Annotated in this window: 102 protein-coding genes, 1 tRNA gene and 3 rRNA genes (1 of these 106 cut by a window edge); 56 read left to right on the top strand and 50 right to left on the bottom strand. The window is 72.3% G+C overall.

The window, feature by feature from the left end:
- Window positions 1–228: the 5' end (the start) of a zinc-dependent metalloprotease gene (locus FHX40_RS02270; RefSeq protein WP_142258065.1), read on the bottom strand. The gene continues 1011 nt to the left of window position 1, outside the view; 228 of the gene's 1239 nt are visible here — the first part of the coding sequence; its start codon is at window positions 226–228; its stop codon lies beyond the left edge, outside the window.
- 171 nt (window positions 229–399) lie between these two features.
- Between FHX40_RS02270 and FHX40_RS02275 the strand changes: the two genes are divergently transcribed.
- The 7 genes from FHX40_RS02275 to FHX40_RS02305 all read left to right on the top strand — a co-directional run bounded on the left by FHX40_RS02275 (window position 400) and on the right by FHX40_RS02305 (window position 7686).
- Window positions 400–1437 carry an NAD-dependent epimerase/dehydratase family protein gene (locus FHX40_RS02275; protein WP_229788900.1) on the top strand — a complete coding sequence of 346 codons (1038 nt, stop codon included), beginning with the start codon at window positions 400–402 and terminating at the stop codon, window positions 1435–1437.
- A 42-nt stretch (window positions 1438–1479) separates the two neighbouring features.
- On the top strand, window positions 1480–1911 hold the full coding sequence (locus FHX40_RS02280; protein WP_189136226.1) for a molybdenum cofactor biosynthesis protein MoaE: 432 nt from the start codon (window positions 1480–1482) through the stop codon (window positions 1909–1911).
- 26 nt (window positions 1912–1937) lie between these two features.
- Window positions 1938–3005 carry a YlbL family protein gene (locus FHX40_RS02285; protein WP_142258068.1) on the top strand — a complete coding sequence of 356 codons (1068 nt, stop codon included), beginning with the start codon at window positions 1938–1940 and terminating at the stop codon, window positions 3003–3005.
- A gap of 311 nt (window positions 3006–3316) precedes the next feature.
- Entirely contained in the window at window positions 3317–6175 is a 2859-nt protein-coding gene (locus FHX40_RS02290) for a UPF0182 family membrane protein (protein WP_306465712.1), read from the top strand.
- 129 nt (window positions 6176–6304) lie between these two features.
- Window positions 6305–6378 (top strand) — tRNA-Met (locus FHX40_RS02295).
- A 208-nt stretch (window positions 6379–6586) separates the two neighbouring features.
- Window positions 6587–7180: a DUF6461 domain-containing protein gene (locus FHX40_RS02300; protein ID WP_142258070.1), complete on the top strand. Its 594-nt coding sequence runs from the start codon at window positions 6587–6589 to the stop codon at window positions 7178–7180.
- A gap of 119 nt (window positions 7181–7299) precedes the next feature.
- The gene (locus FHX40_RS02305) at window positions 7300–7686 is read left to right on the top strand and encodes a hypothetical protein (RefSeq protein ID WP_142258071.1); all 387 of its coding nucleotides are present in this window, start codon (window positions 7300–7302) and stop codon (window positions 7684–7686) included.
- Window positions 7687–7851: 165 nt separating this feature from the next.
- On the opposite strand, the gene FHX40_RS02310 is transcribed toward FHX40_RS02305, so the two are convergent.
- The 16 genes from FHX40_RS02310 to FHX40_RS02380 all read right to left on the bottom strand — a co-directional run bounded on the left by FHX40_RS02310 (window position 7852) and on the right by FHX40_RS02380 (window position 27407).
- Entirely contained in the window at window positions 7852–8199 is a 348-nt protein-coding gene (locus FHX40_RS02310) for a hypothetical protein (RefSeq protein WP_142258072.1), read from the bottom strand.
- Window positions 8115–9485, bottom strand: coding sequence for a serine/threonine-protein kinase (locus FHX40_RS02315; protein WP_142258073.1), 1371 nt, complete (start codon window positions 9483–9485; stop codon window positions 8115–8117). The genes FHX40_RS02310 and FHX40_RS02315 overlap by 85 nt, the downstream gene beginning before the upstream one ends.
- Before the next feature lie 883 nt (window positions 9486–10368).
- Window positions 10369–11574 (bottom strand): GNAT family N-acetyltransferase, encoded by a 1206-nt coding sequence (locus FHX40_RS02320; RefSeq protein ID WP_142258074.1) that lies wholly within the window; start codon window positions 11572–11574, stop codon window positions 10369–10371.
- A 31-nt stretch (window positions 11575–11605) separates the two neighbouring features.
- Window positions 11606–12598: an ABC transporter permease gene (locus FHX40_RS02325; protein ID WP_142258075.1), complete on the bottom strand. Its 993-nt coding sequence runs from the start codon at window positions 12596–12598 to the stop codon at window positions 11606–11608.
- A gap of 5 nt (window positions 12599–12603) precedes the next feature.
- Window positions 12604–13038 (bottom strand): ABC transporter permease, encoded by a 435-nt coding sequence (locus tag FHX40_RS25375; protein WP_211350137.1) that lies wholly within the window; start codon window positions 13036–13038, stop codon window positions 12604–12606.
- Window positions 13035–13550, bottom strand: coding sequence for a hypothetical protein (locus tag FHX40_RS25380; RefSeq protein ID WP_211350138.1), 516 nt, complete (start codon window positions 13548–13550; stop codon window positions 13035–13037). The genes FHX40_RS25375 and FHX40_RS25380 overlap by 4 nt, the downstream gene beginning before the upstream one ends.
- A complete protein-coding gene (locus FHX40_RS02335; protein WP_142258076.1) occupies window positions 13543–15159 on the bottom strand; it encodes a dipeptide ABC transporter ATP-binding protein in 1617 nt (538 codons plus the stop codon). Before FHX40_RS02335 ends, FHX40_RS25380 begins: the two co-directional genes overlap by 8 nt.
- A 16-nt stretch (window positions 15160–15175) precedes the next feature.
- Window positions 15176–16984 (bottom strand): ABC transporter substrate-binding protein, encoded by a 1809-nt coding sequence (locus tag FHX40_RS02340; RefSeq protein ID WP_211350139.1) that lies wholly within the window; start codon window positions 16982–16984, stop codon window positions 15176–15178.
- Between the two features lie 27 nt (window positions 16985–17011).
- Window positions 17012–18157 (bottom strand): LLM class flavin-dependent oxidoreductase, encoded by a 1146-nt coding sequence (locus tag FHX40_RS02345; protein WP_142258077.1) that lies wholly within the window; start codon window positions 18155–18157, stop codon window positions 17012–17014.
- Window positions 18158–18354: 197 nt separating this feature from the next.
- On the bottom strand, window positions 18355–20139 hold the full coding sequence (gene nikE / locus FHX40_RS02350; RefSeq protein ID WP_142258078.1) for a nickel ABC transporter ATP-binding protein NikE: 1785 nt from the start codon (window positions 20137–20139) through the stop codon (window positions 18355–18357).
- Window positions 20136–21056, bottom strand: coding sequence for an ABC transporter permease (locus tag FHX40_RS02355; RefSeq protein WP_170198681.1), 921 nt, complete (start codon window positions 21054–21056; stop codon window positions 20136–20138). The genes nikE and FHX40_RS02355 overlap by 4 nt, the downstream gene beginning before the upstream one ends.
- Window positions 21057–21062: 6 nt before the next feature.
- Window positions 21063–22013 (bottom strand): ABC transporter permease, encoded by a 951-nt coding sequence (locus tag FHX40_RS02360; RefSeq protein ID WP_142258079.1) that lies wholly within the window; start codon window positions 22011–22013, stop codon window positions 21063–21065.
- A gap of 22 nt (window positions 22014–22035) precedes the next feature.
- On the bottom strand, window positions 22036–23631 hold the full coding sequence (locus tag FHX40_RS02365; RefSeq protein WP_142258080.1) for an ABC transporter substrate-binding protein: 1596 nt from the start codon (window positions 23629–23631) through the stop codon (window positions 22036–22038).
- Window positions 23632–23760: 129 nt separating this feature from the next.
- Window positions 23761–24837: an LLM class flavin-dependent oxidoreductase gene (locus FHX40_RS02370; protein ID WP_142258081.1), complete on the bottom strand. Its 1077-nt coding sequence runs from the start codon at window positions 24835–24837 to the stop codon at window positions 23761–23763.
- A gap of 32 nt (window positions 24838–24869) precedes the next feature.
- Entirely contained in the window at window positions 24870–26147 is a 1278-nt protein-coding gene (locus FHX40_RS02375) for an NtaA/DmoA family FMN-dependent monooxygenase (protein WP_142258082.1), read from the bottom strand.
- Window positions 26148–26174: 27 nt separating this feature from the next.
- Window positions 26175–27407 carry an acyl-CoA dehydrogenase family protein gene (locus tag FHX40_RS02380; protein WP_142258083.1) on the bottom strand — a complete coding sequence of 411 codons (1233 nt, stop codon included), beginning with the start codon at window positions 27405–27407 and terminating at the stop codon, window positions 26175–26177.
- A gap of 613 nt (window positions 27408–28020) precedes the next feature.
- Between FHX40_RS02380 and FHX40_RS02385 the strand changes: the two genes are divergently transcribed.
- Together FHX40_RS02385 and FHX40_RS02390 are read left to right on the top strand one after the other, a co-directional pair.
- On the top strand, window positions 28021–28554 hold the full coding sequence (locus tag FHX40_RS02385) for a flavoprotein (RefSeq protein ID WP_142258084.1): 534 nt from the start codon (window positions 28021–28023) through the stop codon (window positions 28552–28554).
- 462 nt (window positions 28555–29016) lie between these two features.
- Window positions 29017–30228 carry a multidrug effflux MFS transporter gene (locus FHX40_RS02390; RefSeq protein WP_142258085.1) on the top strand — a complete coding sequence of 404 codons (1212 nt, stop codon included), beginning with the start codon at window positions 29017–29019 and terminating at the stop codon, window positions 30226–30228.
- Between the two features lie 124 nt (window positions 30229–30352).
- Here the strand turns inward: FHX40_RS02390 and FHX40_RS02395 are convergent, their stop codons facing one another.
- Entirely contained in the window at window positions 30353–31117 is a 765-nt protein-coding gene (locus tag FHX40_RS02395) for a ribosome hibernation promotion factor (protein ID WP_142258086.1), read from the bottom strand.
- A 280-nt stretch (window positions 31118–31397) separates the two neighbouring features.
- Here FHX40_RS02395 and FHX40_RS02400 point away from each other — a divergent pair, with 280 nt between their 5' ends.
- Window positions 31398–31880 (top strand): cation:proton antiporter regulatory subunit, encoded by a 483-nt coding sequence (locus tag FHX40_RS02400; RefSeq protein ID WP_142258087.1) that lies wholly within the window; start codon window positions 31398–31400, stop codon window positions 31878–31880.
- A gap of 15 nt (window positions 31881–31895) precedes the next feature.
- Complete coding sequence (locus tag FHX40_RS02405; RefSeq protein WP_142258088.1) at window positions 31896–33074, top strand: cation:proton antiporter; 1179 nt, start codon at window positions 31896–31898, stop codon at window positions 33072–33074.
- A gap of 422 nt (window positions 33075–33496) precedes the next feature.
- On the opposite strand, the gene FHX40_RS02410 is transcribed toward FHX40_RS02405, so the two are convergent.
- Both FHX40_RS02410 and FHX40_RS02415 read right to left on the bottom strand, forming a co-directional pair.
- Window positions 33497–34756, bottom strand: coding sequence for an ATP-binding protein (locus FHX40_RS02410; protein ID WP_142258089.1), 1260 nt, complete (start codon window positions 34754–34756; stop codon window positions 33497–33499).
- Window positions 34753–35493, bottom strand: a complete 741-nt coding sequence (locus FHX40_RS02415) for a response regulator transcription factor (RefSeq protein WP_142258090.1) — start codon at window positions 35491–35493, stop codon at window positions 34753–34755. Before FHX40_RS02415 ends, FHX40_RS02410 begins: the two co-directional genes overlap by 4 nt.
- A 130-nt stretch (window positions 35494–35623) precedes the next feature.
- Here FHX40_RS02415 and FHX40_RS02420 point away from each other — a divergent pair, with 130 nt between their 5' ends.
- Entirely contained in the window at window positions 35624–36109 is a 486-nt protein-coding gene (locus FHX40_RS02420; protein ID WP_142258091.1) for a hypothetical protein, read from the top strand.
- Window positions 36110–36350: 241 nt separating this feature from the next.
- Here FHX40_RS02420 and FHX40_RS02425 read toward each other — a convergent pair whose 3' ends face one another.
- The 3 genes from FHX40_RS02425 to FHX40_RS02435 all read right to left on the bottom strand — a co-directional run bounded on the left by FHX40_RS02425 (window position 36351) and on the right by FHX40_RS02435 (window position 38726).
- A complete protein-coding gene (locus FHX40_RS02425; RefSeq protein WP_142258092.1) occupies window positions 36351–37385 on the bottom strand; it encodes an alpha/beta hydrolase in 1035 nt (344 codons plus the stop codon).
- Window positions 37382–37840, bottom strand: coding sequence for a nuclear transport factor 2 family protein (locus tag FHX40_RS02430; protein WP_142258093.1), 459 nt, complete (start codon window positions 37838–37840; stop codon window positions 37382–37384). The genes FHX40_RS02425 and FHX40_RS02430 overlap by 4 nt, the downstream gene beginning before the upstream one ends.
- 79 nt (window positions 37841–37919) lie before the next feature.
- Window positions 37920–38726 carry an AraC family transcriptional regulator gene (locus tag FHX40_RS02435; RefSeq protein ID WP_170198682.1) on the bottom strand — a complete coding sequence of 269 codons (807 nt, stop codon included), beginning with the start codon at window positions 38724–38726 and terminating at the stop codon, window positions 37920–37922.
- Between the two features lie 771 nt (window positions 38727–39497).
- On the opposite strand from FHX40_RS02435, the gene FHX40_RS02440 reads away from it, so the two are divergent.
- From FHX40_RS02440 to FHX40_RS02450, 3 genes are read left to right on the top strand one after another with little or no spacing between them, the layout of a single operon-like run.
- On the top strand, window positions 39498–40643 hold the full coding sequence (locus tag FHX40_RS02440) for a hypothetical protein (RefSeq protein ID WP_142258095.1): 1146 nt from the start codon (window positions 39498–39500) through the stop codon (window positions 40641–40643).
- Window positions 40640–42100 carry a hypothetical protein gene (locus tag FHX40_RS02445; protein WP_142258096.1) on the top strand — a complete coding sequence of 487 codons (1461 nt, stop codon included), beginning with the start codon at window positions 40640–40642 and terminating at the stop codon, window positions 42098–42100. The genes FHX40_RS02440 and FHX40_RS02445 overlap by 4 nt, the downstream gene beginning before the upstream one ends.
- The gene (locus FHX40_RS02450; RefSeq protein WP_229788903.1) at window positions 42097–43482 is read left to right on the top strand and encodes an AAA family ATPase; all 1386 of its coding nucleotides are present in this window, start codon (window positions 42097–42099) and stop codon (window positions 43480–43482) included. Before FHX40_RS02445 ends, FHX40_RS02450 begins: the two co-directional genes overlap by 4 nt.
- Before the next feature lie 12 nt (window positions 43483–43494).
- On the opposite strand, the gene FHX40_RS02455 is transcribed toward FHX40_RS02450, so the two are convergent.
- Together FHX40_RS02455 and recD2 are read right to left on the bottom strand one after the other, a co-directional pair.
- Window positions 43495–43878: a VOC family protein gene (locus tag FHX40_RS02455; protein ID WP_142258097.1), complete on the bottom strand. Its 384-nt coding sequence runs from the start codon at window positions 43876–43878 to the stop codon at window positions 43495–43497.
- Window positions 43879–43937: 59 nt separating this feature from the next.
- Window positions 43938–46148 carry an SF1B family DNA helicase RecD2 gene (gene recD2 / locus FHX40_RS02460; protein ID WP_142258098.1) on the bottom strand — a complete coding sequence of 737 codons (2211 nt, stop codon included), beginning with the start codon at window positions 46146–46148 and terminating at the stop codon, window positions 43938–43940.
- A gap of 39 nt (window positions 46149–46187) precedes the next feature.
- On the opposite strand from recD2, the gene FHX40_RS02465 reads away from it, so the two are divergent.
- The 7 genes from FHX40_RS02465 to FHX40_RS02495 all read left to right on the top strand — a co-directional run bounded on the left by FHX40_RS02465 (window position 46188) and on the right by FHX40_RS02495 (window position 54873).
- Window positions 46188–46754, top strand: a complete 567-nt coding sequence (locus FHX40_RS02465) for a hypothetical protein (protein ID WP_142258099.1) — start codon at window positions 46188–46190, stop codon at window positions 46752–46754.
- Window positions 46755–47019: 265 nt separating this feature from the next.
- Window positions 47020–47286 carry a hypothetical protein gene (locus FHX40_RS02470; RefSeq protein ID WP_142258100.1) on the top strand — a complete coding sequence of 89 codons (267 nt, stop codon included), beginning with the start codon at window positions 47020–47022 and terminating at the stop codon, window positions 47284–47286.
- Window positions 47287–47957: 671 nt separating this feature from the next.
- On the top strand, window positions 47958–49892 hold the full coding sequence (locus FHX40_RS02475) for an N-6 DNA methylase (protein WP_142258101.1): 1935 nt from the start codon (window positions 47958–47960) through the stop codon (window positions 49890–49892).
- Window positions 49893–50185: 293 nt separating this feature from the next.
- Window positions 50186–52462: an ATP-binding cassette domain-containing protein gene (locus FHX40_RS02480; protein WP_142258102.1), complete on the top strand. Its 2277-nt coding sequence runs from the start codon at window positions 50186–50188 to the stop codon at window positions 52460–52462.
- A gap of 64 nt (window positions 52463–52526) precedes the next feature.
- A complete protein-coding gene (locus FHX40_RS02485) occupies window positions 52527–52895 on the top strand; it encodes a GntR family transcriptional regulator (protein WP_189136227.1) in 369 nt (122 codons plus the stop codon).
- On the top strand, window positions 52892–53884 hold the full coding sequence (locus FHX40_RS02490) for a DUF1648 domain-containing protein (protein WP_142258103.1): 993 nt from the start codon (window positions 52892–52894) through the stop codon (window positions 53882–53884). The genes FHX40_RS02485 and FHX40_RS02490 overlap by 4 nt, the downstream gene beginning before the upstream one ends.
- A 5-nt stretch (window positions 53885–53889) precedes the next feature.
- Window positions 53890–54873, top strand: coding sequence for a CPBP family intramembrane glutamic endopeptidase (locus tag FHX40_RS02495; protein WP_142258104.1), 984 nt, complete (start codon window positions 53890–53892; stop codon window positions 54871–54873).
- A gap of 54 nt (window positions 54874–54927) precedes the next feature.
- Here FHX40_RS02495 and tuf read toward each other — a convergent pair whose 3' ends face one another.
- The gene (gene tuf / locus FHX40_RS02500; protein WP_142258105.1) at window positions 54928–56100 is read right to left on the bottom strand and encodes an elongation factor Tu; all 1173 of its coding nucleotides are present in this window, start codon (window positions 56098–56100) and stop codon (window positions 54928–54930) included.
- Between the two features lie 477 nt (window positions 56101–56577).
- Here tuf and FHX40_RS02505 point away from each other — a divergent pair, with 477 nt between their 5' ends.
- Entirely contained in the window at window positions 56578–57765 is a 1188-nt protein-coding gene (locus FHX40_RS02505; RefSeq protein WP_142258106.1) for a cytochrome P450, read from the top strand.
- A 76-nt stretch (window positions 57766–57841) separates the two neighbouring features.
- Here the strand turns inward: FHX40_RS02505 and FHX40_RS02510 are convergent, their stop codons facing one another.
- Window positions 57842–58213 carry a histone-like nucleoid-structuring protein Lsr2 gene (locus FHX40_RS02510; RefSeq protein WP_142258107.1) on the bottom strand — a complete coding sequence of 124 codons (372 nt, stop codon included), beginning with the start codon at window positions 58211–58213 and terminating at the stop codon, window positions 57842–57844.
- A gap of 365 nt (window positions 58214–58578) precedes the next feature.
- On the opposite strand from FHX40_RS02510, the gene FHX40_RS02515 reads away from it, so the two are divergent.
- Window positions 58579–58938, top strand: a complete 360-nt coding sequence (locus FHX40_RS02515) for a hypothetical protein (RefSeq protein WP_142258108.1) — start codon at window positions 58579–58581, stop codon at window positions 58936–58938.
- Between the two features lie 36 nt (window positions 58939–58974).
- On the opposite strand, the gene FHX40_RS02520 is transcribed toward FHX40_RS02515, so the two are convergent.
- From FHX40_RS02520 to FHX40_RS02535, 4 genes are read right to left on the bottom strand one after another with little or no spacing between them, the layout of a single operon-like run.
- Complete coding sequence (locus FHX40_RS02520; protein ID WP_142258109.1) at window positions 58975–59628, bottom strand: adenylate kinase family protein; 654 nt, start codon at window positions 59626–59628, stop codon at window positions 58975–58977.
- Window positions 59629–59641: 13 nt separating this feature from the next.
- Window positions 59642–61000, bottom strand: a complete 1359-nt coding sequence (locus FHX40_RS02525) for an acetyl-CoA carboxylase biotin carboxylase subunit (protein ID WP_142258110.1) — start codon at window positions 60998–61000, stop codon at window positions 59642–59644.
- Window positions 61001–61010: 10 nt separating this feature from the next.
- Window positions 61011–61661, bottom strand: coding sequence for an acetyl-CoA carboxylase biotin carboxyl carrier protein (gene accB / locus FHX40_RS02530; RefSeq protein ID WP_211350141.1), 651 nt, complete (start codon window positions 61659–61661; stop codon window positions 61011–61013).
- The gene (locus FHX40_RS02535; protein WP_142258111.1) at window positions 61658–63340 is read right to left on the bottom strand and encodes an acetyl-CoA carboxylase carboxyltransferase subunit alpha; all 1683 of its coding nucleotides are present in this window, start codon (window positions 63338–63340) and stop codon (window positions 61658–61660) included. The genes accB and FHX40_RS02535 overlap by 4 nt, the downstream gene beginning before the upstream one ends.
- 335 nt (window positions 63341–63675) lie before the next feature.
- Between FHX40_RS02535 and FHX40_RS02540 the strand changes: the two genes are divergently transcribed.
- The 10 genes from FHX40_RS02540 (at window position 63676) to FHX40_RS02585 (ending at window position 71412) form a co-directional block, all read left to right on the top strand.
- Entirely contained in the window at window positions 63676–65571 is a 1896-nt protein-coding gene (locus FHX40_RS02540) for an AfsR/SARP family transcriptional regulator (protein WP_142258112.1), read from the top strand.
- 61 nt (window positions 65572–65632) lie between these two features.
- Window positions 65633–65956, top strand: a complete 324-nt coding sequence (locus FHX40_RS02545) for a TcmI family type II polyketide cyclase (RefSeq protein WP_142258113.1) — start codon at window positions 65633–65635, stop codon at window positions 65954–65956.
- A complete protein-coding gene (locus FHX40_RS02550; RefSeq protein WP_142258114.1) occupies window positions 65953–66384 on the top strand; it encodes a cupin domain-containing protein in 432 nt (143 codons plus the stop codon). The genes FHX40_RS02545 and FHX40_RS02550 overlap by 4 nt, the downstream gene beginning before the upstream one ends.
- Entirely contained in the window at window positions 66381–67631 is a 1251-nt protein-coding gene (locus FHX40_RS02555; RefSeq protein WP_142258115.1) for a beta-ketoacyl-[acyl-carrier-protein] synthase family protein, read from the top strand. Before FHX40_RS02550 ends, FHX40_RS02555 begins: the two co-directional genes overlap by 4 nt.
- A gap of 5 nt (window positions 67632–67636) precedes the next feature.
- The gene (locus tag FHX40_RS02560; protein WP_142258116.1) at window positions 67637–68896 is read left to right on the top strand and encodes a ketosynthase chain-length factor; all 1260 of its coding nucleotides are present in this window, start codon (window positions 67637–67639) and stop codon (window positions 68894–68896) included.
- A gap of 38 nt (window positions 68897–68934) precedes the next feature.
- The gene (locus FHX40_RS02565; protein ID WP_142258117.1) at window positions 68935–69198 is read left to right on the top strand and encodes an acyl carrier protein; all 264 of its coding nucleotides are present in this window, start codon (window positions 68935–68937) and stop codon (window positions 69196–69198) included.
- Window positions 69199–69203: 5 nt separating this feature from the next.
- Window positions 69204–69683, top strand: a complete 480-nt coding sequence (locus FHX40_RS02570) for an SRPBCC family protein (RefSeq protein ID WP_142258118.1) — start codon at window positions 69204–69206, stop codon at window positions 69681–69683.
- The gene (locus FHX40_RS24875) at window positions 69680–70330 is read left to right on the top strand and encodes an antibiotic biosynthesis monooxygenase family protein (RefSeq protein WP_170198683.1); all 651 of its coding nucleotides are present in this window, start codon (window positions 69680–69682) and stop codon (window positions 70328–70330) included. Before FHX40_RS02570 ends, FHX40_RS24875 begins: the two co-directional genes overlap by 4 nt.
- A gap of 100 nt (window positions 70331–70430) precedes the next feature.
- Window positions 70431–70811: a SchA/CurD-like domain-containing protein gene (locus FHX40_RS02580; RefSeq protein WP_142258119.1), complete on the top strand. Its 381-nt coding sequence runs from the start codon at window positions 70431–70433 to the stop codon at window positions 70809–70811.
- A 79-nt stretch (window positions 70812–70890) separates the two neighbouring features.
- Window positions 70891–71412 carry a MarR family winged helix-turn-helix transcriptional regulator gene (locus FHX40_RS02585; RefSeq protein WP_170198684.1) on the top strand — a complete coding sequence of 174 codons (522 nt, stop codon included), beginning with the start codon at window positions 70891–70893 and terminating at the stop codon, window positions 71410–71412.
- On the opposite strand, the gene FHX40_RS02590 is transcribed toward FHX40_RS02585, so the two are convergent.
- Together FHX40_RS02590 and FHX40_RS02595 are read right to left on the bottom strand one after the other, a co-directional pair.
- Window positions 71404–71706, bottom strand: coding sequence for a hypothetical protein (locus FHX40_RS02590; RefSeq protein WP_142258121.1), 303 nt, complete (start codon window positions 71704–71706; stop codon window positions 71404–71406). The two genes, FHX40_RS02585 and FHX40_RS02590, sit on opposite strands and share 9 nt — an antisense overlap.
- A gap of 353 nt (window positions 71707–72059) precedes the next feature.
- Complete coding sequence (locus tag FHX40_RS02595) at window positions 72060–72455, bottom strand: hypothetical protein (protein WP_142258122.1); 396 nt, start codon at window positions 72453–72455, stop codon at window positions 72060–72062.
- Between the two features lie 685 nt (window positions 72456–73140).
- On the opposite strand from FHX40_RS02595, the gene FHX40_RS02600 reads away from it, so the two are divergent.
- From FHX40_RS02600 to FHX40_RS02620, 5 genes are all read left to right on the top strand, one after another.
- Window positions 73141–74677, top strand: a 16S ribosomal RNA gene (locus tag FHX40_RS02600).
- A gap of 711 nt (window positions 74678–75388) precedes the next feature.
- Window positions 75389–78512: ribosomal RNA gene (locus FHX40_RS02605) — 23S ribosomal RNA — on the top strand.
- A gap of 121 nt (window positions 78513–78633) precedes the next feature.
- Window positions 78634–78750: ribosomal RNA gene (rrf, locus tag FHX40_RS02610) — 5S ribosomal RNA — on the top strand.
- The 16S, 23S and 5S rRNA genes sit together here, the layout of an rRNA operon.
- 976 nt (window positions 78751–79726) lie before the next feature.
- The gene (locus FHX40_RS02615) at window positions 79727–81586 is read left to right on the top strand and encodes a substrate-binding and VWA domain-containing protein (RefSeq protein ID WP_170198685.1); all 1860 of its coding nucleotides are present in this window, start codon (window positions 79727–79729) and stop codon (window positions 81584–81586) included.
- A gap of 157 nt (window positions 81587–81743) precedes the next feature.
- A complete protein-coding gene (locus tag FHX40_RS02620; protein WP_170198686.1) occupies window positions 81744–82808 on the top strand; it encodes a serine hydrolase in 1065 nt (354 codons plus the stop codon).
- On the opposite strand, the gene FHX40_RS02625 is transcribed toward FHX40_RS02620, so the two are convergent.
- The 5 genes from FHX40_RS02625 to FHX40_RS02645 form a co-directional block, all read right to left on the bottom strand.
- The gene (locus FHX40_RS02625; protein ID WP_229789187.1) at window positions 82781–83440 is read right to left on the bottom strand and encodes a response regulator transcription factor; all 660 of its coding nucleotides are present in this window, start codon (window positions 83438–83440) and stop codon (window positions 82781–82783) included. The genes FHX40_RS02620 and FHX40_RS02625 overlap by 28 nt on opposite strands.
- 102 nt (window positions 83441–83542) lie before the next feature.
- Window positions 83543–84376 carry a phosphate ABC transporter ATP-binding protein PstB gene (gene pstB, locus FHX40_RS02630; RefSeq protein ID WP_211350143.1) on the bottom strand — a complete coding sequence of 278 codons (834 nt, stop codon included), beginning with the start codon at window positions 84374–84376 and terminating at the stop codon, window positions 83543–83545.
- A gap of 58 nt (window positions 84377–84434) precedes the next feature.
- Window positions 84435–85325 carry a phosphate ABC transporter permease PstA gene (gene pstA / locus FHX40_RS02635; protein WP_142258127.1) on the bottom strand — a complete coding sequence of 297 codons (891 nt, stop codon included), beginning with the start codon at window positions 85323–85325 and terminating at the stop codon, window positions 84435–84437.
- Entirely contained in the window at window positions 85322–86257 is a 936-nt protein-coding gene (pstC, locus tag FHX40_RS02640) for a phosphate ABC transporter permease subunit PstC (protein WP_142258128.1), read from the bottom strand. The genes pstA and pstC overlap by 4 nt, the downstream gene beginning before the upstream one ends.
- A gap of 3 nt (window positions 86258–86260) precedes the next feature.
- Window positions 86261–87250: a PstS family phosphate ABC transporter substrate-binding protein gene (locus tag FHX40_RS02645; protein ID WP_211350144.1), complete on the bottom strand. Its 990-nt coding sequence runs from the start codon at window positions 87248–87250 to the stop codon at window positions 86261–86263.
- Between the two features lie 240 nt (window positions 87251–87490).
- Between FHX40_RS02645 and FHX40_RS24880 the strand changes: the two genes are divergently transcribed.
- The 4 genes from FHX40_RS24880 to FHX40_RS25625 all read left to right on the top strand — a co-directional run bounded on the left by FHX40_RS24880 (window position 87491) and on the right by FHX40_RS25625 (window position 90719).
- Window positions 87491–88021, top strand: coding sequence for a low molecular weight protein-tyrosine-phosphatase (locus FHX40_RS24880; protein ID WP_170198938.1), 531 nt, complete (start codon window positions 87491–87493; stop codon window positions 88019–88021).
- A gap of 7 nt (window positions 88022–88028) precedes the next feature.
- Complete coding sequence (locus tag FHX40_RS02650) at window positions 88029–88838, top strand: fructosamine kinase family protein (protein WP_229789188.1); 810 nt, start codon at window positions 88029–88031, stop codon at window positions 88836–88838.
- Window positions 88839–89142: 304 nt separating this feature from the next.
- On the top strand, window positions 89143–89628 hold the full coding sequence (locus tag FHX40_RS02655) for a hypothetical protein (RefSeq protein WP_142258129.1): 486 nt from the start codon (window positions 89143–89145) through the stop codon (window positions 89626–89628).
- Window positions 89629–89798: 170 nt separating this feature from the next.
- Entirely contained in the window at window positions 89799–90719 is a 921-nt protein-coding gene (locus tag FHX40_RS25625; RefSeq protein WP_142258130.1) for a class F sortase, read from the top strand.
- On the opposite strand, the gene hisN is transcribed toward FHX40_RS25625, so the two are convergent.
- From hisN to aroA, 3 genes are all read right to left on the bottom strand, one after another.
- Complete coding sequence (gene hisN, locus FHX40_RS02665) at window positions 90700–91482, bottom strand: histidinol-phosphatase (protein ID WP_142258131.1); 783 nt, start codon at window positions 91480–91482, stop codon at window positions 90700–90702. The genes FHX40_RS25625 and hisN overlap by 20 nt on opposite strands.
- A gap of 84 nt (window positions 91483–91566) precedes the next feature.
- A complete protein-coding gene (gene rsgA / locus FHX40_RS02670; protein WP_373286919.1) occupies window positions 91567–92595 on the bottom strand; it encodes a ribosome small subunit-dependent GTPase A in 1029 nt (342 codons plus the stop codon).
- Entirely contained in the window at window positions 92565–93857 is a 1293-nt protein-coding gene (gene aroA / locus FHX40_RS02675) for a 3-phosphoshikimate 1-carboxyvinyltransferase (RefSeq protein WP_142258132.1), read from the bottom strand. The genes rsgA and aroA overlap by 31 nt, the downstream gene beginning before the upstream one ends.
- A 153-nt stretch (window positions 93858–94010) precedes the next feature.
- Here aroA and FHX40_RS02680 point away from each other — a divergent pair, with 153 nt between their 5' ends.
- Both FHX40_RS02680 and FHX40_RS02685 read left to right on the top strand, forming a co-directional pair.
- The gene (locus tag FHX40_RS02680; protein WP_142258133.1) at window positions 94011–94748 is read left to right on the top strand and encodes an SOS response-associated peptidase; all 738 of its coding nucleotides are present in this window, start codon (window positions 94011–94013) and stop codon (window positions 94746–94748) included.
- Window positions 94749–95055: 307 nt separating this feature from the next.
- Window positions 95056–95385, top strand: a complete 330-nt coding sequence (locus tag FHX40_RS02685; RefSeq protein ID WP_142261500.1) for a TraR/DksA family transcriptional regulator — start codon at window positions 95056–95058, stop codon at window positions 95383–95385.
- 31 nt (window positions 95386–95416) lie between these two features.
- Here the strand turns inward: FHX40_RS02685 and FHX40_RS02690 are convergent, their stop codons facing one another.
- Window positions 95417–96160, bottom strand: a complete 744-nt coding sequence (locus tag FHX40_RS02690) for a class I SAM-dependent methyltransferase (protein ID WP_142258134.1) — start codon at window positions 96158–96160, stop codon at window positions 95417–95419.
- A gap of 146 nt (window positions 96161–96306) precedes the next feature.
- On the opposite strand from FHX40_RS02690, the gene FHX40_RS02695 reads away from it, so the two are divergent.
- The 6 genes from FHX40_RS02695 (at window position 96307) to FHX40_RS02720 (ending at window position 101391) form a co-directional block, all read left to right on the top strand.
- Window positions 96307–96990 carry a sigma-70 family RNA polymerase sigma factor gene (locus FHX40_RS02695; protein ID WP_268241059.1) on the top strand — a complete coding sequence of 228 codons (684 nt, stop codon included), beginning with the start codon at window positions 96307–96309 and terminating at the stop codon, window positions 96988–96990.
- Window positions 96987–97280, top strand: a complete 294-nt coding sequence (rsrA, locus tag FHX40_RS02700) for a mycothiol system anti-sigma-R factor (RefSeq protein ID WP_142258135.1) — start codon at window positions 96987–96989, stop codon at window positions 97278–97280. Before FHX40_RS02695 ends, rsrA begins: the two co-directional genes overlap by 4 nt.
- Before the next feature lie 27 nt (window positions 97281–97307).
- Window positions 97308–98273: an NAD-dependent epimerase/dehydratase family protein gene (locus FHX40_RS02705; RefSeq protein ID WP_142258136.1), complete on the top strand. Its 966-nt coding sequence runs from the start codon at window positions 97308–97310 to the stop codon at window positions 98271–98273.
- A gap of 106 nt (window positions 98274–98379) precedes the next feature.
- Complete coding sequence (locus tag FHX40_RS02710) at window positions 98380–99741, top strand: HD-GYP domain-containing protein (protein ID WP_142258137.1); 1362 nt, start codon at window positions 98380–98382, stop codon at window positions 99739–99741.
- Between the two features lie 52 nt (window positions 99742–99793).
- Complete coding sequence (locus FHX40_RS02715; RefSeq protein WP_229789192.1) at window positions 99794–100990, top strand: HD-GYP domain-containing protein; 1197 nt, start codon at window positions 99794–99796, stop codon at window positions 100988–100990.
- 188 nt (window positions 100991–101178) lie between these two features.
- Entirely contained in the window at window positions 101179–101391 is a 213-nt protein-coding gene (locus tag FHX40_RS02720) for a biotin/lipoyl-binding carrier protein (RefSeq protein WP_142258139.1), read from the top strand.
- Window positions 101392–101400: 9 nt separating this feature from the next.
- Here the strand turns inward: FHX40_RS02720 and FHX40_RS02725 are convergent, their stop codons facing one another.
- A complete protein-coding gene (locus tag FHX40_RS02725; RefSeq protein ID WP_142258140.1) occupies window positions 101401–101781 on the bottom strand; it encodes a thioesterase family protein in 381 nt (126 codons plus the stop codon).
- Window positions 101782–102074: 293 nt separating this feature from the next.
- On the opposite strand from FHX40_RS02725, the gene FHX40_RS25990 reads away from it, so the two are divergent.
- Window positions 102075–103784 carry a serine/threonine-protein kinase gene (locus FHX40_RS25990; RefSeq protein WP_142258141.1) on the top strand — a complete coding sequence of 570 codons (1710 nt, stop codon included), beginning with the start codon at window positions 102075–102077 and terminating at the stop codon, window positions 103782–103784.
- Between the two features lie 48 nt (window positions 103785–103832).
- Here the strand turns inward: FHX40_RS25990 and FHX40_RS02735 are convergent, their stop codons facing one another.
- Window positions 103833–105497, bottom strand: coding sequence for an acetolactate synthase (locus tag FHX40_RS02735; protein ID WP_142258142.1), 1665 nt, complete (start codon window positions 105495–105497; stop codon window positions 103833–103835).
- 158 nt (window positions 105498–105655) lie between these two features.
- Here FHX40_RS02735 and FHX40_RS02740 point away from each other — a divergent pair, with 158 nt between their 5' ends.
- The gene (locus FHX40_RS02740; RefSeq protein ID WP_142258143.1) at window positions 105656–106324 is read left to right on the top strand and encodes a hypothetical protein; all 669 of its coding nucleotides are present in this window, start codon (window positions 105656–105658) and stop codon (window positions 106322–106324) included.
- A gap of 30 nt (window positions 106325–106354) precedes the next feature.
- On the opposite strand, the gene FHX40_RS02745 is transcribed toward FHX40_RS02740, so the two are convergent.
- Entirely contained in the window at window positions 106355–107083 is a 729-nt protein-coding gene (locus FHX40_RS02745; RefSeq protein WP_142258144.1) for a GntR family transcriptional regulator, read from the bottom strand.
- A gap of 311 nt (window positions 107084–107394) precedes the next feature.
- Between FHX40_RS02745 and FHX40_RS02750 the strand changes: the two genes are divergently transcribed.
- Entirely contained in the window at window positions 107395–108882 is a 1488-nt protein-coding gene (locus FHX40_RS02750) for a sensor histidine kinase (protein WP_142258145.1), read from the top strand.
- A gap of 224 nt (window positions 108883–109106) precedes the next feature.
- Here FHX40_RS02750 and FHX40_RS02755 read toward each other — a convergent pair whose 3' ends face one another.
- Both FHX40_RS02755 and FHX40_RS02760 read right to left on the bottom strand, forming a co-directional pair.
- Window positions 109107–109364 carry a WhiB family transcriptional regulator gene (locus tag FHX40_RS02755; RefSeq protein WP_142258146.1) on the bottom strand — a complete coding sequence of 86 codons (258 nt, stop codon included), beginning with the start codon at window positions 109362–109364 and terminating at the stop codon, window positions 109107–109109.
- Window positions 109365–109640: 276 nt separating this feature from the next.
- On the bottom strand, window positions 109641–110603 hold the full coding sequence (locus FHX40_RS02760) for a diacylglycerol/lipid kinase family protein (RefSeq protein WP_142258147.1): 963 nt from the start codon (window positions 110601–110603) through the stop codon (window positions 109641–109643).
- 35 nt (window positions 110604–110638) lie between these two features.
- Here FHX40_RS02760 and FHX40_RS02765 point away from each other — a divergent pair, with 35 nt between their 5' ends.
- A complete protein-coding gene (locus FHX40_RS02765; RefSeq protein WP_189136307.1) occupies window positions 110639–111163 on the top strand; it encodes a hypothetical protein in 525 nt (174 codons plus the stop codon).
- A 29-nt stretch (window positions 111164–111192) separates the two neighbouring features.
- Here FHX40_RS02765 and FHX40_RS02770 read toward each other — a convergent pair whose 3' ends face one another.
- The 3 genes from FHX40_RS02770 to sodN form a co-directional block, all read right to left on the bottom strand.
- Window positions 111193–111975 (bottom strand): RNA polymerase sigma factor SigF, encoded by a 783-nt coding sequence (locus tag FHX40_RS02770; protein WP_229789190.1) that lies wholly within the window; start codon window positions 111973–111975, stop codon window positions 111193–111195.
- A gap of 17 nt (window positions 111976–111992) precedes the next feature.
- On the bottom strand, window positions 111993–112424 hold the full coding sequence (locus tag FHX40_RS02775; protein WP_189136308.1) for an ATP-binding protein: 432 nt from the start codon (window positions 112422–112424) through the stop codon (window positions 111993–111995).
- 159 nt (window positions 112425–112583) lie between these two features.
- Complete coding sequence (gene sodN, locus FHX40_RS02780) at window positions 112584–112988, bottom strand: superoxide dismutase, Ni (RefSeq protein ID WP_142258149.1); 405 nt, start codon at window positions 112986–112988, stop codon at window positions 112584–112586.
- Between the two features lie 83 nt (window positions 112989–113071).
- On the opposite strand from sodN, the gene FHX40_RS02785 reads away from it, so the two are divergent.
- Window positions 113072–113392, top strand: a complete 321-nt coding sequence (locus tag FHX40_RS02785; protein WP_142258150.1) for a S24/S26 family peptidase — start codon at window positions 113072–113074, stop codon at window positions 113390–113392.
- Window positions 113393–113405: the final 13 nt, after the last annotated feature.

The raw sequence follows: 113405 nt of genomic DNA on the forward strand, positions 1-113405 counted from the left end.
CCCGCTGGGCAGCGTGGTCACCTCGTTCAACCAAAGATCCGCCAGCTGGAGCGCGTCGACGATCTCGCGTCGCTCACCCTCCATTACGCTGGGGTCACCTTCGGTCGCGACCGCGCGGCGGGCGATGTGCTTGGCCATGTCCCAGTTGACCGGCCCGGAGGAGGGGGCGGACAGCATGTCGGCGAACTGCCGCATGGCGGCCGCCATCTGCTCCAGGTCGACGAACATGGAGAACGGGTTTTCGTTGGGGTCGTTTTCGCGACCTGGCAGGTCTGTCACCGCTCTACCTCGTGCAGGATGGAGGAGTCCACACCGCCACGTTAGCCGCCATATGCAGGATCAGTGTAAAGCGAGGACCTCGTGCCAACCTCGAAACGTCATCGCCGCCCGGTCGTCGCCGTGACGGGCGCGGCCAGTGGAATCGGCCGGGCGTTCCTCGCCCGGGTCGCCTCGTCTGCGGAGTTCCGCCGCGTGGTGGCGATCGACGACCACCGGGGGGACGTCTCGGAGGTGACCTGGCGGGTGCTCGACGTACGGGATCCGCTCTTGGCGAACCGGATCTCCGACGTCGACGTCCTGGTCCATCTCGGCGGCGACTTCGCGCTCGACTCCGACCCGGCGGCCCGCCGCGCCTACAACCTGCGCGCCGCCGAGACCGTGCTCACCGCCTGCGCCGCCGCCCGGGTGCGCCGGGCCGTACTCGTCACCAGCGCGATGGTGTACGGCGCGGCCCCCGACAACCCGGTCCCGCTGCCGGAGGACGCGCCGGTGGCGGCCGAGCCGACCGCCGGAATCGTCGGCGACTACCTGGAGATCGAGGCGCTGGCGCGGCGCTCGCTGCGCAGCCACCCGGGGCTGGAGGTCACCGTGCTGCGCCCGGCCACGCTCGTCGGCCCCGGCGTGGACACCGTGCTCACCCGCCACTTCGAGGCGCCGCGGCTGCTCACCGTGAAGGGCTGCTCGCCGCGCTGGCAGTTCTGCCACGTCGACGACCTGGTGTCGGCGCTCGAGCTCGCCGCGCTCGGCGCGGTTTCCGGCGTGGTGGCGGTGGGCTGCGACGGCTGGCTGGAGATGGAGCAGGTCGAGGAGATCTCCGGGCTGCGCCGCCTGGAGCTGCCCGCGGGACTCACCTTCGGTACGGCACAGCGGCTGCACCGGCTCGGGTTCACCCCGGCCCCGGCCACCGACCTGCACTACGTCGTCTATCCGTGGGTGGTGGACTGCGCCACGCTGCGCGCCGCCGGATGGAAGCCGAGCTGGACCAACGAGGCGGCGCTGCGGCAGCTCATCGAGCTGCGCGAGGGCAGGCACGCGGTGGTGGGCCGCCGGGTCTCCGGCAAGGACGCGACGCTCACCGCGGCCACCGCGGCCGGCGCCACCGCGGCGCTCATCGGCACCGCCGCGATCGTCCGCCGGGTGCGCAGGCGCCGCGCCTGAGCACCCGGCCCCGCCGATTCCGGGACGAGTAGGCTGCACATCGTGGACGTCATCCGACTGCTCGGCATTCGCGACACCCCCCTGTCCGTGGACGAGGTGGTCGCCTCGGTGGCCGACCACGCCGCCGGCGGCACGACGCTGTTCATTGGCACGGTCCGGGAGGAGGACCACGGCAAGCGGGTCACCCGCCTGGCCTACGAGGCGCACCCCACCGCGGAGGCGGAGCTGCGCCGGGTCGCGGAGAAGATCGCCGCCGACTTCCCGGTCACCGCGATCGCCGCGGTCCACCGGGTCGGCGAGCTCGCCCTCGGCGACATCGCGGTGATCGTCGCGGTCGCCGCGCCGCACCGCGGCGAGGCGTTCGCCGCGTCCCGGCGGCTCATCGACGACCTGAAGGCCCAGGTGCCGATCTGGAAGCACCAGTTCTTCGCGGACGGCACGAGCGAGTGGGTCGGGGCCTGCGAGGCGTCCTGATCGCGACCCGCGCGTAGAGTTCCCTCATGTCCCGACGCGCACTGACCCTGTTGCTGGCGGGCCTGCTGACGCTCCTGCTCGGTGCGGTCGGCGCCTGGTTGCCCGTGCCGTACGTGGTGCTGAGCCCCGGGCCCACCGAGAACACCCTCGGCGAGGTCCAGGGCAGGCCGGTGATCCGGATCGAGGGGCGCGAGACCTATCCGACCACCGGCGGGCTCAACCTCGTCACCGTGGCCTACCAGGGCGGCCCCGGCAGCGGCATCAACCTGCTCACCGCGCTGCGCGGCTGGGTGGACCCGACCACGGCCGTGGTGCCGCAGGAGACGATCTTCCCGGCGACCGACAGCGTGCAGGAGGTCGAGGAGCGCAACACCCGGGAGATGAGCAACTCCCAGCAGCTCGCCACGGCCGCCGCGCTCAACGAGCTGAAGATCCCGATCCGCACCGTGATCGCGGTGCAGGGCACCCAGAAGGGCTCGCCGGCGCACGGCAGGCTGCAGGTGGGCGACGAGATCGTCTCCGTGGACGGCCGGGAGGTGTCCACCACCGACGAGATCGCGGCCGCGGTGCAGCGGCACCAGCCGGGCGAGCGGGTGCGCTTCGTGGTGGAGCGGAAGGGCAAGCGGGTCACCGTGGACCTCAACGCGGTCGCCGCGGGGAACGGCCGCGTCCAGGTCGGGGTGCTGATGGCCCCGCAGTTCAAGTTCCCCTTCACCGTGGACATCACCGTGGGCGACGTGGGCGGCCCGAGCGCGGGCCTGATGTTCGCCCTCGGCATCTACGACAAGCTCACCCCGGGCTCGCTCACCGGCGGCAAGACGATCGCCGGCACCGGGACGATCGACGAGCAGGGCCGGGTGGGCCCGATCGGCGGCATCCAGCAGAAGATGGTGGGCGCCCGCCGCAGCGGCGCCACGATCTTCCTCACCCCGGCGGCGAACTGCGCCGAGGCGGTCAGGGCGGTGCCGGACGGGCTGCGCCTGGTGAAGGTGGAGACGCTGCGCGGGGCGCTCGACGCGATCGAGGCGCTCAACAGCGGCGACAAGGCCGCCGCGGACCGGGTGCCGACCTGCACCTCGGTCTCCGCCGACTGATCCGCGCATCCGGCCCGGTGCCGGATGCGCTTGCGGAAGCGTGAGGCCCTCGTGCGGGACGTGGGACCACCACCGGCCGGGACGTACCATTGACCGACATCACTGACCGACACACATTCCGACACCGAAACGGAGCTCGTTCGGGAACCACGGCGGCCGATGGGTCGTTAGGGGGCGTGAACGACGCTCCCAGTGTGTACGTTGCCACTGACGGACCGATGCTCTGAGACGAGGGGTGGGCGTTGAGCTTCCGGACCCCCGGAGCCGGCCGGGCGATGCGCTTGCCCCGCCGGCCAAGACTGTTGCTTCCCGTGCTGATCGCCCTCGGGGCGATCGTGCTGCTGTTCTACATCTTCACCGGGATCTACACCGACTACCTGTGGTACGAGTCGGTGAACTACACCACGGTCTTCTCCACCGTGGTGTGGACCCAGGTGCTGCTGTTCGCGGTGGGCGCCCTGCTCATGGTCGGCATCGTCGGGGGCAACATGCTCCTGGCGTACCGGATCCGGCCGCGGTTCGGCATCGGCATGTTCGGCAGCGCCTCCGGCGCCGACCGGTACCGCATGGCGGTGGACCCGCATCGTAAGGTCATCTTCCTCATCGGCATGGGGCTGCTCGCCCTGTTCGCCGGGTCCTCGACCGCGGGGCAGTGGCGCACGTGGCTGCCCTTCTTCAACCGGACGCCGTTCGGCGTGCGCGATCCGCAGTTCGACCTGGACGTCTCGTTCTTCATGTTCACGCTTCCGTTCATACGGATGCTGCTGAACTTCCTGTTCACCGCGGTGATCCTGTCGATCATCGCGGCCGCGATCGTGCACTACCTGTACGGCGGCTTCCGGCTGGGGCAGCCCGGCGGGGTGCACGCCACGCGCGGCGCCCGCGCCCACCTGTCCGCGCTGCTCGGCGTGTTCGTCCTGCTCAAGGCCGTGGCCTACTGGGTGGACCGGTACGACCTGGCGTTCTCCGAGCGCGGCTTCGTGCACGGCCCGTCCTACACCGACGTCAACGCCGTGCTGCCCGCGAAGACGATCCTGGCGATCATCGCGCTGCTGTGCGCGGCGCTGTTCTTCGCCGGCGTGGTACGGCCCGGCGGCATGCTGCCCGGCGTCGCGTTCGGCCTGCTCGTGCTCTCGGCCGTGCTGATCGGCGGCGTCTACCCGGCGCTGGTCGAGCAGTTCCAGGTCAAGCCGAACCAGCAGGCGATGGAGGCGCCGTACATCCAACGCAACATCGAGGCGACACGGAAGGCGTACGGCGTAGAGGACGCGCAGGTCGAGGAGTACAACGCGGTCACCAACGCCGCGCAGGCCAAGGCGCAGGAGGACGACACCGTCCCCGGCGTGCGGCTGCTCGACCCGTCGCTCATCTCCTCCAGCTACCAGCGCTGGCAGGGCTTCCGTGACTACTACCAGTTCCCGGTCAAGCTCGACATCGACCGCTACACGATCAACGGCGTGGAGACCGACACCGTGGTCGCGGTCCGCGAGGTGAAGGCCCCGGAGACCAACAACTGGATCAACCGGCACCTCGTGTACACCCACGGCTACGGCATGGTCGCGGCCCCCGGCAACAAGGTCAGCGACGAGGGCAACCCCGACTTCGTCGAGGCGAACATCCCGCCGTCGAACGCGCTCGGCACCTACGAGCCGCGCATCTACTTCGGCGAGAACTCGCCCGAATACTCCGTGGTCGGCGGCGGCAAGATCGAGCTCGACTACGTCGACGACACCAACCGCCAGGTCAGCACGCAGTACACCGGCAAGGGCGGCGTGCCGATCGGCTCGTTCTTCAACCGCCTGCTGTACGCGGCGAAGTACAACGAGCCGAACTTCATCCTCTCCGGCGCGATCAACGAGAAGTCGAAGATCCTCTACATCCGCAACCCGCGGGAGCGGGTGCAGCAGGTGGCGCCCTTCCTCACCCTCGACGGCGACCCGTACCCGGCGATCGTGGGCGGGCGCATCCTGTGGATCATCGACGGCTACACGATCTCCAACGCCTACCCGTACTCGCAGAGCAACAGCCTGCGGGACATGACCCGGGACACCTCCACCGAGGCGCACCGCGTCGTCGGCCAGCCCGCCGACCGGATCAACTACATCCGCAACTCGGTGAAGGCGACGGTGGACGCCTACGACGGCACCGTCACCCTGTACGCCTGGGACGACAGCGACCCGCTGCTGCGCACCTGGCAGAAGGCCTTCGGCGGGGACATCATCAAGCCCCGCTCGGAGATCAGCCCCGAGCTGAAGGCGCACCTGCGCTACCCGACGGACCTGTTCAAGGTGCAGCGGGAGATCCTCTCGAAGTACCACGTCACCGAGGCGCAGGCGTTCTTCAGCAACACGAACGTGTGGAACGTCCCGGACGACCCGAACGCCAAGGGCATCCGCCAGCCTCCCTACTACGTGACGCTGCGCATGCCCGGCTCGGACAAGCCCACGTTCTCCCTCACCAGCACGTTCACCAAGGGTGAGGCGCAGCTCGCGGCGTTCATGGCCGTGGAGGCGACCACCGAGGACGCCAACGCCCGCATCCGCATCCTGCAGCTGCCGGCCGGTAGCCCGATCCAGGGCCCGGTCCAGGTGCAGACGAACTTCAAGGCGGCGATCGCGAACGATCCCACCTTCCAGCGGAGCGGCTCCACCGAGCCGATCTTCGGCAACCTGCTGACCCTGCCGTACCGGGGCGGCCTGCTCTACGTGCAGCCGATCTACGTGCAGGTGAAGGACGCGGTCAAGCAGTACCCCGTGCTCACCCGCGTCATGGTGATGTTCGGCAGCGGCCAGGTGGGCCACGGCCGCACCCTGGAGGAGGCGCTCCAGCAGGTGTTCGGCAGGAGCGACGCGCAGGGCGAGCGGTCGGAGTCCGAGACCCGCGAGGAGACCGCCACCGAGCGGACCGCGGTGGCGGACGCCGCCGACAAGGTGAAGAAGGCCTACGAGGACGCCCAGGAGGCCTTCAAGGCCGGTGACTGGGCCAAGTACGGCGAGGCGCAGAAGGCGCTCAGCGAGGCGATCAAGGAGATGGAGGAGGCGGTGCGCCGCGCCGAGAGCGCGCCGTCCCCGTCGCCCTCGCCGACGACCTCGCCCGAGCCGGCCGAGTCCCCGTCGCCGTCACCTTCGCCGACGGCGAGCCCGGAGGGATCCCCGCCACCGGGCGCCTAGCCCAGGCTGACGACCGGCCCCACGCCTCGAACGCACAGGTGTGGGGCCGTGTCGTTCCGGGGCACTCACGGCGCTCCCGTCTCGATTTGCATCCGGTACCGCGGGGCCGATAACCTAAAGGCACACCGACGCGGGGTGGAGCAGTTCGGTAGCTCGCTGGGCTCATAACCCAGAGGTCGTAGGTTCAAATCCTACCCCCGCTACGAAGAAGAGGCCCGGTCTCCGGCAACGGAGGCCGGGCCTCTGCGCGTGTGGAGAGCATGTCGATCGGCCATGCAGCAAGAGCGTCGCCGGCCTCTCTCGGCACCAGGCGCATCCTGAGCCGCTCGCCAGGACAAGGCTTCCCGAGCCCGCTCGGATAGTGGATCATGGTGGCACACCGCCACCGAGGGCCGTTAGGAGCCTTTTGTGATGTCCGCCGCAAACAGATATGCCGAGCTGCTGGAAACGGGGATATCGGACCAGGTGTGCCTGACCTGGTGTCGCATCGGGGACGTGGAGGAGGTCGCGCGCCGCTTCGGCGCGGACCCGGCGACCGGGACGTGGGAGGACTTCCTCGACGTCGACTTCCCGGAGGTGGGCGCCGCCGTACAGCTCGTACCGCTGGGCGGATGGACGCTCGCCGTCGAGCCCTATGGGCTCGAGGGGGTGCGGCCAGAGGTCGCCGAGGAGCTTTCCCGCGACGAGGGCCGCGCGTTCGCCGTCTACTGGAACGTGAACCTGGGCAGCGATGTCGTGTACGCCGAGAACGGCCGCGTCCTCACCACGTTCGACCTGATGGCGGACATCGGGGAGCGGGCGGGGAGCGACCCCGCGGCGCTGGACGGGATGCTGGCCCGGGTAGGACTGCACGGCGGCCTGCCGGCCCGTGCCCGCAAGGAACGGGCACTCGCACTGGGCGAGGAGATCAGCGGGCAGACGCTCACGGTGGACCTGTTCCGCTCCCCGGTGCGGACGTTCACGATCACCGATCCGCTCCCGGACGCGATCATCCCTCCCGCCTAGACGCGATCATCCCTCCCGCCTACCTGCATCCGCGGGCGGCCTTCCTCGCCGAGCCGGAGTTCGCGCGCCTGCTCGCCGACCCGTCGGAGGCCACGGTCCCGGACGTCGTCCGGTCGCTCGTGTCGATCGTCGTCGATGCCACCGGGCTCGACCATCCGCTCGTGCCGGAGGTCATCCGGCTGGTGACGGACGGGGAGCGCGCACCGGGGGAGCGGGAGGCGCTACGGAATCGGCTGTTGACGCAGGCCCATGAGTACCGTGAGCGGACCGGCGCGCTGCTGCGGGAGAACACGCCGGAGGCCGCGGAAGAGGCGGCTCGGATGGAACGCATCGGGCTTCCGCTGCTGGTGCTCGGTGAGGCTCTTGGTTCACCGGCCGTGTCGGCGGCAGAGGGCGCGGCCATGACGGCCATCCGCCTGAACCTGCGGGACCGGACGGACGTGATGCGCCTGATCGTGCTCCGCAACCTCCTCAGACACATCGAGTACCGGCAGCGACGGTCCTGAGCCTGCTTTCGTCCCGGTGCCGAGGCCGCGGGACGACAGGATGTGCCCCCTGCACGAGGGGCCGCGGGCGGTTTCCGGTGTCTGCGGGTGAACGCCCGGCCGTACGGGTGTGACCAGGACTCCCGTCAGGACGTGGGTCACCGGATGCCGCGGTACCGGCGACCGTCAGCCGTCGGCGCTGCGGCCCTCGATCTCCTCGAGGGCGATCGGGCCGCGCGTGCCGCGCAGGGCGAAGCCGTGGCGCCACTCGGTGTGGTTCTGGAGGGCGGTCGGCGGCTCGATCCGGACCTCGGTGAGCTTGCGCCACTCCTCGCCGATCTGCGCGTACGCGATCGCCATGTCACCGGACACCGCGAGGGCGAGCCTGTCGCCGGGGTTGAGCCGCTGCGGGGCCTTGTTGGGCTTGTGCCGGGGCACGCCCCCGATGATCACGTCGATGCCGACCTCCTTGCGGGTGTTGTTGTACCAGGCACCGACGTAGTTGGTCGCGTCCTTGATCCGGCCGGCGAACACGCTGTCCTCGGACGCCCGGTGTTGGCGAACGGGCCCAGGGTGATGATGGTGACCGTGCTGCCGGAGGACGGGGTGCCGCTCAGCGCGAACCAGCCGTAGAACCCCTGGCCGTCGGCGATGATGCGGCCGCCCCCGAAGCCGGGCGTCGGCGGCGCCTCGAAGGACGCGATCTGCGGGTTCCTGGGCCGGATGGTCTCGTACCCGCCGCGCGAGGGGTCGTCGAACGTCTCGATCGTGTCCCGCTTGGGGTACGCGTTGAGGTCGAGCGCCGGGCGCGGCCCGGCCGAGGCGGCGACCTGGGGACCGTTGCCGGCGCGGCCGTCGGCGCCGGTGCCGTCGGGGAGCAGGAAGGGCAGGAGGATCGCGCCCGCGACGAGGGCGACCCCGGTCGCCACGGTTCCGGCGAGGACCAGCGGACGGCGTGAGGGGCGCGTCTCCTGGTCGCGGAGGGACCGGGTCATGGCGGGCCCCACCGCCGGGGCGGGCGGCACCCGGTGGTCGGGCCACGGGCCCTGGGCGGTGGTCAGCCTGCGCAGCAGGTCCTCGGCGGTCGGCCGGTCGCCGGGGTGCTTGGCGAGGCAGGTGGCCACCAGCGAGCGGAGCGGCTCGGGCACCCCGGCCAGGTCGGGGTCCTTGTTGAGGATCGCGTTGAGGATCGACGGGATCGTGTCGCCGTTGAACGGCAGCCGCCCGGTCGCCGCGAACACCATCGTGACGCCCCAGGAGAAGATGTCCGAGGCGGGCGTGACCGGCTCCCCGGCGAGCAGCTCGGGGGACATGAACGCGGGCGTGCCGGTCACCTGGGTGGAGGTGGTCATCGCGTCGAGGGCCCGGGCGATGCCGAAGTCGATCAGCACGGGGCCCTCGGGGCCGAGGATCACGTTCGCCGGTTTGACGTCGCGGTGCACGATCCCGGCGCGGTGGATCGAGGCGAGCGCGGTGAGCGTGCTGATCGCCAGCCGCTGCAGCCCGCCCCCGGTGCGCGGGCCGTCCTCCCGCACCATGGTGAGCAGCGACGGCCCGGGCACGTACTCGCTCACGATGTACGGCTGGTCGCCGAGCATGCCGGTGCCGATCACCCGCGCGGTGCAGAACGGCGCCACGCTGGCCGCGACCTGCGCCTCGCGCAGGAACCGGCGCCGGGCGTCAGGGTCGGCGACGGCCGAAGGGTGGAGTACCTTGATCGCCACGCGGCCGTAGGTGGGGGACTCGGCGAGGTAGACAGCCCCCTGCCCGCCGGCACCGAGCTGTCGTACGACCCTGAACTCCCCGATCTGTTCCGGCATATTCCCGCCGGTAATCCGGGACCACGTCACCCAGCCCCCCAAATCACTCCATGGCGACCGAATGCCGCCCTCAGCCTATCGCGGTAGCAGGATAAGGAGCTCGGCCGGTAACGCGATTGCCGGACATGAAAATTCCACAACCGCATACCTGCGGTGGTGAGGACGGATTGCGCCTGAGGCGGGTATTCCGAACCGGTGGAAACAGGGATTGCGGAGCGGGTGTGTCCCACCTGGTGCCGAATCCGTGACGTGGCGCAGATGGCCCGCAGGCCCCAGCGGATCCGGCGACGAGGAGATGGGCGGCCCCGGCTCTCGGGCGTCCCAGCCCTGGTAGCGGCCGGATTCCCGCACCTCGCGTCGCCGGGTGCGTGGACTGCGGCGGTGGAGCCCCGGCTGGGCCAGAGGATTCGACCGGCGATTCCGGAGGCTTTCCCGAGAAGGGGGCGCCGTCACCGCCTTCTGGAATATTGATCTGGGCGGCTGGCGATTTCCGCCGAGAACGGCCGCATCGTCACCTCGTTCAACCCGGCGGGGAGCACCGAGCGGCGGTCGGGCAACGATCCGCCGGCCTTGGACGAGGTTCTGGCCCGGCTTGATTCACCGATGACCTGCCGCCCGGACCCGCAAAGAACTGCGATTTTCATCGGACGAGGCGAGCAGCGGGCGCGCCCTGACGGCCGGCCTGTCCCGCCCTCCGCTGTCGGCCTTCACGATCACCGGCCCGATCGTCCCCGCCGAGTACCTGCATCCGCGGGCGGCCTTCCTGGACGAGCCGGAGTTCGCGCGTCTGCCGGCGCACCCGCCCGGCCGGCGGCGCCGGCACCCACCGGGGCGGCCGGGCGGGCGTCCGGTGGGTGCCCGGCGGAATCGAAGGCCGTGCCGCCTAGAAGATCGTGCCGGCGAACGGCAGGGCGTCCGTGGCGAACAGCTCGTCGGCCACCGCCACGGCCTCGGCGCGGTGCACGGTCACCCGTCCCGCCCGCACGTGCTGCCACCAGCGCGACCCGCCCAGGTACAGGGCGGCGAGGGTGGCCACGTCCACCGACAGGTCGGGCGGCGCCGTGGTGCGGGCCGCGCCCTCGGCGCTGATCAGATAGGCGCCGGTGTTCTGCGGCAGCAGCTCGTCGGCGACCTCCACGACGACCGAGCCCGCGCCCCGGTAGCGACGCCGGGCCAGCGCGGTGGGCACGTCGACGAGCCGCAGCCACGTCTCGTCCCGGACGGCGACCGTCCGGACCGCCCGCTCGTCGGTGAGCAGCAGCGGCAGCGGATCGTCCGGCGCGGTGGCCGGCAGCACGATCCGGTCGACGAGGTCCAGGTCGAGCAGGTACCGCACCAGCCCGGCGTACGCCTCCGGCGATCCGGCGACGAGGTCGTCGACCACGATCGTGCGCTCCGGAGTGGTGAACCACTCCGCCGTGCCGATCGGGTGGTAGCGCAGGTACCCGTCCTCGGCCCCGTCGTCCCCGTGCACGACCGCGTACCAGGGGCCGGGGTCCGCGGCCTGGCGCACCTCCAGCTGCCGCCACCAGACCGCGGGCCGCCCGATCGCCCCGGTCCACGTCGCCGCCGACTCGTAGATCTGGGCGAACAGCTTCCACGAGGCGGGGTCGGCGAGCCGTACCCGGCCGCCGCGCGGCGCGGTCGGGCGCAGCCGGGCCCGCCGCCGGTACACCTCCCGGCGGGCGGACGAGCCCGCGACGCCGTACCCGAACCGCTCGTAGATGCCCCCTTCCGAGGCCCGCAGGGTGGCGACGGCCTCGCCCTTCGCCGCGATCTCGGCGAGCTGGCGGCGCATGAGCGCGGTCGCCACGCCCCGGCGGGTGTGCGTGGGCAGCACGCCGACGTGCGTGACCGCGGCGTGCGGCAGCCGCTCCCCGCCCGGCACCACGAGCGTGCTCGCGTACGAGTCGGCGGTGCCGACCAGCTCGCCGCCGTCGAAGACGCCGAGGGTACGGCCGGGCTCGAAGAACGGGATGGGGTCCGTGCCGGGCGGCAGCGGCGGCAGGCCGACCATTGCGGTGCGGAACGTCACGAACGCGGCGAGCAGCTCGTCGTCCCTGCTCAGCACGCGTACCTCGAAACTCAACGGTGGTCCTTTCTCGAACGCACGGGACGGTTCAGCGGGAGGCGGCCGGGTCGCGCAGATACGTGATCACGTCCACGACGAACCCGGAGATCACGAAGAACGTCGCGGCGAGGATCGTGGTGCCGATCACGACGGGGAAGTCGCCGCTCAGCGCCGACTCGACGGCGAGCCGTCCGACCCCGTCGAGGCCGAAGATCTGCTCCGTCACGATCGCCCCTCCCATCAGCGCGGCGAGCTCGAGCCCGCCCAGCGTGATGATCGGGTTGAGCGCCGCGCGCAGGGCGTGATCGAAGTGGATGCGGCGCTCGCTCACCCCCTTGGCCCGCGCGGTACGGATGTAGTCCGAGCCGAGCACGTCGAGCATGTTCGCCCGCACCACGCGTTGGAACACCCCGATCTCGGCGATCGCGATCGTCAGCCAGGGCAGCGCGAGATGCCGTGCCCATTCAACCGGATCCTCGGTGAACGCCACATAGCCCCCGCTCGGGAACCAGCGGACGCCGTACGTGGAGAGCGTGAAGTAGAGGAAGTACGACAGCAGGATCCCGGTGACGAAGGTCGGTACGGCGAGCCCGGCGGAGCAGAACGTGGAGATGACCCGGTCCGTCCAGGAGCCCGGCCGCCGCGCCGCGGCCACGCCGAGCAGGATCGACAGCGTCATCCAGATCACCAGCGCGCCGAGCGCCAGCGACAGCGTCACCGGGATCTTGGACAGGATCAGCTCGGTGACCGGCTGCTGCCGCCGGAACGAGTACCCGAGCGCGGGCGGCCAGTGGAACAGCCCCATCGGCGCGCCCTGGACGTCCGGCCCCCGGTACAGGTAGTGCCAGAGCTGCAGGTACCACGGCTCGTCGAGGCGGAGCGCCCGGGTGATGCCGTCGAGGGTCTCCTGGGTGGCGTTCCGCGGCGCGAGCACCGCGGCCGGGTTGCGGTAGGCGATCCGGGTCAGCGCGAACGTGAGCACCAGTACGGCGAGCAGGGTGAGCAGCGCCCGGGCCGCGTGGGCGAACAGGTGTCGTGCCATGGCGGCTACCTCTGGGGGTCGAGGACGTTGCGGATGCCGGCGCCGATCGCGTTGAACCCCAGCACGGTGACGAACATCGCGATCGCCGGGGCGAGCAGGAACCACGGCTGCACCTGGTAGAGCGAGGTGCGCTGCGCCTCGGCGATCATGTTGCCCCAGCTCGCCGTGGGCGCCTGCACGCCCACCCCGAGGAACGACAGGGTCGCCTCGGCGAGGATGTTCGCCGGCAGCTGGACCGCCCAGTAGACCGCCACCACCGGGAGCACGTTGGGCAGGATCTCCCGGACGAGCAGCCTGCGGCGGCTCACCCCGATCGTCAGCGCCGCCTCCACGAACGGCCGGTTGCGGAGCACGACGACGAGCCCGCGGGTGAGCTGGGCGAAGTAGGTCCAGGCGAACAGCGAGATCACCAGGATGACGAGCAGGACCGGGTCGATCACCGGCCGCCCGTCGGCCCCGCGGTTGAGCGCGACCAGGCTGAGCGCGTCACCACGAACGGGAAGGACAGCGCGATGTCCGTGCCGAAGGAGAGCACCCGGTCGGCGGCTCCCGGGAAGAACCCGGCGACCAGGCCCACCGCGGTCCCGGCGACGAGCGCGAGGGTGGTCGCCGGGATGCCGACGAGCAGGGAGATCCGCGCACCGTAGAGCGTGCGGACCAGCACGTCGCGGCCGTTGCCGTCCGCGCCCAGCAGGAACTCCGCGTTCGGCCCGACCGGCAGCCCCTCCGGGGTGAGCGCCTCGGCGCGGAACTGCTGGTCCGGGCCGTGCCCGGTCAGCGCCGCCGCGACCGGGGCGAGCAACGCGGCGAGCACGACGAGCCCGACGAGGACGAGGCCGAACCGGGTGGACCGCTCGGCGAGGATCGCGCGCAGCGCCGGGAACCGGCGGCCGTTCTCGGCGTCGTACGGCCCGGCCGGCCCGGCGGGCTCGAGGACCGGCGGGCTAGACACGGGCCACCCGCCCCGGGATCGAGTCGAGCAGCTCGCGGGTGTAGGGGTGCTGCGGGTCGTGGAACACCCGGCGGACCGGCCCCGCCTCCACCACCCGGCCCCGCCGCAGCACGACCACCCGCTCGCACAGCTCGGCCACGACCCCGAGATCGTGCGAGATGAACAGGAAGGACGTGCCGAGCTCGGCGCGCAGCCGCCGGATCAGGGCGACGATCTGGGCCTGGGTGGTGATGTCGAGCGCGGACAGCGGCTCGTCCGCCACGACCAGCGCGGGCCGCAGCGCGACCGCGCGGGCGATCGCGACGCGCTGCCGCTGCCCGCCGGAGAGCTGCGCGGGGAACCGGTGCAGCACCGCGGGCGGGAGCTCGACCCGGCGCACCAGCGCCTCGACCCGGTCGCGGATCTCCGCCGCGGTCAGGCCGGTGTTCACCACGTACGGCTCGGCGAGCGTGGCGGCCACGGTTCGCCGCGGGTTGAGGCTGCCGTACGGGTCCTGGAACACCACCTGGATCGCGGTGCGCAGGTCGCGGCGGAGCCGCAGCGGCCCCCGGCCGGGCGCGTTGTACACCTCGTCGCGCAGCGCCACCGTGCCCGCGGTGGGCCGGAGCAGGCCCGCCACGATCCGGCCGAGCGTGGACTTGCCCGACCCCGACTCGCCGACCAGCCCGACGATCTCGCCCTCGCGCACCTCGAGCGAGACGCCGGTGAGCGCGGTGACCGGGTCCTTGCGGCCCCGCCTGCGGTAGGCCATGTGCAGGCCGGTGGCCGCGAGCAGCGGGCGGGCCTCCCGGGGCGCGGCCGCGGGCGGCTCCGCCACGTCCGCGAGCGCGGCCCCGCGCCGGGCCGCCCCGAGCAGCTCCCGGGTGTAGGGGTGGCCCGGGGCGGTGGTGATCTCCGCGATGGGCGCGATCTCGACGATCTCGCCGCCGCGCATCACGGCCACGTCGTCGGCGATCTCGGAGACCACGGCGAGGTCGTGGCTGACCAGGATCAGCGCGGTGCCGTACCGCTCCTGCAGCCGTCGCAGCAGCCGCAGGATCGCGGCCTGCACGGTCACGTCGAGCGCGGTGGTCGGCTCGTCCGCGATGATCAGCTCGGGCCGGAGCGCGATCGCCATCGCGATCATCGCCCGCTGGCGCATGCCGCCGGAGAACCGGTGCGGATGGTCGTCGATCCGCCGCTCGGGGTCGTCGATGCCCACCTCGGCGAGCAGGTCGATCACCCGGCGGCGCAGCGCGGCCCGCCCGATGCGCTCGTGCGCCGTGATCGCCTCGCCGATCTGCGCGCCGATGGTCTTGAGCGGGTGCAGGTTGCTCAGCGGGTCCTGGAACACGAACCCGATGTGCCGGCCTCGGACGGCGCGCAGCCGGGCCCGGGGGAGGCGCAGCAGGTCGGCCTCCCGGAACCGGGCGCTCCCGCGCACCTCGGCGGTCTCCGGCAGCAGCCCGGTGGCGGCGAGCAGCGAGACGCTCTTGCCCGAGCCGGACTCGCCGACGATCGCCAGCGTACGGCCCGGCTCCACGGCGAACGACACGCCGCGGACGGCTGCCGTGACCCGTCCGCGGCGCCGGAACGTGACGCTCAGGTCCTCCACGGAGAACAGTGCCATGGCGCGTCGCCCCCGCTCAGTTCGCCGGGCTGACGGCGATGTTGGTGATGTCGGCGTGGGTGGCGAGCGACGACCAGGTCCAGTTGCGCACCCGCTCCGAGGTGATCACGACCTTGCGCTTCTCGAACAGCGGGATCCACGGCAGGTCGGTGGAGACCAGCCGGTCGGCCTCGGCCCAGATCGGCCCGGGGTCGTCGTAGGCGAACGCCTTCCTCGCCAGCCGGTTGAGCTCGGGGTTGTGGTAGCAGATCGCGTGCACGTTGCCGGTGCCGCAGGGCGCGGCGTCCGAGTTGAGCCAGCCGCCGAGCAGCATCCGGGTGCTCGGCCCCTGCCAGTCGGGCGCGAACGACCCGCTCAGCGACACGTCCCAGCGGCTCTTGGGGTCCTGCACGTACGGGTGGTACTGGGCGTAGGGCACCGGGATGAGGTTGAGCTCGATCCCGGCCCGCGCCAGGTCGTTCTTGAGCGTGACCGCGATCGTCTCGAACTGGGCGTTGACCCGGTAGACCGCGTCGAGTTTCAGCCCGTCCGGGTACCCGGCCTCGGCGAGCAGCCGCCGGGCCTTCTCCGGGTCGCCGGTGTGCCCCGGGGTGGCGTACGGGTCGAACGGCTCGTGGCCGAGGATCGTCGAGGTGATGATCTGGCCGAGCGGCTTCGCCGCGATCGGGCCGCCCTGCGCCTGCACCAGGTTCGCCTTGTTCACCGCGTACGCCAGGGCCTGCCGTACCTTCGGCTTGCGCAGGGCCTGGGCGCCCGGCGAGGTGGCCTCGGGCCGCGCGTTGAACGTGATGAAGTTCGCCGCCCCGCTGTCGGAGGCGTGCAGGTACGGGCTCCCGCTCGCCTGGTACTGCCGGATCGTGGCGAGCGGCGGCACGTCGAGGTAGAGCGACAGGTCGGCGTCGCCGGACCGGATCCGCTGCACCACGGCGTCCTCGCTGTTCGTGGTGAAGTCGACCACGATCTCGTCGACGTACGCCTTGCGCGCCGGGTCCTTGGTGTGGTCGTACCCCTCGACCTTCTTCAGCACGAGGCTGCGCCCCGGCTCGTAGGAGTCGATCCGGTACGGCCCGCTGGAGGGGTAGTTCTTGCGGAACTCCAGCGAGTCGCCGATGTAGCGGGAGACGAACTCCTCCGGCAGCGGGGAGACGAAGTTCATCGACAGGATGTGCAGGAAGTCGTAGTGCTTCGTGTCCGAGCGGAGCACGAGCGTCTTGTCGTCGGGCGCGGAGACGCCGGGGATGTCGTGGGTGTCGATGAACCGCTTCGACCGCGCCGGGTCGCCCGGCGGCACCTTGGCGAACTCCTCGCAGTACTCGGTGAACCCGGAGAAGGCGAGCTTGAAGTAGTTGATCGCGGCGACCTGCTTGTTCGGGTCGCAGAACCGCTTGATCGCGTAGACGAAATCGCCCGCGACGATCTCGCGGTCGGTCGCGCCCGAGTACCGGATGCCGTCGCGCAGGCGGAAGGTGTAGGTCCTGCCGTCGTCGCTCACCTCCCAGGACTCGGCGAGGTCGGGCACGAGCTCGGTGTCGTCCCTGATCTCGGTGGCGCTGCCCCGGTAGGTGACGAGCTGCCGGGTGAGGGCGCGCAGGATCAGCCAGGAGTCGGTGCTGTACCCGGTGAGCGGGTCGAGCGCGTCGATGTCGGACTGCAGGGACGCGATGCGCAGGGTGCCGCCGGGCGCGGGGGCCTCGCCGCCGCCCGCGCCCGGACCGGCCGCGGGGGTGACCGGGCCGGCGCAGGCGGCGAGCAGGGCGGCGGCCGCGGTGAGCAGGGCCGCCGGCCGGCCGCGGCGCCGGGGGTTCCGGTAGGGGTTCTGGGTCACGGTGGGGCTCTTCCGGGGTCCGTCGGGTCAGGGGACGAGGGCGGGTGCGGTGCCGGCGGCCGGGGCGGGCAGCAGGCCGCGGGAGCGGAGCACGGCGGCGGCGCCCTCGGCGAACCAGTACGCCTCCTCCAGGTGGGGCTGGCCGGAGAGGATGAAGTGGTCGAGGCCGAGCGCGTGGTACTCCTCGATCCGGTCGGCGACCTCCTCGTGGCTGCCGACGAGCGCGGTGCCCGCGCCGCCGCGGACCAGGCCGTAGCCCGCCCACAGGTTCGGGTAGATCTCCAGCCGGTCGCGGTCGCCGCCGTGCAGCGCGTACATGCGGCGCTGGCCGACCGACTCGGAGGCGGCGAGGTCGGCGCGGACCGCCGCGATGCGCTCGGGGGTGATCCGGGACAGCAGCCGCTCGGCCTCGGCCCACGCCTGTGCCGAGGTGTCCCGGCTGATCACGTGCAGCCGGATGCCGAAGCGCAGCTCGCGTCCCTCCGCGGCGGCGAGCTCGCGCATCCGCTCCAGCCGCTCGGCGATCAGCTTGGGCGGCTCGCCCCAGGCGAGGTAGACGTCGGCCCGCCGGGCCGCGACGCGCTCGGCGGCCGGGCTCGCCCCGCCGAAGAACAGCGGCGGCAGGCCGTACCCGCCGGTGTCGACCCGGGCCTCCTCGATCCGGTAGTGCCGGCCGGTGAAGCCGAACGTCTCGCCGGGCGGCGGGTCGGTGACCCCGCGCAGGACCGCGAGGAACTCGTCGGTGCGGTCGTACCGCTCGTCGTGGCCGAGGTGGTCGCCGAACCGGCGCTGCTCGGCCGAGTCGCCGCCGGTGACCACGTTGAGCAGCAGCCGCCCGCCGGTGATCCGCTGGAACGTGGCGGCCTGATGCGCGGCGAGCGTGGGCGACACCAGGCCCGGCCGGAAGGCGACGAGGAACCTCAGCCGCCGGGTCACCTGGGACAGGGCCGCGGTGGTGATCCACGGGTCCTCGCACCATAGGCCGGTCGGGGTGAGCACGGCCTCGTACCCGAGCTGCTCGGCCGACCGGGCGATCTGGCCGAGGTACTCGATGGTCGGAGGGCGGAAGGTGTCGGCGACCGCGGCGAGGGTCTTCTGCGACCCGTCGCCGGAGCCGACGATGTCGCGGCTGTCGCCGTTGGTCGGCAGGTACCAGTGGATGTGCAGGGTCATGCCGCCACCCCCTGGGCGGGCCGCCCGGCGGCCGCGCGGCCGCCGGGGACGGGACGGGTGCGGTGGTGGGTCATCTGGTGTTCCAATCCGGTTGTCGGGCCCGGCCGCCGGTACGGCGGGGCCGTGCGGGCGGCCGGCCGTGCGTACGGGACCGAAGCGGGGCGGTGCGGGGCGAGGAGGGGAGGGCCGGGGGCCGGTCAGGCCGGGACCCTCCGCGGCTCGGCGCGGCCGAGCGGGAGCACCGCGTCGAGCAGCTCCTTGGTGGCCGGGTGGCGCCGGTCGTCGGTGAGCTCGGCGGCGTCGAAGGTCTCCACGAGGACGCCGTGGCGCAGCACGCCGATGCGGTCGCACATGAACTCGACCACCGCGAGGTTGTGGCCGATCAGCAGGTAGGTGAGGTCGAGGTTCTCCTTGAGCTCGAGGAGCAGGTTGAGGATGTCCGCCTGGGTGGACACGTCGAGCGCGGACGTCGGCTCGTCGAGGATGAGCAGGTCCGGCTCGAGCGCGAGCGCCCGGGCGATGCCGATCCGCTGCCGCTGGCCGCCGGACAGCTCGTGCGGGTACCGCTCGAGGTAGGCGGCGGGGAGCGCGACGAGGTCGAGCGCCGCGGCGGCGCGGGCCCGGCTCTCCCGGCGGGAGGACGCCTTGCCGAGCCGCAGCAGCGGGCGGGCGATCTGCTCGCCCACCGGCACTCGCGGGTTGAGCGAGCTCGTCGCGTCCTGGAACACGAACTGGAACCGGGGCCGCAGCCGCCGCAGCCGCGCCCGCGACAGCGCCGAGATCACCTCGCCGTCGAAGACGACTTCGCCGGAGGTGGGCCGCTGCAGGCCGCCGGCGAGGCGGGCGAGCGTCGACTTGCCGGACCCGGACGCCCCGATGAGCCCGAACGCCTCACCCCGCCGGATGTCGAGCGAGACGCCGGTGAGCGCGGTGAACCGCCGCTTCGGCAGCCCGGTGCCGAGGCCGCCCACCGTGAACTCCTTGGTCACGCCGCGCAGCGAAACGAGCGGAGGCCGGCCGTCCGCCGGGCCGGGCGCGCCGGTACGGCCGGCCGGGGCGGCCCCGGCCGGGGCGGGCGGCGGATCGCCGGGGCCGGCGAGGCCGAGGCGGCGGGGCAGGCCGAGCCCGGCGAGGCGGAACCGGGCGCCGAGCTCGGGCACGGCGCGGATGAGCGACCGGGTGTACTCCTCGGCGGGCGCGGTGAGCACGCGCTCGCGCGGCCCCTGCTCGACGATCCGGCCGTCCTTCATCACCGCGACCCGGTCGGCGACGTACGAGACGACGCCGAAGTCGTGGGTGATGAGGAGCAGCGAGCCGCCGGTCCGGTCGACCGTGCCGCGGAGCAGGTCGAGGATCTGTTTCTGCACGACCGCGTCGAGCGCGGTGGTCGGCTCGTCCGCGATGAGCAGCGCCGGCCCGGCGAGGCTCGCCAGCGCGATCATCACCCGCTGCCGCATTCCGCCGCTGAGCTCGTGCGGGTAGGCGGCGAGCACCCGGGCGGTGTCCTCGATCCCGACGTTCCGCAGCCAGGTTTCGGCGATCGCCCGCCGCTCGTGCCGCGGGGCCTGCGGGTGGTGCAGCGCGATGATCTCCCGGAGCTGGTTGCCGATCGTGAACGACGGGTCGAGCGAGGTGAGCGGGTTCTGGAAGATCATGCCGATCCGCCTGCCGCGGAACCTGGTGACCGAGGAGCGGGTCGCGGAGAGCACCTCCTCGCCGCGCAGCGCGACCGTCCCGGAGACCACCTCGGCGTCCGGCGGCAGCAGGCCGAGGATCGCCGAGGCGGTGAGGCTCTTGCCCGCGCCGGACTCGCCGACGAGGGCGACCACCTCCCCGGCCGGTACGGTGAAGCCGACGCGGTCGACCACGGTCTCGGCGTCCCGGCCCCGGCCGAACCGGATGGTCAGGTCGGTGACGGTGAGCAGCGGCTCGCCGGCCCCGCCCCGCGGCTCCGCGGCGGACGGGACGGTGGGTGCGGTCATCGGTCCGCCCTCCGGGTGTGCGGGTCGAAGACGTCGCGCAGGCCGTCTCCGAGCCAGTTGAACGCGAGTGCCACGACGAGGACGACGAGGCCCGGGAGCAGCGCCGGGTAGACGTTCCCGGTGATGATCACCTTCGCGCCCTCGGAGATCATCCGGCCCCAGTCGGCGGTCGGCGGCTGCACGCCGATGCCGAGCGCGCTGAGGCTCGAGGAGAACACGATCATTCCGCCGACGAGGCCGGTGCCGTACACCACGATCTGGCCGGCGACGTTCGGCAGCACCTCGCGGAACACGATGGCGAGGAAGCCCGAGCCGAGCGACTCGGCGGCCTCGACGTACTCGCGGCCGCGCTGCAGCTTCACCTCCGCGAAGATCACCCGGGCCACGTACGGCACCGCGGAGAACACGATCGACAGGACGACGACCGGCGTGCCGGGGCCGAGGAGCACCGCGAACACGAGCGCGATCATGATCACCGGGAAGGCGAACATGATGTCGACCGTCCGCATGATCAGGCCCGCGACCCGGTCGTCCGACAGGCCCGCGACCCGGTCGTCCGACAGGCCCGCGACGAGCGCGAGCAGGCTCCCGATCACCGTCGCCGCCGCGGAGGCGAGGAACGCGACGATCAGCGAGGTGCGCCCGCCCCAGATCAGCCGGCTGAGGATGTCGCGGCCCTGCTCGTCGGTGCCGAGCAGGTGGCCCTGCTCGCCGGGGCCGAGGTACTTGATCGACCCGTCCGCGAGGTCGGGGTCGTAGGGCGCGACGACCGGGGCGAGCAGGCTCACCAGCGCCACCGCCGCGATGATCGCCGCGGCGAGCACGACCTGGGCGTTCGCCCGCCGCCGCGACCTGCGCCGCCGCGGCGGGAGGTGGGCCCGCACCGCCCGGCCGTTCGGGGTCGCCGTGAGGAACACTCCGGATCACCTCCTCAGCCGGGGGTTGAGCGCGTCCACCGCGATGTCGGTGAGCAGGTTGACCACGAGGTAGCAGAGCGCCACGAGCACGACGCCGCCCTGGATGAGGGCGTAGTCCTTGCCCAGCACCGCGTTCACCAGCTGGGTGCCGATGCCCGGCCAGTTGAACACGTGCTCCACGAAGAACACGCCGGTGATGAGCGTGCCGATCTCCAGGCCGATGATGTTCACCACCGCCGGCAGGATGTTCCGCCCGATGTGCTTGCCGAGCAGGATCCGGCGGGGCACGCCCTGCGAGGTGAACGTGCGGACGTGGTCGCTGGAGGACTCCTGGATGATGCCGAGCCGGGTGAACCGGGCGAGGACGAGCATCGAGATGAGGCCCGCCGACACGCCCGGCAGCACCAGATGGGCGAGCAGGTCGCCGAGGCCGCCGCCGTTCCTCGAGTACATCCCGCTCGTCGGCAGCCAGCCGAGCCGCAGCGAGAAGATCCAGATGAGGACGAGGCCGAACCAGTACACCGAGAGGTTGCCGCCGACCTGGACCAGCAGCATCGTCAACCGGTCGAGCGGCCTCCGGTGGCCGATCCCGGCGAGCACGCCGATGAGCACGCCGAACATGGCGCAGACCAGCACGCCCGCCGCGGTGAGGATCAGCGTGTTGACGAAGTTCGGCCAGAGGATCTCGAAGACCGGGCGGTGCTGCGCGATCGACATGCCGCCGCCGGCGGTGAACAGCTCGCGCACCCACTTCAGGTACTGCTGCCACCACGGCAGGTCGAGGCCGTACGACGCGCGGATCGCCGCGATCTGCTCGGGGGTGTGGTCCCGGGCGAACTGCGCCTCGATCGGGTCACCGGGGGTCAGCCTGCCGATGAGGAAGGTGAGGACCGACACCACCAGCAGCACCGGGACCATGGTGAGCAGCCGCCGGAGGATGTGCCTGAGCGTTCCCATCGCCGGTAGGTCCCGCATCCGCTCAGTCGGCGAGCCAGACCTTCGTCAGGTCGTACCAGTTGGTGGCCGGGAAGACGAAGCCCCGCACGTTCGGCCCGAGCGCGTAGTAGCGGGTGAGCGAGACCGCCGGGATCGCGATCGCCTCCCTGCGGGCCTGCTCGTCGGCCTTCCGCCACAGCTCGATCCGCCGGTCGGCGTCCGCGGTGTACCGGGCCTTCTCCACGGCCTCCCGCAGGTCGGGGTGGGCGTCGAGGTCGAAGCCCTTCGGCACCACGTTGGTGTTGATCACCTGCTGGAGCCACTCGGCGTAGCTGCCGCCGTACTCGTCGATGCTGAGGCCGTCCTCCGGCTCGGGCCTGCCGAACGCGCGGGCGACGTAGCTCGGGCGGTCGAGGGTGACCACCTCGACGTTCACGCCGATGCCCTTGAGGTGGCTCTGCAGCCACTCGGCGAGGTTCTGGTTGGCGACGTCGGCGACGATGGTGAAGCCCAGCGCGCCCGGGCCGTACCCGGCCTGGCGCAGCAGGGACTTCGCCGCCTCGGGGTCGTAGGGGAAGTCCCGCGCCTGCGGGTCGTACGCCTCGTTGCCCGGCGGGAGCAGCGAGCCGAGCGCGACCGCGTGGCCGTTGTACACCTCGCGGGCGAGCCTCTCCCGGTCGATGCCCTGGATGATCGCCTGGCGCACCCGCCGGTCCTGGAACGCCTTGTTCCGCGCGTTGAACGTGAAGTAGAGCAGCGCCGCGCCGTGGCCCTCGGGCACCTGGAAGCCGCGGGACTCGAGGGTGGCCACGTCGTCGGGCTGGACGTAGCTGATCAGGTCGACCTCGCCGTTGAGCAGGGCGGCCAGCCGCGTCTGGTGGTTCGGGATGATGCGGAAGACCAGCTCGTCGAGGTACGGCGGGTCGCCCCAGTAGTCCGGGTTGCGGCGCAGCACGATGCGGTCGCCGACGGTGCGGGAGACGAACGTGTACGGCCCGGTGCCGCTCGGGTGGTCGGCGAAGCCGTCGTTGCCGTACCTCTCCCAGGTGGCCGGGTTGCCGATGGTGAGCGTGCTCATCGACTGGGCGAGGATGCGCGGGAAGCCGAGGAAGGGCCTGGCGAAGCGGAACTCGTAGGTGTGCTCGTCGACCACCCGGCCCTCCTCGAGGTCGCCGAGCCAGTTCTTCAGCCGTGCCGCGCTCGTCTCGTCGTAGAACTCGTAGCCGGGGTCGGTGACCCGGCGGACGTTCTTGTGCACGGCCTCGGCGTCGAACGGCGAGCCGTCGTGGAAGCGGACCCCCTGGCGCAGGGTGAACGTCCAGGTGCGGCCGTCCTTGGAGACCGACCAGTCGGTGGCGAGGGCGGGCAGGAGCTTGGTCGGCCCCGCGGTGTCGGAGAGGTCCTCCTTGACCAGGCCCTCGAAGATGTTGCTGGAGACGCGGTAGGTCTCCCAGTAGCCCTGGCGGTGCGGGTCGAGGGCGAGGGGCTCGAGGTAGAGGCCGACGACGAGGCCGCCGCCGGTGCGCGGCGCGCCGCCCGAACCGGCACTGCCGCCGGCCCGGTCACCGGCCCCCGCGGCGGAGGTCCCGCCGCCGCAGGCGGTGAGCAGCAGCGCGCCGAGGAGCAGGATGACTCCCACGACCGCCGTCCGGTGGCGGTTTCCGGATCTCACGATGGTGTCCCTTTCACGAAAGCCGAGGAGCGTGGGTCGGGCCGCCCGGGCGGGAGCGGTCGCGGGGGACGCCCGGGCGGCCCGGGGTGCGGTGGGTCAGATGGAGGGGGCGAAGGCGAGCGGCGGCTGCGGCTCGGGGGCCGGGAAGGCCGGGCGCGCGCCCTCGAGCAGCGGGGCGGGCCCGGGCAGGTTGAGCCGGGCGCGCAGCGTGCCGCCGTCGTGCCGCCGGACGGCCCTTCGGGCGGCGAGGCGGGGGACGACCTCGTCGACGAACGCCGCGACGGCCGGCGCGCCGCCGGGGGCGGGGCGCAGCAGCACGCCGTCCACCCCGGGGTGGGCGGCGGCGGACGCGGCCCGCTCGGCCAGGTCGTCGGCGCCTCGGGACCCGTCGGGCGGGGCGACCTCGGCGAACAGCAGGGCGCGGCGGCCGTCCCCGGAGAACCGGCGGGCCGCGGCCGCGTCGAGCGCGGCGACGGCGGCGCCGATGTCCTCGTGCGGGGCGAGCACGACGAGGTCGGCGGTCTCGCCCGCGGCCCGCACCGCGTCCGCGGAGTCCGCGTACCAGGCGAGCACCGGGGCGCCCTGCACGGTCGCCGGGACGGTGAGCGGCCCGGCGATGGTGAAGATCCCCTCGTGGTCGATGTGGACGATCCGGTCGCCGCGGGCGAAGATCCGGCTCTCCCGGTCGGCGATGATCGCGTCCCGGGGCCAGCTCTGCCACAGCTTCTGGATCGCGATCGCCGCGTCCCGGGTGGTCTCGACCCCGGGGACGATCCCGCCGGGGAGCCCGGCGCCGCCCCAGGCCCGCCGACCCTCGCCGTCCGCGGGCGCGTAGCCGTCGCGGACGCCGAGGATGAGCCCGGACCGGCCGCGGGTGAGGTGGTCGAGCGAGGCGACCCGGCGGGCGAGGTTGTACGGGTGGTCGCGGTGCGGGGCGGCCGCGGCGAGGAACGCGGTGCCCGGCGCGTGCGCGGCGAGGAAGGTGGCGGCGACCGTGGACTCGAGGGTCGCCTCGCCGGGGGCGCTCCCGTCGATCCGGTCGATCCCGGCGACCGCGAACGCCGCGCCCGCCGTACCGAGGCGGGCGGCCGGCAGCGGGTCGCCGGCGAGGGCGGCGAGGTGGTCGCCGGTCAGGCCGATGGCGAGGTACGCCGCGGTGGTGGTGTCACCCATGGTGGTCTCTCCAGCTCGTTCCGGTCCGCGGCTCAGGCCGAGGCGGCCCGCAGGTGCCCGCGGAGGGTGTCGGTCTCGTACTCGTGCCGGAAGAGGCCGCGCTTGCGCAGCAGCGGGACGACCTCGTCGGCGATCACCTCGAGCCCGTCGTCGAGGAGGTCCGGCTGGAGGTTGAACCCGTCGACCGCGCCGGACCGCCACCAGTCCTCGATGTGGTCGACGAGCTGCTCGGGGGTGCCGACGAACCCGCCGTGCCCGGAGCCGGTGTACCGGGTCTCGCGCAGGTACTCGCGGATCGTCGGGTTGGTCTTGCGGATCCGCTCGTGGATCGACTGCCGGAAGCCGATGCTGCCGCCCGGGTGCCGTGGGTCGAGCATGGCGGCGAGGACCTCTTCGGGGAATTTGTCGTCGAGGTCGAGCTTCGACACGTCGTACCCGATCGCCTGGGAGAGCCACTGGACCGAGTACGAGGCCGGGCCGAGGTCGTGCAGCTCGTCGCTGCGCCGCCGGGCCTCCTCCTCGGTGCTGCCGAGGCTCACCAGCAGGCCGGGGAGGATCTTGACCGAGTCCGGGTTCCGGCCCGCCTCGACCGCGTGCCGCTTCACCTCGTTGTAGTGCCGGATCGCGCCCTCCTTGGTGAGCTCGGCGGCGAACACCGCGTCGGCGCGGCGGCCGGCGAGGGCGCGGCCCTGCGCGGAGCCGCCGGCCTGGAGGAGCGCGGGACGGCCCTGCCGGGACGGCGGGACGCGCAGCCTGCCGTCGAACTCGAAGAACTCGCCGCGGTGGTGGACCTCCTCGCCGGTGCGCGCGGAGTCCCACAGCGCGAGCACGAGGTCGACGAACTCGGCCGCCCGCGCGTACCGGTTCTCGCGCTCCGGGATCTCCGGCAGGCCGAAGTTGGCCGCGGCCGTGCCGTGCCGGGTGGTGACGATGTTCCAGCCGGCCCGGCCGCCGGACAGGTGGTCGAGGGACAGGAACCGCTGGGCGAGCTCGAACGGGTCGTTGAGGGTGGTCGACGCGGTGGCGATGAGGCCGACGCGCTCGGTCGCCGCGGCGACGTGGCTCCAGACCACGGTCGGGTCGAAGCGGCCGGCGTTCGCGTCGTACGTCGGGTCGCCGAGGGCGGGCGCGTCGGCGAGGAAGACCGCGTCCAGCGTGGCCCGCTCGGCGAGCCGGCCGATCCGGTGCCAGTAGGCGGGGTCGATGAACGACTCCGGGTGCAGCCGCCGGGACTGCCAGGCGGCCGGCAGGTAGCCGAGCACGAGGACGTTGACCCCGAGGATGACCCTGCCCGTACGGGATGTGGACATGAGAGGACCTCCGATACCGGGTGCGGGTTACTCGCTCTGGCCCGCGGCGAACCCGTAGATCCGGGTGGGGTCCGCGCCGTTGACGTGCCAGTCGCCGAGGATGCGTTCCTTGTAGACGCGCGGGTTGTGCGAGGCGAGGGTGCGGGCGTTGCGCCAGTGGCGGTCGAGGAGCAGCTCCTCGGAGGTGCCGGAGGCGCCGAGCGCGTCGAACACGATCGTGGTGGCGTTCAGCGCCGCCTCGATGATCACGAGCTGCGCGCGGTTGACGGCGATGTGCCCGGTGACCACGAGCCGCTTCTTCTCCTCCTCGTCGCCCGCGATGTGCGCGTGGGCGATGTCGTCGAGGCTCGCCGACGCGGACTCCAGGGCGGCCTCGGCCGCGAACGACGCGGCGGACACCTTGCCGATCACCTGCAGCAGCTGGGGGTCCTCGCTCGCGGTCGCGGACAGGCCGTGGGCGTAGTTGCGCTTGCGGCGCCTGAGCGCGGCGATGCCGTCGCGCAGCGTCGCCTCGGTGATGCCGGCGAGGATGGCGAGCAGCGCGGTCTGGTAGAAGAGGCCCTGGTAGGCGAAGCGCTCGGAGACGGGGAACAGGTTCTCGCTCTCCACCCGGGCGTCGGTGTAGGTGGCGCTGCCGCTCGCCGTGGTCTTCTGGCCGAAGCCCTTCCAGTCGTCGAGCACCTGCACGCCGGGCTGGTCCCGGCGCACGATCGCGGTGGTGGGGGTGCCGTCCGGGGCGACCGCGAGCACGTCCAGCCAGTCGGCGTAGAGGCTGCCGGTGGCGTAGTACTTCGCGCCGGTGATCAGCCAGTGGTCGCCGTTGGGCACGAGCCTGGTCCGGATGTTGGCGTACGTGCCGTTGTTCGCCTCGGTCCAGCCGCCGCCGACGAACTCGCCGTCGAGGAAGCGCTGGATCCAGCGGTCGGTGCGCTCCGAGCGCGGGGCGTTGAGCCGGTCCTCGACGAAGGCGAGGTGGTTGCGCCAGACGTGGGCGACGTTCGGGTCGGCCGCGCCGAGCTCGCGCAGCAGGCGGAAGGTCTGCTGCAGGGAGGCGCCGAACCCGCCGAGGTCGACGGGGATGCGCAGGGCGCCGAAGCCGGCGTCGATCAGCCAGCGGACCTGTTCGTAGGGGAAGATGCGGGACTTCTCGCGCTCCAGGTTGCCCTCGGCGATGCGCTCGAAGATGGGGCTGAACCGTTTGCGGAGGTCGTCGAAGTCCGCGGTCGCGTGCCGGAGGGATGGGGCGGCGGTACGAGACATGAGGAGACCGATCTTTCGTGTCGTCGGGCGGGCACCGGCGGCGGGCGTGACGAACCCGCCGGACGTGGTGCCGCGTGCCTGGGGATGCCGGCCGGACGGGCCCGGCATGGGGGTGGCGTACGGAGGGCCCGCGGACGTGCCGGGCCGCTGGTGGCGCGGACCGGCGGACGGGTGCCGCGGGTGGAGGAGGGGGTGTCGTCGAAGGGATCGCCGTGCTGGTCACGCGCGCCGAAGCATGGCGATGGCGGTCACGTACAGCGGTCGCTGGCCACTCGCATGTAGTCGACCGCCCGGCGGACGGTCAGGACGACTGATCCTGGCATACCCCTAATTTCCTACAAGTTATACATGCTTTCAATCCCCTCTCGCATCCTGAGATGTCGCAGGTGAGCGGGGCGGAAGGGGCGCGGGCGACCTCGGACGGCACGCCGGGTGACACGTGCGTGTGCGCGCTGACGCCGGTCGTACGGCGTTGGGGCCGGGCGGCGGGGTCGCCGGGCGTGTACGACGGGGCCGCGGGCCGTGCCGTACGGACGGGTTCTTGCCCGGTGGAAGCGGGCGGGGGACCATGGGCGCAGGCTGACCGGGCAGGCGTGGATCGTCGGGAGAGGGCGTGCGGGGAGCGGGCAAGGTCCTCTATGTCATCGTGTGCGCCGCGGCGCCCGCGGGGGACGTGGGGCGGCTCGTCGAGCTGGCCCACCGGGAGGGGTGGGAGGTGCAGATCGTGGCCACCCCCTCGGCCCTCGACTTCATCGACGTCCCGGCCCTGGAGCGGCAGACCGGCCGCCCGGTGCGCAGCCGGTACCGCAAGCCGGCCGATCCCAAGCCGCCGCGCGCGGACGCGATCGTCGTCGCGCCCGCCACGTACAACACGATCAACAAGTTCGCCCGGGGGAGCGCCGACACCTACGCCTTGGGCCTGCTCGCGGAGGCGCCCGGGCTGGGCATACCGGTCGTGGTGCTGCCCTTCGTCAACAGTGGCCTCGCGGCCCGCGTGCCGTTCCGGCAGGCCGTGGAGACGCTGCGCGCCGAGGGGGTCCGCGTACTGCTGGGCCCTGGAGAGTTCGAGCCGCACCCGCCGAACGCCGGACCACAGGCGGTCGCGGCCTTCCCGTGGCACCTGGTCCTGCCCAACCTGAACGTCTGACGCCGCCGTCCTCGGGACTCATGCCACCACGCGGGGTACGCCCGCCCACGTCGAGGAGGAGCGGCGATGGCCGGGGCGGTCGCCACCTGTCCTGGCTGAGGGAAGGCCGTCACGGGGACCACCCGCGACCTCCTCCGCCGTCCGGGCCTTTCTGGTCCGCGGTTCCGTACGGCCGCCGGCCCGGTGTGCCGGGTACGCCGCGGGGGAGGCGGCCCGCGCCGTGGGCCCCATGCCGGCGACGGGAGTGTGACGTTGCGAACAGGCGGGAATGCGCGGTGCGGGCGCAGGACGTTTCCCTAGGCGGCACAGGGGTACGGTGCGGCGTCGTGCGTCGTCAACGGCCAAGGGCGGCAGAGATTTGTGACGATGGAGTGCTGAATTAATAATCCGCCCCGGATGAGATTATTTGTAGCTGATTCGATAACGTAACCACGTGACTCCGACCCTCCCACGCACCTCCCTATGACCACGGTGACGCTGACCCGCGCCCGGCGCCTCGCGATCCTCGTCACGCTGGGCGCCCTCTCCGCCTTCGGGCCGCTCTCGCTCGACCTCTACCTGCCGTCGCTGCCGGACCTCGCCGAGGACCTCGGCGCCACCGAGGCGCTCGGCCAGCTCACGATCTCCCTGTGCATGATCGGCCTGGCCGCCGGGCAGCTCCTCCTCGGGCCGGTGAGCGACCGTACCGGCCGCCGGGTGCCGCTGCTCGTCGGCGTGGTGCTCTACGCCGTCACCTCGGTGCTGTGCGCCCTCGCCCCCTCCATCTGGGCGCTCATCGTGCTGCGGCTGCTGCAGGGCCTCGCCGGGGCCGCCGGGCTGGTGATCGCCCGGGCGATCGTCCGCGACCTGTTCGACGGCGCGGAGGCGGCCCGCGTCTTCTCGCTCATGGTGCTCGTCACCGGGCTCGCCCCGATCCTCGCGCCGCTCGCCGGTGCCCAGATCGCCCGGTTCGCCGACTGGCGGGGCCAGTTCGTCGTGCTCGCGGTCATCGGCGCGCTGCTCGCCGTCGCGGCCTTCACGCTGCCGGAGACGCTGCCCGCGTCCCGGCGCCACGACGGCGGCCTGGGCCACGCCCTCCGGCAGTTCGGCGCGCTGGCCAAGGACCGCTGGTTCCTCGTGCACGCCCTGGTGCTGTCCGCGTCCGGCTGCGCCCTGTTCGCCTACATCTCGTTCAGCTCGTTCGTGCTGCAGAACGCCTACGGGATGAGCGGGCAGGCGTTCTCGGTGGTCTTCGCGGTGAACGCGGTCGGCCTCATGATCTCCGGCAACGTCAACGGGGTGGCGCTGCGCCGGTTCACGCCGCGCCGCATGCTCGGCGTCGGCGTGTTGGTCGGCCTGACCGGGGCGTGCGTCGCGGTGGCCGCGGTGTGGGCCGGGTGGGGGCTGCCCGGCCTGCTGCCGGGGATCTTCGTCACCGTCTTCGGGATGGGCATGATCATGCCGAACGCCACGGCGCTGGCGATGGAGCCGCACGCCGAGCGGGCCGGGACCGCGTCCGCGCTGCTCGGCATGCTCCAGTTCCTCGCGGGCGCCACCGTGCCCCCGCTGGTCGCGACCGGCGGCGCCACCGCCGCGGCCATGACCTGGACCATGGCCGGCGGGATGGCGACGGCCATGGCGCTGCTCGGGCTGCTGCGCTCCGCCCGGCGGCCGGTCACCGCCCCGGTGCGCTGACCGTACGGCGGGCCGGCGGCGCCGGCGAACACGGCGGGGCCACCGCCCCGGCCCTGCCGATGGCCGCAGGCCGGATGCGGTGGCCCCCGGGTCTTCCGCTACCGGCGGCCGTGCCGGCCGATCGTCACGGCGAGACCGCCGCGATGTGACCGAAGCCGCCGTCGCGCCGCCGGTAGAGGATCGCCCCCCGGCCGCTGAGCCTGTCGGCGTAGAAGAGGAAGGGCCGCGGCGCCGCGGCGAGGCGCGCGACCGCCTCGTCGAGGGTGAGCTCGGGCACCGGCCCCTCGTCGAGGGCAACCGGCAGGTAGGTCTCCGGCGGGCGGCCGGGCCGCAGGCGGGCCATGCCGTACCCGTCCTCGGTGCGCCAGACCGCGGCGTCGGCCCCGGTGGCCGCGTCCGTGAACAGGTAGAAGTCGTGGTCGAGCAGCTCCATCGCGAAGATCGCCTGCTCCGGGGTGACCGGCTCCGGCTCGAGGTACTTGCGCCGGATCACCGCCTGGGGTCCCACCCCCGCGGGCGTCGCGGTCCGGATCGTGTGCCGGTGGCGACGGCCGCGCAGCGACCGCCAGTCGCGCGTGGTGCGGTCGAGCCGCACCCGGAGGCGACCCAGCAGCTCGGTGACGGCCTCCTGCAGGGTCGGCCCCTCCGCCTGCGCGCGGACCACACGACCGTTGACGTCGAGGCTCGCCTCGGCGGCCGGCAAGCGGTCCGGGCCGGGCTCCGCGGGCCGGGTGAGCTTCACCCGCGCGGACAGGACCGGCTCCCCGCAGTGCCCGGCGAGCGCGGCGATCCGCTCCCGCGCCCGCTCCACCACCGCGCGCGACACTCTGCCGCGCGTCGCGACCTGCACGTCCTCGGCGGTCAGCGCGGCATGCGCCGTCTTCGTCATCGCGGCCCCCTCCTTCTCAGCGGTCTCACCGGTAGCCTTTCGCTTTCGGCGTAGTACCGGGCAGGGCCCTTGGTCACCGCGCCGTCGGCCCTAGGTCCTACCGGCCCCGACGGACCCCGCACCGCCGCGGCGGCCCCGCCGCGCGCGCCCGCCCGGCGGGCACGGCGGAACCCGCGATCCCCGGGGGTGGAGTGGGTCGGCGCAGGTCTGGGGTGGTATGCGATGCTTGGTAGGTTTCCCGGTAACAGTTGGACAAATGGACAATCGGAGGATCAGCGGGGTGGAAGTCGAGCAGACCGTGCTGCCCGGAATCGGGCTACGGCACGAGTTCACCACGCATTCCGGGCGTCGGATCGGAGTCGTCTCGCACCGTTCGGGGCGCCGAGACCTGGTCATCTACGATGCCGAGGACCCGGACAGGGCGTCTGAGACGATTCAGCTCAACGAGGAGGAGGCCAACGCGCTGGTCGAGCTGCTCGGCGCCCCGCGGATCGTGCAGCGGCTCAACGCGTTGCACCGCGACGTCGAAGGCCTGGTCAGCGAGAAGGTCCCCGTCCCGCCCGGTTCCCCGTACGACGGGCGCCCGATGGGCGATGCGAGGGTGCGCACCCGTACCGGTGCCTCCATCGTCGCGGTGGTGCGGGGCTCGCAGGTGTTCGCCAGCCCTGCTCCTGACTTCAGGCTGACCGGCCAGGACATCGTCGTTGTGGTGGGCAGTCCGGAAAGCACCGCTGCGGTCGCCGACATCTTCTCCCACGGATAAACAGAAAGGCGGCGCGTGCACCATACGGCGATCCTGTTCCTGGAGTTCGGCGCGGTCCTGCTCGGGCTGGGTGTCCTCGGGGCACTCGCCCTGAAGGCCGGAATATCCCCCATCCCGCTCTACCTGATCGCCGGTCTCGCCTTCGGCACCGGCGGCATCCTTCCCCTGGCGACCAGCGAGGAGTTCATCTCCACCGGTGCCGAGCTGGGCGTCATCCTGCTGCTGCTCACGCTCGGCCTCGAGTACAACGCCGACGAGCTGGTGACCAGCCTGAAGAGCAACGCCCCGTCAGGCCTGGTGGACCTGGTGCTCAACGCCGCGCCAGGGGCGATCTGCGCCCTGCTGCTCGGCTGGGGGCCGGTCGCGGCGGTGGCGATGGCGGGCGTCACCTACGCCACCTCGTCCGGCATCACCGCGAAGGTGCTCTCCGACCTGGGGTGGATCGGTAACCGCGAGACGCCGGTCGTGCTGTCCCTGCTGGTCTTCGAGGACCTCACGATGGCGATCTACCTGCCGGTGCTCACCGCGATGCTCGCCGGGGTGAGCTTCGCCATGGGCGCGGCCACGGTCGCCATCGCGCTCGCCACGGTGAGCATCGTGCTGATCGTGGCGCTGAAGTTCGGGCGCTGGATCGAGGCGTTCGTGTCCAGCCCCAACTCCGAGGTGCTGCTGCTCAAGGTGGTCGGCCTGGCCCTGCTCGTGGCCGGCATCGCCCAGGAGCTCCAGGTGTCGTCGGCGGTCGGCGCGTTCCTGGTCGGCATCGCCCTCTCGGGTGAGATCGCCAAGGAGGCGGAGGCGCTGCTCGCCCCGCTGCGCGACCTGTTCGCGGCGGTGTTCTTCGTCTTCTTCGGCCTGCAGACCGACCCGTCGAAGATTCCGCCGGTGGCCGGGCTCGCCGCGGTGCTCGCGCTGGTCAGCTTCGGCACCAAGCTGCTGACCGGTGTGATCGCCGCCCGCCGGGCCGGCATCGCCAAGGCCGGTCGCATCCGCGCCGGTATCGCGCTCGTGCCCCGAGGCGAGTTCAACATCGTCATCGCGGGGCTCGCCGTGGCCGCGGGCGCGCACCCCGACCTCGGCCCGCTCGCCGCGACCTACGTGCTGATCCTCGCCGCGTTCGGCCCGCTCGCCGCGCGTCTCATCGAGCCGCTGTTCACTAGGTTGGCGGCGAAACGGGAACGGACGGCGGCGGCCTGACCGGCCTTGCCGGAGCGCCGCCGGGCCGGCCCGGCGGGCGCACCCCCCGACGAGGACGATCACGCTGCTGGGCCTCCGCGGCGGTTCGGACACCTCCCGAACGGCCTGACGAGGACGCCGCGATCGCGGACAGCTGCGGAGCGCCCGTCGCCCCCTGTGGTGACGGGCGCTCCGGCGTTCCGGCGGGCCACGAACGCCGTGGCCTTCGCCGCCGGGGCGCGACCCGCGGCGGGGCGTCCCCGGCGGCGCCGTTCCCCGGGTCGCGGCCGGTGTGATCAGGCCGGTCATGACCGCCCGGGTACGGCTTTCGCCTCCGTCACGGCGTCGGCCCGCCGTGACGGAGGCGGCGACCGGCGGCGTTCCGGCCCGCTCCTTCGCCGCCGGGCCGAGGCCCGTGGCCTTTGCTGCGCGAGGCGGCGGGGTCAGCCGTCCGCCTGCGCCTCCTCTTCCTCCCGGTACGGCCGCAGGTCGGCGCGCAGGCACGACCCCCGGTCACCGGCGACGACGAGGGTGCCGCCGTGGGTGCGGGCGATGTCCCGGGCGATGGCGAGGCCGAGGCCGGAGCCGCCCGCGTCCCTGGCCCGGGCCTCGTCGAGGCGGGTGAACCGGTCGAAGACCGACTCGCGGTGCTCCGGCGGGATGCCGGGGCCGTCGTCGATCACCTCCACCCGGGCGGGCGGGGTCACCCGTACGGTGACCGTGGACTCGGCGTGCCGTACCGCGTTGTCGAGCAGGTTGCCGATCATGCGGGCGAGGTGGGTGCGGGAGCCGCGTACCACCACGTCGCCGGCGATGTCGAGCTCGATGCGGGCCCGGCCGCCGCGGCGCCGTACCGCCTCCTCGGTGGCCACCTGACCGAGGTCCACCTCGTCGCACGCGGGTGGCTCCCCGGCGTCGAGGCGGGCGAGCAGGAGCAGGTCCTCGGCGAGCCGCTGGATGCGCTCCACGTCGGTCAGCGCCTCGGTGGCGAGCCGCGGGGCCTCGCGCCGGCCCAGCTCCAGGCGGGTGCGCAGCGTCGCGAGCGGGCTGCGCAGCTCGTGCGCCGCGTCGGCGACGAAGCGTTTGTGCCGTTCCACGGCCTGCTCCAGCCGGTCGAGGGTGGCGTTCATGGTGCGGGCCAGCCGGGCCACCTCGTCCCTGGTCTCCGGTACGGGCACGCGCTCGTGCAGGTCGTTCGCGGTGATGCTGGCGAACTTCGCGCGGATCGCCGACACCGGCGCGAGCGTGCGGCCGAGCAGGATCCAGGTCAGGCCCGCGACCAGCAGCAGCAACACCGGCACGCCGATGAGCAGCATGGGCCGCAGCGCGTCGAGCGCGTCGCGCACCGGATGGAGCGAGGCGCGGGCCTGCACGGTGAGGGTCCCGGTCCCGATCGGCACCTCGCGGGTCGCCGTGGCGTACCCCTCGGCCCAGCTCGGGTCGGGCGCGGGCGAGATGCGCACGTCGGGATCCGCCTGCGGGAACGGCGCGGTGTCCCGGGTGATGGTCAGCCGGTCGCCCTCGGTGGCGACCGAGATCCGGTGCGCCGCCTCCGCGAGCCGCCGCGCGGCCTCCTCGCCGACGCTCGCCTCCAGGCTGCTGCGCAGGATGCCGGCCAGCACGGCGGCGGTCACGCCGAGGGCCAGCGCGACCGTCACTGTGGCCACGATCGTCGCGCGCAGCCGTACCGACAGCCGCCTCATCGCCGCCTCCGCTTCGGCCCCGTGGTCGTGCCGCCGGCCCGCCTCGGCGTGCTCCGGCCGGTGGTCTCCCGGGCGTCCAGGCGGTAGCCCGCGCCGCGCACGGTGACCAGGGACGCGCGGCCGAACGGCGCGTCGATCTTGCGGCGCAGCGCGCTGATGTACACCTCGACGATGCTGGGGTCGCCGTCGTAGGCGAAGTCCCAGGCCTCCTCGAGCAGCTCGGCCTTGGACACCACCTCGCCGGCGCGCCGGGCGAGCGCGTACAGCACGGCGAACTCCTTCGGGGTCAGCGCGATCTCGGCCTCGCCGCGGCGGCAGCGCAGCCCGGCCGGGTCGACCACCAGGTCGCCGACGGTGATCGCCGCCGGGCGCTCCCGGCCGCCGCGCCGTACCAGGGCCCGGAGCCGGGCGAGCAGCACCGCGTACGAGAACGGTTTGCACAGGTAGTCGTCGGCGCCGTTGTCCAGCGCCTCCACCTCGTCGTACTCGCCGTCCTTGGCGGTGAGCATCAGGATCGGCGTCCAGTCGCCGCCGTCGCGCAGCCGCCGGCACACCTCGTAGCCGTTCATCAGCGGCAGCAGCACGTCGAGCACGATCGCGTCGTACCGGTTCTCGCCCGCGAGCCACAGCCCGTCCCGGCCGTTGTGCGCGACGTCGACCGCGAACCCCTCCTCGGCCAGCCCGTTGCGCAGCAGCTCGGCCAGCCGCACCTCGTCCTCCACCAGCAGCAGGCGCATGGCACCCACCCTGCCGTACCGCGGCTAAAGCCAACCTGAAGATCATTTCGGGCGCGTTCAGGTTCGCTTCAGCCGCCGGGCGCGAGGCTGCACGGGCACGACCGGCAAGGTCTCAAGGAGGAGGAACGACATGAAGCGACGTCGTGTGGTCATCGCGGGCCTGGCGCTGGCGGTCCTGACCGTTCTCGGCGGCGCCGCCGCCCACGCCGCCGGGCGGACCCCGGCGGAGGCGACGGAGACGGCCGCGGCGCAGGTCGAGGTGCGGCCCGGCGCGGGCGCGGAACCCGTGGCCGTGGCGCACGAGGACGGCGGGACCGACGTGGCCGGCGGCGGGACGGCCCGGACGACCGGCTCCGGCAGGGAGTGCCCGGCTCCCGGCGCCGGCGGGCGCTCCGTCGAGAGCCTGGAGGTGAGGGACGGCAAGATCTACCACAACGGCAAGGAGGTCGGCCGCGTCCACGGCGACGGGACGGCCCCGCTGACCGTGTCGGTGGAGGACGGCGAGATCCGCGTCGGCAAGGACACCGAGCCTCCGGCCGGTGCCACCGTCACCCGCGGCACCGGCCGCGGCAACGGCGTGGGCGGCCCGGCCGTCGCCTGCGCCAAGACCCGCTGACGCGAGCCTCTCGATGTACGGCCCGTCGGTCGCGGCGGGCCGTGTCCGGGCGGTACACCGTCGGCACGGGGTGGCACACGCGGGCCGGCGACGTGCCCATGACCCGCGCGGCCGCGTCCGGATGCGGCGGGAGTCGCCGGACGCGGCACCTGGGCGGCGGCGCGTCCCGGTCGGGCGCCCGGTGCGGCGGGGGCGGCGCACCGGGCCGGCTCCCCGGCCTACGGCCGAAGACGGGGACGGCTCACTCGCTCTTCTTCACCGGGAGGTACTCGCCCAGCCACTCGACGATGGCCTCGGTGGCCCGGCTGACGTACGGGTCCTGGTCGTACAGCTCGATGTGGTTGTGGGTCTCCACCCAGACCAGCCGCTTCGGGCCGGTGGCGGCGTCGTAGGCGGCCTGGGCGTACTCGGGCAGCAGCGCGGTGTCGGTCGTGCCGTGCACGATCAGCAGCGGGGTCGGCGCGAGCAGCCGCGCGTCGCCGAGCGCGTTGTACACCAGGTACGGGATGAACGAGGCGACCGTCATCTCCCGCGACCAGGTGGGCGCGTCGGTCTTGGAGGTGCGGTCGTAGTAGCTGTACGCCTCCGGGTTCGGCATCGCGGCAAGGGGCACCTCGGGGGTGAGCTCCTTGGCGATCGTCGGCATGTAGGCCACCTCGCCCGCGCGCTCCGCCCGCTCGACGGTCTCGATCACGGTGCGCTGGAAGGCGGCGAACCCCTCCTCGCCCATGATCTTCGTGAACGTGCCGCCGACGTTGTAACCGCCGGCGACGCTCACCACGGCCGAGATCCGGCGGTCGCGCGCCGCGGCGGACACCATGTAGCCGCCGCCCATGCACACGCCCACGCCGCCGATGCGGCCGGGGTCGACGTCGTCGCGGGTGCGCAGGTAGCCGACCGCGGCGCTGATGTCCTCGATGATCCAGTTGGGGTCGTGGTGGGCCCGCGGGGCGCCCTCGCTCTCGCCGAAGGTGCGCGGGTCGAAGGTGAGCACCGTGTAGCCCGCGTCCGCGAGCCGCTCGGCGTAGTGCGGGACGGTCTGCTCCTTGACGCTGCTGATCGGGCCGGTCATGACGATGCCCGGGGTGACCCCGCCGGACCGCGGGCGGTAGAGGTGCCCGGCGAGCCGTACGCCCTGGGAGGTGAAGGTGACCGGCTCGCGCCGGGAGGGGTCGGCGTGCAGCAGCAGGGCCGGGTCCTCGGGCGTGAAGTACCGCGGGTCGGAGCCGGCGGCGAGGATGTCGGCGGTGGAGCGGATGGTGACGGTGCCGGTCATGAGCTCGCCTCCGTTCCCGGGTCGGTCATGATCGCGGTGTTGCCGTCCGTCCAGGCGGCCCGGAGGGTGATCGACTCGATGCGCCAGGCGCCGCCGGAGCGGGCCAGCCGGATGCGGTAGGTGCCGCCGACCGTCCACAGCGGACCGCCGGTGGGGACGGTACGGCGGTGCACGGCGACCACGTTCGCGGTGGCCGTGGCGGTGTCGCCGGAGATCTCCGGCAGGATGTTGGTGATGACGTGCTGGGTGGCCTCGAGCCTGCCGAGGAGGTCCCGCCAGCGCCCGATCAGGACCTCGCGGGCGAGCTTCTCCGGCTCGCCGCCCCACAGGGACGTGTAGTCGACCTCGACGACGTCGGTGAGCAGGCCGTGCAGCCCGTCCCAGTCGCGGTCGTCGACGAGACGGCCCAGGCGGCCGATCGCCGTCTCCACCTGGTAGCGGTCCTCGATGGTCATGATCCTCCTTCGCTCGTTCCAGGAGGCTAGGTCGGCCACCGGCCCGCGTAATGTACGATCTTGCGGACCTGTGGATGAGTCAGCGCTGTGGATAACTCCCGGGCGCGACGCCCACGTGGCGCTTGAAGTGCCGGGTGAGGTGGCTGAGGTCGAAGAAGCCGGTCTCCTGCGCGACCCGGCTCACCGGCATGCCGCGCAGCAGCAGCCGCTTCGCGTGGGAGATCCGCACCTGCAGCTGGTAGGCGTGCGGCGGCATGCCCACGTGCCGCCGGAACAGCCGGGCGAAGTGGAACGGGCTCAGCCCGGCGACCCGCGCCAGCTCGTCGAGGGTCACGTCCGCGGCGTAGTTGTCGCGCAGGTAGGCGCGGGCCGCCTCCACCGCCGGCACCGGGCCGCGGCCTTCAGGCGGCGCCGCCGTACGGATCCGGCCGTGCCGTTCCAGCAGCAGGGTGAGCAGCGACAGCAGGCGCACGTCCCGGGCGAGCGCGGTGTCCTCGTGCAGCAGCCGGTGCACCCGGGCGAACCGCACCGCGAGGTCGTCGTCGGCGATGACCGGGTCGCCGAAGTACGGCAGGCCCGCCCGTGGGCCGCCAAGCTCGGCCGCCACCTGGCGCATTCGCGCGGAGCTCGCGTAGAGCACCGCGTACGTCGACTCGTTCTCCCGGTCGGCCGGATCCCTCGCCTGATGCACCTCGTCCGGCATGATCACCGTCAGGCTGCCCGGCGGCACGAGGTGCCAGGCGCCCCGGTAGTGGTACTGGCCCGGGGTGCCGACGTTGAGGCACAGGTGGTACTCGTCGTGCGCGTGCCGCGGCAGCGTGACGCCGGGACCGGGCGGGTAGCGGTACTGCTCCAGCAGGATGTCGTGGAAAAGCCGTCCCGTCACCCGGGTACGGCTAGGCGTTCCGGTTGATGCCCCCATACCGGTTCAAGCCCCCATACCGGTGAAATGCCCCCTTAACCCCGGCTTTTCCACGGGTTGACCCGGGACATTCACGCGGCCGGAATAGACGGGCCCGAAAGGTGCGGTAAGCGGCGCGCCGAAAGCACGCGCGACGGCTTTCGCGCATCGGTGCGTCGCGGGCGGGGGGAGCAGCCTGCGGCGGGGGAGCGAGTGGCGGGCTCCGGCAGGCCACGCGCGAACGCGGCCTTCCGTCGCGTGCCCGAGGAGGGGAACGGCCGTCGCCCGGGCGGATCCGATGCGCATGCGAGGGGCCGGTGAGAACGCTGTGCAACCGGTTTTGTGAGTGGCCTTTGCTACTGTGCCGCGCGTGAAACGCGACGTGCTGAAGGAGCGCATCGTTCACCTGCGGCAACGGGTACGCCGGGCGGCGTCGGCCGGGGAGCGCGCCCGGACTCGCCGGGTGTCCGCCGGGCCGCCTGCCGCCGGGCCGGCCTGCGACGACGCGCTCAAGCCGGGTCATGGGCCCGCGGTGTGTCCCGTTCCGCCGGCGCACGCGCGGCCGGGCCGGAGGAACCCGGACGCGACCCCGGCCATACGCCGGCCGGCCGTCGGTCGTGTGGCCCGGACCGCTCCGGCCGCCGTCGACGGGTACGGCCCGGCCGCCGCGCCCGCCGTACCCAAACCGGCCGGCCGCGTCCCGTGGCCCGCCGTGTGGCCGTCGCGTCGCCCGGCCCGCCACAGGAGGAGGGCCACGTGAACCGGCTGGACGTGCTGCGCGGCCCGCACCCGGCCGTCGACCACAACGCCCGTACCATCGCCGCGCTCGCCGCCAACCCCGGCTGCGACCGCCGCGCGGTGTTCGACGCCGCCGGGGTGGACAAGCGGGCGATCGCCCGCCACCTCGGCCATCCCGCGCCGTTCGGCCAGTCGGTGTTCGCGATCACCCGGGCGCGGGCGTTCGAGAAGCTGGTGAAGGCCGACGGGTGCGCCGAGCTGCTGCGGCTGCTGCGCGAGCTGTTCGGCCTCGACGTCGGCGAGGTGACCTACGTCGACGTCGCCGAGACCGGCGAGCCCGGGCACGCGGCCCGGCACGCCAGGACCCGGGAGCTGCTGCGGGGCGCCGCCCGCGCGGCCGCGGACGGGCGGGCCGCGGGCGTGCTCGTCGACCACCCGCTGCTCCGGCTCGACGTCGGCGGCACCGAGGTCCACCTCGAGCCGGACGTGATCGCGCTGCAGGCGGGCGGCCGGTTCCACGTCATCGCGATCAAGTCGTTCGCGATCATCGACGGGCGGGCCGAGCCCGCGCAGGTCGCCGCGGCCGCCCGGCAGGCCGCGGTGTACGTGCACGCGCTGCGCACCCTGCTCGCCGCCGAGGGCGCCGACCCCGCCCTGGTCGCGCACAACGTCGTGCTGGTCTGCCCGAAGGACTTCGCCAACACCCCGACCGCCACGTTCGTCGACGTCCGGCAGCAGCTCGCCGTACTCGCCCGGCAGCTCGCCCGGCTCACCCGCATCGACCGCATCCTCGACCGGCTGCCCCCGGACCTCACCTTCGACCTGCGGCCCGGCCCCGACGGCACCCCGACCCGCCCCGCCGACGACCTCGCCCGCGCGGTACGGCAGGTGCCCGCCCGGTTCGCCCCCGAATGCCTGTCCACCTGTGACATGGCGTACTTCTGCCGGGCCGAGGCGCGGGAACAGGCCGCCACCGACCTGCTCGGCCGGGCGGTGCGCGACGCGCTCGGCGGGCTGGCGACCATCCCCGAGGTGCTCGGCCTCGCCGAGGGCGCCCGCGAACCGGCCGAGGACGAGGCGGAGATCGCCGACCGGCTCCGGCTCGTGCACCGGTTCTACGCCGAGGCCCTCGACGCCGCGGCGAAGGAGGTGGCGGTGGCATGAGCGTGCTCGCCGCCTACGCCCGGGCGCGCGCGGTCCGCGAGGGCAGGGCACAGCCGATCGCCACCGTGCGGCACCTGCACCTGTCGCCGCGGCCCATGGTGTTCATCCCGCTGCGCCTCGCCGGTGAGGCCGCGGCCCCGCTCGGCGCGATGCTCGGCACCGACCCGGCCGAGCCCCACCTGCTCGTCGTGCCGCAGCCCCGCGACCGCGACCAGCGGTTCGCCTTCGTCGCCGAGCTCGCCGCGATCGTGCTGCCGTACATCGAGGGGTACGCCAAGGACGTCGAGACGGTCGAGGCGAAGACCCCGTACGAGCGCAGCCTCGACGCCCCGCAGATCCTCGTGCCCAACCCGCGCGGGATCGCGTTCACCCGGCTGCTCGGCCGGTCCTGCCGGTTCCGCCGCGCCGACGGCCCCTACCCGGTGCACCCGTCGGTGCCGGTGCTCGGCCAGTGGCTCACCTTCCTCGCCGACCGGGCCGAGTTCCCCGGCTCGTCGCTGCTCGTCGCGATGACCGAGGCGCTCGCCGCGCACTGGGCCACCGGGCAGAGCCGGGTCGAGGACGGCAACCTCGCCGCGCTCGTCGGGTGGATCGCCCCGCCGGACGGCATGACCGGCCCGGAGGCGGCGGCCGCCGCCGAGGACATGGTGTGGTCCCCGCCCGCCGGCCCGGACACCGCGCCCGAGTTCGACGCCGAGGTGCTCGCGCCCGCGATCCGCGTCTACGAGGCGACCGGCTCGGCCGCGGCGGTGCGCGACGCCGTACGCTCCCAGCTCGAACCGACCTGGCGGGTGATGTGGCGGGCCGTCGAGCTGCTGCGCGGCCTGCCCGAGGCGCGCGGCGTGCCCGGCCGGTGGGAGCGGGACCGCGCCGAGTTCACCCGGGAGGCGATCCGCATCGCCGAGGGCGGGCCGCCCCGGGGCCGGCACGACAGCGCGGTCGGCGCCGCGGTACGGCTGTCCGCGATGGAGCGGGCCCAGCAGGCGTTCGAGGCGCAGCGGGCCCTCGACGACCCGATGGTGATGGTCGAGCACCGCCTGGAGGGCCGGGCGTTCGCGGGCGAGGTCGTCGCCGTCGAGCTCGAGCGCAGGATCGTGCCGCCGGGCCGTACCCGGGCGGTGAACCGGCCCCTGGTCACCGTGGCCACCGCCGACCCGGTCCGGCTCGCCCCCGGCGACGTGCTCATCTCCCCGGCCCGCCCGCGGCAGCACTGCGAGGTGATCGAGGTACGGCGCGGCACGGTCGTGCTCCAGGTCAACGACGGCATGGGGCGCGGCGCCCGCCCGGCCCCCGGGAGCGTGCCCGAGGTCGGCGAGATCGTGTGCTACGCCGACCTCGACCCCGGCGACGGCCCCGGGTTCCCGTTCCCCAGCCGGGAGGAGACCCCGTGGACGCACGGCGGCCCGCCCGCCGAGTACGTCCCCACCGATGAGGACGCGATGGAGGACTGGTCGTGACGCTCACCGCCGCGCTCGCCGCCCCGCCGCCCGTCGCCCTGCCCGCCCACCCCGGTCCGGACCCGGCGCGGGCCGCGGCCGAGGCGACCGCCGCCGTGCTCGCCGACTTCACCGGCGGCCGGCACCGGGGCGTGATCGTGGACTCGCCGCCCGGCGCGGGCAAGTCCACGCTCGTGGTGACGGCCGCCCGCGCGATCGCCGACGCCGGCGAGCCGCTGATGATCGTGGCGCAGACGAACGAGCAGGTCGACGACCTCATCGTCCGGATCGCCGCGGCCGACCCGCGGATCGCCGTCGGCCGGCTCAGCGCCCGCGGCCACACCCCCTCGCCCCGGGTGGCCGCCCTCGACGGCGTGACGGTCGCGCACGCGGTCGACGACCTCGCCGGGTGCGCGATCGTGATCGGCACCGCGGACAAGTGGGCCTACACGAAGGCCGCGCGCTTCCCGTGGGCGATCGTCGACGAGGCGTACCAGATGCGCTCGGACAAGCTGCTGCCGATCGCCACCCTCTTCGACCGGGCGCTGTTCGTCGGCGACCCCGGCCAGCTCGACCCGTTCTCCACGGTCGGCGTGGACCGCTGGGCGGGCCTGTCCTGGGACCCGATGCAGAGCGCGGTGGCGGTGCTCGCCCGGCACAACCCCGACCTGCCGGTGCACCGGCTGCCGGTCTCCTGGCGGCTGCCCGCGAGCGCCGCGCCGCTCGTCTCGCAGGCCTTCTACCCCGACACCCCGTTCCGCTCCGGCACCGCGGCGGGCGACCGCCGCCTGGAGCTCGCCGCCGGGTGCGCGGACGCGGTCGACCGCACCCTCGACGAGGCGGCCGGGTCCGGCTGGGCGCTGCACGAGCTGCCCGCCCGGCACACCGTGCGCACCGACGCCGAGGCGGTGCGGGCCTGCGCCCGGCTCGCCGCCCGGCTGCTGGCGCGCCGCCCCGTCGCGTATGACGAGCACGGCTCCCACCCGGTCGGCCCGGACCGGATCGCGATCGGCTGCGCGCACAAGGACCAGGTGGCGGCGATCCGCGCCGCGTGCGCGGCCGAGGGCGTGCCCGACGGCGTCACCGTGGACACCGCCAACCGGCTGCAGGGCCGCGAGTACGACGTCACGATCGTGCTCCACCCGCTCTCCGGCCGCCGCGACGCCACCGCGTTCCACCTCGAGGCGGGCCGGCTGTGCGTGCTCACCTCGCGGCACCGGCACGCCTGCGTCGTGGTGGCCCGCGCCGGCATCCCCGAGCTGCTCGACGCCCACCCGTCCACCGGCGGCGTGCACCTCGGCGTGCCGGTCAAGTTCCCGGACGGCTGGGAGGCGAACCACGCCGTGCTCGACCACCTCGCCCGGCACCGGGTGCCCGCCGTACCGGACGGGCCGGGGCGCTGACCGGCCCGCGGGCTACGCGCCGCCGCCGTACGGGACGGTGAGGATCTCCAGGAAGTGGCCGTCGGGATCCTCCCAGTACACGCCGCGCCCGCCGTCCCTGGTGTTGATCTCGCCGGGCCGCCGCCTGCCCGGGTCGGCCCAGTAGGGCAGGTTCCGCTCGCGGATGCGGCCGAAGATCTCGTCGAACTCGGCCTCGGTGACGAGGAACGCGTAGTGCTGCGGGCTGATCGGGCCATCGGAGTCCATGTAGTCGAGCGAGACCCCGTTGGCGAGCTCGACGACGAGGAACGGGCCGTACGGCTTCGGCGCGGGCAGGCCGAGCAGCTCGGCGACGAAGCCGGCCGAGCGGTGCTTGTCGGTCGCGTGCACGATCGTGTGGTTGAGCTGGACGGGCATGTCACCTCCCGGGACGTCCGTCGCGTCTCACCTGGGCTCCTGCCCGCGGCCGTGCGCGCTCACCCCTCGGGGAGGGCCGCGTTGAGCCGGACCGCGAGGGAGGTGTTGCGCCGGATGCCGCGGTTCGCCACCGCGATCTCCAGCGCGCGGGCCTGGCCGACGAGCACGACCGTGTGCCGGGCCCGGGTGATCGCGGTGTAGAGCAGGTTGCGGCGCAGCACGAGCGAGCCCGCCGCCGTGGTCAGCGGGATGATCACGTACGGGTACTCGCTGCCCTGGGCGCGGTGCACGGTGATCGCGTAGGCGTGCAGGATCTCGTCGAGCTCGTCGTAGCCGTAGCCGACGGTCTGCCCGTCGTCCATGCGGATCTCGATCCGCCGCTCCTCGGGCACGATCCGGGTTATCACGCCGGTGGCGCCGTTGAACACCCCGTCCCGGCCCTTGTCGTAGTTGTTGCGGATCGGCATGACCCGGTCGCCCGGCCGGAACACCCGGCCGTCGGTCCAGTGCTCGGGCACGCCCGGCCGGTGCGGGTTGCGCCGCTCCTGCAGCAGCCGGTTGAGCTCCTCGGCCCCGGCCGCCCGCTGCCGCCCCGGGCACAGCACCTGGATGTCGTCGGGGTCGACGCCGCGCCGCTGCGGGATGCGCCGGGTGGCGAGGTCCGCCACCAGCTCCGGGATCGCCTCCGGGTCCTCCTCCTGGAACAGGTAGAACTCCTTGCCCGCCACCGGGAGCAGCCCGTCGCGCACCCGGTGCGCGTTGGCGACGATCGGGCTGCCGAGCGCCTGCCGGAACACGTGGCCGAGCCGTACCCGGGGGATCGCGGGCACCTCCAGCAGGTCCCGCAGCACGTCGCCCGGGCCGACGCTGGGCAGCTGGTCGGGGTCGCCGACGAACAGCACGTGGCAGCCGGAGGCGACCCGGCGCAGCAGGGCGCGTGCGACCACCAGGTCGAGCATCGAGGTCTCGTCGACCACGATCAGGTCGGCGAGGAACGGATCGGTGTGGTCGAACAGCGCCCCGTCCTCGGCGGGGTCGGCGCGCGGCCGCACCATGCGGTGCACGGTCATCGCGGGCAGGCCGGTCAGCTCGCCGAGCCGCCGCGCGGCGCGCCCGGTGGGGGCGGCGAGCGCGACCCGGCCGCCGCCCGCGCGCACCAGCTCGGTGAGCACCCGGACCGTGTGGCTCTTGCCGCAGCCGGGCCCGCCGGTGAGCACCGACACCGTCTCCCGCAGCGTCATCTCGATCGCCCGCCGCTGGTCCGGATGGAGGTCCGCGTACGGCGGGGCGTCCCCGCCCAGCCGCTCCTCGGCGATGCGCCGTACCCGATCCGGCATCCGGGATGCGGCCCGGTGCAGCCGGAGCAGCTCGCCCGCCACCGACGACTCGGCGACGTGCAGCCACCGGGCGGACACCACCGGCTCCACCTCGCCGTCGGCGCGCAGGCCGGGCAGCAGCTCGACCACGACCTTGCCGTCGGCGCGCAGCGCGTCGAGGGCCGCGCGCAGCGGGCCGGGATCGGCGTCGAGCAGCTCCATCGCCTGGGCGATCAGCGCCTTCTCCGGCAGGTGGCAGTGACCCGCCCGCGCGTTCGCCCGGTCGAGCACGTGCAGCAGCCCGGCCCGCATGCGCTCCGGGCTCTGCTCGGGCAGGCCCACCGCCATCGCGATCCGGTCCGCGGTGTGGAAGCCGATGCCACGCACCTCCTCGGCGAGCCGGTACGGCTCGGCGCGCACCACGCGTGCCGCGTCCTCGCCGAGCGCCTGGTGGATGCGGACCGCGAGGGCGGGCGAGAGCCGTACCCCTTGGAGGAAGGTCATGATCTCCCGGATCGCCTTCTGCTCGGCCCAGGCCTCGCGGATCATCCGCGCCCGGGCCGGCCCGATGTTGTGCACCTCGAGCAGCCGCTCGGGCTCGGTGTCGATCACCTTCAGCGTGTCCGCCCCGAAGTGCGCGGCGATCGCGTCGGCGAGCTTGCCGCCGATGCCTCTGACCAGCCCGGAGCCGAGGTAGCGCCGGATCGCGTAGACGCTCGCGGGCAGCACCGAGACGCACTCGGTCACCTGGAACCGCTCGCCGTGCTCGTCGTGCCGGGAGTAGCCGCCGGTGAGCCGGACGGTCTCGCCGGGCTGCACGCCGACGAGCGCGGCGCCGGCCGCGACCACCGTGCGCTCGCCGCCGAGGTCGACGCACGCGACCGTGTAGCCGTCGGGGGCGACGTATCGCAGGTGGTCGACGACGCCCTCGATGACCTGCCCCGGCTCGTTCATGCGATCCACCCCGAGGGCACCCTACTTAGACTTACCGACATGCGGCGAGTGAGCAGCCGGCTGAGCAGCACGCTGGTCGTGGTGGCGGGGGAGCGCGCGCCGCGCGTCATCGCCGGGCTCGAGGGCCTGCACAACGTGCGCACCGTGGTGCGGGGCGACCGCACCCCGGCCGCGGTCACCGAGGCGCTGACCAGGTCCGCCGCCGCGACGTACGTGGTGCACGACGCCGACCCGCTCGCGGCCGTCGGCGACGCGTGGACCGGGTTCTTCGACGGCGTGGAGCCGGTGGGCGGCCTGGAGGCGGCGATCGAGACCACCCTCGCCGACCTGGAGGCCGGGCGGCTCGTGCTGCCCGACTACTACATCGTCCTCGACCCCGACGAGCTGCCGCCGACCCGGCGGCACTGGTGGCTCGGCGTGCTCGCCGGGGCCGCGCCCGCCCGGGTGGTGCCCGCGCCCGCCTCGGCGCGGGCGGTCGCCGAGACCCTCGGCCGCCTCGCCTCGGGACGCTGGTGGCCGTCCGACCTCAGGGCCTGGCTGCGCGAGCTGCCCCGCACCGTGCCCGACCGGGCCGGAACCACGGCCGGGGGAGGCGTCTCCGCCTGACCGGGCCGCGGGGGAGCGCCGGGGTACGGCCCCGCTCCCGCAAATTCCGTTGAACCGCGAAAAATCTTTGCGCGTATTACGCGGAATTGCCGCATGACGCCGCGCTGATTCCACGGCGGCGTACGAGGCTTTGCCCGGGCGAGGGGATGGGCCGGGGAGCCGCGGTTAGGGAGGGAGGAAATGGCGTACCGCGCCATTTTCTGACCGATTGAGTCGGAGCCCGGCCGTCGGCCGGGTCTCACCCTGCGTAATCGTGGAGCCGATCATGATGAAGCGAATCCTTGCCTCCGCCGTCGTGGCCGCGCCCGTCTTCGTGGTGGGCGGCACGGTCAGTGCGCCTCCCGCCGTGGCCGCTCCGTCCTCGCCCCAGGTGATCGCCGACCGTGGGGGCACCGAGACCGTGACCGAGCCCCAGGTTCGGTGCGAGTGGCGCAGGTGGCGTGGCGACTCGTGCAGGTTCTGCTACCGGCACGGCAAGTGGCGGCTGGACTACTGCGACGACTGGGATGACGACTGGGACGACTGGGACTGACCCGGCCGGCGCCGCAGGCCGGTCCACCGGCCGACGCCTTCGCCCCGTGAGGGACGGCCTCACGGGGCCTTTCCTGTCTCCGCCGGTGACCCCCGGGGGAGACGCGCGTCCCGGCTCGCCGTACGATCAAGGCGGCCTCCCGTGCCGTGGCGCCATGCCGCGGACCGTGATCGGGAAACGGGCATTCCGCCACATCTTGATCACATCGGGTGACAGCGGGGGATAAGCTGGTATTTTGCTGTGACGCACATACACCAGCGGGTGGGTCCGGTCGCGGCGTCGGCCTGACTTCCCCCTTATCAAATAGTGAATACGGTACACAAATAAGTTGGAACGATGGACGCGGCCTGGGTGTCCCGCACCGTTCCGCATCTGCGGTACGGGCGGCCTCACATCATGCGGCGTGGCCCCGAAAAGCACTTATGATGATCGGGATGATGGCCACGCGGCGGTGCCGCGTTATCCGTGGCGAGGGAAGCCCGACCGCGTGCCGCCGGAGCACGGGCGTGGACCGGTGACGGTCGCCCGCCTCGGTGGCCATGTGATCGGCAGAACAACAGAACGTGATGACGGGGGGCGTCGCGAGCGTTTACTAGGCGTACCTGGTTCACGTGTGCCCGGCACGGCATGCCCGTGCACCTGACGCCTCGTGGCTCGGAGGAAGGACGTTGATGCGAGACGATGTTCTGGTCAACGCCGCGGACATCGCCCGGATCGCGGATGTTGGCCGGGCGGCCGTCAGCAACTGGCGCAAGCGGTTCGACGACTTTCCCAAGCCCGTCGGCGGCACCGCCACCAGCCCGGCATTCTCCCTCGCCGAGGTCGAGCAGTGGCTGCGCCGGCACGACCGGTACGTCGAGGTCTCGCCGCTGGAGCGGGTCTGGCAGCGGCTCCGCAGCGCCGGTGACGACCTGCGGCTCGGGGACATCGTCGGCGGTGCCGGCGCCTTCCTCATCTATCTGCGGCGCGACCCCTCCGGCTGGCGCGAGCTGTCCCGGCTGCCGGACGAGGAACTGGTCGCCCGGCTGCCCGGCGCCATCGCCGAGGCCGTACCGGAGCTGCCCGGCGACCCGGCCGGCGCGGTACCCGCCGACGCCTCGCTGATCCGCGCGCTCGCCGACCTCGCCGCGGAGACCAAGCCGGAGGACGTCTTCGACGGCATCTGCGAGCGCTACGTCGAGGCGCACTCCCGCCGCCTGCTCGTCACCCCGGAGAACGTGGCGGCGCTGATGACCGAGATCGCCGCGGCCGCGGGCGGCACCGTGCTCGACCCGGCCTGCGGCATCGGCACGCTGCTGCTCGCCTCCGGCGCCGAGGTGGCGATGGGCCAGGACGTGAGCGAGAGCGCGGCCCGGCTCACCGCGGTTCGCCTGCTGCTGCGCGGCAGGAAGGCGGTGATCCGCGCCGGCGACTCGCTGCGCGCCGACGCCTTCCCCGGCGAGCAGGTCGACGCGATCGTGTGCAACCCGCCGTTCAACGACCGCGGCTGGGGCTACGAGGAGCTCGCCAACGACCCCCGCTGGGAGTACGGCCTGCCGCCCCGCGGCGAGTCCGAGCTCGCCTGGGTGCAGCACTGCCTGGCGCACGTCAGGCCGGGCGGCCTCGTCGTGATCATGATGCCGGGCGTGGCGTCGAGCCGCCGCCCGGGCCGCCGCATCCGCGGCAACCTGCTGCGCGCCGGCGCGCTGCGCGCGATCATGACGCTCTCGGTGGGCGCGGCCCCGGCCTCCAGCGGCGCCCCCGACCTGTGGGTGCTGCAGCGCCCGGTGCCCGGCGACCACCCCTCCGACCTGCTCATGGTGAACGCCGGGGAGGACCTCGAGCTCGCCCGGACCGCCTGGCGGGCCTACCTCGAGGGCGGCGACCTGCCCGAGGGCTCCACCACGATGCGCATCATCGACCTGCTCGACGAGGAGGTCGCGCTCACCCCGGCGCACCGGGTCCCGGTGCAGAGCCAGACCGAGCCCTCGGCGTTCGTCGGCGCCCGGGAGCGCACCGCCGCCGCGATCTCCCGGCTCGGCGTGCCCGAGCTCGTGCCGTCGCCGCGCCGCCGCGACATGCCGATGACGAACATCGGCGAGCTGTCCCGGGCCGGCGTCGTCACCATCTTCCAGGGGCCGATCCGCCTCAAGGTGGACGGCGGCCCCCAGCCCGTGCTCACCGCCAAGGACCTGCTCCTCGGCCGCCCGGCGAGTGGCCGTACCCGGCCGGCCGACGGGCTCGTCACCATCGAGCCGGGCGACGTGATCGCCCCGGTGATCGCCCGCGGGGACACCGTCGCCCGGGTGATGCGGGACGGCAGCGCGGTCCTGGGCCCGCAGCTCCTGCTGTTCCGTACCGATCCCGAGCGGCTCGACCCCTACTTCCTCGCCGGCTGCCTGCGGGTGACCGGCGAGTCGAGCCTGCGTCTCGGCTCGTCCGCCCGCATGGATCCGCGCCGGGCGCAGCTTCCCCGCCTGCCGATCGAGGAGCAGCGCGCGTACGGCGAGGCGTTCCGCCGCCTCCTCGAGTTCGAGGACGCGGTCCGCAAGCTCCGCACGTTCGGCGACGAGCTGGTACGGCTCGGCTTCGACGGCCTGCTCGACGGCACCCTGCAGCCGGGCTGATCGGCCACGCCCCGCGGTACCAGGGGCCTTCATGAGCGTTTGCGCCCTCGGCGAAACCGCGCCGCCGGCCTCGGCGCACCCCGCCGGGCGGCGCGCCCGCCCGGATCCGCCCACCGGAACGGCTTTCGCGCGCCGTGGCCGGGTCACGCGCCGCCGCCGCGCGGCCGCGCACGCGCTCCGTGCACCCGCGGCGACCCCCTAGCCTGGGACGCCCGGCCGCAAATGCAGGCGAATTCTGTCGGTCCGCCCCGTTACTCTTCTCCCTACGCTGTACGGAGAAGTGTGGGGAGCCAATGGCCGAGTTCATCAGGATCGTCGGTGCGCGGGAGAACAACCTCAAGAACGTCTCGCTCACCATCCCCAAACGCAAGATCACCGTGTTCACCGGGGTGTCGGGCTCCGGCAAGTCGTCGATCGTCTTCGACACCATCGCCGCCGAGGCGCAGCGGCAGCTCAACGAGACGTTCACCGCGTTCGCCCGCACCTTCCTGCCCAGCTACGGGCACCCGGACGTGGACACGATCGAGAACATCTCGGCCGCGATCGTGGTCGACCAGAAGCGCATCGCGGGCAACTCGCGCTCCACCGTGGGCACGATCACCGACATCGCGCCGCTGCTGCGGCTGCTGTTCTCCCGCGCGGGCGAGCCGTACGTGGGGTACTCGAACGCGTTCTCCTTCAACGACCCGCAGGGCATGTGCCCGCGCTGCGACGGCATCGGGCGGATCACCACGCTCGACCTCGACGCCTTCCTCGACCGGTCGAAGTCGCTGAACGAGGGGGCGCTGCGGCACCCGGACTTCAAGGTGGGGTCCTGGTACTGGCAGATGTACGCGGGCTCCGGGTACTTCGACAACGACAAGCCGCTCGCCGAGTACACCGACACCGAGTGGGAGCTGCTGCTGCACGGCACCGGCAAGGTGCCGGTGGAGTGGCAGGGCGGCACGATCAACAGCACCTACGAGGGCATCGTCGTCCGGTTCACCCGGGTCTACATCAACAAGGACGCGGCGACGATGTCCGACCGCAACCGGGAGATCTTCGAGCGGTTCACCCGGTCCGAGACCTGCCCGGAGTGCGCCGGGGCGCGGCTCAACGCCAAGGCGCTGAGCTGCCGGATCAACGGCCACAACATCGCCGAGATGTCCGCGCTCGAGGTGACCGAGCTCGTCGAGGTGCTGCGCCGCATCGACGCGCCGCAGGCCGGGCCGGTGCTGGAGAGCCTCATCGACCGGCTCGGCGACCTCGTCACGATCGGGCTCGGCTACCTGACCCTCGACCGGCCCACCGCGACGCTGTCCGGCGGCGAGTCCCAGCGGGTGAAGATGGTCCGGCACCTGGCCAGCAGCCTGGTGGACATGACCTACATCTTCGACGAGCCGAGCGTCGGCCTCCACCCGCGCGACGTGGACCGGCTCAAGAAGCTGCTGGTCAAGCTGCGGGACAAGGGCAACACCGTGCTCGTGGTCGAGCACGACCCGGACGTGATCGAGATCGCCGACCACGTGATCGACGTCGGCCCGCGGGCGGGCGCGCACGGCGGCGAGATCGTCTACTCCGGCGACGTGGCCGGGCTGCACGAGGCCGACACGCTCACCGGCCGGTTCCTGCGGCACGCCACCCCGATGAAGACCGAATACCGCACCCCGACCGGCAGGCTGACCATCCGCGACGCCTCGCTGCACAACCTGAAGAACGTCACCGTCGACATCCCCACCGGCGTGCTCACCGTGGTCACCGGGGTGGCCGGGTCCGGCAAGAGCACCCTGATCAACGAGGTGTTCCTCGCCGAGCACCCCGAGGCGATCGCGATCGACCAGTCGGCCGTCGCCGCGAACCGGCGCTCGAACCTCACCACCTACACCGGCATCCTCGACCCGATCCGCAGGCTGTTCGCCAAGGCGAACGGGGTGAGCCCGTCGCTGTTCAGCGCGAACTCGGCCGGCGCCTGCCCCGACTGCCAGGGCCTCGGCGTCATCTACACCGATCTGGCGTTCATGGAGGGCGTGAAGTCCACCTGCGAGACGTGCGCCGGGCGGCGGTTCAAGGAGGAGGTGCTCGCCTACCGGCTGCGCGGCAGGTCGATCAGCGACGTGCTGGAGATGTCCGCCGCCGAGGCGCTGGAGTTCTTCACCGAGCGCAAGATCCGCGACGTGCTGCGCGCGGTGAACGACGTCGGCCTCGACTACCTGCGCCTCGGCCAGCCGCTGTCCACGCTCTCCGGGGGCGAGTGCCAGCGCGTCAAGCTCGCCACCGAGCTGCACAAGCAGGGCAGCGTGTACGTCATGGACGAGCCGACCACCGGGTTGCACATGTCCGACGTGTCGCACCTGCTCGGGGTGATCGACCGCCTGGTGGACCAGGGCAACACGGTGGTGGTCATCGAGCACAACCTCGACGTGATCAAGCACGCCGACTGGATCATCGATCTCGGCCCGGAGGGCGGCAGCGCGGGCGGCGAGGTCGTCTTCACCGGCACCCCGGCCGAGCTGCTCGAGTTCCCGCACTCGCACACCGCCGCGGCGCTCCGGGAACACGCCGGGCGGCCGCTCGTGGGCGCGTCCGCCTGATCACCGATCCGCGCCCTTGGCCGGCTGCCGGGGACGCGATTATGGTGCTAATGTAAATAGCACCATGTTGCTCACGCTGGACCTCAACGACCCCCGGCCGCTGCACGAGCAGATCGCCGAGGCGGTACGCCGCGCGATCGCGCTCGGGGACGTGCGGCCGGGGGACCGGCTGCCACCGGCCCGGGACCTCGCCGCCGCGCTCGGGGTGAACACCAACACCGCGCTGCGCGCCCTGCGCGAGCTGCGGGACGAGGGCGTGCTCGAGTTCCGGCGGGGCCGCGGGGTGTCGGTGCTGCGCGCCCCCGAGCCGCGGGAGGTGCTGCGGGACCGGGTCACCGCGCTGCTGGAGGAGGCCGAGCGGTACGGCTACCGCGTCGACGAGGTGATCGAGATCGTGCGCGAGCTGGCCGAGGCGAAGGAGGGACGACGATGAACGTCCGTCGGTGGTACATCCCGATCGCGGTCGGCTGGACCGTCCTGGTGGCGGTGCTGGTCGTGGTCGCCCCCGTCCCGCTGCTCGACCGGCTGCCCGATCCGCTTGCCATCCATTGGGGCCTGTCCGGCAGACCGGACGGCGCGAGCCCGTACTGGCTGAACGCGCTGGTCATGGTGCTGCTGTGGCTGGTGATCGCCGGGCTCCCGCTGTACCGGCTGATCCGGGGCGACGCGCTGCGCCGCCGGCACGACCGCCGCTGGATGTGCGCCGTGCTCGCCGGGGGCGGGGTCTTCGTGCTCGCCCTCCAGACGATGACGATCCTGGCGAACCTCGACCGGACCGACTGGCGGGACGCCGCCCCGGTCGGTCCGGGCACGCTCCTCGCGGTGTTCGGCGTCTCGGCGCTCGCCGGCGCGATCGGCTGGGCGCTCGCCCGCCCCGGCCCGGACGAGGAGCCGCCCGCCTCCGGGCGGCGCCCGCCGCGGCCGCTGCGCACCCTCCGCTCCGGCGAGCGCGCGGTCTGGGTGTCGTCGGCGACGGCCGGCTGGGCGGTCACCGCCGGGTCCGGCCTGCTCCTGCTCGCCGTACTGCTCGGCGTGCTTCCCCCGCTCGAGACGGAACACCGGATCGTGCTCGCCGTCTCCACCGGCGTCTCCGCGGTCGCGGCGCTCGCCCTCTCCGGGGTGCGGGTGCAGGTGAACGCGCGCGGGCTCGCGGTCGCGTTCGGGCCGCTGCGCTGGCCGGTGCGCCGGATCCCGCTCGACCGCATCGACCGCGCCTTCGTGGACAGGCGGTGGCCCGCCGACGTCGGCGGCTGGGGCTACCGGGTGCGGCCCGGGAGCAGCACGGTGATGATCCGCGGCGGCGAGTGCCTCGTCGTCCGGTACGGCTCCGGCCGCGAGCTCGCGATCAGCGTCGACGACGCCGAGCGCGGCGCGGCGCTGCTCAACAGCCTCGTGGCCGAACGCGACAACGATCGGAGCTGAGCTTCATGTCCCCCACAACACCAGACCGGCTGCCCGATCCGGCGGCCGTGGAATCCCCCGGCCCGCGCCCGGCCTCCCGCGCGGACCTGCCCGTCTTCCTCGCCACCGCGTTCGGCCTGTCGTGGCTGGCCGCCCTGCCGATCTGGCTGGGCGGGGTCCCGCTGGACGCGCCGCTCGCCCAGCTCATCGGCGTGGCGATGATGGCCACCCCCACCCTCGGCGTGCTCGCGGTGTGGCGCATCGGCCATCGCGACCTGCCGCGCCGGGAGTGGGCCGCCCGCACCGGCCTCGGCATGGGCATATCGCGGCGCCGGACCCTCGCGCTCGTGGTCGCGGCCTGGCTGGGCGTGCCGGTGCTCGCCGTGCTCGCCGTCGCGGTGAGCGTCGCGATCGGCGTGCTCGAGGTCGACCTCCGCGGCTTCAGCCTCTTCCGTCTGGCGATCGCCCGGTCCGGCTCCGGCGCGCCGCCCGGCGACCCGGCGATGCTCGTCCTCGTCCAGATGGCGTCGGCCCTGCTGGCGACGCCGCTGATCAACGCGATCCCCGCGCTGGGCGAGGAGTGGGGCTGGCGCGGCTGGCTGCTGCCGTACCTCACCCGGTACGGCACGTGGCGGGCGATCGTGCTCTCCGGCGTGATCTGGGGCCTGTGGCACGCGCCGCTCACCCTGCTCGGCTACAACTACGCGCGGCTCGGCGCGTGGGCGGCCCCCGCCTTCGTCGGGTTCTGCGTGATCGCGGGCGCGATCTTCGCCTGGCTGCGGCTGTACTCCGGCAGCGTGTGGCCGCCCGTGATCGCGCACGCCGCGGTCAACGCCTGGGCCGGGTTCCCCATGCTCGTCGGCGACGCGGCCGCGCCGCCCAACCTGTTCCTCGCCGGGCTGTTCGGCCTGGTCGGCTGGGCGCTGCTCGCCGTGCTCGCCGTGATCCTGTTCCGGGTCCGGCCGCCCGCCGCCCCGGACCCGGCGGACCGGCCGGGTACGGCGGGCTGAGCCGGCCGGACGGCCCGGGCCCGCGGGGGCGAACCCGCAGGCCCGGGCCGCGCGCTAGTCGAGCAGGGCGGTGATGCTGCCACCGCCGACCGTGCGGCCGCCCTCCCGGATGGCGAAGCCGAGCCCGGTCTCCAGCGCCACCGGCCTGCCCAGCTCGACGGTGACCGTGACGGTCTCGCCGGGCAGGGCGAGGGACTCCTCGCCGAGGTCGATCCGGCCGGGCACGTCCGCGGTGCGCAGGTAGAACTGCGGCCGGTAGCCGGTGGCGATCGGGGTGCTGCGCCCGCCCTCGGCGGCGGTGAGCAGGTAGACCTCCGCGGTGAACCGGGTGTGCGCGGTGATGCTGCCCGGCGCGGCGAGCACCTGGCCGCGCCGTACCTGGTCGCGCCGGATGCCGCGGAGCAGCAGCGCGGCGTTGTCGCCCGCCTCGCCGTACTCCATCGTCTTGCCGAAGGTCTCCACCCCGGTGACCACGGCGGTGAAGCCCTCGCCGAGGCCGACCGCGGTCACGCTCTCGCCGACCCGGATCCGGCCGCGCTCGATCGCCCCGGTCACCACGGTGCCCCGGCCGGTGACGGTGAGCACGTTCTCCACCGGGAGCAGGAACGGCGCGTCGGTGTACCGGACCGGGACCGGGATGTGGTCGTCGACCGCCTGCAGCAGCTCCTGGATCGCGGCGATCCACCGCGGGTCGCCCTCCAGGGCGCGCAGCCCGGAGACCCGCACCACCGGCACGTCCCGGTACCCGTGCTCGGCGAGCAGCTCGCGCACCTCCAGCTCGACGAGGTCGGCGAGCTCCGGGTCGGCGCCGTCGGCCTTGTTGAGCGCGACCACCACGTGCTCCACCCCGACCCGCCGGGCGAGCAGCACGTGCTCGCGGGTCTGCGGCATCACGCCGTCCTGCGCGGACACCACGAGGATCGCCCCGTCGAGCTGCGCCGCCCCCGTGATCATGTTCTTCACGTAGTCGGCGTGGCCGGGCATGTCCACGTGGGCGTAGTGCCGGCTCGCGGTCTCGTACTCGACGTGCGAGATGTTGATGGTGATGCCGCGCCGCGCCTCCTCCGGAGCCCGGTCGATCCGCTCGAACGGCACGTACCTCGCGCCGCCGTGCTCGCTGAGCACCTTGGTGATCGCGGCGGTGAGAGTCGTCTTCCCGTGGTCGACGTGACCGATCGTCCCTATGTTGAGATGTGGCTTGGTGCGTACGTAGGCCCGCTTGGCCATGGTCGTTCCCCGTGCTTCCGTTGATCGATCGAGGAGGTGGTGACCCGAAGCGGTGCGACAACCCTTCCCCGTCGGGTCACCCGAACGGCCGGGAAAGGGTCAGCGCTCGACGCCGTCGAGCGCGGCCGACGCCGAGACGAGGGCCGCGGACGACGCCGCGTACGGGGATGCGGGCCGTGCCGTGTGAGCATCCGCGAGCACGGACGCGGAACGCGCCGCGAGACGCGAGGCGGACGAAGAATCGGACCCGGAGGCGGACGAAGCCGTGATCAGGGCCGCCGGCCGGACGCCGGACGGCAGGGCACGCGCGACCGCGCCCGCGACGGCGGGCGAAAGCGGGTCGGCGTACCGGATCATGGCAACCATGGTCGGGGCGAGGTGTGTCCCGTGCAACAGGTTTTAGGAGGGCGATAGGTGGTGGAGTGCGTTTTATGCGCCCTATGCTCCTGTTCGGCTGCTGGACGATGAGGAAGATGGATGTCTGACACCGAGTTCCCGCTCATACAGTTCACCCGTGAGGGCTTCGACCCGGTGAACGAACTGGCGCAGATCCGCGCCGAACACGCCGTCTATCCGCTGAAGATTCCGGGCGGGAGCACGGTCTGGTTCGTCACCCGCTACGAGGACGTGCGGGCCGTCCTGGGCGACCACGAGCGCTTCAGCAACGACTTCGCCAACGTCATCGGCATGGGGTCGCAGCAGGAGGACCCGGGTGGCCTGGGCTTCCGCGACCCGCCGGAGCACACCCGGCTGCGCAAGCTGCTCACCCCGGAGTTCACCGTCAAGCGGCTGCGCCGGCTCGAGCCGCGTATCGAGGCGATCGTCAACAGCCACCTCGACGCGATGGAGAAGCAGGGCCCGCCGGTCGACTTCGTCAAGGAGTTCGCCCTGCCGATCCCGTCCAAGGTGGTGTGCGAGCTGCTCGGCGTGTCGTACGAGGAGCAGGCGCGGTTCGAGGCGTACGCCAAGGACCGGTTCGACTTCTCCGGCGGCCCGGAGGCGTCGATCGCCGCGGTCAACCAGTCGATGGAGTACCTCACCGAGCTGGTGGCGCGCGAGCGGCGCAACCCCGGTGACGGGCTGCTCGGCTCGCTGCTGCGCAACCACGGCGACGAGCTGTCCGACCGCGAGCTGGCGAGCATCGCCGACGGCATCCTCACCGGCGGGCACGACACGAGCACGAGCATGCTCGCCCTCGGCACGCTGTGGCTGCTGCGCAACCCCGAGCACTTCGCCCGGATCCGGGAGGACGACTCGGCGGTCCCGCCGCTCGTGGAGGAGCTGCTGCGCTACCTCACCGTGGTGCAGGTCGCCTTCCCCCGGTTCGCCCGCGAGGACCTCGTGCTCGCCGGTCAGGAGATCAAGAAGGGCGAGATGGTGCTCTGCTCGCTGGTCGGCGCCAACCGCGACCCGTCGCTGCGCCGCGAGGGCGACCCGGACATGGACACCGTGGACCCCTCCCGCGACCTGCCCTCGCACGTCGCGTTCGGCCACGGCATCCACCACTGCGTGGGCGCGCCGCTCGCCCGGATGGAGCTGCGCATCGCGTTCCCCGCGCTGGCGCGCCGGTTCCCGACGCTGCGGCTCGCCGTGCCGTGGGAGGAGGTCGCGTGGCGGAAGCTCGCGATCGTCTACGGCCTCGAGTCGCTGCCCGTGGCCTGGTAGTGCGCAGTGCTCCAGGTGGGCTATGACGCCCGTACCGCGTGGCCGGCCTGGAGCTGGAAGCTGGGACGTCCGGGCGTTACGCCTGCCGACCCGAGCCGGTCTCCTTGAACCGGCTCGGGTCGTTCGCCTTGTACGCGGCGACGAGGGCCGCGGAGATGCGGCCGCGCTCGCTCACCGGAAGGCCGTGCTGCTTCGCCCAGGCGCGGATCTCCGCCGAGCGTTCCCGGTCGGCCCCGGAGGAGCGCCCCCTGCTCGCCTTTCCCCGGGTGGGCGGGCTCGTCCGGCGGGCCGCGGACTGGTAGGGCCGCAGGATCTCGCGCAGTTTCCGGGCGTTGCTTTCGCGCAGGTCGATCTCGTAGTAGACGCCGTCAATCCCGAACCTGACCGTCTCGTCGGCGAGTTCGCCGTCGATGTCGTCGGTGAGGGTAACGACGGTCTTCCGTGCCATCGTGTTTCCTTCCTCAAAAAAGGGTGACCCGCAACAATCACCTGTGCAGAGCCTAAGGCATCCGCGGCGCGTTTACCCCCGTTGTCGGAGAAATTCAGAGGGAAAGTCATTGGGGAACGCGCGGGACCGGCCGAATCATGGGGAGATACCATTCTCGGCGGATCGTGCCCGTGCCGAGATTCTCCGCGTAATCCCGCCTCGCTAGGATTCGGTCATTCGCGCCGCTTTCCCGGATCGTGGGGGAGGGCGGCGCCCGCGCGCGGGCCGCGTACCCGGACGGTGGCCGCCCCGGCCGCCCGCCGTACCGGGGTCAACCTGAAGATCATCACTTGCGTCACGTAGGTATGCACCACGCACGGGAAAGCATGCACGTGGCGATGCTGCGCCTGCTGCGCCTCGGCCTCACCCGGCAGATGCGCGTCGCCCTGGTGCTCGTCGCCGCGACGATATCGCTGTCCTCGTTCGCCGCCGGGTTCTTCGTGGCCCGGCTCGGCACCGCCGGCGAGGTCGACGACGCGTGCGCCATGATCCGCCAGGAGAGCACCCGGTTCATGGCCGAGGCGCGCGGGCTCGATCCGGAGACCGCGCAGCACCGGATCAAGGCCCGCACCTCGCTCTACCACGTCATCAACAACCCCGAGTGCTTCTCCGCCGAGGACCTCGCCACCGCCCAGGCCGCGCTCGACGAGCTCAACCACCCCCGGCCCGCCGACGCCGGCAGGTGAGGCCGGGAACGTGACAGCGCCGGTCGGCGCGGGCGATCAGTCCTCCGGCTCGTACGGCGGCAGCCCCAGCGCGGCGCGGATGCTCCGCTGCACCGTGACCGGGTCCGGCCGCGCGTCCACCTCGACCACCGGCTCCTTGCCGCGCAGCAGCTCCAGCACCGGGCCGATCGTGGCGTGGTGCTCGCGCAGCCGCGCCTCCACCGCCTCGGGCGTGTCGTCCTCCCGGGCCACCAGCTCCCCGCCGCAGGCGTCGCAGCGGCCCGGGGTGCGCGGCGGGTGCGCGACGAGGTTGTGGTCCCGGCCGCAGCGCGCGCACAGCCGGCGGGCGAGCACCCGCCGCCGTGCCTCCTCGTCGGGCAGGTCCAGCAGCACCACCGCGTCGACGTCGTACCGTTCCGCAAAGAACTCGGCCTGCGCCCGGTTACGCGGGAAACCGTCGATGACGAAACCGTGGTTCCAGTCGTGCTGGTCGAGCCGCTCGCGCACCACCCGGTTCACCGTCTCGTCGTCGACGAGCCCGCCTCCGGCGATTACCCGTCGCACCCGGGTGCCGAGCCGGGTGTGATTGCGCACATGCCAGCGGAAAATCGCGCCGACGCTGATGTGCACCAGGCCGAGGTCGCGGCAGAGCATCCGGGCCTGCGTTCCCTTCCCGCCGCCTGGAACGCCCATCACCACGTATTTGCGCATAGGCGAATTGTTTTCACGGCAACGGCGCCGACATCATTTGGTCGACCAGCGCCGTGGTGTGCTTGGCGTGCCGGAACAGCGGATGGGCGAGCACGTCCCGCAGGAACGGCAGGTTCGTGCACAGGCCCGGCCCGGCGATGCGGAACTCGCCGAGCGCCCGGTCCATCCGGGCGAGCACCTCGTCCCGCGTCGGCGCCCACACCGCCACCTTCGCCAGCAGCGGGTCGTAGTCGGCGGTGATCCGCAGGTTCGGCTCGACGTGCGTGTCCACCCGGGTGAACGGCCCGCCCGGCGGGGTGAACTCGGTCACCAGGCCCGGCGTGGGCACGAAGTTGCGGAACGGGTCCTCGGCGTTCACCCGGCACTCCAGGGCCACGCCGTACGGCACCACGTCCGGCTGGGCGTGGCCGAGCCGCCGGCCCGCGGCGATGAGCAGCTGCTCGCGGACGAGGTCGATGCCGGTCACCATCTCGGTGATCGGGTGCTCCACCTGGAGCCGGCAGTTCGCCTCGATGAAGTACACGCCGCCGTCCTCGTCGAGCACGAACTCGAACGTGCCCGCCCCGACGTACCCGGCGGTCCGGGCGGCCCGCACCGCGAGCTCGCCGAGGCGCTCGATCGCCTTCTCCGGCAGGCCGGGCGGCGGCGTCTCCTCGATCACCTTCTGCCTGCGGCGCTGGATCGAGCAGTCCCGCGCGCCGAGGTGGATGACGTCGCCGTGCCGGTCGGCGAGCACCTGCACCTCGATGTGCCGGGCCGCGTCCAGGTACTTCTCCACGTAGACCCGGCCGTCGCCGAACAGCGCCACGGCCTCCCGGCGGGTGGCGGTGAACGCGGGCAGGAACTCGCGGGGGTCGCGCACCACCCGCATCGCCCGGCCGCCGCCGCCCGCGGCCGCCTTGATCACCACCGGGTACCCGGCCTCGTCGGCGATGCGCTTCGCCTCGCCGGGGTCGGCGACCTCGCCGGAGCTGCCCGGCAGCACCGGCAGCCGCGCCTCGATCGCGAACGCCCGGGCCGAGGACTTGTCGCCGAGGCGGGCGATCACCTCGGGCGGCGGGCCGATCAGCGTGAGCCCGTGCGCCTGGCAGATCTCCGCGAACTCCGGGTTCTCCGACAGGAAGCCGTAGCCCGGGTGGATCGCCTCGGCGCCGGTCTGCAGCGCGGCGGCGACGATCGCGGCCGGGTTGAGGTAGCTGCGCTTCGGCTGCGGCGGGCCGATCTGGATCGACTCGTCGGCGAGCCGTACCGCGGGGGTGTCCCGGTCGGCGGTCGAGTGGGCGACCACCGCGCGGATGCCCATCTCGCGGCAGGTGCGCAGCACGCGCAGCGCGATCTCGCCCCGGTTCGCGATGAGGATCGTGTTGAACATGGCACTCCCGTCACTGGGTGTCGCCCGGCCGGAGAACGATCAGCGGCTGGCCGTACTCGACCGGTGTGCCGTCGCCGACGAGGATCTCGCCGACCCTGCCGGCCTGCTCGGCGAGGATCGGGTTCATCAGCTTCATCGCCTCGATGATCCCGATCTGCTGCCCGGGCTCCACCATGTCGCCGACCTCGACGTACGGCGGGGCGCCCGGTTCGGGCGCGCGGTAGAAGGTGCCGACCATGGGCGCCGAGATCACCACGGCGTCCTCGGCCGCGGCGTCCGGCACGGGGCCCGCGGGCGTGTCGCCGTTCGGCGCGGCCTGCTGCGCGGCGGGCGGCCCGGCCGGCGGCGGGGCCGGGGGCGGGGCCGGCGCCGCGCCGTTCGGGTGCGGGGCGCCCGGCTGCCAGGCCCGCGGGTCCGCGGCCGCGGCGCGGTCACCGGCGGCGGGGGCGGGGGCGGCCTGCTCGGGCGTGGCCCACTCCACCTCGACCGCGGTGGCGCCGCTGGTGATCGCGATGCGCCGCAGCGGGCCCGCGCCGGTGTTGAGCTCGGCCGCGTACCCGGCGATCCAGGCGAGCAGCTCCTCGGGCCGCGCCCCCGCGGGCGGCAGGCCGCCGTGCAGGCCGTCCTGGCTCATGCCGCCCTGGCCCATGCCCTGGCTCATACGGCGACCTCCTTCCGGGCCACGCCGTACCCGCGGAACCGCCGGGCGCGCTCGGCCACCAGCCGCTCCGGGCCGAGCCGCAGCAGCTCGTGCAGCGCCGCGGCCACCGCGCCGCGCACGAGCTGGGCGGTGCGCAGCGGGTCCTCGTGGGCGCCGCCGCCCGGCTCGCGGATGACCGCGTCGACCACCCCGTGGCCGAGCAGGTCGCGCGCGGTGAGGTGGAGCGCGGCCGCGGCCTGCGGGGCGGCGCTCGCGTCGCGCCACAGGATCGCCGCGCAGCCCTCCGGGCTGATCACCGAGTAGACCGCGTTGGACAGCGCGAGCACCCGGTCGGCCACGGCGAGCGCGAGCGCCCCGCCGCTGCCGCCCTCGCCGGTGATCACGGTGACCACGGGCACCGACAGCCGGGACATCAGCCGCAGGTTCTCCGCGATCGCGTGCGCCTGGCCGCCCTCCTCGGCCTCCACGCCGGGGTACGCCCCGGGCGTGTCCACCAGGGTCAGGACCGGCAGGCGGAGCTTGTCGGCGAGCCGCATCAGCCGGGCGGCCTTGCGGTAGCCGGCCGGGGAGGACATGCCGAAGTTGCGGGCGACGAGCTCGCGCGTGTCGTGGCCCTTCTGGTGCCCGATCACCACGAGCGGCACCCCGTCGAGGCGGCCGATGCCGCCCACGATCGCCGGGCAGTCGCCGGAGGCCCGGTCGCCGCCGAGCTCGAGGAACTCGTCGAGCAGCCAGGCGGTGTAGTCGAGCGTGGTCGGCCGCCCCGGGTTGCGGGCGAGCCGTACCGTCTCCCAGGCGTCGCGCTCGGGCAGCTCCTCGGGCCGCCGGGCGAGCGGCGGCGCCGCGTCCCGCCACGCCTCCGGGACCGTCCGGGCGCCCCGGCCCCAGGCGGCCGCGTCGAGCAGCTGCGCGATCACGGCGCGCAGCGCGGTGCGCGGCCGTACCGCGTCGATCAACCCCTGCGCGAGCAGCTTCTCGGCGGTCTGGAAGCCCTCGGGCAGCGGCTGCCGGATGGTCTGCGCGATCACCCGGGGACCGGCGAAGCCCATGTGCGCCCCCGGCTCGGCGAGGATCACGTCGGCGAGGGTGGCGTACGAGGCCGCGACCCCGCCGTACGTGGGGTCGGTGACGAGCGAGATCACCGGAATGCCGGCGGCGTCGAGCGCGCCGAGCGCCTGCGCGGTCTTCGCCATCTGCATGAGCGACAGCACGCCCTCCTGCATGCGGGCCCCGCCCGAGGCGCTGACGATCAGCAGCGGGGTGGCGGTGGCGAGGGCGCGGTCGGCCGCGGCGGTGATGCGCTCGCCCACCGCGCAGCCGAGGCTGCCGCCGAGGAACGCGAAGTCCATCACCGCGGCCACGACCGGGCGGCCGAGGATCGTCCCCGCGACGCACAGCACCGCCTCGTCGAGGCCGGTGTCCCGCCGGGCCCGCGCGAGCCGCTCCCGGTACGGCCGGACGTCGGCGAAGCCGAGCGGGTCGTCCACGGTGGGCGCGGCCGCGATCGGGGTGGGCGAGGGGTCGAGGAGCGTGCCGAGGCGCTCGCGGGCGGTGAGCCGGGCGTGGTGCCCGCAGTACGGGCAGATCCGCTGGTCGCGCTCGAAGTGCTCGGCGTACACCAGCTCACGGCATCGACCGCAGCTCAGCCACTTCCCGGTCGCCCTGGTGTCCAGTCGCATGTGTCCTCCACGTCGGCACTCCTTCGACCCACGCTGCCGCGGAGCGCTCCACGACCGCTGGAGCGCCGCTGGTGACCGGCACGCCAAAAACGGCATTTCACCGGAAAACCGGGTGACGGAAGCCGTCATCGGTCGATCGCGCCTCGGTCAACCCGGCGCCCGGCCGTACCGGAAACGGTCAAGAATTCAGCGGGACGCGATGGAAAATCTGGAGATTTGCCGTTCTGACGCCATTTTTTGCAGGTTTCCGTGGTGGGCATCGATTCATGGGGAGCATCGGCCGCCGAGGCCGCCGGCCTGCAGGAACACGTAGTCGATCATCCGGGATGGGGCGAATGGAATTTCGGGTTCTGGGGTCTCTGGAGGTCCTCGACGGGGCCTGCGAGATCACGCCGAGCGCCGCGAAGGTGCGCGCGGTGCTGGCGATGCTGGTGCTCCGCCACAACCAAATCGTCTCGACCCGCGAATTCATCGACGAGCTGTGGGGGGAGCGGCCGCCGCCGAGCGCGCTTTCCACGCTGCACACCTATGTCTACAAACTGCGCAAGACGCTCGGCCGCGGCGGCGCCGCGACGCTCGCCACCAAGCCGTACGGCTACCTGCTCCAGGTCGACCCGGCCGCGGTGGACCTGCACGAGTTCGAGCGCCGGGTGGCCGAGGGCCGCAGGCTGCTCGACCAGGGGGACGCCGAGCGGGCCTCGCGCGCGCTGGTCGGCGCGCTCGGGCTGTGGCGGGGACCGGCGCTGGCGAACGTGGTGCCCGGCGAGCTGCTGTCCGCGCAGATCACCCGGCTGGAGGAGAGCCGGCTGCGCGCGCTCGAGCTGCGCATCGAGGCCGACCTGCGGCTGGGCCGGCACCGGGAGCTGATCAGCGAGCTGAAGGAGCTCACCCTCATCCACCCGCTCAACGAGGAGTTCCACGCCAAGCTCATGGCGGCGCTGCACGCGTGCGGGCGCCGGGTGGAGGCGCTGGAGGTGTTCCAGAGCCTGCGCCGCCGCCTCGTCGACCAGCTCGGCCTGGAGCCGTCCCCGGAGCTGCGCCGCCTCCAGCAGCGTCTGCTCGCCGCGGACGACGCCGGCCCGCTGCCGGCCGAGCCGCGCGAGGAGGCGGTGACCGTGGTGGAGCGCCGCCCGGCCCAGCTCCCGCCGGACATCGCCGACTTCGTGGGCCGCGCCGCGGAGCGGGAGTGGCTGGCGGTCGCGCTCGACCGGTCCGCGAGGGCGGGGACCGCGGTCCGGGTGGCCTGCCTCACCGGCATGCCGGGGGTGGGCAAGACCGCGCTCGCGGTGCACGCGGCCCACCGCGCCCGCCAGGCGTACCCGGCGGGCCAGCTGTTCGCCCGGCTCACCGCGCCGGACGGCAGCCCGGTCGACCCGGGCGAGGTGCTCGGCGGGTTCCTGCGCGCCGCGGGCGTGCCCGACGAGCGCATCCCCGCCGACCCCGGCGAGCGCAGCACGATGTTCCGCACCTGGACCGCGGGCCGCCCGGCGCTCGTGGTGCTCGACGACGCCTGCGGCGCCGAGCAGGTGCAGCCGCTGCTGCCCGGCTCGGCCGAGTGCGCGGTGATCGTCACCAGCCGGTACGGCCTGCACGGCGTGGCCGGGGCGCGGGTGCTCGCCCTGGACGTGCCGGACGAGGCCGAGTGCCTGGAGCTGCTCGCGCTCATCATCGGCGAGGCCAGGGTGGAGCAGGAGCGCCGGGAGGCCGAGCGCATCGTCCGGCTGTGCGGCGGGCTGCCGCTCGCGCTGCGCTGCGCGGGCTCCCGGCTCGCCGCGAGCCAGGGCCTGGCGCTGCGCAACTACGCCGACCGGCTCGCCGACCCGGCCACCCGGCTCGACGAGCTGTGCGTGTCGAACCTCGACGTGCGCGCCGCGCTCGACGCCTCGTACCGCCGGCTCGACCCGCCCGAGCGCAGCCTGTTCCGGCTGCTCGGCCTGCTGCGCACCCCGGACGTGGCGCCGTCGCACGCCGCGGCGCTGCTCGGCTGCGAGACCGCCCGCGCGGCCCGGCTGCTCGCCCGCCTCGCCGACGCCTCGCTGCTGCGGGTACGGCCCGGCGACGACGGCGAGGTCCGTTACACGCTGCACGAGCTGGTGCGGCTGTTCGCCCGGGAGTGCCTGGAGGAGGAGCTCGACCGCGCCCGGTCCGGCGAGCCGCCGCTCGCCGAGGAGGACGCCGAGGAGGAGACCGAGGAGACCGTCGCGGTGCCGCTGGAGGGGCTCCAGCGCTGAACCAGCAGCTCTCCAGACAATCCGGACATTCTGTGCATATTCGGATGAAAGGAGAGGGGCTGTGCACCAGACGCTGATCGTCGCACGGATGGAGCCCTCCGAGACCGAAGCCGTGGCGAAGATCTTCGCCGAGTCCGACGCCACCGATCTGCCGTACATGATCGGGGTCTCCCGGCGCACGCTCTTCCGGTTCCACGGCCTGTACTTCCACCTCGTCGAGGCGGAGCAGGACATCACGCCCAACCTCTACCGGGCCCGCTCGCACCCGCTGTACGCGGACATCAACCGGAAGCTCGCCGAGCACATCCGGCCGTACGACCCGAACTGGCGCGAGCCCAAGGACGCCATGGCCGAGCCGTTCTACCACTGGGAGGCGGGGCGATGACCAGGCCCATCGAGAAGGTGTCGATCGACGCGGTGGCGCCGAACACCCGCCGGGGCGGCGACCTGCGCGTGCTGCTCAGCCCGCGGACCGTCGGCGCGACCTCGGGCTTCATGGGCGCCGGGTGGCTGCGCCCCGGCGAGCACATCACCGAGCACTACCACCCCTACTCGGAGGAGTTCCTCTACCTGGTGCGGGGCACCCTCGTCGCCCGCATCGACGGCGAGCGGGAGATCACCCTCACCGCCGGCGACGCGCTCATGGTGCCGAAGACGATCCGGCACCGGCTCGACAACGTCGGCGACGAGGAGGCGTTCTTCGTCTTCCACGCCGGCCCGCTCGCCCCGCGGCCCGAGCTCGGGCACGTGGACACCGAGGCGGTCACCGGGACCGACGACGTGCCGCTGGTCGGGGGTGGGGGTCCGCGGTGAGGCGGGTGGTGATCACCGGTCTCGGGGTCACCGCGCCGGGCGGGATCGGCACCGCCGCGTTCTGGGATCTGATCAGCTCGGGCCGTACCGCGACCCGCCGCATCAGCCTCTTCGATCCCACCGGGTTCCGGTCCCGCATCGCCGCCGAGATCGACTTCGACCCGGCCGCGTGCGGCCTGTCGCCGCAGGAGATCCGGCGCATGGACCGGGCCGCGCAGCTCGGCGTGGTGAGCGCCCGGGAGGCGCTCGCCGACAGCGGGCTCACGTTGGAGGACGTGCCGCCGGAGCGGCGCGGGGTGAGCATCGGCAGCGCGGTCGGCTGCACCACGGGGCTCGAGGAGGAGTACGTCGTGGTGAGCGACGGCGGCCGCGAGTGGCTGGTCGACCCGGCGTACGCCGTACCGCACCTGTACGGCTACATGGTGCCGAGCACGCTCGCGGTCGAGGTCGCCTGGACGGCCCAGGCCGAGGGGCCGGTCGCGCTCATCTCCACCGGGTGCACCGCCGGCCTCGACGCGGTCGGGCACGGGTACCGGCTGGTGCAGGAGGGGGCCGCGGACGTCGTGATCGCCGGGGCCACCGACGCGCCGATCTCGCCGATCACCGTGGCCTGCTTCGACGCGATCAAGGCCACCTCGCCGAACAACGACGACCCCGAGCACGCGTCGCGGCCGTTCGACCGCGACCGGGACGGGTTCGTGCTCGGCGAGGGCGCCGCGGTGATGGTGCTCGAGGAACGCGAGGCCGCGCTGCGCCGCGGTGCGGAGATTTATGCCGAAATTGTGGGATTCGCCAGCCGGAGCAACGCGTACCACATGACCGGCCTCAAGCCGGACGGGCGCGAGATGGCCGAGGCGATCCGCGTGGCGCTGCGCGAGGCCCGGCTCAACCCGGAGGACGTGGACTACATCAACGCGCACGGCTCCGGCACCCGGCAGAACGACCGGCACGAGACCGCCGCGTTCAAGGACGCGCTCGGCGAGCACGCCTATAAGACGCCGGTCAGCTCCATCAAGTCGATGGTCGGGCACTCGCTCGGCGCGATCGGCTCGATCGAGGTCGCCGCCTCGGTGCTGGCGATCAAGCACAACGTGATCCCGCCGACCGCGAACCTGCACACGCCCGACCCGGAATGCGACCTCGACTACGTGCCCGTCACCGCCCGCGAACAGCCCGTCGACGTGGTGCTCAGCGTCGGCAGCGGCTTCGGCGGGTTCCAGACGGCGATGCTGCTCGCGCAGAGGTGAGGCCGATGAACGACCGCAAGACCGCCACCCGATCCGGACGCGCCCCGGACGAGCGCGTCGTGGTGACCGGCATCGGCGTCACCGCGCCGAACGGCGTCGGCACCGAGGCCTACTGGGCCGCCACGCTCAACGGCAAGAGCGGCCTCGCCCGCATCACCCACCTCGATCCCGAGCGCTACCCGACCCGGGTGGCCGGGGTGGTGCAGGAGTTCGACGCGGCCGAGTACGTGCCGAGCCGGCTGATCGTGCAGACCGACCACTGGACCCACCTGGGGCTCGCCGCCACCGCGATGGCGCTCGGCGACGCCGGCGTCGACCCGGCCGAGCTGCCCGAGTACGAGATGGCGGTGGTGACCGCGAGCTCCTCGGGCGGCAACGAGTTCGGCCAGCGGGAGATCGAGAAGCTGTGGTCGAAGGGGCCGGAGTACGTCGGCGTCTACCAGTCGATCGCCTGGTTCTACGCCGCCACCACCGGCCAGGTCTCGATCCGGTACGGCATGCGCGGCCCGTGCGGCGTGATCTGCACCGAGCAGGCCGGCGGCCTCGACGTCGCCGCCCAGGCGCGGCGGCTGCTGCGGCGCGAGGCCCGCCTTGTCGTCACCGGCGGCACCGACGCCTCGCGCTCGCCGTACGCGCTGACCGCCCAGTTCACCAGCGGCATGCTCAGCACCCGGGACGACCCGGTCCGCGCCTACCTGCCCTTCGACGTCGACGCCTGCGGCCACGTGCCCGGCGAGGGCGGGGCGATGCTCATCGCCGAGGGCGAGTCCGCGGCCCGGCGGCGCGGGGCCGTGCCGTACGGGGTGATCGCGGGGTACGGGGCGAGCTTCGACCCGCGCCCGGAGCCCGGCCGCCCGGCCCGCTCCAACCTGGTCCGGGCGATCCGGCTCGCGCTCGACGACGCGCGGATCCGGCCCGACCAGGTGGACGTGGTGTTCGCCGACGCGGTCGGCGTGCCCGAACGCGACCTCGCCGAGGCCGCGGCGATCGGCGAGGTGTTCGGGCCGCGCGCGGTGCCGGTCACCGCGCCGAAGACCATGACCGGCCGGCTGTACGGCGGCGGCGCCGCGCTCGACCTGGCGACCGCCCTGCTCGCGATCCGCGACGGGGTGATCCCGCCGACCGTCGGGGTGACCTCGCCGGCGCCCGGCTGCGACCTCGACCTCGTCCTCGGCACCGCCCGCGAGACGCCGGTGCGCACCGCGCTCGTGCTCGCCCGCGGCTACGGCGGCTTCAACTCCGCACTCGTGGTGACCGCGCCCTGAGCCGCCCCGAGCCATCCATCCCGAAAAGGAGGGACGACATGACCATGTTCACGTTGGACGACGTGCGGCGCATCCTACGGCGCTGCGCGGGCGCCCCCGAGGGCGACGCCCTCGACGGCGACATCGCCGACGTCCCGTTCGCCGAGCTCGGCTACGACTCGCTGGCGCTGCTCGAGATGGCCGCGCACGTGCAGCAGGAGTTCGGCATCCGCATCCCGGACGACGCGATCGAGGAGATGACCACGCCGCGGGCGGCGGTCGAGTACGTCAACCGGCGGTTCGCCGGCGAGCCGAGCAGGTGATCGCGATGGCCGGACACACCGACAACCACGTCATCATCGAGCGGCCGCTAGAGCTGGTCTGGGACATCACCAACGACGTCGAGTCCTGGCCGCGCCTGTTCAGCGAGTACGCCTCCGCCGAGATCCTGCAGCGCCGCGGGCCGACCATCCGGTTCCGGCTCACCATGCACCCGGACACCGACGGCAACGTGTGGAGCTGGGTCTCCGAGCGCACGCCGGACCCGGTCACCCGCACCGTGCGGGCGCACCGGGTGGAGCCCGGCTGGTTCAAGTACATGCACCTCTTCTGGGAGTACGAGGAGGTGCCCGGCGTCAACGGCGGCGCCACCCGGATGCGCTGGGTCCAGGACTTCGAGATGCGGCGGGACGCGCCGCTGGACGACGCGCGCATGACCGAGCGGCTCAACGCCAACACCGCAATCCAGATGCAGCGCATCAAGCACCTGCTTGAGCGGGCCGACTTCAGAACGGAGATAGGGATATGACCACCGCCGCGACCACCCCGATGGCCAGGACCCAGAGCGTGTTCCGCGTCGTCGTCCGGCTGCGCGTGCACCCGGGCAAGGGCCAGGAGTTCGAGACCATCTGGCGGCAGATCGCCGAGACCATCGCGCGTAACCCGGCGAACCTCGGCCAGTGGCTGAGCCGGAGCGCCGACGAGGAGTGCGTCTACTACATCACCAGCGACTGGGTGAGCGAGAAACGCTTCCGCGAGTTCGAGCACAGCCCCGAGCACGCGGAGAACCGCAGGCGCATGGCGCACTGCAAGGCCGAGTCCTCGATGACGGCGATGACCGTCTTCTGCCACGTCCCGCCGCGGCCGCAGAGCGAGCGGGTGCGGGTCATGCTCCACCTGTTCGAGCCGCCCGGCGACCCGGGCGCGGTGGAGAGCGGCTACCACCAGATCAGCCGCAAGCTCGCCGGCCGGGCCGGGCTGCGCGGCAACGAGCTGCTCCGCTCGATGGACGACCCGCGCCGGTACACGGTGCTCAGCGACTGGGCGAGCCGGGAGGACTACATCGCCTGGCGGGACGCGCCCGAGCACCTCGCGATCACCGCGCCGCTGCGCCCCTACTGGGCCTCCGACCGCGACAGCACCTTCGGGGTGTACGAGGTCGTGGCGGCGTACTAGACCGCGGCCGGCCGACGATCCGGCGCGGCCCGCGCCCGGGGCGACCGCGGGTCGGGCCCGGTGCGGGCGCCGCGCCACACCGACCAAGGGGGGACAGACCATGCCGTACGCAGCGATCACGTTCCGGGTGAAGCCCGGGCACGAGGAGGAGATCAGTAGGATCTTCGCCGAATCGCCCCGCCTCGACTCGCCGATCGTCCGCGACGAGCAGGGGCGCGAGGTCGCCCGGCTGCTCGGCACGGCCGCGTTCGTCAAGGACGACGTGCTCGTCCGGGTGATCCACTACGAGGGGGACTTCGGCGCGGTGGGGCGGCACCTCGCCCGGCAGCGCAACATCCACCAGATCGAGGGGCGGCTGCAGCCGTACCTGGCCGAGACCCGTGCCACCGAGACGCCGGAGGGGTTCACCGCCTTCTTCCAGAACGCCTTGATGCGGTGTGTGTTCCACGCCGAGTCCGAGGCGCAGCCCATGGGGGCGTGACCGACGGGCACCGTTGCCGACGCCCGGGCGGCGATCCGCCGTCCGGGCTCCGGTCGCCGCGGAGGAAGGAGGCCGCGACGTGTCCGGCGACATCACACTCTCGTACGAAGGGTCGCACGGGCGGGGCCGGTGGACCGGCCGCGACCAGGTGGACGACCACGCGGAGCGCATCGAGTCCCTGGAGGCGGTGGCGCGGGAGAGCGGGCGGCTGGCCGAGCAGGCGGACCGCCTGGTGTGCGCGCTCGCCGGCCGGGCGGGCCTCGACCCGGCCGCCTTCCGCTGCCTGCACGTGCTGGTCCGGCGGGGGCCGCTCCCGGTGCACCGGCTCGCCGTACACGCCGGGCTGGATCCGGGTACGGCAGGCGTCGTCGTTGGGGAGCTGGAGCGCGCCGGGCTCGCCCGGAGGGAGCGCGACGACGCGGGGCACGAGGTGGCCCGGGCCGACGAGACCGCGTGCCGGGACCGGATCGCCCCGGCCGTGCGCGAGCTGCGCGAGGCCTGGCACGCGCTGACCGGGCACGGCTGCGACGACCTCGCGATCGTCGCGGTGCTGCTCGCCGAAGGCCGCAGGCTCACCGAGCTGGTGCCCACGCTAGGCTGACGCGCCGCGCTCCTCCTCGCGCTGGGCCGCGCGGCGCGCGATCCCCTGGGCCCAGCGCGCGCACTCGCGGGCGATGCCCGCCGCCTCGCGGGCCCGTCGCGCCTTCTCCCGCAGGTCCGGCCGGGTGGGGTTGAGCTCGGCGAGTGCGTCGTAGGTGGCCGCGGTCTCCTCCTCGTCCCGGGCGACCCGCTCGTGGGCCTCGGCGAGGGCCTTGGCGAGCCGCCTGCTCCGCAGCACCTCTCTGCCGAGGCGCTCCCTGATCAGATCCGAGGTGAGCCTTCCGTCGCCGTCCATGCCGCCACGCCTGCCCGCGCCCGCCGACGGCATGCGCCGCGTGCGGCAAAGCGCAGGTCAAGGCGGGGGATCGCGGCCGTCGCGGCCTTACCCTCAGGCCGGCGGCTGGCGTAGCCGGGGTATTTCGCGGCCCTCCCGGGGACGGGCCGATTGGGCCGCCCTTGGCCGTACGGGCCGACGGGCGGTCTGGCGATGCCGTGACGTGACATCTTGTGGCGTAGCGGGCGCACGTCGTCCGAGGTGCCGGGCGTTCCGGTCCGGGGTGGGGCCGAGTGACGAGGACCGATCCGCGGTACGGGCGCACGAGGTGGCACCCCGGGACGTGCGGTGCCGATCGCGCCGGTGGGCGCGGGTCAGCGGTTGAGCGAGCGGCTCATGCCGATGCACCGGCGCAGCCGCGGCCCGGTCCGCCTGAGCGGCGCCTGGTCGAGCTCGGCGACCATCGTCATGGCGGCCTTGGCGTCGGCGAGGATGCGCTGGGCCTGCTCGTCGTCGCCGGGCAGCTGCCCGCGCCGGTCCAGCTCGTGCCGGAGGAAGACGAGCGGATCCGGATCGCCGGCCCGCTCGGCGGCCACACTCGCCCGCGCAGCGGTGAGCAGCCCCAGGTAGTGGCTGCGCAGCAACGCCTCACGTGTACGCACCTGCTCGAGGTCGTCGAGCAGGTTGCGCGCGATCCTCACCAGGTCACCCGCGTGATCCGTCTCCGCGGTGATGTGGGCGCGGATGTCGTCGAACTCGGACCGCGTCATTGATGGCCACCTCCACCCCGTACTGGGACGCCGGAGCCCTGCGGCTCTGCGGGGCCCGTCTAGCTGCTTCTTAACCTGAGGCGATTGCGGACGGGTTGACAGCGGGTTGCCCTCCGTGCCCAAACGTCTCCTGTTGTGGATGCCTGAGAGGGGCGAATGGTTGACGTGCGGAACGAGTGGACATCGCAGTCTCGTGAGGCTGGTAAAGTTTTCAGCCGTCGCGGACGTGCGGTGCGGCCGCGGACCGTGATGGTCCGGAGGTCGCGCGATCGCCGCGGCTCCCTCTGACCATCACCTCCTCCGGGCGGATTTGGCGCTCCGGTGGGCAGTGAGCTAAGGTAGAGGGGTTGCCCTGGAGACAGGGTGTCCGATCCGCGGGTGGCCCGGTGCCGGGCGGCCGATCCCGGAAGGGGCCGGTTTGACAGGCGGTGGGAAACCCGCAGAATTGGACAGGCAAATGGAGCGCCCCGGACGCCGGGACCGGGATTCCGGTCACGGGCCGGTTCGGTGAACGCGTCCGTTCCTTGAGAACTCAACAGTGTGTCAAAAGCCAGTGCATGAGCTTTACCCCGTCATGCCAGGCGCTGCTCGGCAAGGCCTCGGGCTTTGCTGAGAGGTGTGTCTGGGTGATGGTTTTGCTGGGATGTCCCTCTTCGTGGGGGGTGTCTCAAGGGTTTTGAGGCATCTCATGGAGAGTTTGATCCTGGCTCAGGACGAACGCTGGCGGCGTGCTTAACACATGCAAGTCGAGCGGAAAGGCCCCTTCGGGGGTACTCGAGCGGCGAACGGGTGAGTAACACGTGAGCAACCTGCCCTCGACTCTGGGATAAGCCTGGGAAACCGGGTCTAATACCGGATACGACCTGCCTCCGCATGGGGGCGGGTGGAAAGGTGCCCTGTTTGGGGTTTCCGGTCGGGGATGGGCTCGCGGCCTATCAGCTTGTTGGTGGGGTAACGGCCTACCAAGGCGACGACGGGTAGCCGGCCTGAGAGGGCGACCGGCCACACTGGGACTGAGACACGGCCCAGACTCCTACGGGAGGCAGCAGTGGGGAATATTGCGCAATGGGCGGAAGCCTGACGCAGCGACGCCGCGTGGGGGATGAAGGCCTTCGGGTTGTAAACCTCTTTCGGCAGGGACGAAGGTGACGTGTACCTGCGGAAGAAGCGCCGGCTAACTACGTGCCAGCAGCCGCGGTAATACGTAGGGCGCGAGCGTTGTCCGGAATTATTGGGCGTAAAGAGCTCGTAGGCGGCTGGTCGCGTCTGCCGTGAAAGCCCGCGGCTTAACCGTGGGTCTGCGGTGGATACGGGCCGGCTAGAGGCAGGCAGGGGCAAGTGGAATTCCTGGTGTAGCGGTGAAATGCGCAGATATCAGGAGGAACACCGGTGGCGAAGGCGGCTTGCTGGGCCTGTCCTGACGCTGAGGAGCGAAAGCGTGGGGAGCGAACAGGATTAGATACCCTGGTAGTCCACGCCGTAAACGTTGGGCGCTAGGTGTGGGGTTCTTCCACGGGCTCCGTGCCGTAGCTAACGCATTAAGCGCCCCGCCTGGGGAGTACGGCCGCAAGGCTAAAACTCAAAGGAATTGACGGGGGCCCGCACAAGCGGCGGAGCATGTTGCTTAATTCGACGCAACGCGAAGAACCTTACCAAGGCTTGACATCACCCGGAAACGTCCAGAGATGGGCGCTCCCTTCGGGGCTGGGTGACAGGTGGTGCATGGCTGTCGTCAGCTCGTGTCGTGAGATGTTGGGTTAAGTCCCGCAACGAGCGCAACCCTCGTCCCATGTTGCCAGCACGCCCTTTTGGGTGGTGGGGACTCATGGGAGACTGCCGGGGTCAACTCGGAGGAAGGTGGGGATGACGTCAAGTCATCATGCCCCTTATGCCTTGGGCTGCAAACATGCTACAATGGCCGGTACAGTGGGTTGCGAGCCTGTGAGGGGGAGCGAATCCCTAAAAGCCGGTCTCAGTTCGGATTGGGGTCTGCAACTCGACCCCATGAAGTCGGAGTCGCTAGTAATCGCAGATCAGCAATGCTGCGGTGAATACGTTCCCGGGCCTTGTACACACCGCCCGTCACGTCATGAAAGTCGGCAACACCCGAAGCCCGTGGCCTAACCGGTTTCCGGGGGGAGCGGTCGAAGGTGGGGCCGGCGATTGGGACGAAGTCGTAACAAGGTAGCCGTACCGGAAGGTGCGGCTGGATCACCTCCTTTCTAAGGAGCACTCGGCCTGGCTGTTCCGTGACGTTAGGGGTTGCGGGAGAGTTTGGGTCCATGGACCGCGTTCGCAGGCGTGTGGTCTGCGCGTGGTGTGCTCGTGATCGTGGAGCGCTGGTTATTCAGGCTGCCGGGCCGGCTGCCGGCCGCTAGTACCGCCCGCTGTTGAGGGTTTGTCCTTGGTGGTGGGAGTGGGAACGTGGTTGTGGCGGGGTCTGGTGGTTTGGGCACACTGTTGGGTCCTGAGGGAACGGGCCTGTTGGTCTGGTCCCTTGTGGACGGTGCCGGTCTCCGTCATACCGGCTGTCACCTGATCCCCGGTCTACCTCTGTGTGGGCTTGAGGGGATGGGTGGGGGTGTCTGGTGGCGGGTTGGGCTGGTGGCTGTTTGTTGCTTGTGAACTGCATAGTGGACGCGAGCGTCTTGTGTGGCCGCGCCGTGTGTCTGCGGCCGGCGACCTAAGAGCGCTTGCTGGTCACACCGGTGACCGGAGACTGGTCCAGGTGGTCGGGTGAGGCCTGATTCCTGAGCTGTCTCGGTGGAGCCGGTGCCTGGGAAGTCGGATCTGGGTCGTGGATCGGTGACCTTCGGCTGTGTGCCGGGGTGTTGGGTCTGCGGTTCGGGTTCGTGATGCGGGTGCCGGGTTGGTGTGACCGGTTGAGTGCTGGGTTGCTGGTTTGCGGGTGCGGTGGCGTGTGCTCCGTGTGTGGTCAAGTTGTTAAGGGCACACGGTGGATGCCTTGGCACCAGGAGCCGATGAAGGACGTGGGAGGCTGCGATAAGCCTCGGGGAGCCGCCTACCGGGCTGTGATCCGGGGATTTCCGAATGGGGGAACCTGGCCCGAGTCATGTCGGGTCGCCGCCGCCTGAATGTATAGGGCGGTTGGTGGTAACGCGGGGAAGTGAAACATCTCAGTACCCGTAGGAAGAGAAAACAATAGTGATTCCGTTAGTAGTGGTGAGCGAACGCGGAAGAGGCTAAACCGTGCGCGTGTGATAGCCGGCGGGCGTTGCGTGTGCGGGGTTGTGGGAGCTTCCTGGGCTGGTCCGCCGACTGGCCGGGCAGTGAGAAATCGTCATGGTAGCCGAACGTTCTGGAATGGGCGGCCGTAGACCGTGAGAGCCGGGTAGGTGAAACCGTGGCGACTGTCTGGGGGAGTTTCCCGAGTAGCACGGGGCCCGAGGAATCCCGTGTGAATCTGCCAGGACCATCTGGTAAGCCTAAATACTCCCTGGTGACCGATAGTGGACGAGTACCGTGAGGGAAAGGTGAAAAGTGCCCCGGTGAGGGGTTGTGAAAGAGTACCTGAAACCGTGTGCCTACAAGCCGTGGGAGCCGTGTCGCCCATGTTCGTAAGAGCGTGGGTGTGGTGACTGCGTGCCTTTTGAAGAATGAGCCTGCGAGTTGCGGTGTGTGGCGAGGTTAACCCGTGTGGGGGAGCCGTAGCGAAAGCGAGTCTGAATAGGGCGATGGAGTCGCATGCCGCAGGCCCGAAGCGGGGTGATCTACGCATGGGCAGGGTGAAGCTCAGGTAAGACTGGGTGGAGGCCCGAACCCACCAGGGTTGAAAACCTGGGGGATGACCTGTGTGTAGGGGTGAAAGGCCAATCAAACTCCGTGATAGCTGGTTCTCCCCGAAATGCATTTAGGTGCAGCGTCGCGTGGTGCTTGCCGGAGGTAGGGCGCTGGTTGGCTGATGGGCCTTACCGGGTTACTGAGGTCAGCCAAACTTCGAATGCCGGTAAGTTGAGCGCGGCAGTGAGACTGCGGGGGATAAGCTTCGTGGTCGAGAGGGAAACAGCCCAGATCGTCGATTAAGGCCCCTAAGCGTGTGCTGAGTGGGAAAGGATGTGGAGTCGCTGTGACAGCCAGGAGGTTGGCTTAGAAGCAGCCATCCTTGAAAGAGTGCGTAATAGCTCACTGGTCTAGTGATTCCGCGCCGACAATGTAGCGGGGCTTAAGCACACCGCCGAAATCGCGGCACCGTGCACTCCTTGTGGGTGTGTGGTGGGTAGGGGAGCGTCGTGTCGCCGGTGAAGCCTGGGAGTGATCCTTGGTGGAGGTGGCGCGAGTGAGAATGCAGGCATGAGTAGCGTTTCAGAAGTGGGAAACTTCTGCGCCGGATGACCAAGGGTTCCTGGGGCAGGCTGATCCGCCCAGGGTAAGTCGGGGCCTAAGGCGAGGCCGACAGGCGTAGTCGATGGATAACGGGTTGATATTCCCGTACCCGCTGTGGTGCGTCCATGTCGAGGCCGGTGATACTAAGGGTCCTAGCCCGGCCGGCGTTCTTTGAGCGTCGGTGTCTGGGTGAACGCCTGGCCTGATCCGGTAGTAGGCAAGCGATGGGGTGACGCAGGAGGGTAGCCCATCCCAGGCGGTGGTTGTCCTGGGGTAAGCATGTAGCCCGCACCGTAGGCAAATCCGCGGTGCATTGAGGGTGAGGTGTGATGCCGAGCCGATTGTGGCGAAGTGGGTGATCCCATGCTGCCGAGAAAAGCCTCTAGCGAGTGCCGCGGCGGCCCGTACCCTAAACCGACTCAGGTGGTCAGGTAGAGAATACCGAGGCGTTCGGGTGAACTGTGGTTAAGGAACTCGGCAAATTGCCCCCGTAACTTCGGGAGAAGGGGGGCCCCTGCTGGTGAACGGCTGTGCGCTGGGAGCTGGTGGGGGTCGCAGTGGCCAGGGGGAAGCGACTGTTTACTAAAAACACAGGTCCGTGCGAAGTCGTAAGACGATGTATACGGACTGACGCCTGCCCGGTGCCGGAACGTTAAGGGGACCGCTTAGCGAGCTCTTCGGGGCTTGCGAAGGCGAGAACTTAAGCGCCGGTAAACGGCGGTGGTAACTATAACCATCCTAAGGTAGCGAAATTCCTTGTCGGGTAAGTTCCGACCTGCACGAATGGCGTAACGACTTCCCCGCTGTCTCAACCACAGGCCCGGTGAAATTGCAGTACGAGTAAAGATGCTCGTTTCGCGCAGCAGGACGGAAAGACCCCGGGACCTTCACTGCAGCTTGATATTGGCGTCTGGAATGGCTTGTGTAGGATAGGTGGGAGACTGTGAAGCCTCGACGCTAGTTGGGGTGGAGTCGTTGGTGAAATACCACTCTGGCTGTTTTGGGCGTCTAACCCGCGCCCCTGGATCGGGGTGGGGGACAGTGTCTGGCGGGTAGTTTAACTGGGGCGGTTGCCTCCTAAAGGGTAACGGAGGCGCCCAAAGGTCCCCTCAGCCTGGTTGGCAATCAGGTGGTGAGTGTAAGTGCACAAGGGGGCTTGACTGTGAGACCGACGGGTCGAGCAGGAGCGAAAGCTGGGACTAGTGATCCGGCACTTCCGTGTGGTTGGGGTGTCGCTCAACGGCTAAAAGGTACCCCGGGGATAACAGGCTGATCTTCCCCAAGAGTCCATATCGACGGGATGGTTTGGCACCTCGATGTCGGCTCGTCGCATCCTGGGGCTGGAGTCGGTCCCAAGGGTTGGGCTGTTCGCCCATTAAAGCGGTACGCGAGCTGGGTTTAGAACGTCGCGAGACAGTTCGGTCCCTATCCGCTGCGCGCGTAGGAGACTTGTGGGGGGCTGTCCCTAGTACGAGAGGACCGGGATGGACGAACCTCTGGTGTGCCAGTTGTGCCGCCAGGTGCATGGCTGGTTGGCTACGTTCGGTGTGGATAACCGCTGAAGGCATCTAAGCGGGAAGCCGTCCCCGAGATGAGGTCTCCCGCCCCTTTGGGGGGTAAGGTCCCCACGAGATGAGTGGGTTGATAGGCCGGTGGTGGAAGCTCTGTGAGGGGTGGAGCTGACCGGTACTAATAGACCGAGGACTTGACCGCATACGGAGCATGCGGCGCCGCATGGGTGGTGGCGTGTTCCGTGGTTTGCAGGGCGTTTCGTGTTCGCTGTGTGGTTCTCGAGCAACAGGCGGCTTTGCCGTTGTTGTTCTTTGGGTGTCGTTTCGGTGGTTATGGCGGAAGGGAAACACCCGGTTACATTCCGAACCCGGTAGTTAAGCCTTCCTGCGCCGATGGTACTGCACCTTGGGGGGTGTGGGAGAGTAGGTCGCTGCCGGACGACTTTATGTGAGTGCCCCTGGCTGGGTTTCCCGGCTGGGGGCACTCGCATTTCTAGACGTTTTTTTGGGCCCTGAGAGCTTGCTCAGGGCCCTTTTTGGGTTTTGGGCGTCGTCTTGGCGGTGCGGAGGGGTGCGGCATGGTGTGCGCGCTCCTTGGCTGCCGGCCGGTGGCGCCGTGGGTTGATCCCCGCATGTGTGCGGCATCGGTGACGGGCCTTGCCGGGCTCCGCAACGCGGTTACGGCCCCACGAGTCCTGGACTTCGGTAGGTGAGCTGTGGGCGTCGAGCCCGTCATGAGGGTCACCAAGGGCGTTTGTGCCGGACCGCTCTGATTTCCTGAACACTTGTGAGCGATGGGACTTTTTCGGTGTTAAATAAACGCTTCGTTCAGGATGGCCTGGACGATGGCCGCGGTGGTGCTGCGAAAGGTTGCCGGCGGGCTCGGTATTGCTGACGATATTGTGAACGCCCGGCTTGTCTACAATTTCGGTGCCGCGTGAACTCGGATTGTGGTCGGGTCGGCTTTCGCAGGGCGACCGGCCGGGATAAAGCGGCGACGGGACGGTAAGGGCCTTTAGTGGCTCGGTTGGCCCGCTGACCGGTCCTCCGTGCCCTTTGGGCCCAGGCGTGCACCGTGACGGCGCGTGGCTCGGAGGCGCGGCCGTGGGCTACGCGGCGATGCCGCCTTCACCGAGGTGCGCTGGGCATCCTGGTTCCTGCGCGCCCGGGCGGAGGGGAACCGGCTCTGGTCACACTCCGTGACGGTAAGTGATCATGGACGGAGGCCTCGGAGGGCCCGCCGGGCGAATCTTACTTTGCCGCTCACTATCGCAAACATCGGTAGTGATGTTGCCTGAGTTGATACCGGAATGAGCGGGACGCAATTGGTGTGTTGTGAAGGTTGACACGCTACGCTACTCCCACCCAGGACATCTCCCGCAAATGGCTCGTCTCGCCTGATTTGGGTTGGTCAGCGTGAGTGGTAGGCACCATGGTCAGGAGCTCGCCGTCCGATGGGATCGGGGTGGTCCGCAGCATCGCCGCAAGAACGGCCAGGTCCGGACGATCGCCGGTGTCGTCGCCGGGGCGAGCCTGCTCATCGCGACGGCCGTCGGCGCCTACACCCTCGCCAGCGGGCCTACCTGTGACCAGCGGTTTCAGCTTGACGTGGTAGCGGCCGCCGAGATCCAGCCGGTGCTGGACGAGGTCGCGCGCGGCTTCGAGGCGGAGCACGCCTGCGTGTCGATCGAGACGCGTATCCGGCCCCCGGTCGACGTCGCCGAGAGCATCGCGAACATGGCCGACCGCCCCGACGTGTGGGTGCCCGACGCCTCGCTCTGGGTCGACTACGCCAACCTGCGGGCGCAGGACGGCGACGAGGAGGCGCCGGGGGACGAGGGTACGGCGGAGCAGGTGAACCGGACCGAGCTGTTACAGCCCATGCTCGACAAGGGCCGGTCCATCGCGCGTTCGCCGGTCATCCTCGGCGCGGCCCCGGGAACCGAGGAGAAGCTGCGCAAGGACGGCGAGCCGAGCTGGACCATGCTCATCCCTGGCACCGCGGAGCGCAAGCGGCTCGGCGACACGATGGTCGTACGCCTGCCGACCCCGGGCCAGTACGCGTCCGGCCTCGCCGCCCTCAACGTGCTGGACGCGGTCGCCGACCTGCGCCCCGAGCTGATGGACGCGGTCCGCGACGCCGCCTTCGAGCTGCGCGACTCGATGATCGCCGACGAGCGGACCCTGTTCGACGTCTTCGCCAAGGACGCCGAGGACGACGACAAGGACAAGAAGGACAAGAAAGACAAGGACAAGGACGCCAAGGAGTACATCGTCGTCGCGAGCGAGCAGGCGATCTGGCGGTACAACCGCTCCACCACCGACAACCGGGTGATCGGCGTCTACCCGGCCGAGGGCGCGCTCGCACTCGACTACCCGTACGTGGTGACCTCCACCACCGCCACCGGCCGCCGCCTCGCCCAGCAGTTCTTCCAGGCGCTCACCTCGCCCGCGGGCCAGGAGGCGATCCGGGCGGCCGGCTTCCGTACCCCGGACGGCAAGGGCGGGCCGAGCCTGAGCTCGCGGACCGGGCTGCGGGCCAAGGAGCCGACCCGCATCCCGAACCCGGACGCGGCCACCACGCTGCGCGGCCTGCTCCAGGCCCGGCTGATCGTCGCCGACACCCGTGCCCTGCTGCTCATCGACGTCAGCGGGTCGATGGACCGCAAGGTGCCCGGCACGAAGCTGACCCGCGCCAAGGCGATCGTCCGGCTCGCCGAGGAGGGCGTGCAGGCCCTGCCGAAGGGCAGCGAGGTCGGCCTGTGGGTGTTCGCCTCGAAGCTCGACGGCGACAAGGACTACCGCGAGCTCGTGCCCATCGCCCCGCTCGACGAGAAGGTCGACGGCCGCACCCACAAGGACGCGGTGATCGAGGAGCTGCGGCGGCTGCCCCGCAAGACCAAGGGCGACACCGGCCTGTACGACTCGGTGCTCGCCGCCTTCCGCGCGGCCGCGGAGAACCCGGTGCCGAACAAGCTGACCTCGATCGTCGTGTTCACCGACGGCAAGAACGAGGACGACGACGGCATCTCGCTCAAGGAGCTGCTGTCGACGCTGCGCCGGGAGTTCGAGCCCACCCAGCCCGTCACCGTGTCGATCGTCGGCTACGGGCGCGGCATCGAGTACGACGAGCTGCGCCAGATCGCCGCCGCCACCAACGGCGTGGCCAAGGTCGCCAAGGACTTCGACGAGGCCGAGCGCATCTTCCTGTCGCTGATCGCCCAGCGCGCCTGCATGGAGTGCGAGGACGGCCAGGCCTCCGACTCCGACGGCTGACCCTGCCGCGTCCGCCGCCGCGGCGACGCCGTACCGGGCGCCGGTCATGCCGCGGTCAACCGCCGCCCCGGAGTTCCCCTGGGCCGCGCGTGCCGGCTCGACGACCGCGGGGTCCGGCCACGACGGTCAACGGTGGCGGACTCGCGGGGGTGGACGTTTGAGACTGTCGACTGTGGCGCTGACCGCCCTGGTCGTGGGGTGGACGTTCCTGTGCGGCCACCCGCCCCCCACCCCGGGGCAGGGCGCGCGGTCCGCACCGGTCGCGGCCCGGGCCGCCAAGGCCGCGACGGCCGCCACCCCGGTGGCGTACCGGCCGTCCTACCTGCTGCGCTCCTGGGCCACCCTGACCCGGGCGGGCGGCAAGACCCAGCTGCGCAGCCCGCCGAGGCGGCAACGGCACGCGCTCGACGCCGCGCGGCTCACCCGCGCGCTCGACCGTCACCTCGCCGGATGGCCGGGCCGGCTCTCCGCCGCGGCCGCCGACCTGGGCACCGGCCGCGGCTTCCGCTACCACGCCGACGAGCGCATGATCACGGCGAGCACGGTGAAGGTCGAGATCCTCATGGGGCTGCTGCTCACCGCGCCGTGGCGGGAGCTCGGCGCGCACACCCGGCGGCTCGCCGACCTGATGATCCGGGCCAGCGACAACCGGGCCACCGACCGGCTGTGGGAGCTCCTCGGGTACGCCGCCGGGCTCAACCGGGTGAGCTGGGCGTTCGGCCTGCGGCACACCGGCGCGGTGGACGGCCGCTGCGTCGACCTGTACTGCTGGGGCGTGGTCCGCACCACGGCCGCCGACCAGGTACGGCTCATGCGGCTGCTGGCCACCGGGGCCGGCCCGCTCGCCGCGGCGGACCGCGCGGCCGTGCTCTCCCTCATGCGCCGCGTGCTGCCCGGCCAGCGGTGGGGCGTGTCGGCCGGGGCGTGCCCGGGCGACACGGTCGCCCTGAAGAACGGCTGGCTGCGCCGTATCCACAACCACCTGTGGGTGATCGCCAGCGTCGGGCTCATCTCCCGGCACGGCAGGCACTACGCGATCGCCGTGCTGAGCGAGGGCAGCGCCACGATGGCCGACGGGGTCGCGCGGGTCGAGCGCGTGGCGCGCACCATCATGACGGCCCTGCGCGGCGGATGCGGGCCGACCGCCGGGGCCCCCGTACGGCGCGCCGCCGCCGGGCGCGCCGTACCCGGCGGTCAGTCCGCCGGCGCGACGAGCCGGTAGCCCACGCCGCGCACCGTCTGGATGAGCCTGTCCTCGTGGTCGCGCAGCCGCCGGCGGAGCCGCTTGACGTGCACCGCGATCGTGTTCGTGGACAGGTTCTCCTCCGAGTGCCACACGTGCCGCATGATCTGCTCGCGGGTGACCGTGCGGCCCGCGTTGCGCATGAGGAAGTGCAGCAGCTCGAACTCGCGCAGCGGAAGGTGCACCACGTCACCGCCCACCCGCACCTGGTAGGCGGTGACGTCGAGCTCGACGTGTCCGACGGTGAGCACGGTCCGCTCCCTTCTCGGCTCGCCGATGCAGGCGCCCTGGACCAGCGGCAGCAGCTCGGGCACGCGGTACGGCCGCGCCACGCACGCGGTCGCCCCGGCGGCCAGGGCGCGCACCGCCCGCTCGGCGTCCCCCTCGCCGACGCCGAGCAGCACCGGCACGCCCTGCACGTGCCGTACCGCGCGCACGAAGTCGACCGCGTCGACGACGGTCAGGGTCGCGCTCACCAGCACCACGTCGGGCTGGAGCGCGCCCGTCCGCAGCAGGGCCTGGGCGCCGTCGGCGACGCCGGTGACCTCCACCCCCTCGGCCTGCAGCGCCGAGGCGAGCTCCTTGATCAGCCTGACGTCCGGATCGGCCACCAGCAGAGCGGGCGCCGTCCGGGACCTTCCGTCCGCCTCGGCCGGCGTCCGCGGCTGGACCAACCCTGTCCTCCAGTTTCAGCCGAACGTTCGGGCATGGGATCAGCCGAATCGACCCGTGATGTAGTCCTCGGTGCGCTTGTCGCGGGGATTGGTGAAGATCCGGCTCGTCTGGTCGAACTCCACCAGCCGGCCGTACCGCTGACCGTTCTCGTCGACCTCCGCGGTGAAGAAGGCGGTGCGCTCGGAGACCCGGGCCGCCTGCTGCATGTTGTGGGTGACGATCACGATCGTGTACTCGCGGGCCAGCTCCTGCATCAGGTCCTCGATCTTGGTGGTGGCGATCGGGTCGAGCGCGGAGCACGGCTCGTCCATGAGGATCACCTCGGGCTTCACCGCGATCGTGCGGGCGATGCAGAGCCGCTGCTGCTGGCCGCCGGAGAGCGACAGCGCGTTCTGCTTGAGCTTGTCCTTGACCTCGTCCCAGAGCGCCGCCTTGGTGAGCGCCTCCTCGACGATGTCGTCCAGGTTCCCCTTCATGCCGTTGACCCGCGGGCCGTAGGCGATGTTGTCGTAGATCGACTTGGGGAACGGGTTCGGCTTCTGGAACACCATGCCGATGCGGCGGCGCACCTCGATCGGGTCCACGTGCTCGCCGTACACGTCCTCGTCGTGGTAGAGGATCGTGCCGGAGACGCGGGCCCCGGGGATGAGGTCGTTCATCCGGTTGAAGCAGCGCAGCACCGTGCTCTTGCCGCACCCGGACGGACCGATCATCGCGGTGATCTCCCGGCGGCCGATCACCATGTTGACGTCGCGCACCGCGGCGTAGTCGCCGTAGTGCACGGTGAGGCCGGAGACGGTGAACACCGGGTCGAGCGGCTCGGGCGTGCTGGGCACCCGGGCGCCGGTGACGCCGACCTGGGGCGCGGTCATCGGGGGAGCTGCGTGTCTGTCCATCGAAGGCCTTTCGTTCGATGCGGGCCGGGCGGGCTCAGTAGCGCTTCTGGTACCGGTTGCGCAGCAGGATCGCCGCCGAGTTCATCAGCAGCAGCAGCGCGAGCAGGATCACGATCGCGGCCGCGGCGAGCAGGTGGAACTCCTCCCGGGACTGGGTGATCCAGAAGTAGATCTGCACCGGAAGCGCGGAGAACCGGTCGAACACGCTCGACGGGTTGAACGGCACGAACGTCGCCGCGCCGAGCACGATCAGCGGCGCGGCCTCGCCGATCGCCCGGGACAGCGCGAGGATCGCGCCGGTCGCGATGCCGGGGATCGCGGCGGGCAGCACCTGCCGGTAGATGGTCTGCCACTGGGTCGCGCCGAGGGCGAGCGAGCCCTCCCGGATCGACGGCGGGACCGCCCGGATCGCCTCCCGCGCCGCGATGATCACGATGGGCAGCACGAGCAGGGAGAGCGCCATCGCCCCGGTGAGCACGCCGAACCCGAGGCCGAGCACCCGGGCGATGATGCCCAGCGCCAGGATGCCGTAGATGATCGAGGGGATCGCGGCGAGGTTCTGGATGTTGAGCTCGATCACCCGGTTGTACCAGCGGGTCCGGTCGGCGTACTCCTCCAGGTAGATCGCGGCGAGGATGCCGGTGGGCAGGGCCATGACCGCGGTGAGCCCGACCAGCCACATCGTGCCCACGATCGCGGACTGCGCGCCCGCCGCCTCCGGCCGCCGGATCGACGGCATGTTCTCCCACAGCCGGGAGTCGAACCGCCCGAGGCCCTTGGAGACCATCGAGTAGAGCACCAGGGCGAGGAACCCGAGCGCGATGACGAGGCTCGCCACCAGGGCGACTTTGAACAGGTGCTCGCGCAGCGGCCGCCCCTTGGCGGCGAGCCGTACCGCGGTCTTCGGCGTGGTGAGGAGCGTCACTCGTAGACCTCCCGGAAGCGGCGCACGATCCGGGCGCTGATGTAGTTGAGCACGAAGGTGGTGACGAACAGCAGCGAGCCGACCGCGAACACCGCCTTGTACACCGTCGACCCGACCGGGATGTCACCGGAGGCCGCCTGCGCGATGTAGGAGGCGAAGGTGACCATCTCCTGCAGCGGGTTGACGGTGAGGGAGGGGTTCGAGCCGGCGGCGACGACCACGATCATCGTCTCGCCGAACGCCCGGGAGACGGCGAGGATGACCCCGGCGATGATGCCGGAGAGCGCCGCGGGGAACACCACGCGCAGCGAGGTGACCATGCGCGAGGAGCCGAGCGCGAACGCGCCCTCGCGGAGCCCGTTCGGCACCGCCGACATCGCGTCCTCGGCGAGCGAGGCCACCAGCGGAATGATCATGATGCCCACGACGATGCCCGCGGACAGGCCGTTCTTGAAGCTCACGTCGAACGGCGTCCACTCCCGCAGGAACGGCGTGACCACGGTGAGCGCGAAGAAGCCGAGCACCACCGTGGGAATGCCGGCGAGCACCTCGAGGGTCGGCTTGATCACCTTGCGGACCCGCTTCGAGGCGTACTCCGACAGGTAGATCGCGGCGAGCAGGCCGAGCGGGACCGCCACCAGCACGGCGATGAGCGTGATCACCACCGTGCTGACCACCAGCGGCAGCACGCCGAACGCAGGCGGCTTGAAGCCGGGGCCCCAGCTCGTGCCGGTGACGAACTCGACGATGTCGACCTCGGCGAAGAACTCGATCGTGGGGGACAGCAGCGAGGCGATGATCCCGACCGTGGTGGCGATCGACACCAGGGCGGCCAGGAGCAGCACCGCCTTCACGACCGACTCGCCGTAACGCGGGCGGGACCGCCCCAGGCGCATGCCCGGGGCGGCCGCGGCACGGGAGGACCGCTCCATGGCTCAGCTCGCCGAGAGGGCCTGGACGGCGGACTTGAGCTTCGCCTCCTGCTCGGCGTTGAGCGGGATGAACTTCGCGTCGGTCGCGATCCGGTTGATGTTGTTCGCGTAGAACTCCACGAACGCCTTCACCTCGGGACGCTTCATCGACTCGTTCTTGACGTAGACGAACAGCGGCCGGGAGAGCGGGGTGTAGCTGCCGTCCTGTGCGGTCTGCACGCTCGGGGCGACGCAGCCGTTGCCCGCGTCGATCTCGACCGCGGCGAGCTTGTCCTGGTTCTCCTCGAAGTAGGTGAACCCGAAGTAGCCGAGGCCGCCCTTGGCGCCGGCCACCGCGGCGACGATGTCGTTGTCGTTCTCCGAGGCGCTGTAGTCCTTGCGGCTCGCGCCCTCCTCGCCGTTGATCTCGTCGGTGAAGTAGTCGAAGGTGCCCGAGTCGGTGCCCGGCCCGGCGAGGGCGAGCGGCTCGTCCGGGAACTTCGGGTCGACGTCCTTCCAGCTCTTGACCTTGCCCTCGGCGGCGGGCTCCCACATCTTCTTCAGCTGCTCCACCGTGAGGCACTTGGCCCAGGTGTTCTCCTTGTTCACCACGACCGTGAGGGCGTCGGTGGCGACGGTCAGCTCCGTGTAGGTGATGCCCTTCGCCGCGCAGGCGGCCTTCTCCTCGTCCTTGATCGGCCGCGAGGCGTTCTGGATGTCGGTCTCACCGTTGCAGAACTTCTCGAAGCCGCCGCCGGTGCCGGAGGTGCCGACCGCCACCTGCACCTGCGGCTGCTGCTCGGCGAAGAACTCGTACGCGGCGGTGGTGAGCGGGCCGACGGTGCTGGAGCCGTCGGAGTTGATCTGGCCGCTCAGCTGCTGCGCCGCGGCGCCGCCGCCCGTCTCCTCGGTCCGGGGGGTGTCGGTGCCCCCGCCGCCACCGCAGGCGGCCGTCAGGGCGATGAGGAAGGTCGCCGCGGTCATCGCGCTCAGGCGGCGCTGTCCACTGGTCACGGTCTTCGTCCTTCTCCGTTAAAGGATCTTCATCCAGGTTCGTCGGCCCTCAGTGAAGTCGGCGAAAGTGAACGGAGATGAAACGAACTGTGACGCGTGACGGAAAACGTCGGCCTCACTCACTTAACACCGAAGCGGGCGGTGGCTTTGCCCGCCCGTGACCGGCGGCGGGTCCGGTGGCGCGGAGCCGTTCATCTACCTGACATCCTTGAGGGCATGGCTGGAGAAAGCACGAGGGACATGTCCGTGGACGGTGCCGGGGACCGGGCCGGTACGGCACGGCCGTACCGCATCTGCCTGGTGTGCCTGGGCAACATCTGCCGGTCGCCGATGGCCGAGGTGGTGCTCCGGGACGTGCTCGAGCGGCGCGGCCTGGGCGACGTGGTGGTCGTGGACAGCGCCGGGACCGGCGGCTGGCACGTGGGGGAGCCGATGGACGAGCGGGCCGCGGCGACGCTCGCCGCCGCCGGGTACGACGGCTCCCGGCACCGGGCGCGGCGGTTCGAGCCGGAATGGTTCGCCGAGCGGGACCTGGTGCTGGCGATGGACCGGGACAACCTGCGCACGCTGCGGCGGCTCGCGCCCGAGGGCGCGGACGTGCGGCTGCTGCGGTCCTTCGACCCGGACGCGCCCGAGGACGCCGAGGTGCCCGACCCGTACTACGGCGGCCGCGAGGGCTTCGTCCGCGTGCTGGAGATGATCGAGGCCGCGGCGGAGGGCGTGGCCGAGCACGCCGCCCGGGCCGTGGGCCGCGCGCCGGAACGGCGGTGATCCGCCGGTGAGCGCCGACGTGCGGATCGTCGCCGACCTCGGCCGCAGCCACCGCTGGACGCTGCACCGGGGCGTGTTGCCCGACGGCCGGCGGGTGTTCGTCAAACGGGGCGCCGACTTCGCCTCCGAGGCGGCCGGGCTGCGCTGGCTCGGCGAGGCCGGCGCGGTCGCGGTGCCGGAGGTGATCGAGTGCGCCGGCGACCGGCTCGTGCTCGAGTGGATCGACGAGGGCGCGCCGAGCGACGAGGCCGCCGAGCGGTTCGGGCGGGACCTCGCCCGGCTGCACCGGGCCGGGGCGGAGTCGTACGGCGCGCCGTGGCCGGGCTGGATCGCCGAGCTGCCCATGGACAACACCCCGGCCGACGACTGGCCGGCGTTCTACGCCGAGCAGCGACTCCGGCCGTTTCTGCGGCTCGCGCGTGACCGTGGCCATTTGTCCGGCGCGGACGTCCGGCTGGTCGAATCGGTCATCGATGAATTGCCGGAATTGGCGGGACCGCCGGAGCCGCCGAGCCGAATTCACGGCGACCTGTGGAGCGGGAACGTGTTGTGGTCGCGGGACCGCGGGGCGGTGCTCATCGATCCGGCCGCGCACGGCGGGCACCGCGAGACCGACCTCGCGATGCTCGCGCTGTTCGGCGCGCCGCGGCTGGACCGCATTCTCGGCGCCTACCGGGAGGAGGCGCCGCTCGCCGACGGGTGGCGGGCGCGGGTGCCGCTCCACCAGCTGCATCCGCTGCTCGTGCACGTCTGCCTGTTCGGCGAGGCGTACCGCGGCAGCCTGCTCGAGGCGGCCGGGCGGGCCCTCGCCCGATGATCGTTTTCCTGGCCCAAATTGATGCGAATCGCTCAGATATGTCCGGATTGGGGTGGTAGGGTCAGATATTCCCTCATAAAAATACTTAGCGCATGATATGAGGCGCTAATAATCGGTAAACTGGTGACAAGATACTGCGACCGCCCGTTTCGTCTGCCCCCGAACCGGTGAACTCTCCCGATGCGGCCAAACCACAAAAATCGGGCCGCAACCAACCGTCGGGGGCAAGATGAAGAAAATCGCAATCGCGAGCGTCGCAACGCTCGGAATCGTTGGTGCGGCTGCGGTACCGGCGTTCGGTGCAGTGTCGAGCCTCACGCAGGCCCAGGAGATGGCCCGGCCCTCCGCCGCAGCCAACGTGCACTGCAAGGTCCGGCACTGGGTGGACCGTCAGGGGTACCGCGACGCCATCCGCGGCGACGCCTTCGCCGGCCGAAAGGGCCACTTCGGCCACAAGCGGCACCACTTCCACAAGGACGTCGACCACGAGCGCAACGACGACGTGGTGAACCACGTGGAGGCGGACACCGTCGGCGCGGACAACGAGTTCGGCTACCACAAGCGGCACCACCACAAGCCTCGCGACTTCGAGACGCGCAAGGATCACCACGGTCGGCTCCTGCACGACCACCTGATCTGGAAGCGCGACGCGGGCCGCATCGCCCAGCGCTACAAGGAGCGCAAGCGCTGGGGCACCGAGAAGTGGTGCCGCGGTAAGCCGGTGGCCGGCGTGCACGCCGGTGGCGGCTGGTACGCCAAGGCCAAGATCAAGGCGAAGCGGAAGAAGTGATCCGGTTTTCCGGACCGTCGGGATCGGCCGGTGGACGTGGGGGTTCACCGGATCGGCCGGCGAGCGACCGCCGCGTGGCCAGCGCGGCGGTCGCCGTCCCCGCCGCGGCGCACGGTCCCGGCACAGCGGGCGGCCCGGCCCGGGCGGGGGGCCGGGCCCGCGCGGCGGTCATGGCGCTGGCGCTGGCCGCGTCCGTGGCCGTCGGGCTCGCCGGCGTCGCCGTACCGGTCGCCCCGGCGCGGGCGGCGGGCGCCGTACCGCACCGGCCGGATCCGCCGGTGCTCGCGGGGCCGCCCGCGGCGGCCTTCGACGAGCCACCCGCGGCGGACTTCGACGAGCCGCCCGCGGTGGCGTTCGCGGAGCCGGCCGCGGTGGACGCCGAGGCCGACATCGGGGCCGTCCCGGTCGCCGGGGCCGACGCGACCACCACGACGGTCGTCGGCCCGGGCCCGCGGGCGCGCGCCAAGGCGGGCGCGAAGACGTCCGCCAAGGCGGACGCGAAAGCCGGCGCGAAGACCGGCCCGAAGGCGGGCACGAGGAACGGCGCCGAAGCCGACGCGGCGGCGAAGGCGAAGCAGGGCGCGAAGGCGAAGCCCGCGCGCAGGGTCCTGCACATGCGGTACTCGGTTCCGGTCCGGATCCGGATCCCGTCCATCAGGGTCAACGCGCCGCTGATGAAGCTCGGGCTCGACCGCAGGGGCAGGCTCCAGACGCCGCCGCTCAGCAAACCCGGCGTCGCCGGCTGGTACGTGGGCAGCGCGAGCCCCGGGCAGATCGGCCCGGCCGTGGTGGTGGGCCACATGGACACCCGCACCGGCCCGGCCGTGTTCTTCCGGCTCCGCCGGCTCAAGCCCGGCGCGCGGATCTACATCGATCGGCGCGACGGCAGCACCGCCGTCTTCGAGGCGCGCAAGCGCATCCGGGTGCCGAAGACGCGATTTCCCACCGACGCGGTGTACGGCGACATCGGCAACGCGGGGCTGCGGCTCATCACCTGCGGCGGGGCGTTCGACCACCGCACCCGGCACTACCGGGACAACATCATCGTGTTCGCCCGGCTGGTGCGGGCGATCAATCACCGATCCGCTTGAGCACCTCGTCGTGGAGCAGCCCGTTGGTGCACACCATGCTCCCGCCCGCCACGTCCGCCGCGCCGGACAGGGCGGACCAGGTGCCGCCGGCCTCCTCGACGATCACCGTGATGGCCGCCATGTCCCACGGGGACAGCTCGGGCTCCGCCGACACGTCGACGGAGCCCTCGGCGACCATCACGTGTGACCAGAAGTCGCCGTACGCCCGGGTCCGCCACACGGTCCGGGTGAGGTCGAGGAACGCGTCGAGCCGGCCCTTCTCCTCCCAGCCGTAGAGGCTGGAGAACGACAGCGAGGCGTCCGCGAGGTCGCGTACCGAGGACACCCGGCACCGCCGCGCCGAGGCGAGGCCGGGCCCGGTCCACGCGCCCTCGCCGCGCGCCGCCCACCAGCGCCGCCCCAGCGCCGGGGCGGAGACCACGCCGACCACGACCCGGCCGTGCTCCAGCAGGGCGATGAGCGTCGCCCACACCGGCACGCCCCGGACGAAGTTCTTCGTGCCGTCGATCGGGTCGATCATCCAGGAGCGCGCGCCGGACCCGGTCTCGCCGTACTCCTCGCCGACCACGGCGTCGCCGGGCCGGGCCTTGCCGATCAGCTCCCGTACGGCCTGCTCGACCGCCCGGTCGGCGTCGCTCACCGGGGAAAGGTCCGGCTTCGTCTCCACCTGCAGGTCGCCGGCGAGGAACCGGCGCATGGTGATGGCGTCGGCGGCGTCCGCGAGCTCGTGCGCCAGCCGAAGATCGTCACTGTATGCGGTCACAGCGCACACGGTAGCGTGCCGCCGCGGCCCGCCCGGCCCTGGGCGGTACGTCCCGGTTCCCGTGTCGGGGTCCGCCCGGATGGCTCAGCCGAGGTCGGGGTCGGGCGCGCCCTCCCGGCTCACCAGCAGGCGGCGCAGCGACTCCAGCCGCGCCGGGTCGGCACGGCCCTCCGCCACCCAGCGGTCGAGCGCGCAGTCCCCGCCCCGGTGGGTGCAGCCCTTGGGGCACTCCACGGTGGCGTCGGCGAGGTCGGGGAACGCGGCGATGATCGTGTCGTCCGAGACGTGCGCGAGGCCGAAGCTGCGCACGCCGGGCGTGTCGATGATCCAGCCGCCCTCCGGCAGCTCCAGCGCGATCGCCGAGGTCGAGGTGTGCCGCCCCCGGCCGGTCACCGGGTTCACCTGGCCCACCGCCCGGCCGGCGTCCGGCACCAGCGCGTTGACCAGGGTGGACTTGCCCACCCCCGAGTGCCCGACGAGCACGCTGATCCGCCCGGCGAGCCGCTCGCGCAGCTCGTCGAGCGGGCCGCCCTTGTACACCACCACGTACGGCACGCCGAGCGGCGCGTACAGGGCGAGGATCTCGTCCGGGGCGGCGAGGTCGGACTTGGTGAGGCAGAGCAGCGCGTCGATCCCGGCGTCGTACGCGGCGACGAGCAGCCGGTCGATCATGCGCGGGCGGGGCGGCGGGTCGGCGAGCGCGGTGACGATGACGAGCTGGTCGGCGTTGGCGACGATGGGCCGCTCCACGTCGTCGGTGTCGTCGGCGCTGCGCCGCAGCATCGAGGAGCGGGGCTCCACCCGGACGATCCGGGCGAGCGTGCCGGGGCGGCCGGACACGTCCCCGACGATCGCCACCCGGTCGCCGACGATGATCCCCTTGCGGCCGAGCTCGCGCGCCTTCATCGCGACCACCGTCACGTCGTGGTCCTCGTCGCGGATGAGGCACGTGTAGCGGCCCCGGTCGACGGCGGTGACGAACCCTTCGACGGCGTCCTCGTGCGCGGGACGGCGGCGCGTCCGGGGCCGGGACTTCCCTTTCGGCCGGACCCGTACCGCGTCCTCGTCGAACCGCTGTCTGATCAGGCGTCCCCCTCCAGCATCCGGGCCCACATCCGGGCGAACTCCGGGAGGGTCTTGGCGGTGGTGGCGATGTTCTCCACCTGCACCCCCGGCACCACCAGGCCGATCACCGCGCCCGCGGTGGCCATGCGGTGGTCCTCGTAGCTGTGGAACACGCCGCCGCGCAGCGGCCGGGGGCGGATCTCCAGCCCGTCGGCGGTCTCCCGGACGTCACCGCCGAGGCGGTTGATCTCGGTGGCGAGCGCGGCGAGCCGGTCGGTCTCGTGGCCGCGCAGGTGGGCGATGCCGCGCAGCGTCGACGGGCCGTCGGCGAGCGCGGCGAGCGCGGCGATGGTCGGGGTGAGCTCGCCCACGTCGTGCAGGTCGGCGTCGATGCCGGACACCCGGCCGGTGCCGGTGACCGCCAGGCCCTCGGGCGTGCGGGTCACCGTGGCGCCCATCTCGGTGAGCAGGCCGCGCAGCGCGTCCCCGGGCTGGGTGGTGCGCTCCGGCCAGTCCGGCACGGTGACCGTGCCGCCGGTGACCAGCGCGGCGGCGAGGAACGGCGCGGCGTTCGACAGGTCCGGCTCGACGACCAGGTCGCGGGCGGCGATCGGACCCGGCTCCACCCGCCACACGTCCGGCTCGCCGTCGTCCACGTGCACGCCCGCCTCGCGCAGCATCTGCACGGTCATCTGGATGTGCGGCATCGACGGCACCGGCGGGCCGGAGTGCCGCACCGTGACGCCCTTCTCGAACCGGGCGGCGGCGAGCAGCAGGCCGGAGACGAGCTGGGACGACGCCGAGGCGTCGATGGTCACCTCGCCGCCGCGGATCGGCCCGCGCACGGTGCACGGCAGCGCGTCGCCCTCGACGTGCGCGCCGAGCGCGCGCAGCGCGGCGAGCAGCGGCCCCATCGGGCGGCGGCGGGCGGCCGCGTCGCCGTCGAAGCGCACCTCGCCGTCGGCGAGGGCGGCGATCGGCGGCACGAACCGCATCACGGTGCCCGCGAGGCCCACGTCGATCGACACGCCGCCGCGGATCGGGCCGGGCACGACGTGCCAGTCGACGCTGGAGGCGGTCTCCGCGGACGGGGTGAGCCCGGCGCCCAGGGCGCGCAGCGCGGCCGCCATCAGGTCGGCGTCACGGCTGCGCAGCGCCCGCCGTACGGTGCCGGGGCCCTCGGCCAGCGCGGCCAGCGGCAGCGCCCGGTTCGTCACGGACTTGGAACCGGGCAGGCGGACGGTCGCGCGGACGGGCCCGGCCGCGGTCGGCGCGGGCCACAGCGAGGTGGCGGACGACGTGGCGGACATGGTCGAAAGCCTATCGAAGCCGGACCGGGGCGACGTCCCCGCCGGTGCGCGCGCCGCGGGGGAGCACCGCCGCCGCCCGCGCACGGGAATTTTTTCGCTCACATGTGCGATCGGTACGTGCGATCAGGACTTGACGGTGGCATGGTGGAACCTATGTGCGGACGATACGTCTCGGCTCGCAAGAAGCAGGAGCTGCTCGAGGAGTTCCAGGTGGAACTCGACGGGGCGGCCGAGGAGGAGCTGCGGCCGGACTACAACGTCGCACCGACCAAGAAGGTGTACGCGGTGCTCGCCCGGCCGGTCAAGGACACCGACGGGCAGGCCGGCGGCCCGCCGGTCCGGCAGCTCCGCGTGCTGCGCTGGGGTCTCGTGCCGAGCTGGGCGAAGGACCCGGCGATCGGCTCCCGCATGATCAACGCGCGGCTGGAGACCGCCGCCGAGAAGCCGTCGTTCCGCCAGGCGTTCGCGCGGCGCCGCTGCCTGCTGCCCGCCGACGGCTACTACGAGTGGCTGGCGGACGGCGCGGCCCGGCGCAAGCGGCCCTACTTCATCCGCCCCGCCGACGGCGGGGTGATGGCGATGGCCGGGCTGTACGAGTTCTGGCGGGACCGCGCCCGGCCCGCCGACGACCCGGAGGCGTGGCTGGTCACCTGCACCGTGCTCACCACCGCGGCGCAGCACGAGGCCGCGCGCATCCATGACCGCATGCCGGTGCTCGTCCCCCGGGAGCGGTGGGCGGACTGGCTCGACCCCGGCCTCACCGCCGCCGAGGAGGCGCGGCGGCTGCTCGTCCCGCCGCCGCCCGGCACGTTCGCGCTCCACCCGGTGTCGGCCGCGGTGAACAACGTCCGCAACAACGGCCCCGAGCTCATCGCGCCGGTCGCGGTCTGACGGCGGCGGTCACCGCCCCGTCGAGGACGCCGGTGAAAAGGCGCCGGATTCGGCCGTCCGGCGTGTGTAAAAAGCTCGCCAAGTGGGCATCCGGTGGGCAAAGCGATCCACTGCGCGGGATCCGCGCGGCGGACGCCCGACCCTCGAACGCCTGATCCGTGCCGGGAGTGGTTGCCGACACATCCCCATAGATCCGATCACCGAACCCCTGAATCCCCCCACCCCACACAGTCCTGAAGACCCCGACGACCGGCGGGCGCGGAGGACCCGACCGGTGAGAGTTCGTGTTACCCGAAAGGAGCGGCTCGTGGACGACGTGACCGTTCGCCGGAGACTGGAGAGCATGCTCAGTGATCTGGACCGCTCCATCCGGACGCTGCTCGACGACCGGCCCGACGAGCACTCGGCCGCCGACGCGGGCGCCCAGCTCACCGCGACCGACCGCGTGCAGGCCATGATCGACAACGCCACACGGCAGCGGTCGGCGGTGCTCAGCGCGCTCAAGCGGCTCGACGAGGGCACGTACGGCCGCTGCGTGGACTGCGGCGGCCTGGTCCCGGAGGGGCGGCTGGAGGCGCGGCCGGAGGCCGAGCGCTGCGTGCCGTGCCAGTCGAAGGCCGAGCGCCGGCGGCGCTGACCGTCCAGGCCGACCGGGCGGGCTGCGCGCGTCACGGATCGCGGCGCGCGCTCGCCACGAGGTGAATGCCCACGGTGTCGTCGTCGTCCGGCCGGGTCTCGAGCTCGGTGTGCACCAGCCGGCCCAGCGCCCGGGCGTCACCGGAGAGCACGTGGTCCACGGTGGACGGCGACAACACCGTGCGGGGCCGTACCCACTCGACGGTGAGCCCCGCGCCGGTGAGCAGCTCGCGCAGCTGGCCGCTGGAGAAGCACCGGGTGATGCTGCCGTCCGGCCACGGCACGAGCATGACCTCGCCGGTCTGCCGCAGGTGCGCCCAGAAGTTCTGCTCGGCGAGGATCGCCATGCCGAGCACGAGGGAGTCGACCGAGACGAGCACCCGCCCGCCCGGCTTGAGCACCCGGGCCACGTCGGCGATCGCCGACTCGGCCATGATCTCGATCGACAGCGCGCGCTCCTCGGCGAGCACCCCGTCCACGCACGCGTCCGGCAGGAAGGCGAGGTCGTCGGCGCGGATCCGGCGGACCCGGTCGTCGCGGGCGTCGCGCAGCCACGGCTCGGCGGTGCGGCGGAAGTCGATGACCTCGATCACCTGGTGCCCGCGCCGGGCCGCCTGCGCCGCCCAGCGGCCCCGGCCGCCGGAGATGTCGAGGAGCAGCGCCGGACGCCTGGGAAGCCAGCGGCGGAGCTGTTCGGCGGCGACGGCGTTGTAGAAGGTCCAGTACGGCCCGAGCGCACCTGAGCCGTTCAGTTCTTTCGCCGGGATGGGCAGCACGAGCGGCTCCTGGACGTCGGGGCTCTCCGCGGATCGCTACTAACCGGTACGTTCCCCGCACCGGATGGTTCGTCACCTTCATCGTGGCGCGGGAACAAGATGCTACGCCCGATGGTTGGTGCTCGGCGTAAGGATAAGGAGGTTTGATGCCGGTAGCCCCGCTCGCCGACCGACCCGCCACGATCCAGCCGGTATCCTCGGCTTCGTACGGCGGACATAAGGGGGTGGGTCCGGTCTCCAGAGCATCGACGGAGACGCTGGAGCAGCGCAGCGAGCGGTTCGAGCGGGACGTGATGCCGTATCTCGACCAGCTCTACTCGGCCGCGCTCCGGATGACCCGTAACCCCGCGGATGCGGAGGATCTCGTCCAGGAGACCTTCGCCAAGGCCTTCGCCTCCTTTCACCAGTTCCAGGAGGGCACCAACCTCAAGGCCTGGCTGTACCGCATCCTCACCAACACCTTCATCAACGCCTACCGCAAGAAGCAGCGGGAGCCGAAGCAGTCGGGCGCCGAGGAGGTGGAGGACTGGCAGCTCGCCCGGGCGGAGTCGCACACCTCCAGCGGGCTGAAGTCGGCCGAGATCGAGGCGCTGGAGCATCTGCCGGACAGCGACGTCAAGAACGCGCTCGCCGCGTTGCCCGAGGAGTTCCGCATCGCGGTCTACCTGGCCGATGTGGAGGGTTTCCCGTACAAGGAGATCGCCGAGATCATGGGCACGCCGATCGGCACCGTGATGTCGCGGCTGCACCGCGGACGCCGCCAGCTGCGGGCGCTTCTTGAGGACTACGCGCGCGAGCGTGGACTCGTGCCATCGGAGGACCGGCGATGAGTTGCGGAAACCCTCACGAGACCGACTGTGCGGACGTGCTCGATCGGCTCTACGCCTACCTCGACGGGGAACTCGACGAGACTCTGTGCGGGGACATCCGCAAGCATCTGGACGAGTGCGGCCCGTGCCTGAAGGAGTACGGGCTCGACCAGATGGTGAAGAAGCTCGTGGCCAAGCACTGCGGCTGCGATCCGGTGCCGGAGGACCTGCGGGCGCGGGTGATGTCGCGCATCGAGCAGGTCCGGCTGGAGATGGTCGAGGCGGCCGAGTCGGAGCGTCTCGCGCCTTGACGCGCCGGAACCCGTAAGCTGCCCCCTATGCGGGTTCTGGTTACCGGGGGAGCCGGTTTCATCGGATCCAACCTCGTCGATCGGCTGCTCGCCGAGGGCCACGAGGTTGCGGTCGTGGACGACCTGTCGTCGGGCGACCGGGAGAACCTCGCCGAGGCGGCGGGGCACGCCGGGTTCGCCCTGCACGAGATGAGCGTCACGGATCCGGAGCTGGCGGGCGTCGTGGAGCGGTTCCGGCCGGAGGTGATCTGCCACCTCGCGGCGCAGATCAGCGTGCGCAGGAGCGTCGCGGAGCCGGTGCACGACGCGCGGGTCAACGTCGAGGGCACGGTCAACCTGCTCGAGGCGGCGCGCCGGGCGGGCACACGCAAGGTCGTCTTCGCCTCGTCGGTCGCGGTGTACGGCCGGCCCAAGGTGCTCCCGGTGCCGGACGGCGCGGACACCGACCCGCGCTCGCCGTACGCGGCCGCCAAGCTCAGCGGCGAGATGTACCTCGCCACGTTCTCCGCGCTCTACGGCCTGGAGTACACCACGCTCGTGCTGTCCAACGTGTACGGCCCGCGGCAGTCGCCGGAGGGTGAGGCCGGCGTGGTGGCGATCTTCACCGACGCGCTGCTGTCCGGAAAGCCCACCGTGGTGTACGGCGACGGCACGCAGACCCGGGACTACATCTACGTGGACGACGTCGTCGACGGCTTCGTGCGCGCCTGCGGCGACCGCGGCAACGGGCGGCGGTTCAACCTCGGCACCGGCGTGCAGACCACCGACCGGGAGCTGCACAGCCTGGTCGCCGCCGCGGCCGGGGCGCCCGACGAGCCGGGCTACGCGCCGCCGCGCCTGGGCGACCTGCCCGCGATGGCCGTCGACCCCGCCCCGGCGTACGAGGGGCTGGGCTGGCAGCCGCGCACCGAGCTCGCCGTGGGCCTCAAGGCGACGGTCGAGTGGGCCCGGCGCCGCCGCGGCGAGACCGGTGGGACATCTGGCGCTGCGTAATCATTTGTTCACATACGTCACATATCAGACGCGATTGGCCGAGCCGGGGGACCGGAGGCTTCGGTTTCTGTAGCCTGAGGGCGGAATCCGACCCGGGGTGGCCGTTGTGCGTGAACTGCCGTGGCCTGCGAAGGTCTACATCGTCGTTCTGGTCACAGCGGCGGCGGCACTGATCGGGCGTGACCTCGTCGCGGGCGGGGTCACCGGGGGCGGGCTGGACGGGCCCGACTGGCGCACGCTCGTCGTGCTGGCGCTGCTGTTCCTGGTGTGCGAATCGGCGCCGACGCTGCTCAACATCGAGCAGACCGCGGTCTCGGTGAGCTTCTCCGCCGTGCTCGCCGCGGTGGTGCTCGTGGGGCCGCTCGGCGCCGCGCTCGTCGGCGCCGTCGCCGTGCTCAGCGTGCGGCCCGGGCTGCCGCCGGTGAAGCGGCTGTTCAACGGCGCCCAGTTCGCCGTGTGCGGGTACACCGCCGGCGTCGTCTACCGGCTCGCCGGCGGCCCCGAGGGGCTGCCGGTGGAGCGGTTCGCCGACCTGCTCGTGCCGTACGCCGCGGCGGCCGCGGTGTTCGTGCCGCTCAACGTCCTGCTCATCGGCGTGCTGCTGCGGCTCGCCTCGGTGGTGAGCCGCGCCCAGGTGCCGCTGCGCGAGGCCGTGCGCTTCCTCGTCTCCTACCTGGGCTACGCCACCTTCGGACTGCTCATCGTCGGGCTGTGGGCGAGCGTGCAGTCGCTCGCCGCGGTGCTCGTGCTCGTGCCGGTGTTCATCGCGCGCTGGGCGTTCGGCCAGTACCGCGCCCAGGAACGTTCGTACGAGGCGACGATGGCCGCGCTCTGCCAGGCGGTGGAGACCAAGGACTACTACACCCGCGGCCACTGCACCCGGGTGTCGAAGGCGGCGACGATGATCGCCGAGGAGATCGGCATGGGGCCGCGGCGGCTGCGCGCCATCCGGTACGCGGGCATGCTGCACGACGTGGGCAAGCTCGGCGTGCCCACCAAGGTGCTGCAGAAGGAGGGCCCGCTCACCGAGGAGGAGTACGCGGCGATCCAGCTCCACCCGATGCGCGGCCTGGAGATCGTCAAGGGCATCGACTTCCTCGACGAGGCGTTCGCGGGCATCATGCACCACCACGAGCGCCACGACGGCAGGGGATACCCGATGGGTCTGGCGGGCGACGAGATCCCCGAGTTCGCCCGCATCATCGCGGTGGCGGACGCCTTCGACTCGATGACCTCCGACCGCTCCTACCGCCGGGCCAAGCCGGTCGAGGTCGCGCTCGAGGAGCTGCGCAAGAACGCCGGGACCCAGTTCGACCCGGTCATGGTCGACGCGTTCGTCGCCGCCGTGCGACGCCGGGGCTGGGACCCGCCGGTCCGGCCGCCCGCCCCGCCCACCGGACAGCCCCAGACCGTGATGAAGGACCATGACGACCCGACAACGCCGATCCAGGTTGCCGCGGAGCGGTGACCGCGCCCGGGCGCCGTGGTGCCCGATCCTGCTCACCGTCGCGGCGACGCTGATGATCGTGAGCGTCGGGCACGTGGCCGCCACCGAGGTGGTCGACCCGGACGTGGCGCTCGCGTTCGGCGCGCTGATCGCGTTCGGCGAGCTCGCCCGGATGATGATGCCGGGCAACCGCGAGGTCGCGCCGATCTCCACGGCCGCGGCGCTCGGCTACGCCATGCTGCTCGACGTGGAGGGCCGCCCGGCCGGGCACGGCGCGGTCCAGGTGGTCGCGGTCATGGCGCTCGGCATGATCGCCGGGGCGCTGCCGCACCTCGCGGTCAACCGCCCGCCGCAGGCCGCGGCGATGGCCCGGCGGCTGCTCGCGGGCGCGCTGGTGGCGTTCGCGTACCGGCCGCTCGCCGACGTGCTGTGGGCCTCCACCGACCACGGCCGGCCGGGCGGGCAGTGGTGGCTCGTGCTCGCCACGATGGTCGCGCTCGCCGCCGTGGCGCTGCTCGCCGACATGCTCGTCGCCGCGGTGCTCCGCGCGGAACGCGTGCGCACCGCGCTGCCCGTCGCGGTGCGCGACGAGCTGCGCATCGCCGGGCCGCTCGCCGCCGCGGTGGGCGCCTCGGGCATCCTGCTCGCGCTCGCCTCGCACGGCATGGGGCTGGTCGCCCTGCTCGTGTTCGCCGCGCCGCTGCTCGTCACCCAGGTGGCGTTCCGCAAGTACGCGGGCATCCGGGCCACCTACCTGCAGACGGTGCGGGCGCTCGCCCGGGTACCGGAGGTCGGCGGCTACGTGGACCACGGGCACTCCCGCCGGGTGAGCCGGCTCGCCGTGGCGGTCGGCCGCGAGCTCGGCATGTCCGAGCCGGAGCTGCTCGAGCTCGAGTACGCCGCGCTCATGCACGACATCGGGCAGCTCTCGCTCGCCGACCCGATCCCGGGCGGCGCCACCGTGTTCGCCGAGCCCGCGCAGGCCCGGCGGATCGCCGAGCTCGGGGCCGAGGTGATCCGCAAGACCGGCGTGCTCGACCGGGTCGCCGAGATCGTGCGGCTGCAGTGCGACCCGCCCGGCCCCGAGGTGCCGCCCGCGAGCCGGATCATCAAGGTGGCGAACGCCTACGACGACCTCGTCGGCGCCTCGGCGGACCGCAACCGCTCGGCCGCCGCGCTGGAGCGGCTGCGGGCCGGGAGCGGGGAGGAGTACGACCCGGTCGTGGTGGAGGCGATGGCGACCGTGGTCGCCCGGCGGCGGCGCGGCTGACCGGTCCGCGGGCGCGAGCCGTCCGTTTTCGTCCGGTCTTGCCCGGCCTTCGCCCGGCCTGTCCGGTCCCGGGTTGTTGTGGGCTTCCTACAGACCACGCTTTGCGTACTGATGGGATTCGGGGCACGGCCCGAGATCCCGGACGGGCCTATGGTGGTGACGCGCCGATAGTGGTCGAAGGAGTGTTCATGGCCGAAGTGCGTGCCGAGATGGTGGCGAACGTCGCCAAGATCCTTGTCTCCGAGGGCGACCGGGTCGCCGTGGGCGACACCCTCGTGCTGCTCGAGTCGATGAAGATGGAGATCCCGGTGCTCGCCGAGGACGCGGGCACGGTCGCGCAGATCAAGGTGGCCGAGGGCGACGTCATCCAGGAGGGCGACCTCATCGCCGTCATCGAGTAGCCGACGGCCTCACCCCTGCAGCTTGGCGAGGAACCGCTCGGTGTCGACGACGAACCGCTCCACCGTGCCGTCGGCGACGAGCCGGTCCCGCTGGTGTGCGGCCACCGTGAACACCAGCCGCCGCCCGTCCACCTCGGTGAGCTCCGCGGTGACCTCCACCGGCGCGCCGACCGGGCTGGCCGCCCGGTGATGCAGCTCCACGCGCGTGCCGACCGAGGTCTGGCCGGGGGCCAGCCGGTCCCGCAGCGCCTGAACGGTGGCGGCCTCGGCGAGGGCGAGCAGGCGCGGCGTGGCGAGCACCGGCACCTCACCGCTGCCCACCACGGCGGCGGTGTCCTCGTCGCCGACGACGATCGAAACCGTTGTGCGAAGGCCGGGGGCAAGGGTCATGGCCGCCACCCTACTCAGCGGCACGCCCGGCCGTCTCGCCGGGCCGCCCGGCCGTGCCGTACCGGGCGGCGGTCCCCGCAACGGGTCCGGCACGTTCCCCGGATTTCTTGGGAGAGCCGCAACCTTAAAGCCCTACCCTGATCTCTCGGCGCGTACACGGGGCGCACGCGCCTGCGCAGGCAGGTCCCCGGATGCTTGTGATCTCGGCGTGACCTGGTCGCGATACGAATCTGCTTTGTTGTCAAGTCTGGGGTGTAAAGCGGCGTACCACTACAAGGGGGGTACGGGGGACCATGGTGGCCCAAGGGACGAGCCTGGCGGGACGGTACCGCCTGGACGAACGGCTCGGGGCCGGCGGCATGGGCGAGGTGTGGCGCGGCGAGGACATGGTCCTGGCCCGCACCGTCGCCGTCAAGCTGCTGCTCCCGGACCGGATGAACGACCCCAACTTCGTCCAGCGGTTCCAGGGCGAGGCCCGGGCCATGGCCACCATCAACCACCCCGGCGTCGTCGACGTGTACGACTACGGCGTCACCGAGGTCCCCGGTGACGGCCCCACCGCCTTCCTGGTGATGCGGTTCGTCGACGGCGAGCCGCTCGACCGGCTGCTCTCCCGGCTCGGCCGCATCGACCCCGAGCCCGCGATGGATTTGATCGCGCAGGCCGCGGACGCGCTGCAGGCGGTGCACGAGAAGGGAATCGTGCACCGGGACGTCAAGCCCGGCAACCTCATGGTGCGGTCCGACGGCCGGCTCGTGCTCACCGACTTCGGCATCGCCCGGGCCGAGTCCGCCAACCGGCTCACCGACGCGGGCATGGTGCTCGGCACCGCCGCCTACTGCGCCCCCGAGCAGGCCGAGGGCCAGCCGGTCACCCCGGCCGTGGACATCTACGCCCTCGGCGTCGTCGCCTACGAGTGCCTCGCCGGGATGCGGCCGTTCGACGGCGACTCCCCGGTGACGATCGCGCTCAAGCACATCCGCGAGGCCCCGCCCCCGCTGCCCCCGGACATCCCGCCCCCGGTCCGCCGCGTGGTGGAGCGCGCGCTCGCCAAGGACCCCGGCAGCCGGTGGCCGAGCGCCGCGGCGATGGGCCAGGCCGCGCGCCAGGCCGCGCAGGCGATCAACGCGGCCCCGTCGGCCATGCCGGGCGAGGCCGCCGCCCACCCGCCCGGGTACGGCGCGCCGCCCTCCCAGCCCTACGCCGCCCAGCCGTACGGCCCGCAGCAGTACTCCGCGCCGTTCTCCCAGCCCTACCCGCAGCAGCCGTACCAGGACGGGCCGTACACCGAGCAGGGCTACCCGCAGGCGCCGTACCCGCCGGAGGACGCCGGGCCGCCGACGTCCCGGCAGGAGCGGCGGGCCGCCCGGAGCCGCGCCCGGCGGCGGCGCAGCCGGGTCGGCCTGTTCACCGGGATCGGCGTGGGCGCGGCGCTGTTCGGCGGGCTCGCCGCCTTCGCCCTCAACGGCGTCGCCGCGACCGGCGGCGAGGAGACGCCGCCCGTCGCGGTCGGCACGACCACGAGCCCGCCAGGGACCAAGGGACCGTTGCGGGCCACCACCGAGAGCCCGCGGCCGAGCCGTACCCGGACCCGGACCCCCACGAAGGCCCCGCCGAGTCAGCAGCCCACCAGGACCGCTGCGCCGACGCCCACCCCCAGCGAGACGCCCTCCCCGGAGCGCACGAAACCGACCCCGACGCCGTCGAAGACCCCCGTGCTGCGGAAGGTGCCCGCCGTCGTCGGCCTCACCGAGCCCGCGGCGATCGCCGCGCTCAGCCGGGCCGGTTTCGACTACCGGGTGATCATCAGCTCCGACCCCGACACCGGGATGTGCACCAAGGTGCTGAGCCAGAACCCGGCGGGAGGCGAGGCCGTGCCGCCGGACACCGTGGTCCGCATCGTGGTGGACCGGGGGACCGAGTGCCCCGGTGACGACGGGGACGAGTCGCCGGAACCGTCCCCCTCGCCCTCGCCCACGCCCTCGTCCCCGCCCGCGCAGTGACCGCCGCCGGGGCCCGCCGCGGCGGACCCCGCCGGTGCGGTCGGAGCGCTACACGCCGGTCGTGTTGCGCGGGTAGGCGATCGCCGGGTCGGTGACGACGTTCACCAGGTACGGCACGCCGGAGTCGAACGCCCGCCGCAGCGCCGGGCCGATCTCGTCCGGCGAGGTGACGAGCTCGCCGCCGCCGCCCAGCGCGGTCACCACCTGGTCGTAGCGGGTGCCCTGCCGCAGCTCGGCGGCCACGTCGTAGCCGTACAGCAGCTGCATGGGGTGCTTCTCCAGCCCCCACATGCCGTTGTTGCCGCAGATCATCACGACCGGCAGGTCGTGCCGCACGAGCGTGTCGACGTCCATCAGCGAGAACCCGGCCGCGCCGTCGCCGAGCAGCAGCACCACCTGGGAGGAGGGCCGGGCGAGCCGGGCCGCGATCGCGTAGCCGAGGCCGGTGCCGAGGCACCCGTACGGGCCGGGGTCGAGCCAGCAGCCGGGCCGTTCCGGCTCGACGTACTTGCCCGCGTAGGAGACGAAGTCGCCGCCGTCGCCGATCACCACCGCGTCGTCCGCGAGCACCTTGTTCAGCTCGCCGTAGATGCGCATCGGGTGGATGGGGTCGGCGGCCGAGGCGAGCAGCTCGGCGTCCCCGGCGCGGGCCGCCGCGGCGGCCTCCGCCAGCCGGGTGAGCCACGGCGCGTACCGCTTCGGCGAGACGCCGGCCGCGGCGCAGGCGGTGGCGAGGCCGCGGAAGACGAGGGTGAGGTCGCCCGCGGCCGCACCGGCGGGCTGGATGTGCGTGGCGATCTGCGAGGGCGCGTCCACCAGGTGCACCACCCGGGCGAGCGGGGTGCCCTCCTTGCCGCCGAACCAGCCGTAGCCGAGCCGGAAGTCGAGCGGCGCCCCGGCGACGATCACCAGGTCGGCCTGGCCGAACGCGGTCCCGCGGGCGCGGGTGACGAGCAGCTCGTGCCCGGACGGCAGGATGCCGCGGCCCTGGCCGTTGAGGATCACCGGCAGCCGGTACTCCTCGGCGAACTCGCGGGCGGCCTGCTCGGCGCGGTCCATCCACACGTCCGAGCCGAGCACGAGCACCGGCCGCTCGGCCTCGGCGAGCAGCCGGGCGATGTGGGCGAGCGCGTCGGAGTCGGGCTCCCGGGACCCGTCCGCCCCGGCGTCCTGGGGCGTGAGGGCCTCGGCCGGCGGCTCGGGGGCCTGCGCGAACAGGTGGTCCATGTAGAAGTCGAGGAAGACCGGGCCGCGGTGCGGGGCGAGCGCGGTCCGGAACGCGGTCGCCACGTCCTGCGCGACGCTCTCCGCCGAGGCCGCGGTGAACGACCGCTTGGTGATCGGCTCGAGCAGGGGCGGGTGGTCGAGCTCCTGGAGCGCTCCCGAGCCCCAGCGGGAGAGCGGTGCCCGGCCGCCCATCACGACCACGGGGGAGCCGTTGAAGTGGGCGGTGGCGACGCCGCTCACGCCGTTGGTCACGCCGGGGCCGGCGGTGAGCACGGCGAGCCCGGGCTTCCGGGTGAGCCGGGCCGTGGCCTCGGCCGCGAACACCGCGCTCTGCTCGTGGCGCACGTCGAGGATGCGCATGTTCTCGTGCACGGCGCCGTCGTACAGGGGGAACACGTGCCCGCCCGACAGGGTGAACATCACGTCGACGCCGAAGGCGCGGGAGACGGCGACGGCGACGTCTCCGGCGTGCTTAGCAGAGTCCATGCGCGAACGTTACCAGTGGGTCACTTTGGCTGAGAAGGACGGCGGTTATCAAAACGCGACCTGGACCGCTCAACCCGCGGGCCCATGCTGCATCTCACTAGACGCATGACCCAGGGGGGGTTCGAAAACCCGATTTCCATGCGTCAAAGGGGGACACGATGTCTGCTTTCGGGAGGGGTACCGCCAAAGCCGTCGCCGCGCTCGCCGGGGCCGTGACGCTCGCCGGCCTGGGGCTCGCACAGGCCGCCACCGCCCAGGCCGCGGCCGCGCCGCAGCAGGCCACGGCCGAGGCCACCGCCTTCCGCATCCCCAAGAACTTCCTGCTGCACGAGGCCGAGTTCCGCAAGGCCAAGAAGCCGAAGGAGACCAGCTTCAGCGACCGCCGTACCGAGACGCGGCAGATCGACCCGTGCGGCCGCAAGCGCACCGCGGACGGCAAGCGGGTCGCGGCGCGCACCATCAGCCTGCTGGACGAGACCGAGCTGTCCGCCGAGCAGCTGATCGTCTACAGCAGCAAGCGGGAGGCCAAGAAGGGCTTCGCCGCGCTGCGCGCGGACCTGGCCCGGTGCGCCAAGAGCGGCAAGGGCTTCGACCGCTACGAGTACGCGGCGAAGCCGGTGCGCATCGGCGACGAGGCGCTGCTCGTGGGCCTGCGCACGTTCGAGGACAGCTACGTGCACGCGGCCGTGCGCAAGGGGCGCGCGATCTTCATCTACGAGCGCAGCGGCGGCTGGAACACCAAGTTCCGGAGCAAGGACTTCGGCGCGGTCGAGCGCGACGCGCGCCGCATGGCCCGCAAGGTCTGCTCGCTGCCCGGCGTCTGCTGAGCCGTACGCCCCCGTGGCGGCACGGGGGCGTCAGGACAGCGGCCGCCGCAGCCGGGTGACGAACTTGTAGCGGTCGCCCCGGTACAGCGACTGGGCCCACTCCACCGGGTTGCCGTCGGCGTCGAACGCGTGCCGGGTGAGCAGCAGCATCGGCAGTCCCACGTCGACGCCGAGGATCTGCGCGTCGTACGGCGAGGCGAGCACGGTCTCGATGCTCTCCTCGGCGTCGGTGAGCCGCACGCCGTAGGCCGTGTGCAGCGTCTCGTACAGCGAGGAGTGGGCCTCCAGCTCGCGCCGGAGCCGGGGGAACCGGCGGGCGGACAGGTGCGTGGTGTCGATCGACATCGGTTCGCCGTTGGCGAGCCGGAGCCGGTGGATGCGCAGCACCCGCCCGCCGGGGTTGATGGCGAGCCGCCGGGCGAGCGTCTCGTCGGCGGAGATGTAGCTGATGTCGAGGATCTTGGTGTCCGGCTCCAGGCCGACGGTGCGCAGGTCGCCCGTGTAGGAGGTGAGCTGGAGCACCTGCGCCACCTTGGGCTGGGCCACGAACGTGCCCTTGCCCTGGATGCGCACGAGCCGTCCCTCGATCACCAGCTCGGCGAGCGCCTGGCGCACCGTGGTGCGCGAGGTGTTGAACCGTACGGCGAGCGTGCGCTCCGGGGGCAGCGCGCTGCCGGGCGGCAGCGACTTGGTGAGCTCCAGCAGACTCCGCTTCACGTCGTAGTATTTCGGGACCCGGGGGGAATCCTCGGCGGTCATCACCCCTCCCTCCGGGACCCGTCGGCGGAGTGCCTCGCGCCCTGCCCGACATGCCCGTTCACGACGAGGCCTCCTCCATCACCGTAACCGCGGCGCACACCGGTCACCGCGAGATCATCCGAACTCAACTTGTACCGTGCCGTCAAGCTCGGCAAGGTGACCGGGTTGGGCCGGGCGACGCCCGAGGCTCCGATCACCGTCCGTCGCGGCAGGTCAGGATGGTGGTTCAGAATAACCGGAACCCCGCTCGGGCATCTCCGGCAGGGTCGGTCGATTGGCTTTTCCCCGTCCTGAGCGCGCATGATGCTTACGTGCCGACTCTTAGTGACCTGGTGGCGCGGCACACCGCGCTCGACCCAGCGGACGTGGAGTGGATGCACTCGCTCGTCTCGGACTGGCAGCTGCTGGCCGACCTGTCGTTCGCCGATCTCATCCTGTGGATCCCGTTGCGGGACGAGTCCGCCTGGCTCGCCGTCGCCCAGATGCGTCCCACCACCGGTCCCACGGTCTACCACGACGACGTCGTCGGGACGGTGGTCGCCAAGGGCGAGCGGCCGCTGCTCGACATGGCGTGGAACGAGCGCCGGATCTGCCGGGAGGGGGATCCCGACTGGTCGAGCGGGGTCCCGGTCCGGGAGGAGACGATCCCGGTACGGCGGGTGCCGATCGGGCCGGACGGCTCCCCGGACGCCCCGGGCAACGTGATCGGGGTGATCCAGCGCTCGACCAACCTGTCGTCGGCGCGCACCCCGTCCCGCCTCGAGCTCACCTACCTGCAGAGCGCGTCGGACCTGGCGCAGATGGTGGCCGAGGGCCGGTTCCCGTTCCGGGAGGACGAGCCGAGCCTGGTCCGTTCCCCGCGGGTGGGTGACGGCCTGCTCCGGCTCGACCGGTCCGGCCGGGTCACCTACGCGTCGCCGAACGCCCTGTCCGCCTACCGCCGCCTCGGCCTGCAGGCCGACCTCGTCGGCGCCGACCTGGGCAAGGTCACCGCCCAGCTGTGCTACTCCGACGAGCCGGTGGACGAGTCGTTGATGATCGTGGCGAGCGGCCGGGCGCCCCGGGAGACCGAGGTCGAGGCCGGCGGCACCGTGGTCCAGCTCCGCGCGATCCCGCTGATCATCGGCGGGCAGCGCATCGGCGCGCTCGTGCTGCTGCGCGACGTGACCGAGCTGCGCCGCCGCGAGCGGGAGCTGATGACCAAGGACGCCACGATCCGGGAGATCCACCACCGGGTGAAGAACAACCTGCAGACGGTGGCCGCGCTGCTCCGGCTGCAGGCCCGGCGGCTCAACGTGCCCGAGGGGCGGGAGGCGCTGGAGGAGGCGGTGCGCCGGGTCGGGTCGATCGCGATCGTGCACGAGACCCTGGCGCACACGCCCGAGGAGATGGTCGACTTCGACGACATCGCCGACCGGGTGATCGCGATGACCGGCGAGGTGTCCGTCGCTCCGGTCACGCCGCGCCGGGTGGGCTCGTTCGGCGTGCTCCCCTCGGTCGTGGCCACGCCGCTGGCGATGGTCCTCACCGAGCTGCTGCAGAACGCCGTGGAGCATGGTTTCGACCGCCGTACCGGTGAGCTGACGGTGCGGGCGACGCGGAGCGCGGACCGCCTCGAGGTCGTCGTCGCGGACAACGGCAAGGGGCTGCCGCCCGACTTCGATCTGGAGTCCTCGACGAGCCTCGGCCTGCAGATCGTCCGCACCCTCGTGGTGGGGGAGCTGTCCGGTCGGCTGTCCATCGAGCCCCGGGAGGGCGGGGGCACCGAGGTGACCCTCTCCATCCCGTTGCCGGGGTGAGGCACCGGGCCCGGCCGTCGCACCGCGGGCCTGCCCTGGGGACCCGCGCCGCGGACCGGTGCCGTACGGGCCTACCCTAGGGATCGGCTCGCCGGATCGGCGCCGCGGCGACCTGCGCTACGACATCCGTCTCGGTTCCGGCCCCCTGCCCCGGTGAGACAGGGGGACCGGACTGATGTAGGGTACGGCCAAGCTCTGGTCGAGGGGGTGAGGCGCGGGATATGTCAGACGGCGGCGGCGCGGGCGCGCGCACGGGCGGCACGACGCTTGAGGGCGCGGCGCTCGTCCTCGCTCATCCCGCCCCAGACACCGGCGTCCTGACCGGTCTCCAGAGCCCACTTGAGGCAGAGTTCGCTGACCGAGCACTGCCGGCACACCTGCTTGGCCTCCTCGATCTGCAGGAGGGCCGGTCCGGTGTTGCCGATCGGGAAGAACAGCTCGGGGTCCACGTCACGGCAGGCAGCGCGGTGGCGCCAGTCCATGCGTCACTCCTTCGTCAGTGGAGCTCGCGGGCTCCGGTGGGGCCGTACTTTGTGAAGAGTTTCACGAGGCGTGGCAAACGGGGGCCCGAAACGTGTCGTTTCGGGCTTATATGAGGTGATCGCCGAAGGACCTTGCGAGGTTGCCGCTCGCAAAGGTCCTACGTTCCGACGTCAAGATGAGCTTTTCAGGAGGCTCAACCACACGCAAGAGGTTTGGACGAACGTTTTGCCGGTTATGACTGTTGATTGCGTCACACCATTACTTAGTGTAGTCGGTTAGGCAACGACCTGTAACGCATTCGGCACGGACCGGAAGGTGATCCGTTCGCGTTCCCCGAGGTAGTCACCGTCGAGCTGGAACGCGATCGGCCGCGTCGCGACCAGCGTGAACTCCTCCTCGTCGTGGGTCTGCACCAGGTGACGGCCCCGCAGCAGGGTGTCCCGCTCCCGCAGCACCTGCGGCAGCACCCGCAGCATCGTCGGCAGGCCCATGCGCTTGAGCCCGAGCATGTCGAGGCCGGTGGCGAAGCTCGCCCACGGCGTGGGGTTGATCGGCCACGGTCCCGCGTACGTCCACGGCGCGGTGTTCGAGATGATCGCCATGAAGATGCCGTCCTCGGGGCGGTGCCCCGGGCGCTCCAGCCGGAGCGCCGGCGTGCGGCGGTCGGTGAGGAAGAAGTGCCGCACCGCGGTCCGGGTGTAGAGCACCGGCCCGGCCCGGTGGCCCGCGCCGCGCAGCGCCTCCACCGCGCGCACCACCTCGGCGTCGTAGCCCACCCCGGCGCAGAAGGTGAAGTACCGGTCGCCGCCCTCCGGGTCGGAGGCGAGGCCGAGGTTCACGGTCCGGCGGCGGCCCTCCCGCAGCGCCTCCAGCACCGCCCCGGTCGCCTCCACCGCGTTGTTCGGCAGGCCGAGGGCCCGGGCGAAGACGTTGGCGCTGCCCCCGGGGATCACCATGAGCGCCGGTACGGCGGCGCCGTCCGGCGGGGCCGTACCATCGGTCCCGGCCGCGCCGAGCAGGCCGTTAACCGCCTCGTTGATCGTGCCGTCGCCGCCGAGCACCGCCACCACGTCGAATCCCTTCTCCCGGGCGGTCCCGGCGAGGGCGGCCGCGTGGCCCCGGTAGCCGGTCTCCTCCACGGTGAGGTCGACGGCCGCGCTCAGGGCGCGGATGAGGACGGTCCGGGTACGCCGGGTGGTCGTCGTGGCCATGGGGTTGACCAGCAGCAGTGCGCGCATGCCGAAAAGCGTATCGGGGGGTAGGGTTGCCGGATGTGTCCAAGCCTCCGTTCACGCTGGTCATCGCCGCCGCGGTCCTCGCCCTGGAAGGGTTGTGCGTACTGGGCCTCGGCGGCTACGTCGCCGTCATGACCGTGATCGGCCGGCCCCGCGACCTCGCCAGCTCGATCGCCGAGGCGGCGATCGGCGTCGTCTTCGGGGCGGCGCTCATCTGGGTGGCCTGGGGCGCGTTCGGCGCGCAGCGGTGGAGCCGTTCGCCGGGCGTGCTCGCGCAGATCTTCGCGCTACCGGTCGCGATCACGCTGATCCAGTCCGGCAGGCAGCTGGCCGGGGCGGCGCTGCTCGTGGCGGCGCTCACCGCGATCGCCACGCTGCTCGCCCCGCCGTCCACCCGCGTGCTGTACGACGGCGTCTTCCCCGACGGCCCCGCCGAGGACGGCGGGACGGCCCCGCCGGATTCCGGCCCGGCGAAGGGCACGGCGAAGCCCGGGGAGGGGCGTAAGGAGCCCAAGGGGAAGCGCTCCGGCACGGGACGCGGCCGGGACTCCCGGCCGCGCTAGGTCCCGTTCGTCCGCCTCGGCGCCTGCCGTCAGTCCTCCGCGGTGAGGCCCTCGCGGAGCTGCGCGAGGGTGCGCGCGAGCAGCCGCGACACGTGCATCTGCGAGATGCCGAGCTCGTTCGCGATCTGGGACTGCGTCATGTTGCCGAAGAACCGCAGCAGCAGGATGCGCTTCTCCCGGGGCGGCAGCCGTTCCAGCAGCGGCTTGAGCGACTCGCGGTACTCGACCCCCTCCAGCGAGTCGTCCACGATGCCGAGCGAGTCGGCGACGGCGGGCGCGTCCTCGTCCCCGGAGTCCGGCGCGTCGAGGGAGACCGTGGAGTACGCGTTGGCGGACTCCAGGCCCTCGAGCACGTCCTCCTCGCTCATCTGCAGGTGCTCGGCGAGCTCGCTCACCGTGGGGGCGCGGCCCTCGCGCTGGGAGAGCTCGCTGATCGCCTTGGTGAGCGACAGCTTCAGCTCCTGCAGCCGGCGCGGCACCCGGACGGCCCAGCCCTTGTCCCGGAAGTGCCGCTTGATCTCGCCCACGATCGTGGGCGTGGCGTACGTGGAGAACTCCACCCCGCGGTCGAGGTCGAACCGGTCGATCGACTTGATCAGGCCGATCGTCGCCACCTGGGTGAGGTCGTCGAGCCACTCGCCGCGGTTGCGGAAGCGGCGGGCAAGGTACTCCACCAGCGGCAGGTGGAGCTCGACCAGCTCGTCCCGGATGCGCTGGCGGCGCGGGTCGTCGGGGGGCAGCGTGGCGAGCTCGGCGAAGAGCGTGCGCGCGCGCACGCGGTCGGGCACCGCCGCCTGTTCGCTGGAGGGCATGGCACGGGTCCTTTCCATCACACCGGCCCCGCCACGTCTCGACGTTTCCGCAACACGATCGCCATGCGATCAGGGGAATCGGTGACCGCGTCGACGTCGTCGGCGAGCGCGGTGAGAACCATCCACGCGAAGTCGTCGCGGCGCGGCTCGGTGGTGCCGACCGTGCTCACCTCGACGCGAACGGTCATCTCGTCCCCGTCCAGCTCGAACTCGGCGACCAGGTCGGTGCCGGGCACCGCCTGCCGCAGCAGCATGGCGCACGCCTCGTCCACCGCGATCCGCAGATCCTCGATCTGGTCGATGGTGAAGTCCAGACGCGCGGCGAGCCCGGCGGTCGCCGTACGCAACACGGACAGATAGGCGCTCACCGCCGGCATGCGCACGCACACCGCGTCGCGCACCCCCGGTATGCCGACGCCCTGAGCACGCGTCACCGTCTCGTCAGCCACGTTCCTCCTCGTACAAAGCCGCTGACTGCAACCTACCGTCCCCGGGACACCTTTGGTGTCCTGGGCACGCCGACAGGTCGTGATCTTGCGGCAAATGTTCGGGCCCCGAGTGGTCTGTCACCACACGGGGCCCAGGAAAAACTCGGTGACGCGGCCCGGTCAGGCGGCCTGCTTGGTCTCCCAGAAGATCTTGGCGATCTCGTCGATCTTGGAGAGCAGCTCGTCGGCCTTGGCGGGGTCGACGGTGCCCTTGGCCCCGGCGGTGCCCGCGAGCTTGGTCGCCTCCCAGAACAGCTGGTGGAGCTGCGGGTACTTCTCCAGGTGGTGCGGCTTGAAGTAGTCGGTCCACAGCACCCACAGGTGGTGCTTCACCAGCTCGGCCCGCTGCTCCTTGATGATCAGCGCCCGGGTGCGGAACACCGGGTCCTCGTTCTCGGCGTACTTCTGAATGATCGCCTTGATGGACTCGGCCTCGATGCGGGCCTGCGCGGGGTCGTAGACGCCGCAGGGCAGGTCGCAGTGGGCCGACGCCTCGTATCGCGGCCGAAGCAGTCGTGCGAGCATTGGAAGGTCCTTCCTCAATGCCGGAGACTCAGCATGATTTAATTTCTGACCTTACCGGCATCGAAAGGATCACACCGACGGGGATGGGCTTCCTGCGCGTGCGTGTCACCGGCGAGTCGATGCTGCCCACCCTGCACCCGGGGGACTGGCTCGTGGTGCGCCGTACCGCCGCCCCGCGGCCCGGCGATCTCGTGGTGGCCCGCCTGCCGGACGACCCCGAGCGGCTGATCGTCAAGCGGCTGACCGGTGGGGGACCGGAGGAGGGCTGGTGGCTGGAGAGCGACAACCAGCGCGCCCCCGGCCGCCGGGACAGCTGGGACTTCGGCCCGGTGCCCGCCGCGCTGCTGGTCGGCCGCGTCGTGCTGCGCTACTGGCCGCTGCGGCACGGCCTGCGGCCCCGCTGAGGGCCGCGCGGCC

This window comes from Thermopolyspora flexuosa (assembly GCF_006716785.1).
Lineage (GTDB): Bacteria > Actinomycetota > Actinomycetes > Streptosporangiales > Streptosporangiaceae > Thermopolyspora > Thermopolyspora flexuosa.

Excerpts from the sequence above, each read along its gene's own strand:
- FHX40_RS02285 (WP_142258068.1), top strand. The coding sequence starts at position 1,938 with ATGTCCCGACGCGCACTGACCCTGTTGCTGGCGGGCCTGCTGACGCTC.
- FHX40_RS02300 (WP_142258070.1), top strand. The coding sequence starts at position 6,587 with ATGTCCGCCGCAAACAGATATGCCGAGCTGCTGGAAACGGGGATATCG.
- FHX40_RS02315 (WP_142258073.1), bottom strand. The coding sequence starts at position 9,485 with ATGCCGGAACAGATCGGGGAGTTCAGGGTCGTACGACAGCTCGGTGCC.
- FHX40_RS02325 (WP_142258075.1), bottom strand. The coding sequence starts at position 12,598 with ATGGCACGACACCTGTTCGCCCACGCGGCCCGGGCGCTGCTCACCCTG.
- FHX40_RS02335 (WP_142258076.1), bottom strand. The coding sequence starts at position 15,159 with ATGGCACTGTTCTCCGTGGAGGACCTGAGCGTCACGTTCCGGCGCCGC.
- FHX40_RS02345 (WP_142258077.1), bottom strand. The coding sequence starts at position 18,157 with ATGACCCTGCACATCCACTGGTACCTGCCGACCAACGGCGACAGCCGC.
- nikE (WP_142258078.1), bottom strand. The coding sequence starts at position 20,139 with ATGACCGCACCCACCGTCCCGTCCGCCGCGGAGCCGCGGGGCGGGGCC.
- FHX40_RS02360 (WP_142258079.1), bottom strand. The coding sequence starts at position 22,013 with ATGGGAACGCTCAGGCACATCCTCCGGCGGCTGCTCACCATGGTCCCG.
- FHX40_RS02370 (WP_142258081.1), bottom strand. The coding sequence starts at position 24,837 with ATGGGTGACACCACCACCGCGGCGTACCTCGCCATCGGCCTGACCGGC.
- FHX40_RS02375 (WP_142258082.1), bottom strand. The coding sequence starts at position 26,147 with ATGTCCACATCCCGTACGGGCAGGGTCATCCTCGGGGTCAACGTCCTC.
- FHX40_RS02380 (WP_142258083.1), bottom strand. The coding sequence starts at position 27,407 with ATGTCTCGTACCGCCGCCCCATCCCTCCGGCACGCGACCGCGGACTTC.
- FHX40_RS02390 (WP_142258085.1), top strand. The coding sequence starts at position 29,017 with ATGACCACGGTGACGCTGACCCGCGCCCGGCGCCTCGCGATCCTCGTC.
- FHX40_RS02395 (WP_142258086.1), bottom strand. The coding sequence starts at position 31,117 with ATGACGAAGACGGCGCATGCCGCGCTGACCGCCGAGGACGTGCAGGTC.
- FHX40_RS02410 (WP_142258089.1), bottom strand. The coding sequence starts at position 34,756 with ATGAGGCGGCTGTCGGTACGGCTGCGCGCGACGATCGTGGCCACAGTG.
- FHX40_RS02415 (WP_142258090.1), bottom strand. The coding sequence starts at position 35,493 with ATGCGCCTGCTGCTGGTGGAGGACGAGGTGCGGCTGGCCGAGCTGCTG.
- FHX40_RS02420 (WP_142258091.1), top strand. The coding sequence starts at position 35,624 with ATGAAGCGACGTCGTGTGGTCATCGCGGGCCTGGCGCTGGCGGTCCTG.
- FHX40_RS02425 (WP_142258092.1), bottom strand. The coding sequence starts at position 37,385 with ATGACCGGCACCGTCACCATCCGCTCCACCGCCGACATCCTCGCCGCC.
- FHX40_RS02430 (WP_142258093.1), bottom strand. The coding sequence starts at position 37,840 with ATGACCATCGAGGACCGCTACCAGGTGGAGACGGCGATCGGCCGCCTG.
- FHX40_RS02445 (WP_142258096.1), top strand. The coding sequence starts at position 40,640 with ATGAGCGTGCTCGCCGCCTACGCCCGGGCGCGCGCGGTCCGCGAGGGC.
- FHX40_RS02455 (WP_142258097.1), bottom strand. The coding sequence starts at position 43,878 with ATGCCCGTCCAGCTCAACCACACGATCGTGCACGCGACCGACAAGCAC.
- recD2 (WP_142258098.1), bottom strand. The coding sequence starts at position 46,148 with ATGAACGAGCCGGGGCAGGTCATCGAGGGCGTCGTCGACCACCTGCGA.
- FHX40_RS02465 (WP_142258099.1), top strand. The coding sequence starts at position 46,188 with ATGCGGCGAGTGAGCAGCCGGCTGAGCAGCACGCTGGTCGTGGTGGCG.
- FHX40_RS02470 (WP_142258100.1), top strand. The coding sequence starts at position 47,020 with ATGATGAAGCGAATCCTTGCCTCCGCCGTCGTGGCCGCGCCCGTCTTC.
- FHX40_RS02475 (WP_142258101.1), top strand. The coding sequence starts at position 47,958 with ATGCGAGACGATGTTCTGGTCAACGCCGCGGACATCGCCCGGATCGCG.
- FHX40_RS02480 (WP_142258102.1), top strand. The coding sequence starts at position 50,186 with ATGGCCGAGTTCATCAGGATCGTCGGTGCGCGGGAGAACAACCTCAAG.
- FHX40_RS02485 (WP_189136227.1), top strand. The coding sequence starts at position 52,527 with ATGTTGCTCACGCTGGACCTCAACGACCCCCGGCCGCTGCACGAGCAG.
- FHX40_RS02490 (WP_142258103.1), top strand. The coding sequence starts at position 52,892 with ATGAACGTCCGTCGGTGGTACATCCCGATCGCGGTCGGCTGGACCGTC.
- FHX40_RS02495 (WP_142258104.1), top strand. The coding sequence starts at position 53,890 with ATGTCCCCCACAACACCAGACCGGCTGCCCGATCCGGCGGCCGTGGAA.
- tuf (WP_142258105.1), bottom strand. The coding sequence starts at position 56,100 with ATGGCCAAGCGGGCCTACGTACGCACCAAGCCACATCTCAACATAGGG.
- FHX40_RS02505 (WP_142258106.1), top strand. The coding sequence starts at position 56,578 with ATGTCTGACACCGAGTTCCCGCTCATACAGTTCACCCGTGAGGGCTTC.
- FHX40_RS02510 (WP_142258107.1), bottom strand. The coding sequence starts at position 58,213 with ATGGCACGGAAGACCGTCGTTACCCTCACCGACGACATCGACGGCGAA.
- FHX40_RS02515 (WP_142258108.1), top strand. The coding sequence starts at position 58,579 with ATGCACGTGGCGATGCTGCGCCTGCTGCGCCTCGGCCTCACCCGGCAG.
- FHX40_RS02520 (WP_142258109.1), bottom strand. The coding sequence starts at position 59,628 with ATGCGCAAATACGTGGTGATGGGCGTTCCAGGCGGCGGGAAGGGAACG.
- FHX40_RS02525 (WP_142258110.1), bottom strand. The coding sequence starts at position 61,000 with ATGTTCAACACGATCCTCATCGCGAACCGGGGCGAGATCGCGCTGCGC.
- accB (WP_211350141.1), bottom strand. The coding sequence starts at position 61,661 with ATGAGCCAGGGCATGGGCCAGGGCGGCATGAGCCAGGACGGCCTGCAC.
- FHX40_RS02535 (WP_142258111.1), bottom strand. The coding sequence starts at position 63,340 with ATGCGACTGGACACCAGGGCGACCGGGAAGTGGCTGAGCTGCGGTCGA.
- FHX40_RS02540 (WP_142258112.1), top strand. The coding sequence starts at position 63,676 with ATGGAATTTCGGGTTCTGGGGTCTCTGGAGGTCCTCGACGGGGCCTGC.
- FHX40_RS02550 (WP_142258114.1), top strand. The coding sequence starts at position 65,953 with ATGACCAGGCCCATCGAGAAGGTGTCGATCGACGCGGTGGCGCCGAAC.
- FHX40_RS02560 (WP_142258116.1), top strand. The coding sequence starts at position 67,637 with ATGAACGACCGCAAGACCGCCACCCGATCCGGACGCGCCCCGGACGAG.
- FHX40_RS02565 (WP_142258117.1), top strand. The coding sequence starts at position 68,935 with ATGACCATGTTCACGTTGGACGACGTGCGGCGCATCCTACGGCGCTGC.
- FHX40_RS02570 (WP_142258118.1), top strand. The coding sequence starts at position 69,204 with ATGGCCGGACACACCGACAACCACGTCATCATCGAGCGGCCGCTAGAG.
- FHX40_RS24875 (WP_170198683.1), top strand. The coding sequence starts at position 69,680 with ATGACCACCGCCGCGACCACCCCGATGGCCAGGACCCAGAGCGTGTTC.
- FHX40_RS02580 (WP_142258119.1), top strand. The coding sequence starts at position 70,431 with ATGCCGTACGCAGCGATCACGTTCCGGGTGAAGCCCGGGCACGAGGAG.
- FHX40_RS02590 (WP_142258121.1), bottom strand. The coding sequence starts at position 71,706 with ATGGACGGCGACGGAAGGCTCACCTCGGATCTGATCAGGGAGCGCCTC.
- FHX40_RS02595 (WP_142258122.1), bottom strand. The coding sequence starts at position 72,455 with ATGACGCGGTCCGAGTTCGACGACATCCGCGCCCACATCACCGCGGAG.
- pstB (WP_211350143.1), bottom strand. The coding sequence starts at position 84,376 with ATGACCGCGCCCCAGGTCGGCGTCACCGGCGCCCGGGTGCCCAGCACG.
- pstC (WP_142258128.1), bottom strand. The coding sequence starts at position 86,257 with ATGGAGCGGTCCTCCCGTGCCGCGGCCGCCCCGGGCATGCGCCTGGGG.
- FHX40_RS24880 (WP_170198938.1), top strand. The coding sequence starts at position 87,491 with ATGTCCGTGGACGGTGCCGGGGACCGGGCCGGTACGGCACGGCCGTAC.
- FHX40_RS25625 (WP_142258130.1), top strand. The coding sequence starts at position 89,799 with ATGGCGCTGGCGCTGGCCGCGTCCGTGGCCGTCGGGCTCGCCGGCGTC.
- aroA (WP_142258132.1), bottom strand. The coding sequence starts at position 93,857 with ATGTCCGCCACGTCGTCCGCCACCTCGCTGTGGCCCGCGCCGACCGCG.
- FHX40_RS02680 (WP_142258133.1), top strand. The coding sequence starts at position 94,011 with ATGTGCGGACGATACGTCTCGGCTCGCAAGAAGCAGGAGCTGCTCGAG.
- FHX40_RS02695 (WP_268241059.1), top strand. The coding sequence starts at position 96,307 with ATGCCGGTAGCCCCGCTCGCCGACCGACCCGCCACGATCCAGCCGGTA.
- rsrA (WP_142258135.1), top strand. The coding sequence starts at position 96,987 with ATGAGTTGCGGAAACCCTCACGAGACCGACTGTGCGGACGTGCTCGAT.
- FHX40_RS02705 (WP_142258136.1), top strand. The coding sequence starts at position 97,308 with ATGCGGGTTCTGGTTACCGGGGGAGCCGGTTTCATCGGATCCAACCTC.
- FHX40_RS02715 (WP_229789192.1), top strand. The coding sequence starts at position 99,794 with ATGATCGTGAGCGTCGGGCACGTGGCCGCCACCGAGGTGGTCGACCCG.
- FHX40_RS02720 (WP_142258139.1), top strand. The coding sequence starts at position 101,179 with ATGGCCGAAGTGCGTGCCGAGATGGTGGCGAACGTCGCCAAGATCCTT.
- FHX40_RS02725 (WP_142258140.1), bottom strand. The coding sequence starts at position 101,781 with ATGACCCTTGCCCCCGGCCTTCGCACAACGGTTTCGATCGTCGTCGGC.
- FHX40_RS25990 (WP_142258141.1), top strand. The coding sequence starts at position 102,075 with ATGGTGGCCCAAGGGACGAGCCTGGCGGGACGGTACCGCCTGGACGAA.
- FHX40_RS02735 (WP_142258142.1), bottom strand. The coding sequence starts at position 105,497 with ATGGACTCTGCTAAGCACGCCGGAGACGTCGCCGTCGCCGTCTCCCGC.
- FHX40_RS02740 (WP_142258143.1), top strand. The coding sequence starts at position 105,656 with ATGTCTGCTTTCGGGAGGGGTACCGCCAAAGCCGTCGCCGCGCTCGCC.
- FHX40_RS02745 (WP_142258144.1), bottom strand. The coding sequence starts at position 107,083 with ATGACCGCCGAGGATTCCCCCCGGGTCCCGAAATACTACGACGTGAAG.
- FHX40_RS02755 (WP_142258146.1), bottom strand. The coding sequence starts at position 109,364 with ATGGACTGGCGCCACCGCGCTGCCTGCCGTGACGTGGACCCCGAGCTG.
- FHX40_RS02760 (WP_142258147.1), bottom strand. The coding sequence starts at position 110,603 with ATGCGCGCACTGCTGCTGGTCAACCCCATGGCCACGACGACCACCCGG.
- FHX40_RS02770 (WP_229789190.1), bottom strand. The coding sequence starts at position 111,975 with ATGCCCTCCAGCGAACAGGCGGCGGTGCCCGACCGCGTGCGCGCGCGC.
- sodN (WP_142258149.1), bottom strand. The coding sequence starts at position 112,988 with ATGCTCGCACGACTGCTTCGGCCGCGATACGAGGCGTCGGCCCACTGC.
- FHX40_RS02785 (WP_142258150.1), top strand. The coding sequence starts at position 113,072 with ATGGGCTTCCTGCGCGTGCGTGTCACCGGCGAGTCGATGCTGCCCACC.